Source organism: Nocardia salmonicida (assembly GCF_036142455.1).
GTDB classification, from domain to species: Bacteria; Actinomycetota; Actinomycetes; order Mycobacteriales; family Mycobacteriaceae; genus Nocardia; species Nocardia salmonicida.
On record NZ_CP108014.1, the window covers coordinates 4,764,747 to 4,880,089 of the forward strand.

The window sequence follows — 115,343 nt, forward strand, 5'->3', positions numbered from 1 at the left end:
GGGCCGGTCGCCCGAAGACCCGCTACCGCTGGCGCACGAGCACGTAACCCGCTCGCACGCAACCGGACTCAGGCCGGACGGGACGCACCCGCCAGGTCTTCGGGCGCCGAGGTTCGCGCCACCGGGCCGAGGTCGATCGGCATGTGTTCGAAACCGTGCAGCGTGAACAGGTTTCGGCGCACCGGCTCGCCGCGCAGCCGCAGGTTCGGGTAGCGGGTGTAGAGCGCGCGCAGGGCGTGCACCGCTTCCATCCTGGCCAGGCTCGCGCCGAGGCAGGCGTGGATACCGCTGCTGAAGGCCACGTGCTCCTTGAGATTGGGCCGGTCGATGTCGAAGCGGTGCGGGTCGGGGAAGACCGCCGGGTCGCGGTTGGCCCCGGCCAGCGACAGGATGACCGTCGTCTCGGCCCGCACCAGGTAGCCCTCGACCTCGACATCCTCGAGCGCCTGGCGCGCGGTGGTCTGTACCGGCGGATCGAACCGCAGCGTCTCCTCCACCACATCGGGCCAGCGATCGGGGTCGTCCTGCGCGAGCGCGAGCTGATCGGGATGGGCCGACAGCGCGGCCACCGCGTTGCCGATCAGGTTGACCGTCGTCTCGAAACCCGCCCCCATCAGCAGACTCGCGCCCGCCTGCAATTCCGTCAGACTCAGATCGCCCGAACGGACCAGGGTGGACAGGATGTCCTCACCCGGCGCGCGGCGCAGCGTGGCGATGTGGTCGGCGAGGTATTCGTCCATGTCCTCGATCGCGCTCATCGCGGCGCGGTAGGTCCGCCATGACGTGCCGATGTCGAGCAGCGGCGTGACCTTGTCGCCCCATTCGAGGAACCTGTCCCGGTCCTGGGGTGGGAAGCCGAGCATCTCGGCGATGATCGCGATCGGCACCTTGGCGGCGAAATCGGTGATCAGGTCGACCGAGCCGTTCGCGGGCATCGCGTCGAGCAGTTCGGCCGTGACCACCTCCACGCGATCGCGCAGCCTGGCGACGGCGCGCGGGGTGAACGCCGAAGCCACCGGCTTGCGCATTCGCGTGTGCTCGGGCGGATTGATGACCAGCATCGACGGTGGCTCGACCGGATTGGGCGGCACCGTGACCCGTTCGGCGAGCTTGCGCCACGGGGCGGGCAGGTCGTTGCCGAGGGCGGGCCGCACCCCGAATCTGGGGTCGCGCAGGATCGCTCGGACCTGCTTGTGGTCGAACGCGGCGAGGGACAACGGCGTCCTGATCACTCCGCCCGACCCGCGCACCTCATCGATCAGCGGATAGGGATCGTGCAGACCCCGCCGGCCGCTGAGCAAGATCGCGAACGGATCGCCGCGACGGGCCTGCCAGCGCAGAATCGCTCGCGGCGCGCCGTGCTCGGCCGACCATCGAACCCAGTATTTAGCAATCATCGCCACCCCTGCCACTCTGCCGAAGTCTTGCTTCCACAGTACGGACGGGATGTGACACGCGACACGTCCCCGAGGTGGACCCGAACCTATACCTGGGTAGGAGTCAACGCCGGACGGTCACCTTCTCGGTGACAACTCGATGTTCGACACCGGCCGGATCGGGATTGACGACCTGCACCAGCGAAGCCCCGGCGAACAACACCGACACGAACCCGTCGACCACTTCCTCCACCGTCTCCCACGGCGTACTCGACAGCACCCGGTCGCCGGTGGAAAACCCTTGCAGCGCGGCGGATTTGCGGGCCATGGTCAGCACTTCGTTCACCGAGAGGCCGTCGAGCGCGGCCCGGAATCCGCCGGGCAGGAACTGATCGCCGTGCACGCGCACCGCGGTCGCGAAATCGGTGACGCCGACCGGCAGCTCACGCACCGGCGTTCCCATCGCGTCCAGCGACAGCACCGCCACCTCGCCGACACCGTCGGCGTCGTCGAGCCGGTCGGGGGTGACCAGCGCGAGGTCGGCATCGGGGTCGGGGGTGAGCACCACTTCGGTTCCGGCCCACCAGCATCCGAGCAGCACCGCGGCGGTCTGCCAGTGCGCGGGCAACAGCACCGCCACCCTGGCGCCGGGGGTGAGCGCGAATTCGTCGCGGATCAGGTTCGCGGTCTTGGCGGCCCAGTTGGCCAACGTCAGCCCGGAGAGTTCGATCCGCGCGCCGGTGGCGTCGTCGTACCAGGTGACGCGGGGTCCGGCGGGGTCGCGTTCGAGGATCGGGTCGAGGAGGGCGTCGGTCAGGGTGGAGTTCGGCTCACGCATGGGTCAATTCACACATTTCGGTCCGTTCTGGCCTGCGTCGATCGGCGGGGCGGGCGGTATCGGTGTCGCGGTCGCCGAGGATGTCGCGTCGAGATCGAACATGCCTGCCGCGGCCGAGCCGGGACCAGAGTAGTCGCTCGCCAATATCACGCTCACCGTATCCGCCGACACTGTCGCATCGGCGACCACCGTCAGGCCACCGAGCGCCTCGGCGACCGCCGCCGCCTTCGGGTCGTCGACATCGGCGACCAGCACGCGACTCGAGCTCACGGTGCCGCCGGTGTAGTTGCCGACCGTGCCTTCTTTGAATCCTTTGCCCGTCAACGCCGCCGACACCTTGCCCGCGAGTCCGGTGGCGCCACCCGCGTTGAGCACGCTCACCGTCACCGTCGAGGTGTCGATCTTCGGCGCGTCCTCTTGCTCCTTCTCCTCCCCCACGAGCCCGGCGACGAAACTCTGCACGGTCTTCGGGTCGACCTTGACCACCGACTCCCCCGCCGAGGTCATGCTGTTGAGGTCGGAGACGGGAATGGTCTCGAATTCCACCTTGCCGCCGGACAGATCCTTGAGCTGCTGCAGAAAGGCCAGCACGTCCCAGTCCTCGTCGAGCACGACGGTGCGCCCGACCGCCTCGCTGATCTCGCTGAGCTTGCCCGGATTGGCGAGGGTCTTGGCATTGAGCAGCTGGCCGACCAGCTGCGCCATGAACACCTGCTGACGCACGATCCGGTCGATGTCGCCGCGCTCGAGATCATGGCGCTGACGCACGAAACTCAAGGCCTCCTGACCGTCGAGGCGCTGGCGCCCGGCCGGGAAGTCCGCGCCCGACATCGGTTCGTCCACCGCCTGATTCAGGCACACCTCGACACCGCCGACCGAGTCGGTGAGCAGCACGAAGCCGAGCAGACTCACCTCGGCGTAGTGGTCGACGGTGATGCCGGTCAGGGTGGCCACCGATTTGATGAGGGCCTGTCGGCCCGCCTTCGTCGACGCGCGTTCGGCCTCGGCCTCGGACTTGCCGTCGGCGAGCAGTTCGGCGCGTTCGGTCTCCTTGGTCGAGCCGTACGCGGAGTTGATCTTGGCCTTGCCCTGGCCGCCGATATCGACGTAGGAGTCGCGCGGAATGGAGATCGCGGTGGCCGAGCGGCCGTCGTTGGGAACGCGGATCAGCACGATGGTGTCGGTATTGGTGCCCACCTCGTCGCCCGCGTGCAGCATGGCGCGTTCGGCGTTGGTGAGCGGGTTGCCGTGCGCGTCGGTGCGGCTGTCGACACCGACGAGCAGGATGTCGACCGCGCCGTCGCGCTCACCGCCGAGGCCGAGGCCGCCGATCCGGTCGATATTGGCGATCAGGTTGTCGACACTGCGCCAAGCGAATCCGGTGAGTGCCAGCACCAGCACGGCCGAGATCGCCACCATCAGTTTGGCCGGACCGAAGGCGCCCGCGGGCGCGCTGACCGGTCTTGTCGACTCTCGCACTCGTGCATCCTCTCGACGAACTCCGCGCCCGGACAGCTGCACCCCCGGCAAACACCGCCTAGTCATCAGCCCGGGCTCGTCCACGGACACCGGCTTGCACAGGCTAACCAACAGTTACCACACTCGGGCCCAACCACAGGTGTCCCGGCGTGCCAGACTGGCCGCGTGAATGCCGATTTCCGCGCCCCCGCTCCGCTGATCGTAACCGGCGCGCGTGGCCTGCTGGGGCGAGAGATCCTGCGCCTGGCGCCCGCTGCGCGTGGCCTCGGGCGGGCCGATCTCGACATCACCGACCGCACCGCCGTCGACGCCGCCCTCACGCCCGGCGCCGTGGTGATCAACTGCGCGGCCTACACCGCGGTGGATGCCGCGGAAACCGATGTCGAGGCCGCCTTCGCCGCCAACGCGACCGGGCCCGCGGTACTCGCCGCCGCCTGCGCCGCGGCGGGCGCGCGGCTGATCCACGTGTCCACCGACTACGTCTTCCCCGGGACCGCGACGACACCGTATGAACCCGGCGACCCGACCGGACCGACCTCGGTCTACGGACAGTCCAAGCTCGCCGGCGAGCGAGCCGTGCTCGAACTGGGCGCCCACGTCGTGCGCACCGCCTGGGTGTACGCCGGTGTCGAGGGGGATTTCGTCGCGACCATGCGCAGGCTGGAGGCCGAACGCGACACCGTCACCGTGGTGAACGACCAGCTCGGCTCCCCCACCAGCGCCGCCGACCTCGCCGCCGCGCTGCTGGAACTGAGCACCCGACCCGACGCACCCACTGTGCTGCACGCCACCAATTCCGGCACCGCCACCTGGTTCGACCTCGCCGCAGCGGTTTTCACCGACCTCGGCGCCGACCCGAACCGGGTACTGCCGTGCGCGTCCAGCGAATTCCCCAGACCCGCACCGCGCCCGGCGTATTCGGTGCTCTCTCCCGCGGCCTGGGACGGAGCCGGCCTCACCCCGCTTCGCTCCTGGCGTATCGCACTCACCGACACACTGAGCCGGTTGTCCGACTAGGCTCCGCAGTCGTGAACGCAGCAGACTCAGCCGATTCTCCAGCCCCCGCCGGCATTGCCGTGGTCACGGTGACCTATTCACCGGGTGAGCACCTCGAGCACTTCATCACCACCCTGGCCGACGCGACCACCGAGAAGCCGCAGGTGATCCTGGCCGACAACGGCTCGACCGACGGCGTCCCCGAACTCGTCGCCGAGGCCAACTCGCACGTGACCCTGCTGCACACCGGCGGCAATATCGGCTACGGCGGCGCCATCAACCGCGCCGTCGCCGAGATCGATCCGTCGATCGAGTTCGTGATCCTGGCCAACCCGGACATCCGCTGGGGCGTCGACTCCATCGACAAGATGCTCGAGGCGGCGAAGCGCTGGCCGCGCGCGGGCGCTTTCGGGCCGATGGTCCGTGAGCCCGACGGCAGTATCTACCCGTCCGCGCGCCGCGTCCCCGGCCTGGCCGACGGCGCGGGCCACGCGATCCTCGGCTCGGTCTGGCCGAAGAACCCCTGGTCGATGCGCTACCGCCAGGAGAACGAGCAGATCTCCGAGCGGGTGGTCGGCTGGCTGTCCGGCTCCTGCCTGCTGGTGCGCCGCGCCGCGTTCGACACCATCGACGGTTTCGACTCGCGCTACTTCATGTATATGGAGGACGTGGACTTCGGCGACCGCATGGGCAAGGCGGGCTGGCACAATGTATTCGTCCCGGACGCCGAGGTGACCCACGCCAAGGGGCACGCCGCGGGCAAGCATCCCGAACTGATGCTGCCCGCCCACCACGCCAGCGCGTACCGCTTCCAGGCGGACCGGCATCCGCACTGGTGGCAGGCGCCGTTGCGGGTCGCGCTGCGGGCCGGACTTGCGGTTCGCTCCCGGATTGCGGTTCGATCGGCGCTGCGCGAGAAAGCGCGAACCGGCGCCTGAGTAGGCGCCGGTCCACTGTGAACAGGGGAAACTCGATGGCAGGCAATGCAGGCACCGACGCGGTCATCCTCGTCGGCGGCCAGGGCACGCGGCTGCGTCCGCTCACCCTCTCGGCGCCCAAGCCCATGCTGCCGACGGCCGGGCTGCCGTTCCTGACCCACCTGCTGGCCAGGATCGCCGAGGCCGGGATCACCCACGTGGTGCTCGGCACCTCCTTCAAGGCCGAGGTCTTCGAAGAGCACTTCGGTGACGGCTCCGAGCTGGGGCTGGACCTGGAGTACGTGACCGAGACCGAACCGCTGGGCACCGGCGGCGGTATCCGCAATGTCCTGCCCAAGCTGCGCGCGGACAACGTGATGGTGTTCAACGGCGACGTCCTCGGCGGCACCGACCTGGGCGCGATCCTCGACACCCACGAGTCGACCAACGCCGACGTCACCCTGCACCTGGTCCGCGTCAGCGACCCGCGCGCCTTCGGCTGCGTGCCGACCGACGACAGCGGCCGGGTCACCGCGTTCCTGGAGAAGACCCAGGATCCGCCGACCGACCAGATCAACGCCGGTTGCTATGTGTTCCGCCGCGAATACATCGAGAAGATCCCCAGCGGTCGTCCGGTCTCGGTGGAGCGCGAGGTCTTCCCCGCGCTGCTGGCCGAGGGCGCCCGCGTGCAGGGCCACGTCGACGCCTCCTACTGGCGCGACATGGGCACCCCGGAGGACTTCGTGCGCGGCTCCGCGGACCTGGTCCGCGGAATCGCTCCCTCCCCCGCGCTCCCCGGCCAGCGTGGTGAGTCCCTCGTCCATCCCGGCGCGGGTGTGGCGCCGGGCGCGCTGCTCATCGGCGGGACCGTGGTCGGTCGCGGCGCGGAAATCGGTGCGGGTGCGCGACTGGACGGCGCGGTGATCTTCGACGGCGCGGTGGTCGAGGCAGGCGCGACGGTCGAACGCTCCATCATCGGCTTCGGGGCACGCATCGGTCCCCGCGCACTGGTGCGCGACGGGGTGATCGGTGACGGCGCCAACGTCGGCGCCCGCTGCGAACTCCTGCGTGGCGCCCGCGTGTGGCCCGGCGTGGTCATCCCCGACGGCGGCATCCGCTTCTCCACCGACGTCTGATCCGTACGACGCCGGGTCCCCGCCGACTTCCCTCGGCCGGTGGCCCGGCGTCGTGCTGTTCACCCGAGCCCGTACGCCTCACGGAAGACAGTGCGCTCCCTGGCTCGACGACCCGGATGAATGCGTCGCTCGGCCGGATGACCGACCGCCATCAGCAGCGCGACCGCGAGATCGTCACGATCGCCGATCCCGATCGTCTTCTTCACCTTCGCTTCGTCCCAGCCGTTCATCGGTGCGGTGGCAAGGCCCAACTCGGTGGCCGCCAGCATCACATAGGTCGCCGCGATCATCGCGTCCTTGACCGCGTATTCACGCAGCAGCCCCCGCCGGGCGAGATCGTCCTGGAACTCGTGTGATGCCGTGGCGAACATCGCGACGAACTCCTCGGACCACGCGCCGTTGCCGCGGGCCTGGTCGTACACGTCGCTGTGGTCCTCGCGCCAGGACTCCGGTTCGGCGACGAAGACCAGCATCAGCGGCGCCTCCAGCGCTTGGGGTTGGCCACCGGTCGCCCAGGCCAGACCGGCCCTACCCGCCTCGCTCGTGACCGCGACAATGGCCCGGTCCTGCAGGTTCCAGCTGGTCGGCGCCTCGATGGCGAGATCGAGCAGCGCCTCGAGATCGGTCGCCGAGACCGGATCCGGACGGTAGTGGCGGACAGTGCGTCGGGTGCGGATCGCTTCGGCGACCGACAAGGTCTTGGATGTCATGCACCAACTATCGGAGAGTCACTCTCTATTGGGAAGTAGGCACTAAATAGTGCGTTACTATCCCTCCATGACGACCTTCGTGGAGTCCTCCGGCCTGCCCGCCGACGCCTACTCGGCGAAGTGCCCGACCCGCCAGGTGCTCGATCACATCGCGGGCAAATGGACGATTCTGGTGGTGGACGCACTCCTCGACGGCACGCAGCGCTACACCGACCTCAGCCGACGGATCGAGGGCGTTTCCCAGAAAATGCTCACCCAGACGCTGCGCGGTCTCGAAGCCGACGGATTCGTCACGCGCACCGTCTATCCCACCATTCCGCCCAGGGTCGAATACGAACTCACCGCGCTGGGTCGCAGCCTCGCCGAACCGATCACCGCGCTGCGGCAGTGGACCGAAACCCACATCAACGAGATCGAACGCGCCCGCGCCGCCGCTAGCTGAAGCCGACGGCTTGGTCGCCCCAGGCGGTGTGCAGGTCGGCGTCCGGGTTGTCCACGATGCGGTCGATGGTGTCGATGAGCAGGGTGGTGCGGGCGGCGGGGCGGTAGTGGGGCCAGTGTTTGGAGCCGTCGAGCGCGGCGGGCACGCTGTGTTCGGCGAAGGCCAACCAGCGGCGCTGCATGCGGCCCGAGACCGCGAGCGAGGCTTTGCGCCCGCCCAGCCAGAAGGTGGGGTCGTGGTTCAGGGTGCCGAAATTGCCGAAGACATAAGGTAATTCGGTGGCGTGACCCGCTCCGACCCTGGCCGCCTTCAACATCGGGGTGGCGTAGTCGAAGCGATACATCCAGGTCGGTGAATGTTGGGCATGTCCCTCGGCTACCCAGGCCGCGGGCATCCGGAACGCCGCGTCAGTAGACATCGCCAGTGCCCCACGGGTTTTGGTGAGGTCGGGGTAGGCCGAGGTGATCTCGGCGATCCGCTCGGGCGCCATCTCCGGATGGGAGGCGGCGACATCGCGCAGCATCGCGTTCACCGCGTCGGGCGTCACCGGCATGATCGGCGAGCGCAGCACCCGGAACAGCGACGCCTCATCGCGATTGGTGCCGATCAGCAACGGCACTCGGTGCGAACGTCCCTGCTGGAATCGGTCGATCGGGTAGCCCGGCAACAGATTTCCGTCGACCACCGGCGCCGCGGCGAGCCTGCCCGGTTCCTTGATCGGCACCTCGTCCAGCAGCACCGCCCCGACCTCGACCAGCCGTTCGATCGGCAACTCCAGCAGCCGATTCGTCTCGCCCGGCCCGAGTTCGAGCAGCTCCAGATAGCGCTGCCCGACGACCGCGGCTCGCTCCTGTCCGAAAACCGTAGTGGCGGGCGGACTCTGGGCAATCGCCTTGTGGAACAGTCCCGCCGCGGCGGGTGAGGTGAGCAGCGCGGTCACGCATCCCGCGCCCGAGGACTCCCCGAAGAGGGTCACATTGCCCGGGTCGCCGCCGAACGCGGCGATATTGTCGCGCACCCACGCCAGCGCGGCGAGCTGATCGTGCAGGCCGAGGTTCGCGGTGAACTGCTCACCGAACGAGGACAGGTCGAGGAAGCCGAGCACTCCGTGTCGATAGTTCACCGACACGACCACCACGTCGCCCGCCTCGGCGAGCTTGCGTCCGTCGTAGATGGTCTGGGCGGCGGTGCCGAGACAGTAGGCGCCGCCGTGCAACCAGACCATCACCGGGCGCGGTTCCTCGTCGCTCGGCTCTGGCCGCGGCGACCAGACATTGACCCACAGGCAGTCCTCGCCCATCTGCAGGTCGGAATCCACCGGCACCATCGCACCCATGGCCTGCGGTGCGATATCGCCGAAGACCACGCACTCGCGCACCCCGTCCCATGGCTTCGGGGGCTCGGGCACGGCGAATCGGGCGGGCCCGGCGGGCGCGGCAGCGTAGGGAATGCTGCGCCATACCGCGACCGGCCCATCCCAGGTTCCACTGACCAGTCCGTAGTCGGTCTGCGCCAGTGGGTCGGCATCGCTGGCCCGCGTGTCCGGATCGAAATCGGGCTGAATGCTCATCGCACACCTCCTAGCCGGCACGACCGCACGGGTACCTGTGTATTTGCTCCCGCTGGTCGCAGCACCTGGTGACTTCCTACGAGAGTACGTGCGAACCGCCCGAACGCGCGCTCTACGCGCCATTTCCGCAGGTAACAGTTACTCCGCGGTACAGCAGAACGCCCCGTTTCGCGGCATCACACGGCGGTCAGGGTGAATTCGGCGACGAATGAGGACCCGTCCGGTCTCCAGGAAAGCCGGGGTCGGCTGCCATCCGGATCTCGCCACACCGGATGACAGCCGACCTCGCGTCGGTTAGCTGGAAATCCGCTGCGCTTCGTCGCCGACGTAGGCGGCCCACAGCCGCCGATACGGGCCGTCGACGCCGACCAGCTCGGCATGGGCGCCGACCTGCACCAGCTTGCCCGCGCCGACCACCGCGATCAGATCGGCGTCGGCGGCGGTGGCGAGCCGATGCGCGACGACGATCGTGGTGCGGCCCGCGGTCAGCACGTCCACCGCGGCGCGCACGCGTGCCTCGGTGGCCAGATCCAGTGAGGCGGTGGCCTCGTCCAGGATGAGGATGTCGGGATCGATCAGCTGTGCCCTGGCCAGCGCGAGCAGCTGACGCTGGCCCGCCGACAGACTGCGCCCGTGCGCCCCGATCGGCTGGTAGTAGCCGTGTTCGAGCGCCGCGATCATCTCGTGCGCCCCGACCGCACGGGCGGCCCACTCGATCTCGGCGGGCTCGGCCTCGGGATTGCCGTAGGCGATGGCCTCGCGCACGGTGTCGCCGAACAGGAACGGCTCCTGCGGGACGACGCCGAGGCGTTTGCGGAAATCGCGCAGCCGGAACCGGCGGATGTCGACCCCGTCGACGAGCACCGCGCCCTCGGTCGGGTCGTAATACCTGGCGAGCAGCTTGACCAGGGTCGACTTGCCCGCGCCGGTCTCACCCACCAGCGCGACCTTCTGGCCCGGCTCGATCCGCAGGTCGAGCCCGTCGAGCACGGTGCGCGCGCGCGACGAGTACCCGAAGCTCACCGCGCGCAGTTCGATCGCCCCCTCGAGGCTGGTCACCGGGAGCGGATCGGCGGCTTCCGGCGTGTCGACCGGAGTGCGCAGCAGCTCACCGATGCGGTCGACACCGACCACCGCCTGCTGATAGCTGTCGAATACCTGCGAGAGCTGCTGGATCGGGGCGAAGAGCAATTCGATGTAGAGCAGGAACGCGATCAGCGTGCCCGCGGTGAGCACGTCGTCGCGGACTTGGTGCACACCCACGGCGAGCACCGCGGCCGTGGCGATCACCGACATCAGTTCGATGCACGGGAAGAACACCGCCATCAGCACCTGCGAGCGCAGCCGCGCGTTGCGGTAGGCCCACGACCGGCTCTCGAACTCGCTCTGGTTCACCGACTCCCGGCGGAACGCCTGGGTGACGGTGATGTTGTCGACGTTCTCCTGCAGGTAGGCGTTGACCGCGCTCACGCGCTCTCTGGCCAGGTTGTACGCGGGCACCGACGCACGCCGGAAGGCCACGGTCGCCACGCCGAGCACCGGCAGCAGCACGAGGACGACCACGGCGAGCCCGGCATCGATCACCAGCAGCGCGGCGACCACGCCCGCGATGGTGACCGTGCTGGTGAGCGCGGTGGCCAGGCCGGTCTGCAGGAACGCCGACAGCCCGTCCACGTCGGTGGTCATCCTGGTCATGATCCGGCCGCCGAGCTCGCGCTCGTAGTACTGCAGACCGAGGCGTTGCAGGTGGGCGAAGGTCTTCACGCGCAACCCGTAGAGCAGTCGCTCGCCGACCCGCCCCGTGACCCGCACCTGGGCGACGCTGATCGCCCAGTCCACCACCACGACCACGATCGCCAGCGCGGCCGCGCCGATCACCACGTCGCGCGCACCGGCCAGCACACCGTGGTCGATGCCGTAGCGCACCAGGAACGGGATCAGCACCTGGGCGATGGCATCGAGTCCGACCAGCCCGAGCCCGGCGAGCAGCGGCCAGGTGAACGGGCGCAGCAGTCGCGGCAGGGAGAAGGCGGTGTCGGGAGTATGGGAGAACGACGGGTCGACCTCGGGTTCCCCGGAGACCGGCGGCAGCCGATCGAGCAGGGCCACGATATCGCCGCTCGGTGGCGCGCTCGCCATCATGCCCCCGCCCACGCCACCGGCCGGACCCGCGGGCGCACCCGCCGATCTGCGCGCGAACGCCTTGGCCAGATGCTCCATGGTGCGGTCGTCGTCGGAGTCGACTTCCGGCGCCACCCAGAGTTCCTCGGTGGCGACGCGGGTGGTGTCGCGGTGTGGATCGGTGCCGATGCCGACGACCTCCGGCGGGGTGAACAGGGCACGGAACAGCTCACCGGACTGCTGTAGTTCACGCAGCGTGCCGAGTTCGGCGACGCGTCCGCCGTCGAGGACAGCGACCCGATCGGCGAGCGAGAGCGTCGAGATCCGGTGCGCGACAACAATGGTTGTGCGCTTGCGCAGCTCGGCGCCGATCCGCTGGTAGATCTGCTCCTCCACCTGGGCATCGATGGCCGAGGTCGCGTCGTCGAGCACCAGCACCGGCGCCTCGGTGAGCAGGGCGCGGGCCAGGGCGATGCGCTGACGCTGCCCGCCCGAGAGTCGTTGTCCCCGTTCACCGATGGTGGTGTCGATGCCCTGCGGCAGCGCGGTGACGAACTCGTCGGCGGCGGCGAGATACAGCGCGTGCCAGACCTGTTCGTCGCTCGCGTCGGGCCTGCCGTAGGCGACATTGGCGCGGATCGAGTCGGCCATCAGGTGCGTGTCCTCGAAGACCATCGCCACCTGAGCGCGCGGGTCGGGCAGCTCGCGCAGATCGACGCCGTCGAAAAGCACCGCGCCGGAATCGGGTTCGAGCAGCGCGGGCAACAGCGACACCAGGATCGTCTTGCCGCTGCCCGCCCCGCCCGCGATGGCGACGGTCTCGCCGGAACCGATCCGCAGATCGAGGCCGTTCAGGATCGGGGTGTCGTCGAAACCGAAACCGACCCCGTCGAATTCGATCGACGGCGGCTCGGCGGCTTCGGCCCCGTCTTGCGCGCCGGCGCCTCGCGTCCCCGCCGCACCAGGCACCGCGCCCGCATCGTCGGGCGCTTCGATCACCTCGCGCACCCGGTCCAGTGACGCCTTGCCCTGCTGACTCACGGTGAGCAACATCGAGAACTGCCGCACCGGACCGACGAACGCGCTCAGATAGGTCATGAACGCGAGAAACGTGCCGAGCGTGATGGATTGACGCAGCGCGAGCAACCCGCCGACGACCAGGATCAACGCCTGCCCCGCCGCGGGCACCGCCTGCACCACCGGGGTGAACCGGCTGGTGATCCGGGCGACCCGCAACCGCGACCGATAGAGCACGCGCGCACGCGCACTCAGCTGCTCCAGTTCGTACTGCTCCTGCCCGAAGCCCTTCACCACCCGCACACCGGCCACCGCGGCCTCGACCTGCATCGCCACCTCGGCGGCCCGCGCCTGCGCGTCCCAGTTCGCGGGGAACAGCTGCCGCTGACTGCGCCGGGTGACGATCCACAGCCCCGGCAGCACGACCAGCGCGATCAGGGACAGCGTCGGTGACATCACCGTCATCAGCACCAGCACCGCGAACAGCAGCGCCACATTGCCCGCGATCATCGGAATGAGCTGCAGGAACATCTGGATCAACGTGACATCGGTGATCGCCCTGCTCACCACCTGCCCGGTGCGCAACTGCGCCTGCTCGCGCCCGTTGAGCCGCAGCAGCGCGGCGAACAGGTCACGGCGCAGGTCGTGTTGCACCCCCAACGACAGTTCCGAGGAGGCCACCCGGCGCGCGTACGACGACCCGAACCTGGCCGCGCCGATCACCAGCAACAGCACCACCCACGGCGTCACCGAGGCCGCGGTGGCGCTGAGCGTGTCGACCACATGCCGCACCACCAGCGGCAGCGCCGCGGTGAGCAGCGCCGCCGCCAACGCACCGGTGTAGCTGATGATCACCAGCCGCCGGTGCTCGAGACAGCGGCGGGTCAGGTAGCGGATCCAATCCGATCTCATCGGGCGGCCACGAGCGCGTCCGCGTCATCGAACTGGTTGGCCGGGCGCGCGAGACCGTAGTGGCCGCGCAGCGTGGTCTCGGTGTACTCGGTGCGGAACAGGCCGCGCTCCTGCAGGATCGGGACAACCTCGTCGACGAAGCGCTCCAGACCCGACGGCAGCACCGCGGGCATGATGTTGAAGCCGTCGGCCGCGCCCTGACGGAACCAGTCCTCGATGGCGTCGGCCACCTGGACCGCGGTGCCCGCGAAGGTGCGGTGCCCACGGCCGCCGCCGAGTCGGGCGATCAGCTCACGCAGGGTGAGTCGTTCGCGCCGAGCCAGATTCACGATCAGCGTGAAGCGGCTCTTCGCGCCCTCGATGTCGTCCTCGGTGGGCAGGTCCTCGGGCAGTTCGCTGTCCAGATCGAGCTCATCGATGGGCAGCTTGAAACGCTCGGCGAGCTGCTTGCGCGCGTACTCCGGCGAGATCAGCCGGGCCAGTTCCTCGTCCAGCTCCCTGGCCTGTTCCTCGGTGTCGCCGATGATCGGGACGATGCCGGGCAGGATCTTGATGGACTCCGGGTCGCGGCCCGCGGCGACGGTGCGGGCCTTGAGATCGGTGTAGAAGGCCTTGGCGTCGTCGAGGGTCTGCTGCGCGGTGAACACGGCCTCGGCGTAGCGGGCGGCGAATTCCTTGCCGTCCTCCGACGATCCGGCCTGCACCAGCAGCGGATAGCCCTGCGGGGAACGCGGCAGGTTCAATGGACCGTCCACCCGGAAGTGCTCGCCGTGGTGCAGGATCTTGCGCACCTTCGAGGCATCGGTGTGGATGCCGAGTTCCTTGTCGGCCAGCACGGCGTCGTCGTCCCAGCTGTCCCACAGTTTCGTTGCCACGTCGACGAATTCGGCCGCCTTCTCATACCGCAGCCGGTGATCCGGGGTGTCGTCGAGACCGAAGTTGCGGGCCGCGTCGGCGCCCGCGGTGGTGACGATGTTCCAGCCTGCCCGGCCGTTGCTCGCCCAGTCCACGGAGGCGAAGCGGCGGGCGAGGTTGAACGGGTCGTTGTAGCTGGTGGACGCCGTGGCGATGAGACCGATCCGGCTGGTCTGCACGGCGACCGCTGTCAGGATGACGGTCGGTTCGAGCTTGCCGCTCGGCCTGCGGCCGGGGTCACCCATCAGCACCGGGCTGTCGGCGAAGAAGATCGAGTCGAGCTTGCCGCGCTCGGCGGTCTGGGCGAGGCGGACGTAGTAGTTGATGTCGGTGTGGGCGTGCGGATCGCTCTCGGGCAGCCGCCAGGCCGCTTCGTGGTGGCCGACCGACATCAGGAAAGCGTTGAGGTGCAGGTGTTTCGACATGTGAAGCGCCTTTCAGGCCGCACGTTCGGCGACGCCGAGCGCGGTGAGCAGAGTGTGACGAATACGCCCGAACGCGGGCAGGCTCGGATCGCGCTCGCCGTTCAACTCGACCGGAATGTCGAGCGAGAGGCGTCCGTCGTCGAGCACGATCACCCGGTCGGCCAAGGCGACAGCCTCGTCGACATCGTGGGTGACCAACAAGACGGTCGGGCGATGCCTGCTGATCAGGTCCCGCAACAGGGCGTGCATCTTGATCCGGGTGAGCGCGTCGAGCGCGCCGAAGGGTTCGTCGGCCAAGAGCAGATCGGGTTCGCCGACCAACGAGCGGGCCAGCGAGACCCGTTGCTGCTCACCACCGGAGAGTTCCCTCGGCCAGGCGCGTTCGCGGCCCGCGAGGCCGACTTCGGCGAGTACCCGCTCGGCTGCGGCGCGGCGCGTTCTCGGCTGTCCGTAGAGCACATTGGGCAGCACCCGCTGCCAGGGCAGCAGCCGCGAATCCTGGAACACCACCGAGGTTTTCGCCGGTATCCGCAGCGTGCCACCACCCTCGACGTCGTAATCGAGTCCGGCCAGTGCCCGCAGCAGCGTGCTCTTGCCCGAGCCGCTGCGTCCGAGCAGGGCGACGAACTGGCCGGGCGCGATGGTCAGGTCGATCGAGTCGAGCACCGTGCGGTCACCGAATTTGCGAGTCAGCGAACGAACCTCGACCCCGGTGACCTCGGTCTCGCTCACCCCGCGATAGTGCGTCGCCATGACAGCACCCTCCGTTCCACCAGACGGATCGCCGAATCCGAAGCCAAGCCGAAGATGGCGTAGACGACCAAGCCGACCAGGATCACATCGGCCTGTCCGTAGTTCTGCGCGTTCGACATCATCTTGCCGAGACCGTCGATGGCGTTGACCGTCTCGACCACGATCAGCACCAGCCAAGCACTGGTGACCGACATCCGCAGCCCGAGGAAGAAGCCGGGCAACGACCCGGGCAGCACCACGCTGCGAATGAACTCCGCGCGCGAAACCCCCTGCACCTCGGAGAGTTCCACCAACTTCTGATCGATCGTGGTGAGCGAGGCGTGGGTCTGGATGTACATGTGCACGACCACGCCCAAGGTGATGAGCACGAGCTTGAATTCCTCGCCGATACCGAGCCACAGGATCATCAGCGGAATCAGACCGAGGGTGGGAATGGCCCGTTTGATCTGGACCGGGCCGTCGATGAGCGATTCACCCCACCGGGAAAGGCCCGCGATCACGGCGAGAGTGGTACCGATGAGCACACCGAGGACCATGCCGATCAACACCCGTTGCAGCGACACCCCCAGGTTGGCCAGCAGCGGTCCATCGACCAGCAACTCCCAACCCGTGTGCAGGACGGTCCACGGCGCCGACAGTTTGCGCGGGTCGATCAGTTCGAGCAGTGAGCCCGCGGCCCAGGCCGCGACCACCAGGATCACGCCGAACAGGCGGGCGGCGGGCACGGCCTTGCGCAGGCCGAGTCGGCGCAAGGCGCGCCGCTCGACGAATCCGTCACCGGACGGTACGGAAACCGGAATCGCGGTGCGAGACAGTGTGATCGTCATTGCTGCCCCTTGGTGCGATACGTCGCCGACACCGCGTCGAACGCGATCTTCTCGAATCGGCGGTCGAACAGTTCTTCAGCGGGGAAGGAATTACCGAAGAAGCCGGCTTCGGTCACCAGATCGATCGTCTCCTGTTCCCAGGTGATCGCCTCGTTCCAATTCTCCGGGAAATACGGCCTTTCCGTCGTGGCGATAATGCGTTTGCCGTCCTCGACCGACACCGTCTGATCCTTGACGTAATACGCGTCGATCCATTCCGTGGGATGCTCCCAGGCCCAGACTTCTCCGCGTGCCCAGAATTTCACGAATTCGGCGACGGCAGCGGCTTTGCTGTCGTCACGCAACACCGAGGTCGGCGCCCACAGGACGGTCAGCGCGTCGACGGCGGGGGTGTCGATCGCGGTGGCGCCGTCGACGCGATACTTGTCGAGATACTTGGTCAGGGTCGGTTCACCGAACGGGGCGACGTCGATTTCCTTGGCCTGCAGGGCGGTGAGGAACTTCGTGCTCGGCAGCTCCACGAGTTGCACCTCGTCGGTGCGGATGCCGGCCGCCTTCAGCGTGCGCAACACCACCAACCCCTGCGCCTGACCCGGCGAGAAGCCGATCTTCTTCCCGCGCAACCCATCGAGGCTGGTGACGTTCGATCCGGGGGCGGTGGCCAGCTTGTACAGCGGGGTCGAGCGCACTTTGATTCCGACGATCTTCGCGTCGAGACCGCTGGCGTGCGCGTGGATCGGCGGAATGCCGGCATTGGTGGCCAGGTCGACCGAACCGCCGCGGAAGGCCTGGATGACATCGGGACCGGCCTGCACGGCGGGCCACGACGACACCGTGAACGGCAGTTTGCCCAGTTCTCCCGACGCGGTCAGCGCCACTTTGGCGGTATTGGCCGCGACCGCGAGCGAGACCCCGGCGGGGACCTCGGTGGGCAGCGGCCTCGTCAGCGCGGCGCCGTCCTGGTCGCCGGTGGCGCAGGAGACCGCGAGCAGCGAAACCGCTGCGGCGAGAAGTGCTATTCGTCGAATATTTTTACGCAAGGTGATTTCCCGGATTTGATCGAATAATTATCGGCGACGGAATTCGAACCGCGACAACACAGCACATCCGACGTAACCCGGGCGACGCCGGACTGCATTTTGTTCATAGTGTCAACTGTCGCGTGCGACGCCGCTTCCGGTCAATATTCGACTGCCTTAAAATAACCACGAATCAAACTGCCTGCGCGACAACCGTGCTCAGTGGATCACTGAACACTTCCTGCAAGACCACCCCGGCGGCCGCCATCACCAGCACCTGACCGGGGAACGTCGACGCGAAGATCACCTCGGTCGGGTCGGCGCCGATCATCGAGTGGGCGCGCACCGCCTCGTCGTAGGCTTCCCGGACGCCGGGCACCGTGCTCAGGCCACGGTCGATCAGCACCAGGGCTTCCGGGTCGATCAGATCGATCAGCGCCGCGGCGACCTCACCCATCACCGTGGCACGCTCGATGAAGTACTCGCGTTCCGGGCCGCCCGCCGCTGCCGCCGCCACCAACTCGGGGAAGCTGTCGAACCGGCGGACAGTCTCGGCCCGCGCCAGCAACGCGTGGTCGCCGAGTGCGTCGAGGGCGAATCTGTTGGTCGTGCCGAGTAATCGAGCGATCGAGCCCGCCCCGAAATGCGGCCCGCAGTGGACGCGACCGTGCACGGCGATGGCGGCGTCGATGACATTGCCGACGAACAGCACGATCGAGCTCGCCGAGCCGCGCAAACGGCCGTAGAGCTGTTCGGCGTGCACCGTCGCGCGGGTATGACTGTCCACGCTGACGGGTAAACCTGTTCGGGCGCTGAGGTATTCGCGCACCGGTACATCACGCCAGCGCAGATAGGAGTGTTCGACGACCGAACCGGTGGCGGTGTCGACGCGACCGCCGATCGCCACCCCGAGCCCGCGGATCCGCACGTGGTCTGCCAGGTTCGCCCCGACCGCGCGCACTCGCTCGAGCACGGTGTCGAGGATGTCGTAGGGGGCATGGGTGCGATGGGGCACCTGCTCGCTGTGCAGCACCGAACCGGCGATGTCGACCACCGCGACGGTGATCTGCACCGCCGCGATATGCACCGCGATCACCACATTGCCCGTGGCGTCCAACGCGATCGGACTGTGCGGCCTGCCCACGCCGCCCGGCCCGGGTGACTCCGGCAGCTCGACGAGCAGTCCCGCCTCGACCAGCGCCCGGCTCTGCCAGGTGACCGTGGCCGGTGAAACCCCGGCGTGCCTGGCCACCACGCTGCGCGGTGCCGACCCGAGGTCGAGCACCGCCCGCAATACCGCCCCCGCGCTACTGTTCGCCATGCGCCACCTCGCCATCACCGCCGTTCGCTCACGGTACGGAGTGCGGGGGCCGGGGCGAAGTCTTCGGCGCACCGTGATCACAAGCCTCGGCCCTTACACTTGGCCGATGCCGAACTACAGCTTCCGGTGTCGTTCCTGCGGCGACACGTTCGACGTCAACCGGCCGATGGCCCAGTCCTCGGACCCCGCCGCGTGCCCCGCGGGCCACGACGACACCGTCAAACTGCTCACCACCTTCGCTGCGGTGGGCCGTGGGTCGGCGCCGACCCCGGCGCCCGCGCCCCGTCCGGCAGGCGGCGGTTGCTGCGGTGGTGGCGGCTGCTGCTGACCTCGTCGACCGGAATGCGCGTCCGCCGCTCGGACGTCAGTCGCGGCGGTCGGAGTGGCCGAGGTCGCGCTCGGGGGCGATCCGGTCGCGGACCCGCTGTTTGAGGACGGCGATGTCAGGAAAGCCGCCGTCGGCCTTGCGTTCCCAGAGCTGTTCGCCGTCGAGGGTGATGCGGAAGATGCCGCCCTGGCCGGGAACCAGCGCCACCTCGCCGAGCTCGGTGGCGAACGTGGTGAGCAGTTCCTGCGCCATCCAGCTCGCTCGCAGCAGCCAGCGGCATTGGGTGCAGTACTCGATCGCGATGCGGGGCACGACAGCAGTATCCCTGGTTCAGGCCTGAAACGTGCCGTCGAGATAGACCCACGCGCCGTCGACCCGGACGAAGGTGCTCAGCTCGTGCATCGCGTCGCGCGTGCCGTCGAGCTTGTAGTGGGCGATGAATTCGACGGTGCCGTTGTCGTCGAACGGGCCGCCGCGCTGAGTGCCGACGATCTCGAGGAACAGCCAGCGCTGGTCCGCGTCGAGTTCGAGGTCGGCCGGGCGGGTGCTGGGATGCCAGGAGCGCAGCAGATAGTCCACATCGCCCACGACGTAGGCGGTGTAGCGCGAGCGCATCAGCGTTTCCGCGGTCGGCGCGGGCTTGCCGGCCAGGATCGGTCCGCAGCAGGCATCGAACGGCTCGCCACGGCGGCACGGACACGGTTTCACTTCACCCATGCCGCACATCCTGCCGGACCCGGCGGCCACCCCGCGCACCCCAGGTCCACCATGACTACCCTTCGCCGATCACCCGAACGGCTGGTGGGCAAGGGGCGCGAGCTCCAACGCTCGCGCCAGCTCAGCGGTCTGATCCCGCCAACGCCGGAGATCGGTGACGCTCGGCGCCATCTCGTAGTCGAGATGATGCGCCGCCCGCGACAGCGCCGCCCACAGCGCACCGACCTGACCAGCGGTCTCGGGCCCCGCGTACACCCGCAGCGCGAGCAACTGAGCCCGCATCGGGCACCGCATCAACTCCGGCGCCACCTGCGCCCACAGCTGATCCACCGCCTGCTCGAGCGCCAACCGCAGAATCCACGCCACCGCCCGCGACCACACCCCGCCGGCATCCGAGACCGACCCGTCCAGCAGATTCTCGGCCGCTTCCAGCCGCTGCGCCACCGACGGCCTCGGGGTGAACTTCGCGCGAGCCGGCCTGCCACGGCGATTCACGACGACCGCACCGCACCGGCGAGGCCACGCGGCGGTCCGGCCGAGCCGCTCACGTTCGCACCGTGTTCGGCTCGTGGGCTCGCAGCCAGGTGATGAATCGTTCGGTGTCGGTGATCAATTCACGCATCGGCCGCTCGATCGGCACATGCGCTCCCGCGGTGGCATCGCGGAGGACGCCGACGAGCCAGCGTCCGCCGACCGCGCTCAGGTGCTTGTTCAGGTCGTCCACGCGAGCGCCGACACCCATGATGGCGAGGGTGATCATGGCGCGGGTGGTGTGCGCGTTGCGCACGCGCCGCTCCACCTCGCCGTGTTCGAGACCGCTCGCCAGCAGTTCCTGGCGGGCCTTCGCCAGCCCGGCCGCCTCGATCGCCGAACGGCAACAGGTCGCGACGAGTTCGTCGGCGATGGCGGCGGGCAGCTGCGGCGTGCGAAGCAGGGATCGGGCGTCGTCGAGGTAGCGGCGGACCGGGTCGCCGGTCACCCTGACCTCGACGATCGAACGCTCGCGACGCTGGACTTCGAGCACGGTCGCGTCGAGCTGCATGCGGCGCACCGCCTCGGCGAGCCGCTCGTCATGGGTGAACACCACCACCTGCCGCGTCCCCGCCACCTCGGCGAGCACCCTGGCCAGCCCGTCGACCTTCGCCGGATCCATCGCCTGCACCGGGTCGTCGATCATCACGAACCGGAAAGGGCTGTGCTCCACCGTGGCTCGCGGCAGGAACAGCGACAGTCCGAGCGCGTGCAGTTCCCCCTGGCTCATCACCCCGAGCGCCGCGCCGTCCACTTCGTCGACGGTGACATCGAGCAGCACCCGCCGCGCCGTCCCCGCGCTGCCCTGCAACCGAATCGCGCCCAGCTCCACATTGCTCTGCTGGCGCAGGGTGCTCCACACCCAGCGCGCCGTGGTCTCCAGCGGCCGCATCCGCTCCTCACGGATCGTCGCCGTCGCCGACTTGAGCCAGTCGGCCGCCTTCTTCACGACCCGCAGTTCACTCGCGTGGTCGGCGACGGCGCGGGCGGGGTCGAGCCAGGCGAGAATGCGTGGGACCAGCGGCGACCACACAGTGTCCAGACGATCCAGCTCGGTCTGCGTATCGCGTTGCAGTGCACGGAGTTCCACGGTGAGCTCGGCGTGGATGGCGCGCAGCCGATCCGGGAGCTGATCCTCGTCGGCGGTGGCGAGCTCGGCCCATTCCGACCAGAGCTGCCCTACGATTTCGCGCCGATTACGCAACGAGTCCGAGGCAACGTACGAATGAGATGGCCCCGCAGGGTGATTCGCTCGGCCTGGTGTTGGTTCGAAGGTCCGCACCGGATTCGAGCGGCCTGCGGTTGCCGAGCCGAGCTCGACCGGCCGCTCTGCCAGCAGGTTGCGGGCCGCCACGAGAGCGGCGTCGAACTCCGCCGTGGCCGCCTGCAGAGCGGCGAGTTCCTCGGTCCGGTAAGCGATTTCGGAATCCGCGGCGGTGATCCAGTCGGCGTCGAGTTCGTCGCGTCCGCAGACCGGGCAGGGGCACGAACCCGACGCGGTGACGTGTTCGCGTGCCCGCGTGAGCAAGGCGAGAACTCGCAGATCGGCATCGGAGTCGACGGTCGCGTGGCGCGCCACGTTCCGGGCCGCTTCGGCGAGCCGATCCGCCGTGGCGGCGACCTGCACGGTATCGGGCAATGTCAGCCGCAGGATCGCGCGCAAACCCTCCGGCCCGTCGATGCCGAGGACCGAGTCGGCCACCGCGCCCGCCACCGCGTCGAGATCGGGGTCCGGGGTGCGCAGCAGGTCGGCCACACCGTGAGCGCGTTCGTCATCGGCCTCGGCGAGCTCGACCAGTAGGTCGGCGTGGGACTGGCGCGAATCCTTCACGGCGCGTTCGAGTTCGAGCTTGCGCAATCTGATCTGTTCGGCCGCAGCGGCCAACTCGTCGAGGCCGAGCAGGCGATGCAGCGCGTCGAACAGGTCGCTCGGCTTCCCGTCGACGAGCGCGCCGAGCTCGCTGTAGGACAGGAACGGCCGGTACAGATCGAGCCGTTGCCGCTGTACGAGCGGGTCCACCGCTGTCGCCGGTTCGGATCCGCGCCGCTCGGTCCACTGCGCGTCGGCCAGTTCCGCACTCTCGTCCCATAGGGTGGCGACGGAGACCTGCGGCTCCTCGCCCGCGGTGAGCAGCTCGACATCGATCCGGGCCGTATCGGGTTCGTGCAGGTTGCGCCAACCCTCCCGCCATGCGGTCGATCGTCCGTCCCAGCGCCGATTTCCACCGGTCAACGCGAATTCGGCGGCCTCGGCGAAACTCGACTTCCCGCTGCCGTTGCGACCGACCACCAGCGTCAGACCCGGTCCCGGATTCAATCGCAGCGTCGCCGCGGGCCCGATCCCACGGAAGCCCTGCACGGTGATCGACCGCAGAAAGACCCCGGTATCACCGGAATCCTGTGCGGCCGAATCACCGTCGACAGTTGTGAGCGCGGCAAGCACGCATTCGGCGACCCGTTCCTCCACTGCCGGGTCGGCGGCGAGCTCGCGCGCGACCACCTCGGCGATCCGATCCGAGCACACTGGCGACATCCCCCTTCGCGTCGGCGCACGACGCCGCGATTCTGACAGAAACGCTACCCGATCGCCGGAAGTTCGCCCAGGGGATGCGCAGGCCCTCAGCGAATCTGCCCGCGGGAGTGGAATGGCCATCGCGGCGCCACGGCGGGACCTCGATGTCCACCCCTCGCCCACCCCGGCGGGCAGCTCGATGAGGTGTTCACACCCGCGTTACGCTGCGTCGAGCAGCGCGGGCGGTCCGGTCGGTGCCGAACAGATCAGAATACGAGACATCTCAGTTCATAGCAAGAGCTGGAGCGCGAAATTGCCACAGCGCCAGCATTTTCCACCGGCTTCGCCACCGGCACCGCTTGTTGTCGGTGGGTTGCGGTAGATATTCGGCGAACAGAGAACGGGGGAATCCGATGACCGAGCAACGCACGCCGTGGACCGAGGACCAGGTCCGTGCGCTGGCGCCCGACGCGAGCTCGCTGGCTGCCGCACGCAAGCTGGCCGGTCGCTGGCGTGAGACCGGCACCGCCGGGAACGCGGTGTGGGGGCTGTGTCAGGGCAGTGGAGCCAAGCCGTATCAGGCGATCGTCGACCTGGACGGGCCCGCGTACAAGTGTTCGTGCCCGAGCCGCAAGTTCCCCTGTAAGCACACGCTGTCGTTGTTGCTCACGTGGTCGAGCGGCCAGGCGCCCGTGCGGGATGCCCCCGCCGATTTCGCGGCCGAGTGGCTGGCGGGGCGGGCCGCGAAGGCGGCCGCGCCACCCAAGGCCAAGGCCGCGAGCACGCCGTCGCAGGCGTCCGTCGAACAGCGACGGACCCGCGTCACCGCCGGGCTCACCGAACTGGAGGTCTGGCTGACCGACCAGATCCGGACCGGACTGGCGCAGACCGACCGTTCGTTCGCCGCGTACGAGTCGATCGCGGCCCGGATGGTCGATGCCCAGGCGCCTCGGATCGCCGAGACCCTGCGCAGGTTGCCCACCGCGGTCGTCACCACCGAGCACTGGCCCGAACTGCTGCTGCGCGAGTACGCCCGCCTGCACCTGCTGGTTCTGGCCCATCGCAGGATCGATGCCCTACCCGAGCCGCTGCAAGCCGGCATTCGCACCCACGTCGGCTACCCGACGTCGGCCGAGGCGGTCCTGACCGAGCCGGCCGTCCGGGATCGCTGGCTGGTACTCGGCATGCGGACCAGCGAGGAAGAACGTCTCCACACCCGTCGTACCTGGCTGCGCGGTCGCGGTAGCGGACGATGGGCCCTGCTCATCGAACACTCCTTCGCCACACCGAATTTCACCGGCGAGGTGCCCGCGCCCGGCAGCGAGGTGGACGCCGAACTGCACTATTACCCCGGCCCGGCATCCTTGCGCGTGCAGTGGGGCACCCGCCACGGCGTACCCGAGCCCTTCACGACCGTGCCCGCTGTCGGAGGCACCACGATCGACGACGCGTTGGACGCCTACGCCGGCGCGTTGAGCGACGATCCGTGGCTGCGCTCGTGGCCCGCCCTGCTCACCGACGTCGTGCCGGTACTCGACGAGAACGGTTGGCAGCTCGTCGCTACCGACGGCACCGCGCTGCCACTGCAGGCCGGCGTCCACCCGTGGCGGCTGATCGCCGTCGCGGGTGGACACCCGGTGACGGTGTGCGGCGAGTGGCGAGCCGACGGCTTCGACCCGATCTCGGTTCTCAGCGCGGGCGAGGTGCACGACCTGGAAACCGAATTCCCCACGGAGACGACCCCCACCCCCGCGCTGGCCGAACTCGTTTCAGTAGCTCTGCTCGGCACCGCCCGCCGCAGTGCCGACGGCGTCCACCTCGACTCCGCGGTCGCCACCGCGGTACCGCAGCACGCGGGTGAACCGGCCACCCGGCTGCTCCACACCGCCGCCTTGCAAGACCTGTACCTGCGCGGTGGACAGCTCCCCCGCACCGCAGCGAAACCCGAACCCGCCGTGGATGATCCACGCCCGCTGCTTCCCCGACCCGCCGCCGACCGTCTCAGCCGCCTACTCGCGGACAAGTCCCCGTTCCTTACCGAATGGTTCGCCTCGGCAGCACCTTTCGACTTCCGGCTCCCCGATGTGCTGTGCGTCCAGGCGCTCTCCGCTGCCTCCGACACCACGGTGCGGGCACCGCTGCTGCGGCTGGCAGGCCGCCGTGGACGCTGGCTCGCCGCCCGCAACCCGGCCTGGGCGAAGCTGGTCGACGAATTCCCTGTCGACGCGTCCACATCTCTTTCGGGCGCCACCCACACCGACCCGAGCACCACTGCCGAGCCGGAAGCGCCTGCTGCTCACGATGTCTGGTTGTTCGGCACCTCCGGCGAACGAAAGGACTGGTTCGCGCGTACGCGCCGGGCGGATCGCGCCGCCGCGCTGACCGTGCTGACCGCAGCGTGGTCGAAGGAGTCGGGGCCGGTCAAGGCGGAACTGCTGGCGTTGCTCGAGGACGGGCTGAGTTCGGCCGACGAAGCACTGCTCGAGCGGGCCCTCGACGATCGTCGCGGCGACGTCCGGCGCGCCGCGACGACGCTGCTGAACAAGCTGCCGGACGCCGCTTTCGGGCGACGGATGGCAGCCCTGGTGGCGTCGTGGATTCGGGTGGACAACGACGGCACCGTCGAAGTGACGGTGCCCGCGGAGCTCGACGCGCAGGCACGGCGCGACGGGATCACCGACGCGACCGATCAGGCGAAACTGCGCTGGGACACTCCAGATTCGACGATCACGACCCTGCACCAGGCGATCGCCGCCACTCCACTCACCGCGTGGGCTCCGATCGTGCGCTCCACCGGCGAGAACACCGCCGCTGCCGCGCTGACCCTGGCACTGCCGCCTCGCTATGCCAAGGCGATCGTGGACGGCTGGGTCGATGCCACGCTCGCCCAGCGCGATACGGCGTGGGCGCGTGCGCTGTTCGCCCACGCGACGCCGACCGAGCAGGCGGTGCTGCGGCGTCGCGAACTGTTCACCCTGCTCGAGGCCGCCGACCGGATAGAGCACGTGCTCGATCTCGACGCGCACCAACTCAACGAACTGCACGCGATCCTGCCCGGCCTCGATCACCCGTGGCCGCAACCCGTGGCCGACCATGTGCTGCGTCTGTTCGGCGAGCGCGCCCGCACCACCGCGCGTCAGCCGCATGCCAGCGCGGGCGTGTACACCGACAGGGCGCTGCTCACCGCGGCGAGCGTCCACCTACCTGTCGAGCTCGCCTCGCGTGTCACCGCGCTCGCCGACACCACCGAAGACCCCGCCTGGCAACAGGCATTCCACCGACTCGCGCACGATCTCACCGATCGCGCCACCATGCTCGAGGAGCTGCGATGACCACCACCGAACCGTCGACCACCCTGCTGCGTCCCCACGCCGAACAGGCCTTCGCCGACGAGTTGGCCGCCCTGAGCCGCGTCGACGACCGCGTGCGTCCGCCGTCCTGGAAACTGTCGCCGTGGGCGGTGGTCACCTACGTCCTCGGTGGCACCCTGGACGACGGCACCGTGATCACGCCCAAGTACGTCGGCCCGCGCAGGCTGATGGAGGTGGCGGTCGCCACCCTCGCCACCGACCGCGCGCTGCTGTTGCTCGGCGTACCCGGCACCGCCAAAACCTGGGTGTCGGAACACCTCGCCGCCGCGATCAGCGGGGAGTCGACGCTGCTCGTGCAGGGCACCTCCGGCACCGCGGAAGAGGCGATCCGCTACGGCTGGAACTACGCCCGCCTGCTCGCCGAGGGACCCAGCGATGCCGCTCTGGTCGCGTCGCCGGTGATGACCGCCATGCGCACCGGCGCCATCGCCCGCATCGAAGAGCTCACCCGCATTCCCTCGGATGTGCAGGACGCGCTGATCACCATCCTGTCCGAGAAGACCCTGCCCGTTCCCGAGCTCGGCGGAGAAGTCCAGGCGGCCAAGGGTTTCAACGTCATCGCCACCGCCAACGACCGCGACCGCGGCGTGAACGATCTTTCCTCCGCGCTGCGCCGCCGCTTCAACACCGTGGTGTTGCCGCTGCCGGCCGACGAGGATTCCGAGGTCGCCATCGTCAGCCGGCGCGTCGAACAGCTGGGCGCCGCACTGGAATTGCCGACCGTGCCCGCCGCCGCCGAGGAAGTCCGCCGCGTGGTGCGGGTCTTCCGTGAACTGCGCTCCGGCATCACCGCCGACGGCCGCACCAAACTCAAATCCCCCTCGGGCACCCTGTCCACCGCCGAGGCGATCTCGGTGATCACCAACGGCCTCGCCCTGTCCGCCCACTTCGGCGACGGCGTCCTGCGCGCCTCCGACATCGCGGGCGCCGTGCTCGGATCGGTGATCAAAGACCCGGTGGCCGACACCGTGATCTGGACCGAATACCTCGAGGCCGTCGTCCGGGAGCGCCCCGACTGGGCCGACTTCTATCGCGCGTGCCGCGAAATCGCCGGCTGAGAACAGACCGAAGGGGAGGACGGAACACACACCACACATGGGGTTTTCGATGAGTCAACGCAACAAGGCGCCCGACCCGGCCACCGGTGACGCCACACCGGGCGATCCGGCGAACCATGCCGGTCTTCGCGAGACCTCCGAGACACGTGACACCACCGAGGCGGAGGCCGGTATCGGTTCAATGGCCGACACGAATTCGAGCGCTGCGGCGACAACGCGGGTATTCGGCATCCGTCACCACGGGCCCGGATCGGCACGCTCGCTGCGCCACGCGCTCGAGGAGTTCCGGCCCGACGCCATTCTCATCGAAGGTCCCGCCGACGCGGATCCACTCGTCGGTTTCGTCGCCGCCGACACGATGAGCCCACCGGTCGCGTTGCTCGCCTACGTCCCGGATTCACCTGCCCGCGCCGCGTTCTGGCCGTTCGCCGTGTTCTCTCCCGAGTGGCAGGCCATGCGCTACGGCGTCGACCACGCCGTACCGGTCCGCTTCTGCGACCTCCCCGCCACGCACGTCCTCGCCGCAGACGATGACGCCCGTGGCGGCTCCGACCCGTTGGCAGCCCTGGCCTCGGCCGCGGGCTACGACGACGCCGAACGCTGGTGGGACGCCGTCGTCGAATCCGTTCCCGACAGCGCGGCTTTCGACGCCATCACCGAAGCGATGACCGCTCTTCGTGAGGACGCCTCGCACTCCGCGACAGGGATCACGCCGCCCGTAGCGGACGCTCCGCCGCAGCTCGGCGCGTCTACGCCAACCGGCACCGACCCGGTGTCGATACCCGGCGCTCCGGAGCTGTCGGAGAACCCCTCGGCGGCAACCGGATTCGTGTCCCCCGCAGCAACGGATCGGCAGGACGCCGCGCTCGCGCCACTGATCGTCGACCATCACACGCTGGTCCGCGAGGCGCATATGCGGCAGGTGATGCGGCAGGTACTCAAGGGCGGCGCGAAACGATTAGCGGTGGTGTGTGGCGCTTGGCACGCGCCCGCGCTGGTCGAACCGCTCGGGCCCGCCGCACCGGATACGCGACTGCTCAAGGGTTTGCCGAAGACGAAGGCCGCGTTGACCTGGGTGCCATGGACGCATTCGCGGCTGGCGGCAGGATCGGGTTACGGCGCAGGCGTCACCTCGCCGGGCTGGTACCACCACCTCTTCACCGAGACCGCGCGGCCGGTGGCACGCTGGCTGACCAAGGTCGCCGGGGTGCTGCGCTCGCACGATCTGCCGGTGTCGAGCGCGCACATCATCGAGGCGGTGCGGCTGGCGGACACACTCGCCGCGTTGCGCGGCAGGCCGCTGCCGGGTTTGTCGGAGGTCACCGAGGCTGTGCGGTCGGTGATGTGCGGTGGCGACGAGACCATGCTGCGTCTTGTCATCGAAGAACTCGTCGTCGGCGAGACGCTCGGCGGTGTCCCCGAGGACACCCCGACAGTCCCCTTGGCCGCCGATCTGCGGGCGCGCTGTAAAACGCTGCGGCTCAAGCAGGAAGCGCTCGCCCGAAATATCGATCTCGACCTGCGGAAGGAACGCGACGTCGAGCGTTCGCATCTGCTGCACCGCCTGCGCCTGCTCGGTATCGGTTGGGGCACTCCGACCACCGGTGAGGTTCGCAGCACGGGCACCTTCCGTGAGACGTGGACGCTGCGCTGGGAACCGGAGTTCGAAGTCCGCATCGTCGAAGCGGCCGTGTGGGGAACGACCCTGCGCACCGCCGCCGAGACCAAAATCCTCGACACCGCGAGCCGCGACGACGTCACCGTCACCGCCCTCGCCCACGCACTGGAAACGGCCCTGCTCGCCGACCTTGGTGGCGCCACCGAAGGGCTGATCACCAGGCTCGAAGCGGCAGCCGCCCTCGACCACGACGTCACCCACCTGCTCGGCGCCCTGCCCGGCCTGACCCGCACGCTGCGCTACGGCGATGTCCGCGGCACCGACACCAAGGCCCTCGCCCACGTCGCCGACGGCCTGCTGGTGCGGATCTGCGCGGGGCTGCCCGGCGCCGTCACCGGCCTCGATACCGATGCCGCCGAGGCCCTGCGCGCCCAGATCGACGCCGCGCACACCGCCATCAGCACCCGCGACGACGAGCACTCCACCACCGAATGGCTGGCCACCCTGCAACGCATCGCCGACCGCGACGACGTGCACGGTGCGATCGGCGGTCGCGCGGTACGCCTGCTGTGCGACGCCGAACGCATCGATGACGCCGACTCCGCCCGTCGACTCGCCGCCGCGTTGTCCATCGGCAACACCCCTGCCGCCAAAGCCGCCTGGGTCGACGGCTTCCTGGGCGGGCGCGGCCTGCTCCTGGTCCACGACCGAGAGCTGTTGCGCCGCATCGACGAATGGCTGCGCGACCTCAACGAAGACCAGTTCGTCGCCACCCTGCCGCTGCTGCGCCGCACCTTCGGCTCCTTCGAATCCGGTGAACGCCGAGCCATCAGTCAGGCCCTGCGAGACACCGGATCAGCGCCGACAACCGCCCGGGGCACCACCGAGGTCGACCCGGTCCGCGGTCAACTCGCACTGCGCGCCGCCACCGCGATCCTCGGCGCCGCCGGATGACCGCCCCTGGCAGTTGGGCGGCCGCCTCGTGCCCGGCGGGTCCGCACGCGCGGCACGCGACACAGCAACCCGATCACTCGCTCGATCACGAGGAGCACTGATGACCGATCCCAACGAAACCCAGTCGCGCCGTTGGCGTCTCGTGCTGGGCACCGCTGCCGAAGAACAGCTCGGCGGCTTGAGCTCCGGTGCCGATCAGGCGATGGACCAGGCACTGTCGGCCCTCTACAACACCGGGGAAGCCGGCGGGTCGACGAAAAGGTCTGGTGGACTCGGCGGTTCGGCGCCCCGAGTTGCGCGCTGGCTCGGCGATATCCGCACATACTTCCCCGCGACCGTGGTGGAGGTGATGCAGCGCGATGCCGTGGACCGACTCAACCTCACCCAGCTGCTGCTGGAGCCCGAGCTGCTGGAATCGGTCGAACCCGATGTTCACCTGGTCGGCACCCTGCTCGGCCTCAACCGGGTGATGCCCGAAACCACCAAGGCCACCGCGCGAATGGTCGTGGAGAAGGTGGTGCGCGAGATCGAGCAGCGCATCGCCGCCAAGACCGTGGCCGCTGTTTCGGGCGCGATCAACCGGGCCGCCCGCACCCATCGCCCGAAACTGCGCGATATCGATTTCAATCGGACGATCCGCAAGAATCTCGCCAACTACCTGCCCGAACACCGCACCATCGTGCCCGAACGGCTCGTCGGTTACGGCCGCAAGTCGCAATCGATCCAGCGCGATGTGGTTCTGGCCATCGATCAATCCGGTTCGATGGCGGCCAGTGTCGTCTACGCCTCGGTCTTCGGTGCGGTCCTCGCCTCCATGCGGTCGCTGAAGACCTCGCTGGTGGTTTTCGACACCGAGATCGTCGACCTCACCGATCAGCTGAGCGACCCGGTCGACGTTCTGTTCGGCACCCAGCTCGGCGGCGGCACCGATATCAATCGCGCCATCGCCTACTCGCAAACGCTGATCACCCGCCCCACCGACAGCCTGTTCGTGCTCATCTCCGACCTCTACGAAGGCGGCGTGCGCAACGAGATGCTGCGCCGCTGCAACGCGATGAAGGAAGCGGGCGTCCAGGTGGTGGTGCTGCTCGCCCTCTCCGACGAAGGCGCACCCGCCTACGACCACGACAACGCGGCAGCACTGGCAGCCCTCGGCATCCCCGCTTTCGCCTGCACCCCCGACAAATTCCCCGACCTGCTCGCCACCGCCCTCGACCGCGGCGACATCACCCGCTGGGCCGACACCAACGCCCCGGCGGTGTAACGCGTGAACCCAGAAGCGCATCGCGTCCGAGCCAACTAGGCTGCGAACGATCGGGTTCGGTGAACGGGGTGAGGCGATGTTGCGGCGCGGGGCGGTGTTCGCCGGTTTCGTCATCGAGCGTGAGCTGGGACGCGGCGGGATGGGCGCGGTGTACGCGGCAAGGGACCGCAGGCTGCCACGGCTGACCGCGTTGAAACTGATGCACCGTGACCTGTTCGCCGACTTCGAGATCCGAGCCAGGTTCGAACGCGAAGCCGACCTCGTGGCCCAGCTCGATCACCCGAACATCATCACCGTCTACGACCGTGGCATCGACGAGGAACGTCTCTGGATATCGATGCAGTTCGTGGACGGTGTCGACGCGTCGGCGGTTCCGGTGCAGCAGTTCGGCAGCGAGCGCATCGCCCAGATCGTCACCCAGACCGCGAGCGCCCTCGACTACGCCCACCGCCAGGGCGTTCTGCACCGGGACGTGAAGCCCGCCAACATCCTGTTGTCCCGAACCGCGGGTGTCGGCGCGGGCTTCGACGAACGAGTCGTGTTGACCGACTTCGGCATCGCGAAACTCCTCGACGACACCGGCGGGCTCACCCGCACCGGCCAGTTCACCGCCACCATCGCCTACGCCTCCCCCGAACAACTCAGCAGCGCCCCGCTCGACGGCCGCGGCGACCAATACTCCCTGGCCTGCACGGTATTCCGCCTCCTCACCGGCACCGGCCCCTTCGACGCACCCAACCCCGCCACCGTCATGCTCGGCCACCTCAACGCCCCGCCACCCGCCGCCAGCACCCGCCGCGCCACCCTCCCCACTGCGGTGGACGCGGTCCTGTCCAAGGCCATGGCCAAGGACCCCGCCCACCGCTTCCCCACCTGCACGGCCTTCGCCACCGCCCTCGCGCAGGCACTCCGTCGCCCCGCACCCGCGCGAACCACTGCCCATCCCACGGTCACCGCATCGGCGATCGAGTCGACGCTGTCCGCTGCACGCTCGCAGACCTCCACCGCCGAGGCCGCACCACGCGAAGGGGCGAGTCAGCTGGGCGCTGCCCGGCGGCACGACCCGACAATTGTTCGCCACAGCTCAGCCGAGCCCGAAAGCCGCTCGCCCCGTGCGACTGGTCACTCGGGCGCAGCGCGCCCCCAGACAGGCACAGTATCGCGAGATCAACGGCGCTCCGCGGTGGGAAACGGCGAGGCAGGGAACACCGGGCGCACAGCAATGGGCGCGTCGACGTGGGTGCAGCGCCTCAACGGTTGTCTTCTCGGAGGCGCGATCGGCGATGCCCTCGGCGCCCCCGTGGAAACCCGTTCGCTGCAACAGATCCGTGCCGAGTACGGTCCCGCCGGTGTGACCGACATCGACCCGCTGCGCATCTCCGAAGAGACCCAGTTGACAGCGTTCACCGTCGAAGCCTTGATCCGAGGCTCGGTACGGGCGAGGGCAAAGGGCATCGGCGGGGCGACGATGGGTCTGCTCCAGCAGGGCCTGCTCGTGTGGTTACGCGGGCAGGTCGCCGAAATGCCCGACCAACCGTCGGCGATGCACAGCTCGCTCAGCGACCACCCCGAGCTGATCGAGCAACGCGGCGTGGCCAATTCGGTCTACACCGCGCTACGCCACGCGGCGCAACGGCGCGAGCCGACCAACCCACTCGGCACCCGCGACCAGCCGATCAATCACTCCAAGGGCAGTGGCGCGGTGATGCGCGCCGCCCCCTGCGGATTCGGTTACGCCGCAGACCGTTCCGGTGCGGCGACCGACGCCGTCTTCGAACTGGGTTGTGACGCTGCCGCACTCACCCACGGCCATCCCAGCGGCTGGCTGCCCGCGGGCACCCTGTCCGCGCTGATCTATCAACTCACGCGCGGCGCCGACCTCGCCACCGCACTCTCCCGCGCGCGAGTCGAGCTCGCGAGCTACCCCGAGCACGAGGAAACCTCGGCCGCGCTCAATGCCGCACACCGGCTGGCCGCGCGCATCGAACGCGAGAGGCGCTATCCCACACCGGAAGACGTCGAAACCCTCGGCCAGGGCTGGATCGGCCCCGAAGCCCTCTCGATCGCTGTCTTCGCCGCCCTCGCCGCCGAAGGTCTCGGCGGCACACCCCACGACATCGTCGGCACCGGACTTCTGCTGTCGGTCAACCATTCCGGCGACAGCGACGCCACCGGTTCGATCGCGGGCAGTCTGCTCGGCGCGCGCTACGGTCGCCCCGCCCTTCCCCATCGCTGGTCGCACACCGTCGATGCTCGCCCTGTGCTCGACCGGCTCGCCACCGACTACTGCACCGAATTCGGCCTCACCCCACCACAAGACGACCACGGGCATCCGACACAGGCCTGGATCGACCGCTACCCCATCGTCTGAACGCGGCCGTGGCCTGGCGCTTGCCTATGGCCGACCGCCATCTACGCACACGATCTCGGCTCGAGGGGAGATCATCGCCTCGGAACGCACTCGGCCCCCGATGGAATATCCACCGGGGGCCGAGAGTGGTTGCGACTCTTACAGATCCGCGATCGCCGCCAACGGCGGCGTCCGCGCGGCCCGCACACCCGGCCACACCGCGGCCAGCACGCCGACCACAGCGGACGCGACCAGCACGATCACCAACTGCGACCAGGGAATGGTGATCTGGTCGATGCCCATATCGCGCAGCGTGCGCAGGAATCCGACGCCGAGCGCGATGCCGAGCACCAGCCCGACGATCGCGCCGAAGATGGCGATCAGCATGGACTCCAGATAGATGGTGCGCCGCACCTGCGCACGCTGGGTGCCCACCGCGCGCAGCATGCCGATCTCCCGGCGACGCTCCACCACCGACAGCGCCAGGGTGTTGATGATGCCGAGCACCGCGATCACCACGGCCAGCGCGAGCAGCCCGTAGAGGATGGCGAGCAGGGTGTTGATCTGCTGGCCCTGCGCCCCCTTGAACTGTTCGTGGTCCTGCACCTGCACCACCACGAACGGTTCGGTGGCCTTCTCCAGATTCGTCCGCATCGCGGTCAGATCGGCGCCCGGCGCGGCCTTGACCAGTACGAAGACATTGGTGCGCAGACTCTGCGGCATCAACTGCTCGTAGATGCCCGGATCGACCACCATGGGGCCGAGCAGCGGTGAGTCGGCGTAGACGCCCGCGATCGTGAGCTCTATCTGCTTCTTGTCGAGGCTGGTGATGGCGACCTTGTCGCCGACCTTCCACCCGCGTTCGCCCGCCTCGGTCTCATCGATGAGCGCGCCACCGGCGGGGATCGTGCTCGTGCCGCTGGTCACGTCGATGTCCATCACCGGGTCGATCGGACCGTCCGGTGAGGTGGCGCCGATCTGATCGCCGTCGATCTCGAACGCGACGATCCGGATCCCGGTGACCTCGCTGACCCCGGGCACCTGGGTGCGCACGGCGTCGACCGCACCGATCGGTACACCGATCATCTGCGGACCGGCGAGCACGTATTCGGCCCGCACGCCCTTGTCGATGAGCACGCCGACACTGGTCTTCGCCGAAGCGCCGAGAATGCCGATTGCCGAGACCAGCATCAGGCCGAGCGTGAGCGCGAACGCGGTGGCCGCCGTGCGACGCGGGTTGCGCGTGGCGTTGTTGCGCGCCATCTGCCCGATCGCGCCGAACGGCCTGGTGAGCACGCCGAGCACGAGCACCATCGGCCGCGACAACGCCGGCGCCGCCAACAGCACCGCCAGAATCAACCCGAGCGCGCCGACACCGACGGTCACCGCCGAGCCCTTGCCGGTGCCCTGCGCACCGACATAGACGAGCACGCCACCGACAACGGCCATGACCGCGCCGATAATCGTCCGCAGCCGCAAAGAGTCACCGGCACTGGCGAATTCGGAACGCATCGCCTCCACCGGCGGTACCTTCGCGGCCCGTCGAGCGGGGGCGTAGGCGCTGGCCACGGTGACGAGCAGGCCGACGAGCAGCGCGACGATCGCGGTACGCGGCAGCACCGTCAGCGAACCGGTGGGCAATCCGAGATCGAAGGCGTTGAGCAATGCCGACAACCCATACGCCAACCCGATACCGGCGGCCAGCCCGAGCAGGCTACCGATCAACCCGATCACGATGGCCTCACCGACCACCGACCGGCCGACCTGCTGACGGCTCGCCCCGATCGCGCGCAGCAACGCGAGTTCGCGCAGACGCTGGGCCACGATCATCGAGAAGGTGTTGTAGATGATGAACGTGCCGACGATCAGCGCGATCGCGCCGAAGGCGAGCAGGAAGTAGTTGATGAAGGTGAGCGCCTCGGAGATCTCCTTCTTCATGTCCTCGCGGACCTCGTCGGAGTTCTGCACCTTGTAGTCGGGCAGACCGGCGGCGAGCTGGTCGCGCAGGTCGTCGGCCGAAACGCCGGGAGCCGCGGCGATATCGACATAGGCGACGTGTGAGCCGTCGGTGAACAGTTTGCGGCCCTGCGGTTCGGTGAACATCACCGCGACCACACCGCCGCCCTCGGCACCGGGCATCTCGTAGATGCCGGTCAGGGTCACCTCGAAGGGGTCGCCCCTGGACGGAATCAGCACCTTGGCTTTGTCGCCGACCTTCAGCCCGGCCTTCTCGGCGCCACCGGCATTGAGCGCGATCTCGTTCGTCTGGGTGGGCGGGGCGCCCGCCACGAACTTGTCGGGCTCCTCGACCGCCTTGTCCGGCGGCAGGTAGGACAGACCGAAACTCGGTGCGCCGCCGGTCTGCACGGCCTTCTTACCGTCGGGCTCTAGCAGCACGACCGGGCCGTTCACGGCGGGAGCGACCCGGGCGACGCCCTCGGTCTTGGCCAACGCGTCGACGATATTCGTCGGCAGACCCAGTGATTGGCGGTCGGCGGGGCCGACGCGCACGTCCACACCCTGGGCTTGGCCCTCGAAGATGCCGTCGAAGGTGCGCTGCAACGTGTCGGTGAAAACGAACGATCCGGAGATGAAGGCGGTGCCGAGCACCACCGACAGCAGGGTCAACGCCAACCGCACCTTGTGCGCGGCGAGGTTACGCAAGGCGACCTTGCGCATCGGTGAGCTCATCGGGTTTCCAGCGCCTTCATCCGGTCGAGGATCGAATCCTGGGTCGGGTCGCGCAGCTCGTCGACGATCCGACCGTCGGCGAGGAACACGACGCGGTCGGAGTAGGCGGCCGCACGGGGGTCGTGAGTGACGATCACGACGGTCTGGCCGAACTCGTCGACCGAGGCCCGCAGGATCGAGAGCACCTCGCCCGAGGAGTGCGAGTCCAGGTTGCCGGTCGGCTCGTCGCCGAAGATGATCTCCGGCTTGCCCACCAGCGCCCGCGCGCACGCCACGCGCTGCTGCTGGCCACCGGACAGCTCGGACGGCCGATGCTCGAGGCGGTCGCCGAGGCCTAGGCGCTTGACCACGGTGTCGAGCCACTCCTGGTCGGGCTTGCGACCCGCGATATCGAGCGGCAGGGTGATGTTCTCCAGCGCGGTGAGCGTCGGAACCAGGTTGAACGCCTGGAAGACGAACCCGATCCGGTCGCGCCGCAGCGCCGTCATCTGCTTGTCGGACAGGCCGGTGAGCGCGGTGTCGCCGATGCGTACCTCGCCCGTGCTGGCGCTGTCGAGTCCGGCCAGGCAGTGCATCAGCGTGGACTTGCCCGAGCCCGATGGACCCATGATCGCGGTGAATTCGCCCTTCGCGAAGTCAGCCGACACCCCGTCCAGGGCCTTGACCTGTGTATCTCCCGATCCGTACAGCTTGACCAGATCGAGCGCGGCGGCCGCGATATCGGTGGGGGCCGCCGCATCGACGGCCTCGGTGCCCATGGCGTGCGAAGTCATGCTGTCCAGTCTGGCCGTCGACTGTGAACCGCGCCATCCGGGATCCCCCCGATACCGCAGGTCTTACCGACCTCTCAGTGAACGACCCACTCGAACGCCTCAGCCCTGGAACGCGCGCCTTCCAGGGCCCGAGAGCGGTTGGGTTCGCCGAGATTTGCCAGCAGCTCCTCGGTGAGCCCGACCAGGCTCGCCAGCGAGGCGGGGGTGAACCAGTCCGGGCGGGTGGCGAAGAGGATGTCTTCGGTCGCGGTGTTGCCGCTGGCGCCGGGAGCGAAGGGGCAGCCGCCGAGGCCGCCCAACGCGCCGTCGACCATGGTGGCGCCCGCGGCGACGGCGGCGAGGGTATTGGCCACGCCCATGCCCCAGGTGTCGTGACCGTGGAAGACGATGCGGCGTGGCGGGGTGGTGTCGCGGACGGCGGTGACCAGTGCGCTCACCTCGCCGGGGTGGGCTTGGCCGAGGGTGTCGGCGAGGACGATGTCGGCGGCGCCGTCGGTGCGCGGGTCGTTCGCGATGGCGAGGACGCGTGCCGGGTCGACGGGTCCGTCGAACGGGCAGGTGAAGGTCGTGGCCAGGCACAGCTGGATCTCGCCGCCCGCCTCGTGGGCGAGGCGGATCGCGTCAGGCATCGCGGCCACCGAGGTCTCGGTATCGCGGCCGATATTGGCCCTGTTGTGCGCGTCGGACACCGAGAAGCAGTACTGGAAATTGCGCGCACCGGCCGCGGCCGCCTTCTCCACGTGGCGCGGCGTGGCCACCCACACCCAGCACTTCCCCAGCTCATCGGGGGTCAGCGCCGCGATCAACTCGAGCGAGTTGGCCATCGGCGCGACGAGATCGGGCCGCGCCATCGAACCGATCTCGAGTGCGGGCACGCCAGCGGCGAGCAGCCTGCGCACCACGTCGACCTTCTGCTCGACGGGCAGCACCTTGCCGGTGAGCTGCAAGCCGTCGCGCAGCGTCACGTCCCGCAACAGCGGTGCTGTCATCGCCGCTGCTCGGGTTCCTGCGCCGGCACACACATCACGCCACCGCACGGTTTGTCGCCCACGCTGGCCGGGGTGGGGTGCACCGTCGGACGCACATGACCCGGACCGCGCGGCTCCCACTTGTTGCGCACCGGCGGGCGACGCCTGCCGTGTACTCGCCTCGTCACAGTGCCTCCAGCGCGTCGATCTGATCTTCACTCATCCCGAGCAGCCCGCCGAGCACTTCTCTGGTGTGCTCGCCGAGGTCGGGGCCGACATTGCGGATCGGCAGCGATGCGCCCCCGATCACCGGGACGATGCCGCCGAAACCCACCTGTTTGGGTTCGGCCTCGCCCACGTCGACGGGGAACATCTGGATCATATTGCGTGCGCGGTACTGCTCGTCGGCCACGATGTCGGCGGCGGTGTAGATCGGGCCGCACGGGATGGCGGCCTCGTCGAGCATTTTCAGCGCTTCGGCGCGGGTGTGCCGGATCGACCATTCCGCGATCGAGGCGTCGAGGCGTTCGCGGTGCCGCCAGCGGCCGTTGTTGTCGGCCAGTTCCGGGTCGACGGCCAGGTCGGGGCGACCGATGACCTGCATGTACCGCTGGAAGATGGCATCGCCGTTGCCACCGATGATGATGGAGAAACCGTCACTGGTCGGGTAGGCGTTCGAGGGTGCGATGCCCTCCATCCGGCCGCCGACGCGCTCACGATTGATGCCGTAGGCGAGGTGGTCGGGGATCAGCGATTCCATCACCGACAGGATCGACTCGTTGAGCGCGACGTCGATGATCCGCTCCACCTGCGGCACCGGACCGGCGACCCGTTCGCGCTGGAACAGCGCCATCACCGTCCCGAACGCGGCGTAGATGCCCGCGATCGAATCACCGATCGACACCCCGGTACGCACCGGCGGCCGATCGGGATCGCCGACCAGCTCACGCAGGCCACCGACGGCCTCCGCGACCGCGGCGAATCCCGGCCGCGCGGCCATCGGACCGGTCTGGCCGTATGCCGAGATCCGCGTGATCACCAGCTTCGGATTCGTTTCCTCGAGCACGTCGGGCCCGAGCCCCCACTTCTCGAGCATCCCCGGCCGGAAGTTCTCCAGCAGCACATCGCACTGTTTCACCAGGTCGAGTACGGTCGCGCGCCCCGCCTCGGTGCGCAGATCGAGCATGATCGACTTCTTGTTGCGATTGACGGTGCGATACAACATCGAGGTATCGCCACCGTACAACCGCCAGTTGCGCAATTCGTCGCCCGTACCGGGGCGCTCCACCTTGATCACCTCGGCGCCGAAATCGCCCAGAATACGTCCGGCAGTAGGCGCGGCAACATAGTTACCGAGTTCCAGGACGCGAACACCGTCCAACGGCCGAATACTCATGTACCCAGTATGGTGTTCCGCTCCCCCCGCGACTTCAACGGGCCCATTCATGCGCAACCCACTGATCACGCACGAACATGGGTAACTTCCCAACCGCCTCGCAGCCGTGGACACGTAGGACGCGAGGCCGACTGCCAACAGTTGGGCTCCCGAACGACCCGCAAAGTCTCGGGGAGGCGGACAAGCTCAGCTGGCGAGGAGTTCCACTTCCTCGATGATGGAGTAGTCCTCGGCGTTGCCCTTCAACACCGTGCTGGTCTGCCCGTCGACACCGACCGGGATATCACCGGCGAGGGTGATGCGGGTGAGCCGGCGCGGCTGGTCGTTGTAGTCGTCGATCGCGTAGTGCTGGGTGGCGCGGTTGTCCCAGATCGCGACGTCGCCCTCGGACCAGTTCCAGCGGGTGGTGTTCTCCAAGCGGATGACCCGATCCTGGAGCAACCGGAACAGCTGGTCCGACTCCCGGGCCGGAATCCCGACGAACTGCTTCACGAAGTGGCCGAGCAGCAGCGAACGCTCGCCGGTTTCGGGGTGCACCCGCACCACGGGGTGTTCGGTCTCGTACACATCGGACTGGAACTCTGCCGAGTACTTGACCTGCGAAGGCCGTACCTTGTCGACCGCCCCGGCGTAGTCGTAGAGGTTGGTGTGCACCGCGCGCAGGTTCTCGGCCAGCACCTTCAGCGGTGCGGGCAGCGAGTTGTACGCCGCGACCGTGGACGCCCAGGTGGTCGAGCCGCCGTAGGTGGGCAGGTACTCGGCGCGCAGGATCGACGCCTTCGGCACCCGGTCGACGAACGTCACGTCGGTGTGCCAGGAGTTGGCGCGGCTCCGCTCGGAGTCGATGGCCAGGCTCTTCACACCGGCGGACTTCACCGTCGGGTGCGGAGTGGTCGGGCTGCCGAGCAGCTCCGCGAATTCGTACTGGCCGTCCTCGGTGAGATGCTGCTGACCGCGGAAGAAGATCACCTTGTGCTCGTTGAGCGCACGACGGATCGTCGCTACGGTCGCCGCGTGCAGGTCACCGCCGAGACGGACACCATCGATCTGCGCGCCGATGTGGGCGCCGAGCTTGGTCACCGTCAGGGTGGTTTCGGTGGCAGTGTCGACCGTCATGGGGGTCACCTTCAATTCGTTCTCGATCGGTTTGCTGTGTACTCAGCACACCGCGAAAACGCCGCCGCAGACAGGTTTTATCTCGGAGTGATCGGAACGGGCTCAGCCCAGGTTCTCGCGCAGATAGGCCAGGTCCTCGGCGACCCCGTCGGCCGGGGTTTCCAAGATGACCGGTGCACCGGCCGTGCGGCAGACCTCGGCCAGCAGTTGCGGGTCGATGGTGCCGTCGGCGAAATTGGCGTGCCGGTCGGCGCCGGAATCGAACTCGTCGCGCGAGGAGTTCAGGTGCACCAGGTCGATCCGTCCGGTAATGGCTTTGATCCGTTCGACGACGCCGACCAATTCCTCACCACCAGCCCATGCGTGACAGGTGTCGAGACAGAAGCCCGCGCCGTAGTCGCCCACCGCGTCCCACAATCGCGCGATCGAATCGAAATGCCGTGCCATCGCGTGATTGCCACCGGCGGTGTTCTCGATCAGGATCGGCACGGCGAACCCGCCCTTGTCCTGCTGACGTTCGAACAGCTTGCGCCAGTTGTCGATTCCGGTGTCGAGCTCGGCATCGGAGCGCACATGCCCGCCGTGCACGACCAGCCCGAACGCCCCGAGCTCGGCCGCGGCCTTCGCCTGCTGGGCCACCGCGTTGCGTGAGGGCATCCGCAGCCGGTTGTTCAGGCTCGCCACATTGATCTGATAGGACGAGTGCACCACGACATCGATCGGACTGGCCAGGATCTCGGCGGCCTTCGGATGCGGCTGCGGCTTGTCCCAGCTCTGCGGATCGACCACGAACATCTGGACGACCTCGGCGCCGAGCTTCTCCCCGAAGCCGATCGGATCGCTCTCGTCGCGAACGTGTGCTCCAATGCGCATAGATCCCACCCTAATATCAGGCACCGACAACTTCGGCCGATGTTGCACCTCGGTGGCTTCCGGAGATACATCGGTAGGATTTCGGGCGGGTGCTCTGCCCTGGAGGGGGTGACTTCGCGTGTTACGCAAAGGCGACGTATTCGCCGGGTACACGATCCGGCGCGTGCTCGGCCAGGGCGGCATGGGCGTGGTCTACCTGGCCCGGCACCCGCGGCTGCCTCGGCTGACCGCGCTGAAACTGCTCAGCACCGAGCTGTCCGCCGACGAGGAGATCCGCCACCGCTTCGAACGCGAAGCCGATCTGGTCGCCCAGCTCGAGCACCCCAATATCGTCAATGTCTACGACCGCGGCACCGATGACGATCAGCTCTGGATCTCGATGCAGTTCGTGGCGGGCACCGATGTGGCGACCGCCGACGTGAACGTGCTGACGCCGGGCCGAGCGGTCCAGATCGTCGCCGAGACCGCCACCGCACTGGACTTCGCGCACGCGAGCGGCGTGCTGCACCGCGACGTCAAACCGGCCAACATCCTGCTCGCCAAGCCGCCGATCGGACGCCCGGAGCGCGTGGTGCTCACCGACTTCGGCATCGCGGCGGTGCGCGACAGCGAGACCACCCTGGCCTCGGCGGGCACGATCACCGCCACCCTGGCCTATGCCGCACCCGAGCACCTGGCCGGGGCGCCGCTGGATCATCGCGCCGATCAGTATTCGCTGGCCTGCACGCTGTTCTGGATGCTGACCGGCTCGGTGCCGTTCCCCGGGCCGAGTCCGGGCGCGGTGATCCAGGCGCACCTGAGCAAACCCCTTCCGCCGCTGCGCAGTCTGCGCCCCGACCTACCCGCGACTCTGGACTCGGTGCTGGCCAGGGCCACCGCCAAGCGGGTCGAATCCCGTTTCGCCAGCTGCGCCGAGTTCGCCCAGGCGGCCAAGGCCGCGCTGTTCGCGGTGCCGGGGCCGTGGCATCACCAGCAGCAGTACACCGCGGCGGGCGTGGTGCTGCGCGCCCGCGACCCGTACCCGCAGGCACCGGGATATCCCCGGCCCCGCACTCCGGCGCAGCCCTACCGGAACGCGCCGCCGCCGACCACCCCCGCGCAGCCGTACCCGCACGCGCACACCCCGCCGACCACGCCCGCGCAGCCGCACCCGCATGCGCCGCGGCCGTCCACGGGCGGCTCGGCGCTGCCGCCGCGACGCGGAACCGCGCGCCCCGGCACCATCGACTTCCCTGGTGGCCGTAACCATCCCGGCTATATCGTGCCACCTCAGCAACGGCGTCCGCCGTGATCGTGGCGGCCTTCGGCGCCCTCGCCGACTGATAAGGTTTCGTTGATTTTCCCGTGGCGGGCAACCCCGGCCGCGGCTTTTATGCTGTACGCGCGTGCGCTGGTGGGTCCCGGCGCGCGGCGGGAAGTGGAGCAGACATGCTGGCCAACGGAGATGTTTTCGCCGGCTACGTCATCGAACGGCAGCTCGGTCGCGGTGGCATGGGTTCGGTCTACCTAGCCAAGCACCCTCGCCTGCCACGGATGACGGCGCTGAAGCTGCTCAACCGCGAGATGTTCTTCGACGCCGAGGTGCGGGCGCGATTCGAGCGGGAAGCCGATCTCGTGTCGCGCCTAGATCATCCGAACATCGTCACCGTCTACGACCGCGGGCACGACGACGAACAGCTGTGGATCTCCATGCAGTTCATCGACGGCGTCGACGCGGCCTCGGTGGATCCGCAGACGCTGCCGCCCGCCCGCGCGCTACAGATCGTGAAGGAAACCGCCGACGCGCTGGACTACGCGCACGGCATGGGCGTGCTGCACCGCGACGTGAAACCGGCCAACATCCTGCTCGCCCGCTCGGGCGCGGGCCGTGGCGAACGGGTCTACCTCACCGACTTCGGCATCGCCCGATTGCGCGACGACACCGGCAATCTCACCCAGACGGGCACCTTCACCGCGACGCTCGCCTACGCCTCGCCCGAGCAGCTCACCGGCGCCGCGCTCGATCACCGTTCCGACCAGTATTCCCTTGCCTGCGCGCTGTTCTGGCTGTTCACCGGCTCGGGGCCGTTCGCGGCGACCAACCCGGCCGCGGTGATCCAGGGTCACCTCCAGCAACCGCCGCCGACGTTGAGCAATGTGCGGCCCGGGCTCTCCTATGCGCTGGACGGCGTGCTCGCCAAGGCGATGGCCAAGCGGCCCGATGACCGTTTCGACTCCTGTTCGGACTTCGCCGAGGCCGCGATCGAGGCGCTGAACAGTCCGAGCGCGCCCGCGATACCGATCGTCGGTGGACGTCCGGGTACCGGTGGGGCACACCCGATCGCCGGGCGACCCACGACGGGGGGCGCGATTCCCCAGACCGGTCTGCCGTATCCCGTTGCCACGCAGGGTCCGATAACCGGCGGGCAAATGGGCACCGCACACGGCCCCATGACCGGCGGACAGATCGGCACAGCCCAAGGCCCGATGACCGGCGGACAGATGGGCACCGCACAAGGCCCGATGACCAGCGCTCCGATGGGCACCCAGCGGCCGATGAACCAGTCGCCGACCGGTGCTCCGCAGAATCCCTACAGCCAGCGATCGCGTCCGCAGTACCAGTCCGCGCCGCGGCCGCAGGCCGGTAATTTCACCCAGTATCCGCAGGGCTCGCGACCGCCGCAGAAGTCGAACACCGGGCTGATCATCGGCATCATCGTCGCGGTGATCCTGGTGATCGTGCTGCTGATCGGCATCGGCATCGCGGCCAGCGGCGACGACGCGGGCAGCGACCGCACGACGACGACATCGGCGGCCAACCACATCACCCCGAGCGCCGAGGCCATCAGCGCCGAATTCGGCCGGATCGTACCCGCCACGGTCGACGATTCCACCGGGTACAACGGCGCCACCTGCTGGGAGACCGACAACAGCAATCCGCCCTCACCCGCGGAAGGCGAACCCGATTTCGGCGCCTGGGTCCATCTGTGGAGTTGCTTCGGCGGCGGCGACAGTGACGACCCGTTCTACCGGATCTACGCGTTCGACTCGGCCGCCGACGTCAAGTCGGTGCTCGACGGTCTACCGGCCAACACCAAGTCCACCGACAGCAACGGCGGCAAGCAGTACGCCAACTACAAGTACACCGACAACGGGAACAAGATCATCACGCAGTTCACCGGCGAGCCCGATCGCGCCCAGTTCCTGATGTACACCGACGGCTACGGCACGGCCGACGAGGTGCTGCGTTGGTGGCGTTCGGCCCCGCTGAACTGATGTCGACGCACGACGAGGGCGGCGTTTTCGCCGGCTATACGATCGAACGACTGCTGGGCCGCGGCGGGATGGGCTCGGTGTATCTGGCGCGCCACCCGCGGCTGCCACGGCGCACCGCGATGAAGCTGCTCAACCGGGAGCTGTTCTTCGACAACGAGATCAGGGCCAGATTCGAACGCGAGGCCGATCTCGTGGCGCAGCTCGAGCACCCGAATATCGTCACCGTGTACGACCGTGGCGTCGAGAACGATCAGCTGTGGATCTCGATGCGCTACATCGACGGGTCCGACGCGTCGTCGCTGCCCTCGCCCGTCGACCCGGCCCGCGCGGTCCGCATCGTCGCCGAAACCGCGGCGGCACTGGACTTCGCGCACAGCCGAGGTGTGCTGCACCGCGACGTGAAACCCGCCAACATCCTGATCGAACCGGTCGACAGCACCGAACGCGTCTACCTCACCGATTTCGGCATCGCCCGCCTGCACGACGACAGCGCCGCCAAACTCACCCAAACCGGCACCTTCACGGCCACACTGGCTTTCGCCTCCCCCGAACAACTCTCCGGCATCACCCTCGACGGCCGAGCCGACCAGTACTCCCTGGCCTGCACGCTCTTCCGGCTCCTCACCGGAACCACCCCCTTCGATGCCACCAATCCGGTCGCGGTGATCCAAGGCCATCTCCAGCAACCCCCGCCCCGAGCTAGCGCCCTCCGATCGGGCATCACCCCCGCACTGGACGCGGTCATCGCCCGAGGCATGGCCAAGCGCCCCGAGGAACGCTTCGCCACCTGCGCCGAATTCGCCGCTGCCGCACAGCGGGCATTGGCCGGTCACGCTGCTCCGCAGCAGGTTCACGGCTCGCCCGCGACGAGGACCTATCCGCCGAATTCGCCCTTCACCCCGGGCGCCGGTTACCCGATCGCCGGGCACAGCGATCCGAATTCGCCTGGTGGACAGGCGTGGCCGAGCACCACCGGCCCCGATCAGCCGTGGGCCACGAGCGACCGTCCCGCGGGTTACCCACAGTGGGGAGCGAACTCCGCGCCGGGCACGGGTCAGCCGTGGCTCGCACAGCCCCCGTCGTGGCCCGGCGGGTCGTCTCCGTACCCTGCGGGCGCGCCGAATGCCCTCGCTCAGCGTCCCCGCGACGCCGGGAGTTCCAGGCGGGCGGGCGAGCGCTCATCGGTCGCCGAGGACTACCTCGGCAAGAAACGGAAGTCACGCTGGGAGGGCTCGCCGATCGGCTGGCTGGCGATCATCGCCGGCATCGTCTTCCTCGGCTGGATCCTCATGAAGGCATTGGGCGATGACGGTGAGGCCGCCGCATCAGGCCCACCCGGTCTCGAAACCTCGGCGGTCGCACCGTCTTCCGCATACCCGACCACCTCCGCGCCCCAGCGCCTGACGTCGACTCCACCGCCGACCAGCGACCGCCAGGTCATCGGCGCCAACGCGGCGAAGCTCAGCGACGAGTTCCCCCGCATGCTGCCCTCCACTTCGGCGAGCAACCTCGTGCATGCCGGTTCGGGTCTGGGCAACGCGGGCTGCTTCGCCTACGACCGTGCGACCGCCAGCCGCGATGCCGACGACGCGGATATGGGCGACTGGTCGGTCATGTGGCATTGCTTCGGCGGCGGCAACAAGGCCAGCTACGAATTCTTCCTTTACCCCTCCGCGAGCGAAGCCGCGCAAGCGATCGCGGGCCTGCCCGCCAACGATGCGCGTCCCACGACGCACACCGGCCACACCTACACGAACTTCGTGCTGGACGACAGCCAGCCGAAGTCACCGCGCATGGTCACCCGCTTCGACGGCGACTCCGGCCGCGACACCATGCTCATGTACAGCCGCGGCTTCATCGCCGACGAGGCGCAGGTGCTCGCCTGGTGGCACTCCGCCCCGCTGGTCTAGGCGGTCAACGCGTAGTGCACGAAGTCGCGCACCGGCTCGAAGCCGATGCGCTGGTAGATCTTGTTCGAAGTGGGATTGGCCAGATCGGTGAACAGGCAGGCATCGGCGCCCTCCGCGCGAATCCGGCTCGCGACGGTGGCGGTCAACGCGCTCGCGAACCCGTTGCCCCGGTATCGAGGCGGGGTGTAGACCGGGCCGATCCTGGCCCAGCCGAGGACCGCCGCCTGCCGGGCGACCAGCGTGACCGGTGTGCCGTCGTGCTCCCACAACCACGTTGTTCCGGCCTCGATGCGCCTGCGCACCGCCGTCTCGTCGAGTCGGTGTGGCGCATCGGCTTCCACCCGGAAACCCTCGATCAGCGCGAGGCACACGGCCAGATCGTCGACGGTGGCCAGGCGAGGTGCGCCGGGAGCCTCTGGCGCGTACGGGGTACCGAGGCGGAACAGGCGGGTCGTGTACGTCTCGCGGTAGGTACCGCTGGTGGTCGTCGACCAGTGTTCCGCGAAGGCAGCGGCGCCGACCCGCTCGCCCTCGACGCTGCGCACCGCGATGTCGCGCCCCGCGAACGCGTCGACGACGGCCGACATGCTGTGCGGGGGCATCTCACCGAGGTAGACGGCGCCGTTCGTGCTCTGCGCGAGACCGACGACCGCGCCCCCGTGGTCGCGGACACTCAGAAATTCAGTCACCATCGAACCTGATCTGCCCGAGATCAGGTTGGCGAGGGTACTCGCGATCACCGTGTGTCGCAGCGGGTCACACCGCAGGAACGGCTCCACCTCGGCCATGAACCGGGCAGCGTCAGCGGTGATGTCGATGCGCACCCTACCGACGGTAAGCCGTCACACACGAGAACGCATTCGAATTATGAGGTGTCTCAGGTTGTTTCGCGCGCGTCCCGATCGGTGCGCAGCTTCAATAGGATGAGTCCAGCCGTGCAGGCCAGGATCAGCCCGGCGACGGTGATCTCCACCTGCAGGCCCGCGATACCGAGGCCGGCACCGACGAGACCGCCGACGAAGAACAACCAGCCCATGATCCGCGCGCCCACCGCCAAGGTGCGGTTGCCGGGCGGTGTCGCCGACAGAGGTCCGACGGTGGCCGAATCAGTGTTCGCCGCCGCGGTTTCCAGCCGGGGTGTCGAGAGTGCTCCCATGAGATTCTCCTCGATGACGCCGATCAGATACTTGCGTCGCGCAAACTTCGCGCGTCAGGGGTTTCGGTCCGGGCGTCTCATGCGTAACTTTGCTCACACACGCTACGACCCGGCGACGTCGAATGTGCGCGACACGTCCCCGCGACACGCCGAATTCATCAATCCGATATCTGGACCACTAGCGTTTAAAATGCGCTCTTCGGCCCGACCTGCACTACTGTGAGGCGATCTCGAAGCCGACGAGGAGTAACAGGCGATGGATAACAGCAGGGCCAAGTTGGTAGGTCCGGCAGTCGCTGTTGGCGCGGTGTCGCTCGGACTGATCATCATCGGTGCGTGCGGTGTCGGACAACAGGATGTCTACGTGCCCGCGCCGCCGTTGAGCGCGGATCTGGCCGCCGCTCCCGCACGGGTGGCCGACGAGCCGACCTCGACGACGGTGCACATCTCGATCCCACCCTCGCCCAGCTGGCGGATCGCGCCGTACATGTCGCCGCGTAAACCGTTCAGCCTCAGCTCCACCGAGACCTCACCGTCGGAGACTCCGACCGAGGGCGGACCCGCTCCCGAGCCCCGCCCGGGCGAGGCGACTACCGAATCCCGACCGGCCGAGGCCTCGACCCGTCCGCCGGAGACCACCGAGGACGAGCCGACGACGACCCGGCCGCAGATCCCCACCCGGCCGAATCCGACCCGCACCGTCACCCCGCCCCGCGTCGGCGATGACGAAGCGGCCGAGGACTATCCGCCGACCCACGCCTTCGACCACGCGACTCCGACCCCGCTCGTCCCGGCCGACACCGGCGCCACTCCGACCCCGGCAACCACCACCGAGGCGTCGACGACCACCGACACCCCGGCCCCCACCACCGCCGAGAGCTGACATGACGATGGTGCGCACCCGATTCGGGCACGCACCATCGTCGAAAGAACTACAGCTCGACCAGGTCGTAGTCGCCGATCCGATCGGCCAGCTCCCGCCGATGTTCCAGTGCCCCACCGAGCGTCTGCCCGATCGCGGTCAACCGGGCGACGTAGTGGCTCACCGGATACTCGGCGGTGACGCCGATGCCGCCGTGCATCTGGATCGCCTCCTGGCCGATGTGCTCGGCCGACTTGCCCACCTGCAACCGCGCCCGTGACGCGACCGCCGGATCGTTGCCGCCGTCGGCCAGCGCGGCCGTCGCGTACAAGCTCATGCTGCGAGCCAGTTCCAGCGAGACGTAGCAGTCCGCGGCCCGCTGGGTGAGCACCTGGAACTTCGACAGCGTGACCCCGAACTGCTTGCGGGTCTTGAGGTATTCGGTGGTCAGCGTGAGCGCGACCTCCATCGCCCCGACCGATTCCGCGCACAGCGCCGCCTGCGCGTAACCCTGGGTCAGCGCGATCTGTTCGGCCGCGTCGACGTTGCCGCCGAGCAGCTCGCCCTTCGCGTCGGCGAGGTCGAACTGCGCGGCGCGGCGGCCGTCGAAGGTGCGGTACGAGCGTCGTTGCACGCCATCCTGGTTCGGGTCGACCAGGAACAGTCCGGTCCCGCCGTCCGGCAGGATCGCGCTGACGATCAACTCGTCGGCGACATCACCGCGCAGCACCGGGTTCTTCACGCCGGTCAGCGCGTACCCGTCGCCCGCGGCTACCGCGGCGGTGGTGAGTTCGGTCGACGGCCACCGGATGCCGGGCTCGGTGTGGGCGAAGGCGAGCAGGGTGGTTCCCTCGGCCAGCGCGGGCAGCAGGCGTTGACGCTGCTCGGCGCTGCCTGCCAGCCGCAGCAGTTCGGCCGGGATCACCACCGCGTCGAGCACCGGCTCCGGAGCCAGCGCGCGACCGAGTTCCTCCTGCACCAGCATCGCCTCGACCGGGCCTGCGCCGACGCCGCCGTCTTCCTCGGGAATGGTCAGTCCGAGCACGCCGAGGTCGGCGAGCTGCTTCCAGACCGTGCGGTTCCAGCCGGGGTCGGTGTCGCCGGCCTTGGCCAGCGCCTCGCCGTCGTAGAACCGGTGCAGCAGCTCGCGCACGGTGTCGCGCAGCATCGTCTGTTCGTCGGTCAGTGCGAGTTCCATGTCAGTGCCTCACAATCCGAGGATCGTGGAGGAAATGATCGAGCGCTGGACCTCGCTCGAGCCTCCGTAGATGGTCACCTTGCGGTAGTTCAGGTAGCCGGGGCCGGTGTGCTGGGCCCACGCGGGCGAGGCGATGTTGTCGGCGTCGACCGCCAGCGCGTCGGCGCCTGCGATGTCGAGGAGCAGTTCGGTGGCGGCCTGCTGCAACTCCGTGCCCTTGAGCTTCAGCACCGAGGACGCCGGATTCGGCTTGCCCTCGACCGAGTTGGAGACCACCCGCAGCTGGGTCAGTTCCAGGGCGAGCAGTTCGTTTTCCAGCTCGGCCACCCGCGCCGCGAACACCGGGTCGTCGAGCAGCGTGCCGCGCCCGGTCCTGGTCGCACGGGCATAGTCCTTCGCGAGGCCGAGCTTCACCTTGGTCTTGCCGACGCCGGTGATGGAGGTGCGTTCGTTGCCGAGCAGGTACTTGGCGTAGGTCCAGCCCTGGTTCTCCTCGCCGACGAGCTGATCGGCGGGCACCCGGACGTTCTCGAAGAACACCTCGTTGACCTCGTAGCTGCCATCGATCAGCTTGATCGGGCGCATGGTGACACCGGGCGACTTCACATCGAAGAGCAGGAAGGAGATTCCCGCCTGCTTCTTCGGCGCGTTCGGGTCGGTGCGCACGAGACAGAAGATCCAGTCGGCGAACTGGCCGAGCGTGGTCCAGATCTTCTGGCCGTTCACGATGTAGGAGTCGCCGTCGCGCACCGCGGTGGTGCGCAGCGAGGCGAGGTCCGAGCCCGCGTCGGGCTCGGAAAAGCCCTGGCACCACCAGATGTCGAGCGCGGCGGTGGGCGGCAGGAAGCGCTGCTTGAGTTCCTCGGAGCCGAACTGCGCGATCACCGGGCCGACCATCGAGGCGTTGAACGTGAGCGGTTCCGGCACCGAGGCCAGCTGCATCTCGTCGAGCCAGATGTGGCGCTGCATCGGCGTCCAGTCCTTGCCGCCCCAGGCCACCGGCCAGTTCGGCACGCACAAACCGTTGTCGTTGAGGATCTTGTTCGCGGTGACGATGTCTTCGCGGGACAGATCCTCGCCGTGTTTCACCCGGTCACGGATGTCGGCCGGGATCTCGGTCGTGTAGAAACGCCGGAGCTCGTCGCGGAAGGCGACCTCTTCAGGGGACAGGGCTAACTTCATACGGGTCTCCCAGTCACTCGTAGCCGTCGAAGAGAAACCTACCCTTCGGTAATCCTCGGTGTCGACTACATCACACGCGATGACGGTCCCAGCGGCGCTCACCGGACTCCTCGGCGGCTCGGCGACCCCAGTGACGACCTGGTACGTTGCCAGACGAGCCGGACTATCCGGCGACGAGCATCCACCGAGGAGTCACGGGTGAACGGCAGATCCATCGCAGGGAGAGCAGCGGCGGTCACTGCGGCGAGCATCGGCGCACTGGCACTGCTGGCCCCGAGCGCGGCCGCGACGCCCACCGAGGACGCGATCAGCAACCTCACTCACCTCGCGGGCGAGGACGCCACGACGAAGGCCGGGGTCGGCGCCATCGCCAGCTTCACCGGCATCGTCGGCGAGGACGCCCTGCGGGAGATCTCGACGCAGTTCACCCCCTTCACCTACGCGGCCCCCACCTTCGGCTGCGGCAGCAACGGTCCGATCACCACGATCATCGCCGCGGCGTCGTTCGAAGGACCCGGTCCGCGCACCGAGACGAGCCTGGCACCGGGCGATATCCGCTTCAGCGCGAGCCCGCGCCACTCCGGTGTTCCGCTGGCATCGGGCCTGAGCGTCGCCTGGGTCAATGTCAACACCGGTCAGAGCGGCATCGTCGGCCTCGACGACCAGACCGAGTTCAAGCTGCCGTCGCTGTCGAAGACGGTGCACAGCGGCGCGGGTACGGTGGTGGCCTCCATGTGGGGAACCATCGACTACGCGGGCGCTCGCTGCGTGATGACCCCGACCGTCGGCACCTTCGTCGTGCCCGATCTGCCGGTAGCGGTCCCCGAGGCCCCCGCGACGGCTCCCGCCCCCGAACCCCAGGCCGTCAGCCCTCGCTCGGGCGAATCCTCTTCGGGCACCCCGACATCGAAGGCCCCTGCCGCCCAGACACCCGCTCCGGCTCCGGCTCCGGCCGAAACGCCCCAGCCTGCCCCGGCGCCCGCTCCCCCTGCCCCGCCCGCGGCGACCAACGTCGGCGGCTGAGCCGACCGGGTCGAATCAGCCGATCGGACGGATCCGCAGGACGGTGCCTTCTTCGGAACCGGCGAGCAGCGCGGACGGGTCGGCGGGGTCGGCGACAACCGCGGTGAGCGGTTGGGTGGAGACAACAGTGCAGGCGGTGCCGGTGCTCGGGTTCACCCGGACGAGATGACCGGCCAGCGTCGTGACATACAGGACACCGTCGCGCACGACCAGGTCGTCGACGAAATCGGGCAACGTGCCGAACGAGGTCAGATCGGCGACGGTGCTCGGCTCGCCCGGGTTGCTCCGTGAGAGTCGCAGTACCCGACCGACCGGGCCCGCGCTACCGACGAAGTTCGCGGTGACGTAGACCGAGTCACCCGAGACCGCAACACCATTGGGACCATCGATGCTGACAGCCGACCACCAGTCCATGTCCTCGCTGCCGTCAGGGCGCAAGCGGTGCAGGCCGTTGCCGGTTGTCACGTAGAGGTTGCCGTCGGCGTCGAACGCGGCGCCGTTCGGCTGGGGGAACCCGATCGCGAACGCGACGGGGTTCGGACGCGCGGCCGCCGGGTCGAAGCGGACGATGCCGCCCGAACCGGCCAGCGGCGAATTGCCGGTGACCACGTACAGCAGTCCGTCGGGACCGAGCCGGACCGCGCCGGGCGACGGCACGGCGACGGTGGCGGTCAGTCGCCCGTCGCGGTCGTAGCGCTGCACCTCGCCGCGCATGACCCGCGAAACCCACAGGTCACCCTGGGCGTCGATGCCGAAGTTCTCCGACCAGTCGAGCAGCGGCACACTGGACCTGATCGCGACGTCCTGGCGAGCCTGTCCGCACGACGACTGCGGCGCGGCGCCCGCGATGGCGCCGGTGCCGAGCGAGGCGCTGGTCACGACAGCCGCGCCGACCACCACACGGACGACGCAACGGCGGAACGACAACATCTGCAACCCTCGACTCTGTTGACCCAGTTCGACGCGCGAAGTCTAACGGCTGCGGGGCCACCTTGGGCAGCCCCCGTCACAGGCCGTTCCGATCACCGAGTTTCGCCTCCGGTCCTGTCCCCCAGAACAATTGAGTGGGCACAGCGGCGATAATCGACGGGTGCCCTATTTCGACAGCGAGCGTGGACGGCTTCACTGCCGGTGTTGGTCCATCGACCACCCCGCGGCGAGGCTGGCGCTGTTGCCGGGCACCGGTCAGCACAGCGGGCACTACCACCGCTTCGCCGCGGCCTTGCGTCCCGCCGGGATCGAGCTGTGGACACTGGACACCTCGGGACAGGGACTGAGCGAAGGCGATCCCGACGCGCCGGGCACCGTCGACGAGCTGACCGCCGACGCGCGGGAGTTTCTCGCGCTCGCTCGCGCCGATCATCGGGACGCACCGGTGTTGATGGGCCACTCCCTCGGCGCGATGACCGCGCTGAACCTCGCGCGCGAAAGCCCTTCTGAGCTGGCCGGACTCGTCCTGTGCGGCACCCCGCGCCGGGTCGCCGACGCCGTCCCGGATCCCGGCCTCGCGATTCTGGCGGTACACGGGGTGGACGATCGGCGCGCGCCCATCGATGTAATCCGGCTATGGACAGCACGGCACCGATCGGTAGATTTGCGCGAGTACGCCGACGCCGGACATGACCTGTTGCACGAACCGGTGCAGCACCGCGTGGCGGCCGATATCGCGGAGTGGGTACTCACCGCGGTGCGATGAACGACGAAGGGGGAACCGGTGCAACCGAACCGAACGGGGCTGCCGAATACGGCGGCTCTCGGCCAAGCCGTCGACGAGGGTGGGCTGTGGATCGACGGGGTACTCGTCGCCGACGGCGCGCCCGAACGGTGCGCTCTGCGCTATGAACGACTGGCCGAAGAAGTCGAAGCCCAGGTGCTGGTTCTCAGCCGAGCCGCGGTCATTCCGGGTTTCGGCGGACTCGCCTCGGGCGGCGCCTTGCGCACGGGCTTCGAGACCAAGACAACCGAGGCGCTCGACGAACTGCGCGCCTACGCGAGCGCCGCACGCGAGCTGGCCGGCGTGTTCCGCGCCGCCGGGGCAAGCTTCCACGAGGCCGATCAGGCGCTGGCGGGCGCGGTGACCGCGATCGAGGTTCCCGGTGGTGGCGATGCGTAGCATCTCGGGCCGCACCGACGTGGACTACGTGTCGGTCGTCGAAGTCTTCGACAACCTTTCTCATGGTGAAATCCACAGTGCCGTAAGACAACTCGACCCGGCAGCGCTGGCGGGCGCCGCCCAGACCTTCCTCACCGCCGCCACCGGCCTCGGTGACGGCGTGGAGATCGCGCACGGTGAGATCCGGGCCGCCATCGCCGATGGCTGGCGCGGCGCCGCGGCCCAGCAGGCCTCGGACGCCGTGCGCGACTTCGAGCAGACGGGTCGGCGCATCGCCGATGTGCTGACGGCGGTCGGTGTCCGGCTCAGCCAGGCCGGTGACGCGGCCGAGTCGATTCGCACCGCCATCGCGGAACCCGCCGGGGCGCAGCCCGATCCGGCTGCCGCGCTCCTCGACTCCGAACAGGCCGCCACCAACGCCACGCTCACCCGCGAGGCCGAGAACGCCCGGCTCGACGCGGTGCAGGCGATGGAGACGATCTACGCCGGCGCGTTCCTGCCGACCGGCTCGGGGGTGCCCGCGTTCACCGGAATCACCACGGACACAGGAACTACCGCTGCCGGTGTCGCACCGTCGGGTACCGTGCCGTCTGCCGGAATGCCGCAGGCCGCCATGCCCGGTGTCGTCGCGTCGACGACCGCCCCGGCAACAATCGCCGCCACGGCGCCCGCCGGATCCGCGCCGGTTGTCAGCAGCGCGGGCACGACATCGACGAGCAACGGCGTGGTCTCGACCAGCGGCAATGCCACAGCACCGGCAGGTTCGACACCCGGGACGACACCGGCGACCACCACCGCCACGACAACACCGGCCGCTGTCGCCGGCCCGGGTCGGCCGGTGACCGATTCCGCTAAGAAGGCGAGCACTGCCCCGGCGTCAATCACTCCGGCAACGTCGTCAGCTTTCCCAGGCAAAGTGTCAGCAAGCAGCCGACCCCGTCCAGCGGCGGACACCGCTACCGCCTCGGCCACCGGTCAGGTGGCCGACGCCTCGGCCGGGAACGATGGGCGCCAGGAACCCACGGTGACCGGTGGTGAGGCCGCGGCAGGCATGGGCGCGGGCGCCGTCGGCGGCATGATGGGTGGGGCGATCGCCGCCGCGGATCAGGCGCGGCCGTCCGGTGGGCCCCGGCCTGCCCAGCCGGTGGACGAGCCGGAGGACGAGGACGACGAGTTCCTGCGGTTCCTCGAGGAGGAGCCGACCTATCTCGAGCCCGCCGACGAGGTGAACGCCCTGATCGGGAAGCTGGATCCGACCAGTCCCGCGGTGCTCGGCGAGTGGACCGAGCGGGAGTGAACTGGCACTTCACCCCGGACCAGTTCGCGCTGACCTGGGCACGCACGGACGGCGACCGGATTCCCTATCCGCTAGCCGTGCGTGCGTCGGCGCGCGACACCGTCGAGCGCGCCGCCCAGCAACCCGCGCTCGATGCCTGGTGCGCCCGCACCCTCGACGCCGACCTCGCGGCCGCCTTGCGCGTGCTGGCGAAACCGGAGATCCGCGTCGAGGTCTGCGGCCACGCGCCCGCGCCGGTGCGGATGCTCGGCGCGGTCACCGCGGATGTCGCGGTGCTGGCGGTGCAGGACCCCGGCACCGCGCCCGACCGAGGCGGCTCGGTGCACGTCCAGGTAGGGAGCACGAAACGTCTTGCCGCCCAGGTATTCTCCCGCCTCCCGGCCCAGCCCCCCGGCCTCATCCCCCGCATCACAGCCCCGGCGACTCGCGTCGAAGAAGACAGCCGCGACCTGGTTACCGCACCCGTAGCAGGCCCCTCCGACGCCGCCCGCATCCGCCGACTCCTCCAGCGCCCCCGCAGCGGCATCGGCCAGATCCTCGTCGCGGCGGGCAGCGACCCCGAGCCCACAGGCGTGCTGTCCTGGATCGACCTCACCGGCGACGGCCGCTACCTCGTCCACGCCAGCCGCCACATCGACATCACCCCCGCCACACCCGATACCGCCGTCGAATGGCTACGCCGCCTACTCCGAAGCGTCTGAACCTCTCGGAACGCGCTGCCGTCGGCGACAGCGTCCAGCCGGCTACCCGAGCCGAAGAAACCCCGCCAGATCCGCGAGCTCTTCAGCAGTGTCGGGCAAATACTCGGTAAGCAGCGGCGACCGAATGACAACAGCCATCCACATAGCCCGACACAACGTCGCATGAATAACAGTGCGCGACAGCAACGGCCGCATCCCGAAGGGCGCGTCGGCGGGAGTCGACGTGGTCATCGACAGCAGAACCACAGCGGCCTCCCGCCCCCGGAACCGATCCGGCGTCCCCACGAGCACATCTTCGATCTTGGCACGAGCCAACAGAGTACGAATCCGCGCAACCTGCGCCGCATAGGGCGCCACCACGAAGATGTCGTGCGGGTGGAGCTTGCGAGTCCCCCCGTCGGAGGTCCACGTCTCACCGAGCAGAATCCGAACCCGCCGCACCACTTCACGCGCCTCGGCATCGGATTCGGTAGCGCTGCCACGATGCTCGACGAGCACCGTGCTCACGCCGGGCGCGATCCCCACCAGATCCCTCGTCATCGTGACGGCCTCATCCGCGCGCAGTCGCCCGTCGTAGCAACTCGCCGACACGGGCTCGCAGACCGCCGGGTGCATGCGCCAGGTGCGATCGAGAAAGTAGCCACGCTCGACAGGCAGCGTCGCCGCGCCTTCGCACAGCCACTCCAAGGCCGAGACCTGCACGGGCTCCGGATGCTTCGCTTGCGACCTGGCCGGGACCGGATCGCCGATCAACAGCAGATTGCGCGCGCTCACCGCCACCGCGACCGTGTCGGCCAGCGAGCATTCCCCGGCGTCGGCGATCACCAGCAGGTCGAGCGCACCGGGCGCGATCAGCCGGTCGTCGACGAAATCCGCCGTGGTACCGCCGATTACGCAACCGTTGACGGCATTGTCGAGGAACCGCGGATACCGCGTGGCATCGATCGCCGACCATTCCAGGCCGACCGAGGCGACGTCCTTCTTCGCCACGAGCTCGGGTAACAGACCCGCCTCGACGACCGCGTCGAAGATCCGCTCGATCACCGCGTGCGACTGCGCCACCACCCCGATCCGCCACTTGTGGCGGGTGACGAGCCGCTCGAGCGCCCGCCCGGTGATCCCGGTCTTGCCGGTGCCGGGCGGGCCGTGCACGGCCAGGTACGAGGCGTCCAGCGCACCGACCGCGTGGGCCAGGACGGCGCCGAGGTCGTCGTGGGGCTGCGGTAACGCCATCCCGTCGCGCAGCCGGGGCGCGCGGCGCAGCAGCAGATCGTAGACCGCGTTCTCCGGTACACACGGCAGGCTCATCAGCAGGTTCTGGGCGGTGGACTCCAGCGCGGCCTCGATCTCGGCCTCCCCGTCGGGCGGGCCGGGGGCGATGGCGGCGGGGAGGTCGTCGTAGGGCGGGCAGCCTGCCGGGAGCAGTTCTTCCAGCCGGACGGTGTCGTCGAAATTCGGGTCGACGGCACACCCGAGCACGGTGGCGGTGGCGGTGGCGCGGCGGCCGAGCGTTTGGGTCATGCCCGCCGCGGCGGCGCCGTCGTAGATGGTGACCATCTGCGTGCCAGGGGTGAGGGTGGCGCCCGTGCCGAGCCTGCCGGTGAGCGTGAGGTAGCGGCGCATCGTCGGAAGCTGTGGCGTGCGATGCCATTTGGTGTCGACGGTGCCCCATTCGACGACGAGCACGCCCGGCGCGTCGGCCCAATCGCCGACCGGATGGCCGAGCCGATCGATGTGGGCCCACCAGCGAGGCTGCCGTTCCCGCCGGTGATAGCCGAGTACCGCCGCCGTCAACGAGGCGGCGCGCGCCGAATCTCCTTGCGCGTCGGCGGCGAACTCACTGAGCGCGGCCTCCAGCGAGCTCGGGTGCAGCGAGGGCGGCACATCGGATTCCGTGACGGCGAATCGAGTGCCGGGCACCGCGATTCCCGCTTCGACCGCGCGATCGAGCAGCCAGTCGCGGATACCGAGCACCGTCGCCGCGCGCCCGGGCGTATTCGGCAGCAATGCCGCCAGTCCCGCTGCGTCGTAGGATTGTTCACCGATCAACAGCGCGGTGCGCACGATCGGCGCCAGGTCGACCAGCGCTCGATCGGCCAACAGCTCGTCCAGGAGATCGGCGCCGGTTCCGAGCTGACCCGCCCAATCGAGCAGCGCCGTCCGGATATCCGAACCGTAGTGGTACACACGCACATCCGGATCCGCCGCTCGATGCTCCGCGATGATCTCCAGCAACTCCTCCAGCACACCTCCGTCCTGCGTCGACGGGCCGTTCGCATGGCCGAGACCGAGGGGGCCGCGCGGTGGCGTATCGACGCCGGTCGGACGTGGATCGGCGACGGGCGCGTCTACCCGGTCGTCGCCGAGGACTATGCGCCCGAACGAGACGGTGTCCGCCTCCGACGGATCGGCGCTGGGATAGCCTGCCGCGTTCGCGGGTTCGACCCCGGCCGGGCCGAAGACCACCGCGTTCGTGTCCGTCGGACCGACAGGCGGGCCGGGGCGGTAGCTGACGCTGTTCGGCTGTTCCACCCCGGCGACGACCGGCCGGAAGACGATGGTGGCGGCATCGGCGAGTTCGAGACCGGTGATCGTGCCGTGCCGGTCCAGGTCGATGACAAGGGCGAGATCGCCGGGGCGTGGGGCCGGGAGGGCGCCGAGCGCGGTGGCGTCGCGCAGAGTGAAGGCGGGGTGGCCGGTGCGTTCGCGGACGAGTTGGATGTCGGCTTGTTTGCGCAGGGCCGCCAGCGTGCGGGGGGCGAGGCCGGGGACGGGGGTGTCGGTGGTGGCGAGGCGGTCGATCGTGAGCACCCCCGCCTCGCGCAGCCTCGCCCGCTGGGTGGGTCGGATTCCCGCGACCAGCAACAGGTCTCGCGCGTTCGCCGCGGCGGCGCGGCAACTGGGACACTGCCCGCAGGCCAGATAACGCGGGTCGCCCCACTGGACCGGCAGCAATTCCGCCAGCTTGTCCTCGATGATCTGTTCCACCCGAGCGCGGCGCGCCGAATACACCGGCGCCAGTTGATCGATCACCTCGCGCCGCACACCATCGGCCGTCCAGAGATAAGCCGCCGGATCGACACCCACCCCGACGTCGGCGAGCGCCTGCGCGCAGGCGGCTGCTTCGAGGCGGGCACCCAGCAATTCGCGAGCCGGATCGACCTTGACCGCCTGCACCGATGCCGCGATCCGCTCGAAAGGTGTCCGACCCGCGGCCAATTCGCGGCGCAGCACCCGACTGTCAGCGGGCGCAGCCGCTGACCCGACGAACCTGCTGAATTCCTCGTCCGCGGAATCCTCGGGCAACCCTGCCACCGGTGGCGTTCCGGTCTCACTACGGCGCAGCACCCCCGGCACTCCGACCGAATCCTGGCCGAGAGCACTGTGCACGGTGTACCTCGCGTCAGCGGAGTCACGGACCAGAAGGTCTGCACCGCAGGCGAATCGACCGTCGAAGAACACCGCGCCGTAGATCGCCTCGGCGCCGGAACTCAGCGCTCGCGCGGTGCGCTCCGCCGCGGCTGTCAGCGCCGCGATCCGGGCAGCCGCGTCCCCGCCGACCACCTCGGGCGACGGGATCCGGACGAGCCTGTCACCGAAGTGCGCGAGCAGCTCGGCGGACGGTTCGACCGTGCGCACCAGCGGGGCGGTCGTGTCGGGAACCCCGGGCAGATTGCCGAGAGCGGCGTCGATTCCGCGCAACACCGCGAACTCACAGTTCGCCGCGCGTGCGAGATCGCCGACGGCACCGACCACCCGATCACCGGACACGAACAAGCGCGGCCCTCCTGTGTTCACGAACACCCGACGCCCAACACCTTAACCAGCGTTGCGAGAGACCAGGGTACGACCCGTGGGCAGGGCGAATGCGCCTGACCTCGGCCCTGGTGCACGCGAGCGGGACTCAGGTGCGCGGCTTGCGCCGTTCGGTCCGCGGACGCGCCTCGCGGTCGCGGCGCGGGCCACGAGCATTGAGCCGTTGCGCCGGTGCGCCCTGGTCGGGCGTCAGCTGGATCAGCACGCCGCTGATCCTGGTGCGCCGCAAGGCTTCCAGCGTTTCGTTGGGCAGATTGGCAGGCAGCTCGACCAGGCTGTAATCGGGCCGGATGCTGATGTGACCGAAGTCGCTGCGACGCAGCCCACCCTCGTTGGCGATGGCGCCGACGATCGCGCCGGGCACCACGCGATGGCGCTTGCCGACGCTGATCCGGTAGGTGGCGAGTTCTTCGCCGTTCTCCCGGTTGAACGACGGCGGGCGCGGGGCGCGGTCCTCGTCGTCGTAGCGGCGCGGCGCACGCTCACGGTCGCGATCGAAATCACGCTCGCGACGCGGTGCGGGCTCCGGCTCGGGCGACATGAAGAAGTTGTCGCCGTCGTAGCCGCCCACGGCCAGTGCCGCGGCGATATCGGCGAGCGGGGTGTTGTGCTCGGCCTCGTAGTCCTCGATCAGCTTGCGGAACAGCGCGATGTTGTCCGAAGCCAGGTTCTCGGTGATCGAGTCACCGAACTTGGAGGCGCGCGTCGCGTTCACGTCGTCGACGCTCGGCAACTGCATCTCGGTGAGCGCGCTCCTGGTGGCCCGCTCGATCGACTTGAGCAGATGACGCTCACGCGGGGCCACGAACAGCAGCGCCTCGCCCGAACGGCCTGCGCGGCCGGTGCGACCGATGCGGTGCACGTAGGACTCGGTGTCGTGCGGGATGTCGTAGTTGACGACGTGGGAGATGCGGTCGACGTCCAGACCACGCGCGGCGACATCGGTGGCGACCAGGATGTCGATCCCGCCCGACTTCAGCTGCCCGATGGTGCGTTCACGCTGATTCTGCGCGATGTCGCCGTTGATCGCGGCGGCGGAGAAACCACGCGAGCGCAGCTTCTCGGCCAGCTCTTCGGTGGCCTGCTTGGTGCGCACGAAGATGATCATCGCCTCGAAGGTCTCGACCTCGAGCACGCGAGTCAGGGCATCGAGCTTGCGCTGATGCGACACCTGCACATAGCGCTGAGTGATGTTGGAGCTGGTCTGCGTCGTGGACTTGACCGTGATCTCGACCGGATCGTTGAGGTACTGCTTGGAGATCTTGCGGATCACGCCCGGCATGGTGGCCGAGAACAGCGCGACCTGCTTGTCCTTGGGGGTGTCACGCAGGATGCGCTCGACGTCTTCCTGGAAGCCCATCTTGAGCATCTCGTCGGCCTCGTCGAGCACCAGGTAGCGCAGCTGCGAAAGGTCGAGCGTGCCCTTCTCCAGGTGATCGATCACACGGCCGGGCGTACCGACGACGACGTGCGCGCCGCGCCGCAGACCCGACAGCTGCACGCCGTAGCTCTGCCCGCCGTAGATCGGCAGCACGTGCAGACCCGGAATGTGCGAGGAGTACTTACCGAAGGCCTCGGCGACCTGGATCGCGAGCTCACGAGTCGGCGCGAGCACCAGGGCGCTCGGCTTCTTCTGCGCGGTGTCCAGATTCATCAGGATCGGGATCGCGAATGCCGCGGTTTTGCCGGTGCCCGTCTGGGCGAGGCCGACGACATCCGCGCCGGAGAGGAGCGGGGGAATCGTCGCCGCCTGAATCGGGGACGGCGACTCGTAGCCCACATCGGCGATGGCCGCGAGTACGCGGTCATCGATGCCGAGATCGGCGAAGGTCGGGCCGGTGTCGTGCCTGTCGTTGTCGGCAGGAACGCTGTCGACCTCATTTGTGTTCATTGACCACGAGTTTACTGCCTGGAGGTAGCTGCCCCAACCACCAGGTGAATACGGTGAGACCTATGCAACTGCAGAACGGGTCAACACATCAGGAACCCGAGCCGGTGACGGTGCCGATTGCCGTGGTCCAATTCGCGCCCGAAACCGACCCCGACACCAATTTGACGACCCTGCGCGAACACGTGCGGACGGCGGCCGACGCGGGCGCCCGCGTGGTGGTCGCGCCCGAATACTCGATGTTTGCCGTGACTCGCTTGGACGAGCGTGTCGTCGCGATCGCGCAACCGCTCGACGGTCCTTTCACCACCGGACTCGCTGCGCTCGCAGCCGAATTCGGAGTGTTCCTGGTGGCCGGTGTGGTGGAGTTGCCCGCGCCGGAAGCGACCCGCATCAGCAATACGCTCGTCGCGCACGGTCCGGACGGCGCGCGGGTGGCGGTGTATCGAAAGGTGCATTTGTACGACGCGTTCGGACATCTGGAATCGGATGTGGTGGCCGCCGGACCGCTCGTCGCACCTGCCACATTCGCTGTCGACGGTGTGATATTCGGCATGCAGACCTGTTTCGATCTGCGTTTTCCGGAGGGATGTCGGCGTGTCGCGGCGGCGGGCGCACACGTGCTGCTGCTACCCGCGCAGTGGATACCCGGCCCCGCCAAGGTCGACCAGTGGACGACGCTGCTGCGGGCGCGCGCCATCGAGAACACGGTGTACGTGGCGGCGGCCGATCAGTGCGCGCCACGCGGCGCGGGCGCGTCGATGATCGTGGATCCGGCGGGGACGGTGCTCGCCGAACTCGGCGACGAGCCCGGCGTCCTCATCGCGACGGTGGAGCCTGCGCATCTGGCCAGGGTGCGCGCCGCCAACCCCAGCCTGTCGCTGCGTCGTTTCACCATTTCCGAGGGTTCGCCACCGGAGTAGCGTTCGAAGCGATGGTCTACCCGGATCGCACGGCGGCGGGCCGCGCCCTCGGCACGGCTCTCGAACACCTGCGGGCCAGCCGCCCGCTGGTGCTCGGGTTGCCACGCGGGGGCGTGCCGGTGGCGGCGGCGGTGAGCACGGCGATCGGCGGGGAACTCGACGTGCTGCTGGTGCGCAAGCTGGGCCTGCCGTGGCAGCCGGAGCTGGCGATGGGGGCGCTCGGGGAGAGCGGGCTCCTGGTTCTCAATCGTGACGTGGTCGATCGCAGCGGGGTGAGCGCCGAGGCGTTCGACGAGGTGGAGCAGGCCGAACGGGCCGAACTCCGCCGCCGGAAGGCGATCCTGCGCGTCGGCCCCCGTGTTCCCTTGGCACGGCGCACGGTGGTGATCGTCGACGACGGGATGGCGACCGGGGCGACGGTGGTGGCCGCGTGCCGGGTGGCGCGCGCGCAGCGGCCCGATCGACTGGTGGTGGCCATGCCGGTGTCCTCACCCGAGGCGGCGCGACGGGTCGAGCGCGAGTGCGACGAACTCGTCTGCCTGTGGATGCCGATCGACCTGGGCGGTGTCGGCCTGGCCTACGACGACTTCCATCAACTCGAGGACGACGAGGTCACCGCTCTGCTGCGCTGAGCGGAAACGTCGGTCTCAGCCGAAGCACTGACCTTCGCCGCGGTAGGTGGGAACTGTTGTGCGTGCGCCGGATTCGTCGACCATGTGAATCTCGGTGAAGCGTTCACACAGCTCGCCCGCCTTGGCGTGGCGGAACCAGACCCGGTCACCGATCTCGAGTTCGGCACCGCCGGCCAGGGGTGTCTGGACCTCGCCCGCGCCTTCGGAGCCGAGCAGTTTCAGCCCTGCGGGCCAGATCGGAGCGGGCACCCGGCTGGGACCAGCGGGGCCGGACGCGATGTAGCCGCCCGCGAAGACGGTGGCGATGCTCGGCGTGGGTTTGCGCAGGACCGGGGTGGCGAAGAACAGCGCGGGACGCGGGGTGAACGAGCGGTAGTGATCGAACAGGGTCGGCACGTAGAGACCGGAACCGGCGGTCACCTCGGTGACATCGGGATCGGTGATCGAGACTTCGATCGAACCGGTGCCGCCGCTGTTGACGATCTCCAGCGGGCCGGTCACCGCGCGTACCGCGTCGAGCACTCGGGTGCGCCTTCGCCCGATTTCGATGGCGGACAAGCGTTTCACCACGCGCACCGCCGGATTGCTGTCGGGCAGACCGGCGATCTGCGACTCGTAGGTCATCACGCCGACCACATCGAACCCGCGCCGCAGCGCTTCGGCGGCCAACTCGCCTGCCTGCTCGGGACTGCGCACCGGTGAGCGCCGGGCGCCCAGGTGCAGCGGGCCGATCCGCAGGGCGGCGTCGACATCGAGACAGACGCGGGGGTGGACCAGGTCGGTGCCCAGCGCGGCGCGGGTGAGTTCGAGTTGGGCGACATCGTCGATCATCAGCGTGATCGCCGCGAGCAGATTCGGGGCAGCGGCGAGTTCGGCCAGGCCGGCACGGTCGAGAACCGGGTAGCCGAGCAGGACGTCGCGGGCGCCGAGCCGGGCCAGCCAGATGGCCTCGCGCAGCGAGTACGCCATGATCCCGGCGAAGCCGCCGCGGGCGGTGAGTTCGCCGCCGAGCACGCGCTCGAGCACGGCGCGGCAGCGGACCGACTTACTGGCCACCCGGATCGCGGTGCCGTTGGCCCGCCGGACCAGGTCGGCGGCATTGCGTTCGAGCGCGGTCAGGTCGAGGGCGGCCAGCGGCGGGTCGAGCTCCGCGGTCGCCGCGTGCAGATGGTGCAGCGATGTCGTCTGGGTCACTCGACTACTGAACCACCTATTTGGTCAGTCGTCCAGCATTGCCGCTCAGCTTTCGACGGCCTTCAGGGTCAGGCAGCCGACGAGGTCGTCGATCACCACGAGGATGGTCTCGTCGTTGCCGTCGGCGAGCCAGCGCAGGACCGCGCCATGGAACACCGAGACGAGATAGCCCGCGACCGAATCGACCGGCTCGAGCCACTGCGTGCCGGACAGGCGCGCACACAACCCGAGGAAGTCGGCGGCCTCGTCGTCCATCTCACGGAACATCGCGACGGCGGTCGGATCGCCGATGGTGTCGCCCGTGGGCGCCCACCGCAAGCGCAGGGTCTGCAACGCGGCTTCGTAGGCGGCTATTCGCCGGGCCGGCGCGGCCTTCACCAGCGGCCAGTAGGTACTGAGCCCGGCATGTAGGAACACCCGCAGCGCCCGAACACCGGTGGCATCCGAACTGGCGGCGGCTTGTTCGACGGCATCGCATACGGCTGGCCGAAGCGAAATTTCAGTTAGTTCACGACTGGCGCTCAACGACGACTCCTCGGCAACAAATATCGCTGCCCGCGGCGATGCGAGCTTGGTGGTCACCGAGCTCGATCTTAGAAGATTTTCAGGATTCATGAACTGGTTCAGCCATCCTTTTCAGACTGAAAGATTGTTTTGTTATCCGAATGCGACCTTATGTAAAACCGACCATACGGCCTTAATTTGTCGCATTCCCGGTTATCCGACACCCCTGCACCGGAATCCGCGCATCTGGTCGATTGTACAAAGTAGGCCCTGGTCAGCCACGGAGGTGTGGGCGACGGCACAGTGGCACCCGTCGTAACAGACACAACACAGCAGATGACCGATCCGCGAACTCGGGCGCGGCGGCACCGGAGTCGCCGATAACCTGGTCGGGTGACTCTCTCGCCTCCCGCCGACCAGTTCGCTCTCAGCGGCACCTTCAATTTCCGCGATGTGGGCGGCCTTCGCACCGCCGACGGCACCACGGTTCGCCCCGGCGTACTGCTGCGATCCGCCCAGCTGAGCGGTCTGGACGACAGGGGCCACGACACCCTGCGTGAATTGTCGGTCACCGATGTGCACGATCTGCGCGGCATCGTCGAGATCGACCACATCGGCCACGACACCCTGCCCGATGACGTGCGCCTGCACGTGACGCCCTTCGATTCGCGGATGGAGGAGGCGCCGCCGCACGAGGCCAAGACCATCTCGGCGTTCACGCACATGATCGAGGTCTACCGAGCCTTCCCGACACTGCCGGAGGCCCACACCGCGATCGCCGAACTGGCCGGCTCCATCGTGCGCGGCGACGGCGCGGTGCTGGTGCACTGCGCGGCGGGCAAGGACCGCACCGGCTGGGCGGTGGCCACCGTGTTGCGCGCGGTCGGCGTCACCGAAGAGGACGTGTACGCCGACTTCCTCGCCAGCAACGCCGCCGTCGAGCCGCTGCGCAGGCTGCTGGAACCGAAGATCGGCAACGGCGACGCGCTGTCGGCGGACCTACTCGGCGTGCGCGAGGAATACCTGCGCACCGCCGACGAGAGCGTGCGCGCGAACCACGGCCACCTCGAGAACTACCTCACGATGGTCGGCCTCACCGGCGACCTGCGTGCGGCCCTGCGGGCACGCCTGGTGTAACCGGAGCCGCTGCGGCGACCCGGCCTCGATCACAGCCCGCTGACTCGGCGGGCCGTGTCGAGCCGGACCAGTCCGTCGGCGTCGATGCTGACGAAATCGCCCGTGTGGAACCAGCTTCCGCTGAAGCGGGCAGCCGAGGCATCGGGGTCGTTCCAGTAGCGGTGGCTGACATTGGGCCCGCGACACAGCAATTCACCGTGCCCCGAACTGGCCCGTGGCCCGGCGAGCGCCAATTCTGTTCCACCGAAGGCGAACCCGAGGGTCGCATCGGAGTCGGCGAGCTCGGTGTCGTCGACCACCAGCCCGATTCCGCTGGTCTCGGTGGCGCCCCACACCGACCACTGCTTGGCCGAGGGGAACAGCCCCCGCAGCGCGGTAGCGAGCGTGGCGGGGGCTGCGGCGGCGGCACGTTCGGAACGGTGACAGGCCTTACTGATCCTGCGCACACCCTCACCGGTGCGGCGGGCGACGAGTTCTGGGACCAGCCCGGCGAAGATCCGCGGCGTGGCCGAGACGGTGTCGATCCGCTCGCTCACCAACACATCGGCGAGTCGGCGGGCTCCCGGCGCGAGGACCACCGTGCCGCCGACGGCGAAGGTGGGCAGCAGCTGGTCGACGCAACCGCTGGCGTGGGCCAGCGGCAACAACACGAGATTGCGCAACCCGTCGGCGGGCAACCCGAGCGCCCCGACCACCGACGACACCGCCGAGAGCAGATTCTCGTTGGTCAGCTCGACGCCCGCGGGCATGGACCGGCGCGCGGCGGTACCGGTGTAGCAGAGCAGGGCCGGATCAGCCAGTGCCGCACCGTCATCGATGTAGGCGGTGCTGTCGGGCAGCGGTCCGTCTGGACCGAGCACGAAATCGGCTCTGCTGTCGGCGATCACCCGGTCGGCGATCGCGGCGGGCAAGGCGTCGGGCACCAGCACCGGCACCGCGCCCGAGAGCAGTGCGCCGAGAAACGCCTGCACCCAGCGCGCGCCGGTGGGCATGTGCACCGCCACCCGGTCGCCGTAGCCGATGCCATGGTCCTGCAAGCCGCCCGCGATCCGCGAGGCGCTGTGCCAGAGTTCGCGGTAGGTCAGGCGCGGGCCGCCGACCTCGACGACCGCCTCCCGATTCGTGAACGAGTGCACCCGCAGATCGAGCAGTTCGGTGAGGGCCGGGCTGAGGTCGCCGTAGCGCAGCACGCCGTCGGAGCCCCGCCGCAGCTGCGTTGCCGCACTGGTGGCGGGGAACTCGAAGACGGCCGCGCCCGGTTCGTGCTCGCCATGACCCATCCGGACCTCCGTACGTCGATACAGCCGCACCTGTGACTATATGACGTGGATCACAGCGCTGTCAGGCACTCGGCGAGCTCATTCGCCGCGATAGCTCGCTTTACCTGGTCCGACCTCGAGGAAGCTGCGGACCGCGCCACGCAGGTCCGCGGTGTCGAACAGCGCGCCCGACACCTCCGGAGTCACCGAATCAGCGTGTGCCACACCGCCGGAACGCCAGGCCTCGATGATCTGCTTGGTGGCGGCGTGCGCGCGGGTCGGGCCCTCGGCCAGACGGGCGACCAGCGCCGCGGCCGCGGTATCCAGGTCGTCGTGGATCGCGTTGACCACGCCCCACTCGGCCATCGTCGCCGCGCTGTAGAGGTCGCCGGTCATCACGAACTCGCGGGCCCGGCCCGAGCCTGCGCGCTCGGCCAGCCGCTGCGGCCCGCCCATCGACGGCGTGAGTCCGACCACGGTCTCCACCAGCCCGAACTTCGCCTTCGGTGCGGCCAGGATGATGTCGCACGCAAGCGACATCTCGAAGGCGGCGGTGAGAGTGAGCCCGTGCGCGGCGAACACCACCGGGCACGGCAGCGCCTCGAGCGGGTGGATGATCTGCGCGAACAGCTCACGCCACAGCTGCGCGCCTTCCTCGACGGTGCGGCCGTCGAAGATGTTCACGTCGACACCACCCGAGACGACCTTGCCCTCGGCCCTGATCAGCAGCGCGCGCGGCGGCAGTGCGCCCACCGCGGCGATATCGGCGGTCAGCGCGGCCATGAGTCCGCGATCGAACAGGTTCAGCGGCGGGTGGTCGATGGTGATCGTCGCGAACTCGGCACCGGTTTCGGTGAACTCGCGTGACAGTCGGGTTGGCTGGGTTCCACTCATCAGGTCAGCGTAGAACCCGGCCCCCACATCGACGCCGCTAGTCGGACCGGCAGTAGGAACCGGTCGCGCACGTCACGGAACCGCGGGCTGTCGGTGCTCGTTGACATGATGAGCTCTGGGGTACGGAAGTGCCCTACAGTTCGACTCGTTGGGGCGAAGAGGAGGACGACGCCGTGTTCAAGAACGCGATCGAAAAAGCCGTGGTCGATGTGCTCGACACCGGGTCCAAGCTGCAGGCGCCTGCTGTGCGCCGCTATGTCGAGTTCCTGCGTGAGCGTCATCCCGGGGAGAATCCGGCTCAGATCGTGGCACGGTTGGAGAAGCAATACCTGCTCGCCGTCACCGGCAGCGGCGCGGCGGTCGGCGCCACCGCGGCCGTGCCCGGGATCGGCACGATCGCCGCGCTCGGGGCCGTCAGCGCGGAGACCGTGTTCTTCATGGAAGCCTCGGCCCTGTTCACCCTGGCCCAGGCCGCGGTGCACGGCATCGAGCCCGCGGACAAGGAAGCCCGGCGCGCGCTGGTGCTCGCGGTCGTGCTCGGTGACGCCGGAATGGCGATCGTGCAGAAGGGGCTCAGCACCCAGTCGAAGAATTGGGCAGGCAAGCTGGCGGGCAGCGTCCCCGGCCTCGGCGGCATCAACAGCAAACTGCTGCAACAGTTCATGAAGCGGTTCATCACCAAGCGGGCCGCGCTGATGGCGGGCAAAATACTGCCCGCCGGAATCGGCGCCGCCATCGGTGGCGCGGGCAACCGGGCGCTGGGCAAGGTCACGATCGACAACGCGCACAAGGCTTTCGGGCCCGCGCCCGCGAGGTGGCCCACCCCGCTGCACAACGTGATCGACGCCGATCCGCTGCCCGCGATCGGCACCGGCAAGGTGAACAAGAAGTGAGCAATCCCCGCGACGGTGATGCCGTGCTGGTGCGTGGCGTCGGCAAGCAGTTCGGTCCGGTGAGCGCGGTCCACGAGATCGACTTCGCCGTGCCGACGGGTTCGGTCACCGCGCTCGTCGGGCCGACGGGCGCGGGCAAGTCGACGGTGCTGCGGATGGTGCTGGGGCTCGGGCAGCCGACCACGGGCACTATCGAGGGCCCCGGCCGTGGTCCCGCCGCGGTCGGGGCGGTGCTGAGTCCGCGCGGACTGCACCCCGCGCGCACTGTGCGCGATCAGCTGTGGAGCTACGCGCCGGTCGCGGGAGCGTCGCGGCGTCGGGTGGCCGCGGTGCTCGATGAGACCGGCCTCACCGCCGTCACCGAAACCGTTGTGGCCCAGCTTCATCCAGGCCAGCAGACGCGCCTGGCGCTGGCGATGGCGTTGTTGGCCGATCCCCCGCTGCTGGTGCTCGACGATCTGTTCGCGGGTGCGAACGGCATCGAACGCGGCTGGCTGCACGATCTGCTGCGCCGCCACGCGAACCGCGGCGGCGCCGTGCTGGCGAGTTCCGACGCGCTGGGCGATGTGGTGTCGAGCGCCGACCAACTCGTGGTGCTCAGTGAGGGCACCGTCGTCTGGCAGGGCACACCGGCCAAGCTGCGCCGCGGCCATCCCGACCGGCTCGTTGTCGCCGCGTCCCCGTCGATCGCGCTGGCGACCGCGCTGGCGGGCCACGGGTTCACCGACGCGGTCATGCGACCCGACGGACGCCTGGCCGTCGCCGAGGCGAGCGAGGCGACCATCCGCTCGATCGCCGAGGTCGCGCAGGTCCGGCTCGGCAGCATCGTCGCCGACCCCATCCACCCCGATCGGGTACTCGCCTCGCTGACCAAACCGCGTCGCCACCGCCACACCGTGCCCACGCCGAATCCCGCCGCGTACGCCCCGGCGCCGACCTCGTATGGGGTGCCCCGATGACCTCCGTGATCCCCGCCGATCTCGTTCCCGGTATCGACACCGAGGCGCGCAAGGTCGTCGCGCTGCGCCAGACCCGGCTGCTGCTGGCGGCGCCGGTGGCGCTGGCGCTGGTCGGCACGCTGATCACCGCGATCATGTCCGGACCCGCCGATCCGAAGGGTCAGCCCGCGACCGGCGCCGCCACGATCGGCCTCTACCTCGGGATGATCGCGGTCTTCGTGGTCGCCGCGCTGGTCGGCATCGCTTCGACCGGAGGTGAATACCGGCACAAGACCATGGCGCTGACCGTGCTGTTCGCGCCCGATCGCGACCGGCTGGTCACCGCTAAGTATGTCACCACCGCCGCGTTCGCCTTCGCACTCGCGTTGGCCGCCGAGCTGGTGAGCTTGCTGGTGCTGCTGGTCGCGGCGCGCGGGAAATTCGAACTCGGCGTGCGGCTGTTCGAGGTGCTCGCCGCCGGGCTGCTCGTTGCCATGTGCTGGGCGGTGCTCGGCGCCGGAGTCGGGCTGCTGCTGCGTACGTTCAGCGGCGCCGTGTGGCTGGTGCTCGGCTGGGCCTTCGTGCTCGAACCGCTGATCTGGTTGGTGGCCAAGGGTTTCGGCGCGGGCGGATTCGCCGCGATGCTGCCCGTCTCGGCCACCGTGGCGGGGGTGAGCGCGGGCTCGTTCGCCGAGGCCGAGGTCTTCGCGCCGACACCGGCGGCACTGGTGGTGCTGGTGCTGTGGGCAGCGGCAGTCGGGGCCCTCGGGTGGTGGGACCTGCGCAACCGAGACCTGTAGTGCCCGCGACCACGGGTTCCGACGGGTGGATCCGCAGGCTGTGGCGCCTGTGCCTGGAACACCCTCGGCTGCTGGCGGGCATCGCGGTGTCGGTGCTCGGCGGCGCCGCCGTCTCGATCGCCGCGCCGCTGGCCACCAAACGCGCGGTCGACGCCGCCCAGGTGGGCGACACCTCGGTGATCGGCGGCGCCGCGGCCCTGCTCGCCGGGCTGGCGGTGACCAGGTTCGTCGTCACCTTCGCGCGCAGGCTCTGGGCGGGCAAGCTGTCGCTGGAAGTGCAACACAGCCTTAGGATTTCGCTGCTCGCCGCCCTCCAGCGGCTCGATGGCGCCGGGCAGGACGCGATCCGCACCGGGCAGGTGGTGTCGCGGTCGATCACCGACCTACAGCTCGTACAGGGGCTGCTGGCGATGGTGCCGTGGTCGGGGCTGGCGGTATTGCAGTTCGTGCTGTCGGCGGTGGTGATGGTGTGGTTGAGTCCGCCGCTGGCCCTGGCCGCCCTGCTGGTCGCGCCCGCGATGGCGCTGATCGTCTTGCGGATGCGGCCCCGGCTCTACGCGGCGACCTGGTCGGCGCAGCAGCGCGCGGCCGACCTGGCCGAACACGTCGAGCAGACGGTGACCGGCGTCAGGGTGGTGAAGGGGTTCGGGCAGGAATCCCGGATGGTCGACATCCTCGAAGACCACGGTCGTCTGCTGTTCGCCGAGCGGATGCGCGCCGCGCGGATCAATGCCAGATTCGCACCGGTGGTGTCGGCGCTGCCGCAGGCCGGGCTGGTCGCGGTGATCATCGTCGGCGGGGTGCTGGCCTCGCACGGCGCGGTCGGCATCGGCACCTTCCTCGCGTTCACCGCCTATCTCGCCACGATGACGTCCTCGGCGCGCACGATCACCTCGGTCGTGATCATGGCTCAACTCACCAGAGCCGCCGTCGACCGAGTCTTCGGGGTGATCGACGCGGCGCCGGTACTCGTCGATCCCGACGACCCCGCCGAACTGCCGCCGGGACCGCTCGGGATCGAATTCGACGCTGTCAGTTTCGGTTTCGAGGCCGACCAACCGGTCCTGCAGGAACTCGATCTCACCGTGCGACCCGGCGAGACGGTCGCGGTGATCGGTCCGGCGGGCTCGGGCAAGTCGACGCTCTCGCTGCTGCTGCCCCGCTTCTACGCACCCGACGCGGGCCGGATCAACCTCGTCGGCACCGACGGCGACCGGGTCGACCTGGCCGATCTGCGCGCCGACGAGCTGCGCGGCGCGGTCGGTGTCGTCTTCGACGATCCGTTCCTGTTCTCCGACACCATCGCCGCCAACATCGCGCTCGGCAGGCCCGACGCCACCGATGCCGAGATCACCGCCGCCGCGACGGCCGCCGCCGCGGACGAGTTCATCGTCGCGCTGCCCGAGGGCTACGACACCGTGATCGGCGAACGCGGGCTGACGCTGTCGGGTGGACAACGTCAGCGCATCGCCCTGGCCAGAGTGCTGCTCACCCGGCCCCGCGTGCTGGTGCTCGACGACGCCACCTCCGCGGTCGACGCCGTCACCGAGGCCGAGATCTTCCGCCGACTGCCCGACCGGGGCGGCCGGACCACACTGATCCTGGCGCACCGCGAATCGACCCTGGCCCAGGCCGACCGCGTCATCCGGCTGCCCGCGCCCACCGGATCGGTGGTGCCGACCGATGCCACGATGACGAAATCCCTCAGCGACGCGGGCCGACCACGGTCGATGTCGTCAGCGTCGAACGACCTCAGCGAGACGCCGGAACTGCGCGCCGCGGTCGACACCCTGCCACCGGCCACCGAAGACCCCGCGCTGCCCGGCGACCTGCGCGCGCCCCAACCCGATTTCGGGCTCCGCGCGCTGCTGCGCCCGGTCCGCGGTCTGGTGTGTGTGGTCGTGGGACTGCTCGCCGTCGACGCCCTGCTCGCCATCGCCTTCCCGCCGCTGGTCCGCTATGCCATCGACACCGGCGTCACCGCGGGCGACGACACCGCGCTCGTCGTCTCGGCGGTGGTCGGGATCGGTCTCGTGCTGGCCGGCCTGGTGGTCGGCGCCGCGGTCACCGTGCTCACCGCGCGCACGGGCGAGCGCGTGCTGTTCGGGCTGCGGGTGCGCAGCTACGCCCAGTTGCAGCGGCTCGGACTGGATTTCTACGAACGTGAACTGTCCGGCCGCATCATGACCAGGATGACCACCGACGTCGACGCGCTGTCGACGTTCCTGCAGACCGGCGTCGCCACCGGGCTGGTCGCGCTGATCACCCTGATCGGCGTCGCCATCGGGCTGTTCTTCATCGATGCCGGTCTGGCCGCGGTCGTCCTGGTAGCCGTGGCGCCGATGGTGCTGGCCACCCTGGCCTTCCGGCGAGTGTCCTCGGTGGCCTACACCGTCTCGCGCGAGCGGGTCTCGGTGGTCAACGCCGGGTTCCAGGAGAACATCGCGGGCCTGCGCGCCGTGCAGGCCGCCCGCAACGAGCCGACCGCCGCGCGGCGCTTCGCCGAATACTCCCACCGCTATCGCGATGCCAGGATCCGCGCCCAACGCGCGATCGCGGCCTACTTCTCCTTCGGCCTCGCCTGGGCCGACCTGGCCTTGGCCGTCGTGGTCTACCTGGGCGCCAACGCCGTCGCCGACGGGCGCACGACCACCGGAACGCTCGTGGCCTTCGTGCTCTACCTCGGGCTGCTGTTCAGTCCCATCCAGGATCTGTCCCAGGTCTTCGACGGTTATCAGCAGGCCAGAGTCGGGCTGCGGCGCATCGGCGAACTGCTGCGCACCACGTCGTCGATCGCCGCCGACCCGCCCGACGCGATTTCCGTCGACCGGCTGCGCGGCGAGATCGTCTTCGACGACGTGCGCTTCCACTATCCGGGCGCGAGCGCGCCCGCCCTCGACGGCGTGAGCTTCGCCGTCCCTCCCGGCGCGACTCTGGCGCTCGTCGGCCCGACCGGCGCGGGCAAATCGACGATCGTGAAGCTGCTGGCCCGCCTCTACGACCTTCCGCCCGATTCGGCGGCGGGCACGATCCGGGTCGACGGTGTCGATCTGCGTAAATATGTGCTCACCGACTACCGCAAGCGGCTGGGAATTGTGCCGCAAGAAGTTCACTTGTTCACCGGCGATGTGGCGAGCAACATTGCATTCGGGCAAATTTTTGCCACATCAGTGGACATCGCGATTGCCGCCGACACTGTCGGTGCGGCGGAGATGATCGACGGTTTACCCAGGAAAATGCACCATCCGGTCGGTGAACGCGGACGCGGACTCTCCGCGGGGCAACGCCAGTTGATCGCGCTGGCCAGGGCCGAACTGGTCGATCCGGACCTGCTCGTGCTCGACGAGGCCACCTCCACCCTTGACCCGGAAACCGAGGCATCGGTGCTGGTAGCGAGCCGATCGCTGGCGCGGGGCCGGACCACCGTCGTGGTCGCGCATCGGCTCGCGACCGCGGCGCGCGCCGACCTGGTTGCGGTAGTCGAGCAGGGCCGTATCGTGGAATTCGGCGCGCCGTCTGACCTACTCACCAGTAGCGGTCATTACTCCCGACTCTGGGCGGCGGGCACTGAGGCAGAGGGCATAGTGTCGACCCAAGACCGGTAGCGACGCCTGTCAACCGCTGGGCATATGCTCGGTGCGGGCGCATCGGCAGCCATCCGCTGATACCCCTGCCGGGCACGTCACAAACGTCGCAGCGCGAAGAACGAAATGAGGCGAACACCAGCTGTGAGCAGCTCAACTTCCCAGTTCGGACAGAACCAGTGGCTAGTCGACGAGATGTATCAGAAGTTCAAACAGGACCCGTCCTCGGTCGACGCGAGTTGGCACGAGTTCCTCGCGGATTACACGCCGGAAGCCACCGAATCCGGTAACAGTGAGGCACCGGTCGCCTCCGCCGCTCCCGCGACAGCCGCAGCACCCAAGGCGGCAACCGCTAAGGCCCCGGCTCCCAAGGCCGTGGTAGCGACGGCACCGCCGAAGCCCGCCGCGGCTCCGGCCCCAGCGCCGGCTCCGGCTCCGGCCGCCAAGACAGTGCGCGCACCGCAGACCACACCTGCACCGGTGTCCAACGCACCGGCCACCACCTCCGCGCCGAAGGCCGCTGCCACCGGCCCGGAGAACAAGGTGCTGCGCGGCCCCGCCGCCGCCATCGCCAAGAACATGTCCGCCTCGCTGACGATCCCCACCGCTACGTCGGTGCGCGCGATCCCGGCCAAGCTGATGATCGACAACCGCCTGGTGATCAACAACCACCTCGCGCGCACCCGCGGCGGCAAGATCTCGTTCACCCACCTGCTGGGTTACGCGATCGTGCAGGCGATCAAGTCGTTCCCGAACCTGAACCGCCACTTCGCCGAGATCGACGGTAAGCCGAACTCGGTCACCCCGGCCCACACCAACCTGGGCCTGGCGATCGATCTGCAGGGCAAGGACGGCAACCGATCGCTGGCCGTGGCCGCCATCAAGGAAACCGAAGACATGAGCTTCGGTCAGTTCCACGCGGCCTACGAGGACGTCGTGCGCCGGGCACGCGAGGGCAAGCTCGGTAACGACGACTTCTCCGGCGTCACCATCTCGCTGACCAACCCCGGCACCATCGGAACCGTCCACTCGGTGCCGCGCCTCATGCCGGGCCAGGGCGCGATCATCGGCGCCGGTGCGATGGAGTACCCCGCCGAGTTCCAGGGCATGAGCGACGAGCGGATCGCCGATATCGGCGTCGGCAAGCTGATGACGCTGACCTCGACCTACGACCACCGCATCATCCAGGGTGCCGAGTCGGGCGATTTCCTGCGCACGATCCACAACCTGCTGATCTCCGACGAGTTCTACGACGAGATCTTCCACGGCCTCGGCGTGCCGTACGAGCCGATCCGCTGGCGCAAGGACATCAGCGCGCGCGGTGTCGACAAGAGCGCTCGCGTGCTCGAGATGATCGCGGCCTACCGCAACCGCGGTCACCTGATGGCCGACACCGATCCGCTGCGTCTGGTCAAGGACAAGTTCCGCAGCCACCCCGACCTCGACGTCACCCAGCACGGCCTCACCCTGTGGGACCTGGACCGCACCTTCGACGTGGGCGGTTTCCACGGCCAGGACCGGATGAAGCTGCGCGATGTGCTCTCGATCCTGCGTGACGCGTACTGCCGCCACGTCGGTGTGGAGTACACCCACATCCTCGAGACCGATCAGCTCAAGTGGATGCAGGAGCGGGTCGAGCAGAAGCACGTCAAACCGACTGTCGCGCAGCAGAAGTACATCCTGAACCGGCTCAATGCGGCCGAGGCGTTCGAGACCTTCCTGCAGACCAAGTACGTCGGCCAGAAGCGCTTCTCGCTCGAGGGCGCCGAAGCCGTCATCCCGATGATGGACGCCACCATCGACCAGTGCGCCGAGTACGCGATGGACGAGGTCATCATCGGCATGCCGCACCGCGGTCGCCTCAACGTGCTCGCCAACATCGTCGGCAAGCCGTACTCGAAGATCTTCACCGAGTTCGAGGGCAACATGAACCCGGCGGCCACCCACGGCTCCGGCGACGTGAAGTACCACCTCGGTGCGCACGGCCAGTACCTGCAGATGTTCGGCGACAACGAGATCGAGGTCTCGCTCACCGCCAACCCCTCGCACCTCGAGGCGGTCGACCCCGTGCTGGAGGGTCTGGTCCGCGCCAAGCAGGACCTGCTCGACAAGGGCGACGGCCCCGACGGCTTCTCGGTGATGCCGCTGATGCTGCACGGTGACGCCGCGTTCGCCGGTCAGGGCGTGGTCGCCGAGACGCTGAACCTGTCGGGTCTGCGTGGTTACCGCGTCGGCGGCACCATCCACATCGTGGTGAACAACCAGATCGGCTTCACCACGGCGCCGGAGAACAGCCGCTCCACCGAGTACTCCACCGACATCGCGAAGTTCATCGGCGCGCCGATCTTCCACGTCAACGGTGACGACCCGGAGGCTTGCGACTGGGTCGCGCGTCTCGCGGTCGACTTCCGCCAGAAGTTCCGCAAGGACGTCGTCATCGACCTCGTCTGCTACCGCCGCCGCGGGCACAACGAGGGCGACGACCCCTCGATGACCCAGCCGGAGATGTACGACGTCATCGACACCAAGCGTTCGGTCCGTAAGGCCTACACCGAATCGCTGATCGGCCGTGGCGACATCTCCATGAAGGAGGCCGAGGACGCGCTGCGCGACTACCAGGGTCAGCTGGAGCGCGTGTTCAACGAGGTCCGCGAGCTGGAGAAGTACATTCCCGAGCCGTCGGAGTCGGTCGAGGACGATCAGAAGGTGCCCGCCACCGTCATCACCGCGGTGGACAAGTCGGTGCTGCAGCGCATCGGCGACGCGTTCCTGAACACTCCCGACGGTTTCAACGTGCACCCGCGCGTGAAGCCGGTGCTGGAGAAGCGTCGCGAGATGGCCTACGAGGGCAAGGTCGACTGGGCCTTCGCCGAGCTGCTCGCCTTCGGTTCGCTGATCGACCAGGGCCACGATGTGCGCCTGACCGGTCAGGATTCGCGTCGCGGCACCTTCACCCAGCGTCACTCGGTCATCATCGACCGGGTCAACGCGGTCGAGTACACCCCGCTGCACAACATCGGCTCGGAGAACCCGGGCTGGTTCGCGGTGCACGACTCGGCGCTGAGCGAGTACGCCGCGGTCGGCTTCGAGTACGGCTACTCCCTGGGCAACCCCAACGCACTGGTGTTGTGGGAGGCGCAGTTCGGTGACTTCGTCAACGGCGCGCAGTCGATCATCGACGAGTTCATCTCCTCCGGTGAGGCCAAGTGGGGCCAGCTCTCCGACGTGGTGCTGCTGTTGCCGCACGGCCACGAGGGTCAGGGTCCCGACCACACCTCCGGTCGCATCGAGCGTTTCCTGCAGCTGTGCGCTGAGGGCTCGATGACCGTGGCGGTGCCGTCCACGCCGGCGAACTACTTCCACCTGCTGCGTCGCCACGCGCTCGACGGGATCCGTCGTCCGCTGATCGTCTTCACCCCGAAGTCGATGCTGCGCAACAAGGCTGTGGTGTCCGACGTCAAGGACTTCACCGAGTCGAAGTTCCGTTCGGTGTTCGACGAGCCCACCTACGAACAGGGCATCGGCGACACCGCCAAGGTCAAGCGCATCCTGCTGACCTCGGGCAAGCTCTACTACGAGCTCGCCGCGGAGAAGGCCAAGCACAAGCGCGAAGACGTGGCCATCGTCCGGATCGAGCAGCTCTACCCGATCCCGACGTACCGCCTCAACGAAGCGCTGGCCAAGTACCCGAACGCGACCGACATCGCCTGGGTCCAGGAAGAGCCGGCCAACCAGGGCGCCTGGCCCTTCTTCGGCCTCAACCTCCCCGAGGTGCTGCCCGAGCGTCTCGGCCGCCTGCGTCGCATCTCGCGTCGCGCCATGTCGGCCCCGTCCTCGGGTTCGTCGAAGGTGCACGCCGTGGAACAGGCCGAGATCATCGGCGAGGCTTTCGAGCCGACCACGTAGTTCTCGCATAAAGACCGACGCCGGGTGGATCATCGCGATCCACCCGGCGTTCGCCGTTTCCGGTCGAGACGTGGGTCACAGAGTTCTCTTATCCGGCCGGCACCTGCGCCTCAGTGAACCCCGGTAGTGTCCGACGAAATCCCCCGAGGGGCCCGCCCTGATCTGGACTGAGTGGAGGGTGCGACGAAGGAGTGCCCGGAGGGAGGGAAGATCAGGGGCCCGAAGGGCCCCGCTCGAGCGCGCCAGCGCTCCGAAAACACAGCAGGAGCTTTGGGATGGCGAACGGACGTAACGGATACCTGCTATTGGGCGGGATCGCGTCGGTGGGGGCGGGCGCCGTGCACTTCATGGCGGCGGGAATGCACACCGAGCACGCCACGCTGGCCCGGCTGATGGTGGTGCTCGCCGCGGTCCAGTGCGCGACCGGGTTGGCGGTGTTGCTGAGCGAGCGCAAGCTCGTCGTGAGTTCGATGCTCGCGGTGAACGCGTTCGCGGCCGCGGTGTGGGCGTTCACCCGGTTCGCCGATGTGGGGTGGATCGCCGGGCTGACCGCGGAGTCACCGCAGCTGGCCGACACCGTGTGCGCGGCGCTGGGCGCGCTGGCCGCCCTCGCCGCGGGCATCGGTCTGGTCCGGCCCACCGCGACGCTGCCGCCCATGCGGTCGGGGATCGCCGCGGCGGCGGTGGGTGTGCTCGCACTGGCGGCGATGCTCAACGGCGTCGGGCACGTCCACAGTCACGGCGACGCGGGCGATCACGCGCATGCCGCGGGCGGCGACCACGCACACGGCGCGGGCGACGACCACGGCACCGAGGCGAACTGGCCTCGCCCGTGGGATCCGACGAAGCCGATCGACCTGTCGGGCGTCTCCGGTGTGACGTCGGACCAGCAGTCGCGCGCGACCAACCTGGTGCGCAGCACTCTCGACGGCCTGCCCGCCTTCGCGGATGTGAATGCCGTCGGCGCCCTGGGATTCCGGTCGATCGGTGACTCGGCCACCGGGTACGAGCACTACATCAACATGAGCTACATCCGCGACAACAACTTCCTCGACTCCACCCACCCGGAGTCGCTGGTCTACCGGGTCGACGGAACCAACCGCACCCTCGTCTCGGCGATGTACATCGCCAACGGCAAGAAGATCGACGACCCGAGCCTGGTGGACTTCGGCGGTTCCCTGATGCAGTGGCACGTCCACGACAATCTGTGCTGGAAGGCGGGCGACAACGGCCCCGTGGTGGCCGGTGTCCTCGACGCCCAGGGCAATTGCCCGCCCAACTCCATCCATCCCGGCTCGGGTAATCCGATGGTCCACGTCTGGATCGCCCCGCATCAGTGCGGCCCGTTCGCGGCGCTCGAAGGCCACGGCGCAGGCCAAGCCAGCGCCGACGGCCGCCGCACCGACACCTGCAGCCACGACCACGGCGGCCACAAGTAGGCTCTCGACGATCAGCCGGGCTGGACCCAGCGCCGCAGGGCGTCGATCGTGGTCTCCGGAGACGTGTTGAAACAGAAGCGGATTCCGGGCGCGAGATCGGCGGCGACATTGATCAGCCGCTCGAACAGCAGGGTGTGTTCGGGTGCCATCCGCACGCCCGCGCCGATCATCGCGACCCGGAATTCCCCGCCCGCCGCGCACTCGCGTACTACCGCTTCGGCCGCGTCGGGATCGGCCGGGACCTGACAGGTGACGATGTCGAAACCCGCTTCGCGCAAGGCGGTTTCACCCGTGGCGATGCGGGCGGTCAGGGTGGCTTCGTCGAGCTGCGGGTAGTGGGAGTAGTCGACGGCGCTGGGGTGCAGGCCGAGCGACAGCACCGTGTTGGTCTTCTGTTGTGCCACTGGGTTCTCCGTTCTCATCACGCTCTCACCACGACGCGGCGCCCGTTCGGTCGAAAAATCCGCCGGTCGGACCGTCCCGGTCGGCCGTCGCCACGGCGACGACGGCATCGGTGCCCTCGGTGACGGTCTGGAAACCACTGTGCCCGTTGAGGTCGGTGGCGGTGTAGCCGGGATCGATCGCGTTGACCTTCATCTCGGCGAGTTCGCTCGCGTACATGACGGTGATCATGTTCAGCGCGGCCTTGGTGCTCGGGTAACCGAGAGCCGGTGGCAACAGACCGGCCCATTTCGGATCGGTGATCATGGCGATCGTGCCGACGCTGCTGGAGACCATCACAATGCGGGGATGCGTCGAATGCCGCAGCAGCGGCACGAACGCGTTGGTGACCCGGACCGGTCCGAAGACGTTGGCCTCGAACACTTCTCGCAGATCATCGGGCCCTGTCACGGAGGGCGCGCTGCGCGGACCACCGATGGCCGCGTTGTTGATGAGCACGTCGAGGCGGCCCGCCGTGGCCAGCACGGTCGCCGCGGCCGCGGCGACGGAGTCGTCGGAGGTCACATCGAGCGGGACGAATCGAACATCGAGCCCAGCCGCGGTGAACTCCGCCGCCGCTCGCTCGCCGCGCGCGGTGTCGCGTGCTCCGAGAAACACCTGCCACCCCTGGCTCGCCAGCCTGCGCACCGTTTCCCGTCCCAGCCCCTTGTTGGCCCCGGTCACCAAGGCAATCGTTGTCGTCATGGGTCCAGATTCGCGCCGGAGCGGCCCGGTCTCCAGTGCCGGCTCGGCATAGGACTCGCGGTACCACCCCCGCACTCTCGTCCTGCGGCACCATGGGAGAGGTGGACAGAGCGGAATTGGCGACGGTACTTCGCACCGCGCGTTCTCGGCTGACCCCCGCCGACGCGGGACTGCCGAACGGATCACGCAGGCAGGTGCCCGGACTGCGGCGTGAAGAGGTGGCCAACCTGGCCGGCGTCAGCGTCGACTACATCGTGCGCTTGGAACAGGGTCGCGGACCCAAACCGTCCGAGCAGGTGCTCGGCGCGCTGACCAGGGCCCTGCGCCTCACCGATGTCGACCGCGATCTCGTCTATCGGCTCGCCGGGTCCGAACCACCGCAGGCAGGCCGGATTCCGATGGCGATCCGGCCCAGCGTGCTACGACTGCTGGATCGGTTGGCCGATCTGCCCGTCCTCGTGCTCTCCGCCAAGTCCGATGTCCTCGCCTGGAATCCCCTGTCGGCGGCCCTGTTCGGTGATTTCTCCGCCATCCCCGTGGCCGAGCGCAACATCATGTGGCAACGCTTTCTCGGCTCCGGCGTCGGCCGCCTCGTCATGACGCCAGAAGAGGCCGAGAGCAATGCCGCCGCCTGTGTCGGCTGCCTGCGCGCGGTCAAAGCGGCCTACCCCGACGACCCCGATCTGTCCCGACTGCTCACCGAATTACGCACCGGCAGCAGTGAATTCGAGTCGCTCTGGCAGGAAGGCCGCTCCAGCGCCATGCACAGCCTCACCAAAACCATCGCCCATCCCGAACTCGGCGCCCTCACCCTCGACTGCGATGCCATGCACGTCCCCGACACCGACCACACCGTCATCATCTACTCCGCACCTCCCCACACCCCCTCCGCCACCGCCCTCGACCTACTCCGGGTAACCGGCCTCGAATCCTTCCGCTGAACCGAGCCGAAACCCGCTGGCCACCCGTTATCCGGCCCGACTACGGTGCCTGCATGCACACCACGACCCTGTGGCGCCCGACCGGTCCCGAAGAGCTGGCCCTGGTAGCCGAATCCGGTTGGCGCACCTGGCCACCGCGCCTGCCCGACCAGCCGATCTTCTACCCGGTCCTCAACGAGGCCTACGCGATCCTCATCGCCAGAGACTGGAACGTCCCGGCCTCCGGCGCGGGCTACGTCACCCGTTTCGAGGTCGACACCGCCTATCTCGACCGCTACGAAGTCCAGCAAGCCGGTGGCCGCGACATCCTCGAATACTGGATCCCCGCAGAGGATCTCGACGAATTCAACCGCAATATCGTCGGCGCGATCGAGGTCGTCCGCCGTTTCCCTGACGATGCGCCCCTACCCGATCAGGGGTGAACCTTCAGACTCGGCCTACCATCGCCGCACGGATCTGCGCGACCGCGGCACGTGGATCGTCGGCCCAGAACGCGACAGCGCTCACCGTGAAGTCGCCGTGCGGAGTGCGAAGGGTCTCGGGTTCGGTCAGGACGCGCGAAGCACTCGGCTGAAGGGCGCAGCCCCGGTTTTCAGGGCTACCGGTCGGTCGGTTCAGCGGGCAGCATCCAAGTCGCCGACTGTGGCAACACTTTTCGAACTTGGGAGTTAGCGTGTCGATCGGGAAATTCGTGATGTCGGGTGTGGCGACGACGATGGTGGCGCTCGGCGCTGTAGTGCCCGCTACCGCGGCGGCCGCGCCGACGGTGGCGGTCGCCGAGGCTGGCACCGGTAGTGCCGACGCGACCAGCGGGAGTGGGACGTTGGTACTGCTCATCCAGGAACTGTTCAAGCCGTGCCCGTTCAGCAGCACGGTCTGCCCGGCCGACAACTGAGCCCTGGACGATGGCCCCGGCGTGACGCACGTCGGGGCCATCGTCATGTCGAGCCGATCCGGTTCACACAGGCGCTGATTCGACCTGGCCGGCACGGGCTCGGCGTTCGGCTACCGCGGCCGCGGTTTCGGCCATCACCAATTCGGCGTTGATCTGCGCACCGGCCATGGCACCGGCTGCCGCGGCCGCGCCGACCTGGGCGGACGGGTCGGTGGCGTTGCCCGCGATCCAGACGCCGGGCACCGAGGTGCGGCCGACGGGATCGGCGGGAATGTGGTCGCCCATGCCGGAAGGGTGCGGTTCGGGGACCAAGCCGAGATCAGTGAGGAAGGTGGCGCGAGTGTTCATGCGGGGACCGACGACCAGGGCGTCGCGTTCGACGACGGTGCCGTCGGCGAGCTGGACACCTGTCAGACGGTCGGCGCCGAGCACCTCGACGACCTTGCCGTCGACGATCCGAATGCCCCGAGCCACCAGCTTTTCCGCGTCTTCGTCACTCAACGGGGCAGCCGTGTGGGACAGGAAGACGATGTCGTCGCTGAGCTGACTGAACAGCAGCGCCTGGTGCACCGACATCGGGCCGCTCGCCAGCACGGCGATGCGCTGGTCGCGCACCTCCCAGCCGTGGCAGTACGGGCAGTGCAGCACGTCGTGACCCCAGTGTTCGCGCAGACCGGTGACCTCGGGGAGCTCGTCGGCGAGTCCGGTGGCGACGAGAATCCGCCGCGCTCGCACGGTGCGACCGTCGGCGAGGGTCACCACGAATTCCGCGATGTCGGTCGAACCCGGCGCATCAGCGGCACGGTCGACCCCGACCACCCGACCCGACACCACATGTCCGCCGTACCCACGCACCTCCGCGCGTCCGAGCTCGAGCAGCTCCAGCGGCGACATCCCCTCGCGGCCGAGCAGCCCGTGCACTCCCTGAGCAGGCGCGTTACGCGGCGCCCCCGCGTCGATCACGGCCACCGAACGCCGCGAACGCGCCAGCATCAGCGCCGCGTTCAGCCCGGCGGCTCCACCACCGAGCACCACTACGTCGTATGAATCGTTCAGCTGTGTCATCTCGACCTCCTTCGAGGACCCACAGTGCATCCCAGCGACAAATGCTGGCAACCTTCTTTGCCGACATGGCAAAATGGACAGCATGGACGACCTCGATCAGACCCTCGACTCGGTCGGCCCCCGGCTGCGCACCCTGCGCAAACAGCGCCAGACCACCCTCGCCGACCTCTCCCAGGAAACCGGGATCTCGGTCAGCACGCTGTCGCGCCTGGAATCCGGCGACCGCAAACCCACCCTCGAACTCCTGCTCCCCCTGGCCAAGGCGCACGGCGTCACCCTCGACGAACTCGTCGACGCCCCACCCACCGGCGACCCGCGCATCCACCTGCGCCCGGTCACCCGCCACGGCATGACCATGCTCCCGCTCACCAAGCGCGCGGGCGGCATCCAAGCCTTCAAGATGATCATCGCCCCCGGCGCACGCAATCGCCCGGACACTCCCCAGGTCCACGAGGGCTACGAATGGCTGTACGTGCTCAACGGCCGCCTTCGCCTGATCCTCGGCGACAACGACCTCATCCTGAACCCCGGCGAGGCCGCCGAGTTCGACACCCACATCCCGCACTGGTTCGGCGCCGCCGACGAACAATCCGTCGAATTCATCAGCCTGTTCGGCAAGCAGGGTGAGCGCGCACATCTGCGCGCCCGCCCGAAGTCCGGCTAGGGCAGGCGCGACAGGGGGCGAGTGCGCTCACCTGCGCACTCGCCCCTACGCCGAAACTACGAAATCAGCCGAGCGTGAAGATCGCGTGTCCCGAGATCTGCTCCAATTCCTGATGCTGGGGCAGGGTTTCATCGGTGGTCACGATCCAGGCCTCCACCCGGCCCTTGCCGGGCGCGGTGCCGAACCCGACGATCACATTGTCCGGCGCGTGCAGAATCTGACCGTTCTCCACGGGGTGCGACTGGCCGTTGCTGACGCCGGTATCCAGATTGCGGAAGCGCACGGCCACCATGTAGCGCTGGCAGAAGTCCCCCGTCTGGGTGATCGCCACCCGAACTCCGAAGGTGCCCGATTGCGGTTGCGGCACGGTCTGGGCGTTGATGATCGCCGCGCAGTTGGCGCCGGGAGTCCGGCTGAGCGTCGGTGTGAACACCGTGACCGGATCCGACGGCAACGCACCGGCGGGCGCACCGAGCCCGACGAGGACGGCACCGGCGGAAATAGCTACGGCAGAGAGTTTGCGAAACGTGCTGTTCGTGAGAGTCATACCCACTTCGTCGTCCCGAACCGACCTTCCGTTAGCCGCCGTTACGGTCACGATTCGGCATCCGAAGATCAACTGCCACAACAGATTCGGCGCATGAACAACCCCATCCCATGCAGCAGCGGACGCCCCGGAAACAGGGCATCTCATGACAAGTTCGCGACGCGCCGCTCGATCCGTTAACAGGAATTTCAATCCCGCAGCGCGGCGATCAACGCCGGACTCAGGGCCAGCGCGGGCAACGACTCCACCAGCAGGTCGACCAGCGACTCACGACTGATCGGCTTGTCGATCAGCCAGGTGAGGATGGTCTCCTCGACGAAGGCGATCCAGCCGCGAATGGCCAAGGTGAGCCGGGCCAGATCGGGATCCTCGGGCGGCAGCGGCAGTTCGCTGACGATGAGATCGGTGATGGCGCCGCGGGTTTCGTTGACATAGCCGACCATGTCGGGGGTGACACTGGCGGGCCCGCGCAGCACGGAACGGTAGGACGCGGAGTGCTCGGTGGCGTAGTCGACGAACCGTTCGATCGAGTCGCGCAGCATGTCGAACAGCGACAGTTCGCGGTTGGGCATGATCGCGACGAAGATCTCGGTGTTCACATGCCGGGCGATCGCCTGGTGGAATTCCTGCTTGGAAGCGAAGTAGTGGAACAGCAGGCCGCGCGAGATCCCCGCCTGCTTGGCGATGTCGTCGACCGAGACTTCCTCGAGCGTTCGGTCGGCCAGCATCTCGGCGCCGAGGGTGATCAGCTGTAGCCGACGCTCCTCGGGGCTGAGCCGCACACGCTTCGTCTCTCCCGCACTCCTGGTACTCACACCGGCCATCTTAGCCACTACTGAATCTTGCTCAATAGCTGTTGACTCATACTCAATAAGACCGTATTCTGCTGTACATGAGTCGCAAGGTCACAGACAACGTTGTCGAACCCCTGATCGCCGAAACCCGCCACGTGAAGACGATCATCGTCGGCAGCGGGTTCGCCGGGCTCGGCCTGGCCATCCGCCTGAGCCAGGAGGGTCGCGACGACTTCCTCGTGCTCGAGCGCGGCAGCGAAGTCGGCGGCACCTGGCGCGACAACACCTACCCCGGTGCTGCCTGCGACGTGCCTTCGCACCTGTACTCGTACTCGTTCGCCCCGAACCCGGACTGGACCCGCTCGTTCTCCAAGCAGGGCGAGATCCAGGCCTACATCAAGAGCGTCGCCGAGCGTCACGACGTGCTCGACCGGCACATCTTCGATTGCGACGTGCAGAGCATCCGCTGGAACGACGCGGACGCGCGGTGGGAGATCGGCTCCACCCAGGGCAACTTCACCGCCGACACCGTGGTCTCCGCGGTCGGCGCGCTGTGCGAGCCGTCGCTACCCGACATCAAGGGCATCAACGACTTCGAGGGCGAGATCTTCCACTCCGCCCGCTGGAACCACGACGCCGACCTCACCGGCAAGCGCGTCGCGGTGATCGGCACCGGCGCCTCCTCGATCCAGATCGTGCCCGCGATCGCGAGCAAGGTCGCCACCCTCGACGTCTACCAGCGCACCGCGCCGTGGCTGCTGCCGCGCATGGACCGCCCGTATCTGCTGCCCGAGCGGCTGGCGTTCAAGCACATCCCCGCCGTGCAGCGCCTCTCCCGCGCGGCCATCTACGCCGCACGAGAGACCCAGGTCGTCGGCCTGACCCGCTTCCCCGTGCTGATGAAGGCCTTCGAGGCCCTCTCGCGCGCCAAGCTGCAGATCGAGATCCGCGATCCCGAACTGCGCAAGAAGGTCACCCCGAACTACCGGATCGGCTGCAAGCGCATGCTGATCTCCAACGAGTACTACCCCGCGCTGGATCGCGACAATGTCGACGTGATCACCGACGGCATCGCCGAGGTGAAGCCGGGCTCGATCGTCACCAAGGACGGCACCGAGCGCGAGATCGACGCGCTGATCGTGGCCACCGGCTTCCACGTCACCGACTCCCCGACCTACAACTCGATGATCGGGCGCGACGGGCGCACGCTGGCCGAGGTGTTCGACGAGATCGGCCAGCAGGCCTACAAGGGCTCGGCCATCGCGAACTTCCCCAACATGTTCTTCCTGGTCGGCCCGAACGTCGGGCTCGGCCACACCTCGATGGTGTACATGATCGAATCGCAGATCAACTACGTCAGCGACGCGCTGGCGGCGATCGACAAGCGCGGTCTGCGGACCGTCGAGGTGCGCGAAGAAGCGCAGCGGGCCTACAACGCCGACCTGCAGGAAAAGTTGGGCAAGACCGTCTGGAACACTGGCGGCTGCGCCAGCTGGTATCTGGACAAGCACGGCAACAACACCACGTTGTGGCCGGACTTCACCTTCGAATTCCGTAGGCTCACACGGCATTTCGATGCCGCCGCCTACACTACGACAACCGCAGACGCCGATAGGGAAGTGGTGGCAGCACAGTGAGCAAAGATGCTTACTTCACGAACAAGGTATGCGTGATCACCGGAGCAGGCTCCGGCATCGGCCGCGCACTGGCCGAGAACCTGGCCGCGCGCGGCGCCAAGCTGGCGCTGTCCGATATCGACGCCGAGGGCCTGGCCCAGACCGTCGCCTCCTGCGAGAAGCTGGGCGCGCAGGTCAAGTCCGACCGGCTCAATGTGGCCGAGCGTGAGTCGTTCCTGCTCTACGCCGATCAGGTGAAGGCGCACTTCGGCGTCGTGCACCAGATCTACAACAACGCGGGTATCGCCTACCACGGTGACGTGATCAAGACCGAGTTCAAAGACATCGAACGCATCATGGATGTGGACTTCTGGGGCGTCGTCAACGGCACCAAGGCGTTCCTGCCGATGCTGATCGAGTCCGGCGACGGCCACGTCATCAATGTGTCCAGCCTCTTCGGGCTGGTCGCCGTACCCGGCCAGGCGGCCTACAACTCGGCCAAGTTCGCGGTGCGCGGCTTCACCGAGGCGCTGTTCCAGGAGATGAAGGTCGCCAAGGCGCCCGTCAAGGTCACCTGCGTGCACCCCGGTGGCATCAAGACCGCGGTCGCCCGCAACGCCACCTACGCCGAGGGCATGGACGGCGCCAACGCCGCCACCCTGTTCGACAAGTACCTGGCGATTCACACCCCGGAGATGGCCGCGCAGACCATCACCGAGGGTGTGCGCAAGGGCCAGGCCCGCGTGCTGATCGGCTGGGAGGCCAAGGTGCTCGACGTGAGCGTGCGCTTCCTCGCCTCCGGCTACAGCCGGATCTCGGCCGTGGTCAACGGCCGCTTCATGCCACACTGACGATCCTCCAGACCTGAGGAAACTCCATGCGCGAGTTCAAGATTCCGCTGCCGATCGCCCGCACGGTGCTCGACCCGGTGTTCCGGGTGACACTAAACGCGCGGCTACCTGTGGTGGTGCAGCGCGTTCTGCTCGACGCGGTCTCCCGGCTGCAGTTGGTGCCCGACGGTTCCGTCGTGCAGCACCTGCAGCTGGGCGGGCGCCCCGCCGAACGCGTGATCGCCGAGACCGCCATTCCGGGTTCGCGTACCCGGGCGGTCCCGCCCGAACGTGCCGCGGGCGCGATCTTGTACCTGCACGGCGGCGGCTATGTGGTCGGTTCCATCGCCACGCACCGTTCGCTGGTGGCCGGGCTCGCGCGCGAGACAGCGTGCGCGGTGTACTCGCTGGACTACCGGCTGGCCCCGGAGCACCCGTTCCCGGCCGGTCTCGACGACGCCGAAGCCGCGTTCCTCGACCTGGTCGGCAACGTCGGCTACCGGCCCGATCAGATCTGTCTGGCCGGCGACTCGGCGGGCGGCGGCCTGGCGATGGCGCTGGCGCAGCGGCTGATCGAGCGGCATCAGATGACGCCGGCCGCACTCGGCCTCATCGCGCCGTGGGTGGACCCCACCGAGGTACCGAGCAAGGACCGCGACCTGGTGATCAACCGGGCGTGGTCGCAGGCGTGCGCCGCCTACTACCTGGGCGACGCCGCCGCCACCGAAGCGGGTTACGCCCCGCTGTCGGGCAATCTGATCGGCCTGCCGCCCACCTACGTGCAGGTCGATGTGAGCGAACTCCTGCACGACCAGTGTCGCAAGCTCGTCTCAGCCCTGCGTGGAGCGGGGGTGCACGTCCGCTTCACCGAAACCCGCGGACTCTGGCACGTCGCGCAATTGCAAGCCGCGCTGGTCACCGAGGCAGCGCTGGCACTCAGCGAACTCGCGGAATTCCTGCGAGAGGCAATTCAGCCGGTATCGATCAACGATTTACGATAAGTCCTGGTGACGGGCAATTCGGGCGGCGATATCGCGACCCGCGCGAACGTGTCGTAGATTACTGGCGAGTAGAACCCACTGGAAGGGCACAGATGCGAGAGTTCGAAGTTCCGGCTTCCTACACCATCCCGGACGATGCGAACAATTCCGATAACGTCTTCCGCTTCGGCGAAGAGACGCCGAATACGGTCTTGTTCAACGTCCCGAACGGCAGCGGCGGCTGGAACGACGTCACGGCAGCGCAGTTCGCGAAGGCCGTCACCGGCGTTGCCAAGGGCTTGATCGCCTCCGGCATCGAACTGGGCGACCGCGTCGCGCTCATGGCCGCCACGCGCTACGAGTGGACGCTGCTGGACTTCGCGATCTGGGCCGCCGGTGGCGTGACCGTCGCGATCTACGACAGCTCGGCCGCCGAGCAGGCCAAGTGGATCCTGCAGGATTCCGAGACCAAGCTGCTGGTCGTCGAGAACGACAAGCACCGTGCCACGATCGACGAGATCGAAGCCGGTTCGCTGCCCGCGCTGGCCGAGACCATCCAGATCGACAAGGGCGCCATCGACACGCTCACCGAGCGCGGCGCCGATCTGGACGACTCCGTCGTGCACGAGCGTCGCAAGCAGGTCGGCGCGGCCTCCCCCGCGACCCTGATCTACACCTCGGGCACCACCGGCCGCCCCAAGGGCGTCCAGCTGACCCACGCGAACCTGTGGGCCGAGTCGCGTTCGGGCGGCATCGAGCTCAGCGCGTTCGTCTCCGAGGGTCAGAAGACCCTGCTGTTCCTGCCGCTGGCGCACGTGTTCGCCCGCGCCGTCGCGCTGATCGCCTTCGATTCCAAGGTGACCATCCGCCACAGCTCGGACTGGACCACCCTGGTCGAGCAGTTCGGCGACTTCAAGCCCGACTTCATCCTCTCGGTGCCGCGCGTGTTCGAGAAGGTCTTCAACTCCGCCAAGCAGAAGGCGCACGACGGCGGCAAGGGCAAGATCTTCGACGCCGCCGCGGAGACCGCCATCGCCTACAGCACGGCGCTCGAGACCAAGGGCGGCCCTGACCTGCTGCTCAAGCTCAAGCACTTCGTCTTCGACAAGCTGGTCTACAGCAAGCTGCGCGCGGCCCTCGGTGGCCAGTGCCTGGCCGCTGTCTCCGGTGGCGGCCCGCTGGGCGCGCGCCTCGGCCACTTCTTCCGCGGTGCCGGCGTGACGATCTACGAGGGCTACGGCCTGACCGAGACCACCGCCGCGTTCACCGTGAACACGCCCGCGTTCATCCGGGTCGGCTCGGTCGGTCGCCCGATCCAGGGCCACGCGGCCAAGATCGCCGAAGACGGCGAGCTGCTGCTCAAGGGCTCGGTCGTGTTCGACGGTTACTGGGGCAATGCCGAGGCCACCGACGAGGCGTTCGAGGACGGCTGGTTCAAGACCGGCGACCTGGGTGCCATCGACGCCGACGGTTTCGTCACCATCACCGGTCGCAAGAAGGAAATCCTGGTCACCGCGGGCGGCAAGAACGTCTCCCCCGCGGTCCTCGAGGACGCCCTGCGCGCGCACCCGCTGATCAGCCAGGTGATGGTCGTCGGCGACGGCCAGCCTTTCATCGGCGCGCTGATCACCCTCGACCCGGAGGCCCTGCCTGGTTGGAAGGATCGCAACGGCGTCGCCGCCGACACCGCGATCGAGACCCTGATCGAGAACCCGGCGCTGGTCGCCGAGGTGCAGGCCGCGATCGACGAGACCAACAAGAAGGTCTCCAAGGCCGAGGCGATCAAGAAGATCCGCATCCTCCCGGTCGACTGGACCCAGGAGGGTGGCGAGCTCACCCCGAAGATGTCGCTCAAGCGCGCCGTCGTCATGAAGCAGTACGCGGGCGAAGTAGACAAGATCTACTCCTGATCCCGCGCATACGAAAGGCCGGTTGCGTTCGCGCAACCGGCCTTTCGGCTGTTCAGAACCGTTGCGCCGCGAATTGCGCCGCGGTGATGGTCATTCCGTTGATGCCGTAGAGGCTGTGCGCGGCATTGGGTTGGGCGAGTGGGGATCCGTCGCAGATGTTGTCCGAGGGGACACACAGCTCGATGGTCTTGTTCTTGTAGAGCGCGCCGACCGAGACCGGCGGTGCGTCCGCGTCGGCCATGAACCGATCCGACGGTTTGCCGAACAGCGCGACCGCCGCGACGTGCTCGGCCACCTCGGGCGCCATCGGCTCCGGCAGATACATCGCGTACTCCGGCAGCACACCCTCCGGCACACCGACACCGGTCGCGAAACCGGCCAGCGCCGCGCCTTGGGAATATCCGCCGAGGACGATCCGGGAGTTCGGGCAGTTCGCCGCGAGGTATTCGACCCGCCGCTGGGCATCACCGATCCCCTCCACGACGGTGCGCGCGAAGGCCAGCCGGTCGGCGAAGTCGCTGCTGGCCGGGTAGTCGACGCCATACGAGCCGACCGAGCGTCCGCCCGCGTTCGCGCGCAGCGCTTCGACGAAGGAGACACCGGTCAGACCGAGTTCGCCGCCCGGCTCGGCGGTCCCGCGAGCGAACACCACCTCGATATCGGAACAGGGTGCGGCGGTAGCGGAATGGGTGGGCGATACCAGGGGAATCGCGGCTGCCAACAAGACTGCAGACACGAATCGCAGGAGAGAACGTGCTGTCATGCCGCGCAGACTACCGACCGCGAGCGTTCGCCGATCCCCCGCTCGCCACGACGCGCCGCCGTGGTGGCGTGCGCCCGTCGTTCATGCCACGCTCACCTGCCTCGCTCGCAGAACGCTCAGGCCGGCGACAGCGATCGCGAGGTCGGCGGCGATCTCGAACAGTGCCGCGAACCAGGAGAATCCGGTGACGCCGGAGCTCGGCGGGGCGTTGACGAAGCTGTCGCTGAGTGGGCCGAACCAGTCCGGGAGCACGTGCACGATCGTGAAGCCGAACGCGCTCGCGAAGCCGATGAACACCGCGGCGCGTGGGGCGGCCGGGTGACCTCGGAACACCAGGAACACCGTGAACACGGCGAAGAGGAGTTGCAGGGTGCCGAGGGCGTTCACCAGTGCTGAGGTGGCGTCCATGCCGCGGCGGAGGTGGTCGGCGCCGTGGACCAGGAGGGCGACGGCGAAGACCGCCGTCGTGGCGCGCAGTGTCGTGTCCGGAGCTGTCTCGGTCATCAGGCCTCCTGCCGAGCGGGATCATTTCTACTACACAGTGTAGTTTTCGAGAGCGGATCGCGGGAGGCATTCGGCTGTCACAAATCGGTCACCGGGGCGATTCGGCCGCGACGTAGGCTCGGACCATGGCATTGATGCGGGCGATGGCCGGGATCGTGGCCGCGGCACTGGTACTCGGTGTGGCGGAGTTGGTCGCGGTGTTCACCGGGGCCGGTAGTGCGCCCGCGTACGCACTCGGCGCGACCGTTGTCGACCACACGCCCGACGGGGTCAGAGAGTGGGCGATCTCGACCTTCGGGACGAACGACAAAGCCGTGTTGTTCGTGTGTATGGGCATCGTCGCGCTCGTTGTCGCGGGGGTCGCCGGGGTCGCGGAGCGGACGGCAAGGCCGATCGGGTCGGTGGGGTTCGCTGTTTTCGGGGTGGTCGCCGCCGTCATCGGGGCAGGCCGAGTCGGCGGGTTCGCCGGTGCGCTGCCCGCGCTGATCGGCACCGCCGCTGGGATTCTCGCGTTGCGAGGGCTGACCAGGCGGATCGACGACGCCGCCGAATCGCGGCGACCGGCAACGGAACCCACTGCGTCACAACAGGATGCCGAAGCCGCATCGACGGTCGGCGACCCGTCGACCACGGGAGCAGGGCGGCGGCGCGTGCTCGGCGGTATCGCGGCGACCGGGGTGCTCACCATCGGAGCCGGGCTCGCGGGGCGGCTACTCGGCGGCGCCCGCCACGACGTGACAGCCGAGCGCGAGTCCGTCGAACTCCCCGGAGCGGCCGCGCCATTGCCGGATCTTCCGCCGGACGCCGACCTGCGCGTGCCAGGGCTCACCTCGTACCTCACCCCCAACAGCGACTTCTACCGCATCGACACCGCGCTGATCGTTCCCCAGGTATCCACAGACTCCTGGTCGCTGCGCATCCACGGCATGGTCGAACAGGAAATCACCCTCACCTGGGACGATCTTCTGCGCCGCACCCCGGTCGAGCGCCTGGTGACCCTGGCCTGCGTGTCCAATCCGATCAACGGCGACCTCATCGGCAATGCCCGGTGGCTCGGTTACCGCCTCGACGAACTCCTCGCGCAAGCCCGTCCGCTCCCGGACGCCGACATGGTCCTGTCCCACAGCAAAGACGGCTGGACCGCAGGCAGCCCGCTCTCCGTACTCACCGATGGCCGCGACGCCCTCCTCGCCATCGGCATGAACGGCGAACCCCTCCCCGTCCAGCACGGCTACCCCGCCCGTCTCGTGGTCCCCGGCCTCTACGGCTACGTCTCCGCCACCAAGTGGGTCACCGAACTCGAGGTCACCCGCTTCGACCGAGCCACCGCCTATTGGACCCGCCGCGGCTGGTCGGCGCAGGGCCCGATCAAAACCGGCACCCGCATCGACACTCCGCGCGGTCGTGGCCGAATCCCGCAGGGCCGCACCGTGATCGCCGGTGTCGCCTGGGCCCAACATCGCGGCGTCACCGGCGTCGAAGTGCAGATCGACAACGGCGACTGGCGGCCCGCTCGCCTGTCCACCGAGGTCACCGTCGACACCTGGCGCCAATGGACCTACGACTGGGACGCCACCCCCGGCCAACACACCCTGCGTGCCCGCGCCATCGACACCACCGGCCTGCCCCAAACCGCCGTGGAACAAGACGTCGTGCCCGACGGCGCCACCGGCTACCCCACCCTCACCATTCAGGTGAACTGAACACGCCTGCCCGCCACGTTCGCACGTGACGGGCAAGCGATTCGGCGGCGCGATCAGGCCGAAGCGTCGGCCTTCTCTCGCGTAGGGACCTTTCCGGCCGATCTACCGTGACCGACGAACAGGGCCGAGGCGATGACGCCGATCACCAGGATCGAGGCGGGCAGGATCATCGACTGGGCCAGCGCGGTGCTGAATTCGTCGATGATCTGGGGCGGGAGCGGGCCGGTGGCCGCGCCTTCGCCGACCGGGCCGCCGTCGCCGAGTCCGTTGGCGGTCAGGCGAGCGGCGATCAGGGCGCTGATCGCCGCGCTACCGAGGACCGAGCCGACCTGGCGGGTGGTGTTGTAGATACCGGCGCCCGCACCGGCCTGGGCGACCGGCAGGTTGTGGGTGGCGGTCGTGGCGAGCGGGGCCCAGATACAGGCGTTGGCCAGACCCGCGACAGCGGCCGCGAGCAGGAACCAGCCGATCGACGAATCCGGGCTCATGAGCGCACCGAAGGACGCCACCGAACCGGCGAACAGCACGAAGCCGATCGTCGGCAGCAGTCGAGGCGGCAGCTTGTCCGACACCTTGCCGATGAACGGCGCGGTGAAACCGGTGATGATCGCCATCGGCGCGAAGACCAGCGCCGACATGGTCGGCGTCATCTCCCGCACCGCCTGCAGGTAGAAGTACGACGGCACCATCATCGAGGTGATCGCGGCGCCCATCGCGGCGATCGCCAGGTTCGACAGCGCGAAATTGCGGTCGCGGAACAGGGCCAGCGGCACCAGCGGTTCGCCCTTGTTGCGCGCCTGGTTGATCACGAACACGACCAGCATCAGCACACCGAAGCCGATCAGCAGCCAGATCCGCAGCGACCAGTCCTGCGAATTGCCTTCCTGGATACCGAAAACCAGTGCGAGCATGCCGATGCCGCTGAGGACGACACCGACGATGTCGAACTTGTGGTCGTTGGTCGGCAGCGCGGGCACGAGCCACACGGCCAGCCCGAACGCGATGATGCCGACCGGCACGTTCACGAAGAAGATCCATTCCCAGCCGAGGTTGTCGACCAGCACACCACCGAGGATGGGACCGACCAGCGTCGCCAGCCCGGCGACGCCACCCCACAGGCCCATCGCGGCGCCGCGCTTGTCCGGCGCGAAGGTCCGGGTGATCACGGCCATCGTCTGCGGCGTCATCAACGCGGCGCCGACGCCCTGGGCGGCGCGGGCGGCGATCAGCATGCCGATGCTGCCGGACAGGCCGCACCACAGCGACGCGCCGGTGAAGATCGCGAGGCCGATCAGGTAGATGTTCTTCGGCCCGAATTTGTCACCGAGACGGCCGGTGACCAGCAGCGGCACCGCGTAGGTGAGCAGGTAGGCGCTGGTGACCCAGATGACGTTGGAGATGTCGGTGCTGAGGTCGGTCATGATGGCCGGATTGGCGACCGCGACGATCGTCATATCCAGCAGGATCATGAAGAACCCGACCACCAGCGCGAAGAGCGCTAGCCACGGATTACGTTGGGTGGTCATCGAATTCGTTCCAATCGAGGAGAAGGATTCAGCTTCGGGCGGCCCAGCGGGGCCGGGGCGCGGCTTCGGGGGAATCCCCACTCGGCCATTCGTGGATGTGATCGTCGGTGATCCGTTCGCCGGTGTCGGGGTCGTACTGCTCCCACGGCACGGCACCGCTGCCGAGTTCGGCGGCGAAATCTTCGATCCACGCGAGTTCGGCGTGGATGGTGGCGCGAATATATTCCAGGACAAAGAAATAGCGGCGCGGGATGGCACGGCCGCGCGTCCAGTCGAGCAGCACGTCCATGTCGGCCCGCGACTGGGTCAGGTACTCCACGCGCTCGTCGAGCAATGCGACGACCTGTTCTTGCGGAAGGGTGTGCGCTTCGGCCAACGCCACCCGGAAGATCGGATATTCCTGCACCGGTGTCCGCAGCAGCTCGGCGATCCGCCCCCGCAGCGCGGTCCGCCCGGAATCGGTGATCCGATAGGTGGTCCGCTCGGGCCGATTCCCGGCCCGGCCGATCCCCTCCGCCGCCACCATCTCGTCCTCGGCCAGCCGGGCCACCACGTGATACAGCGACCCGGGCCGCACCTTGACCAGCAGGTCCTCCCGCCGAGCGATCAGCAGTTGATACATCTCGTACGGATGCATCGGCCGCTCGTCGAGCAACGCGAGTACCGCGATAGCCAACGGCGTCATCACATTCCGCCCGGGCTGCCCCAACCCCGCCACCTCCAACCAGCTATATGTTCCCTACCAAATATTCCAGTAGGAATATACGGAGCGGGACATAGCTTGGCAAGCGAAAACCCAGCCACCTGTCCTGTCTCGAGCAACCTGGTGGAGTACGAGTCGTGGCTCACGCGCGATGAAGCGGTCGCGCTGGATTTCGTGACGGTCTTTGCCGTGACCCCAAGACTTTTGGGGCAACCTCGCGTCCATGCGCTGCGGTATCTTCCATGCGATCGCCGCTCCCTGGTCGGCGCGCAGAGGAAGCACTAGCCATATGTTCGAAAAGTCCTTTGCGGCCGCCGCGCTCACGGTGAGCGCCGCTGCCGTCCTCGCGGCACCGCCGGCCGCCGCCGACCCGGTCAACTGGGGCGCCGTTTCCCTCAGCGTGTGGGGCAATGTCTACGCGTTTTCGGTCAACCACCCAACGGAAGCCGACGCCATTCGAGCCGCCGACCAAGCGTGCAAAGGTCACGGCATCATCGACTGCCGGATGGTGGTGACGTTCGCGAACGGCTGCGGCGCAGTCGTGACGAGCCCGCTCGCGATCGTCGCAGGGTTCCCGATCGTGGGCTTCGGTAAAGGGGCGACCCCAGGGGAGGCATACGCAGACGCCACCCACAACCTCCCCACCGGCACCGGAAGCGCCGGCTCGTTCAATCGCGACCACGCCTGCACCCAACCTTGATCGGCCAGATCTACTGAGACAGGACACCACCGAAACCGTGCACGATGGCGGGGTGGGTCGGGGAGGCGCCGAAGATCGGCGGGAGGGGTGACGCTAGAGGCTGTGGGCGTCGAGCCAGGATCGGGCTGCGTCGGCGGGCCGGGAACCGGTGTCGACCTGATGGATCAGGTCGACCAGTTCCTCGGTGGTCAGTTCGCCTGCTACGTAGTTGAGCTTCTTCAGCTGTTGGCGATCGAAGATGCCGCTGCGGTAGAGAGCGACGACGCTCTGGGCGCGGGCGACTCGGGGACGCGGGTCCGTTCCATCCGCCGCATCGGAGACCGAGATTCCTTGTGGAAGAGCCGAGTTGACCGCGGCGACCACTTCGTCCGGTGTGCGTGCCGGGGAGGCTGGGTTCCAGCGGTCGACGAGGGCGCCGTTGCGGGCGGGCAGGACGGCGATGCGGCCCGCGTCGAGATCGGCGAGGGGGCTGGGCAATCCGGTGACGACGGCGGAGTCGGTGCCCGCGCGTTCCAGTGCTTGGGAATAGATCTCGGCGAGCAGAACTGATTCCGTAGTCGAATCCCCGCCGACCACGACCACCGGACGGGCCTCGTCGGAGGCGCAGGAAACAGTGGTGAAAGCGCAGGCTGCGGCCAGGATCGCGGCGGCGGTTCCACGCACGGCGACCGAGTGCATCCGACGACACCAACTTTCCGTATTTGCCGTCAACCCGCGCAATTCGGCCCGACGGCGGGCAGTATGAACTACCAGAATGTACCTGTGGCCCCCGGGTCGCACGCACAGCGCACTGCCCGCCTTTGCCGGAAGGACACCAGTGAAACCCGACTTCGCCTCCTCATCACCAGGACAACGTCGACCGGCACGCCGCCTCGCGATGCGGGCGGGCCGGGTACTGGTTGCCGCGGTGGCGCTCGCCGCCGCCATGATCGCCTCCGCCTGCGGCAACAGCGATCCGCTCGCAGCCAAGGGCGATTGCACGAGCGACGCGTTGATCATCGGGTCGGCCAACTTCCCCGAGTCCGAGACCGTCGCCAACATCTACACCGAAGTGCTGCGGATCAACGGTTTCAAGGTCGACACCAAGTTCGACATCGGCTCGCGCGAGGCCTACATCCCCGCACTGCGCCAGTGCGCGATCTCGCTGATCCCGGAATACACCGGCAACCTGCTGCAATACCTCGACAAAGACGCCACGGCCACCGCCGCCCCCGAGGTGAACGCCGCACTCGCCAAGGCGCTCGGCGACGATCTCGCCATCGCGACACCCGCCCCCGGCGAGGATTCCGACGCGGTGGTGGTCACCCGCGCGACGGCCGACAAGTGGAACTTGAAGTCCATCGCCGATCTCGCGCCGCACTCGGCCGAGGTGAAGTTCGGTGGGATGGCCGAATTCGCGCAGCGTCCGGGTGGATTGCCGGGTCTGGAGAAGAACTACGGCCTCGATATCACCGACGCCAATTTCGTGCCGATCGCCGACGGCGGCGGCCCCGCGACGGTGCGCGCGCTGGTCGACGGCCAGGTGAGTGCGGCCGACATCTTCACCACCTCACCGGCGATCGCGCAGAACAACCTGGTGGTACTCGCCGATCCGAAGCACAATTTCGCCGCCCAGAACGTGGTGCCGCTGTTCAATTCCGCGAAGAAGACCGATAAGGCCGTCGCCGTGCTCGACGCGGTATCGGCCAAACTGACCACCACCGAGCTGATCTCGCTGAACACGGCCGTCTCGGGCGAGAGCAAGATCGAACCGAAGGCCGCCGCGCTCGCCTGGATCACCGCGCAGGGGCTGAACTCCCCTATCGGCTAGGCGGACCGGCGCCTCGAGGAGATATTCATTGTCCGACATCGAATTCCGCGGTATCGACAAGACCTATCCGAACGGCACACACGCGGTGCGCGACCTGAACCTGCACATCGACTCGGGATCGTTCACCGTGTTCGTCGGGCCGTCCGGCTGCGGCAAGACCACTTCGATGCGCATGATCAATCGGATGGTCGACCCCACCGCGGGCGCCATCACCATCGACGGCCGCGATATCGCGACGGTCGATCCGGTGAAACTGCGCCTCGGTATCGGCTACGTGATCCAGAGCGGCGGGCTGCTGCCCAACCGCAAGGTGGTCGACAATGTGGCGACCGTGCCGATCCTGCTCGGGCAGTCACGCAAGACAGCCCGCGCCGCCGCGCTCGAGGTGATGGACCGGGTAGGGCTGGATCGCGATCTGGCCGAACGGTATCCGGCGCAACTCTCGGGTGGTCAGCAGCAGCGGGTCGGGGTGGCGCGCGCGCTGGCCGCGGACCCACCGGTGCTGTTGATGGACGAGCCGTTCAGCGCGGTCGACCCGGTGGTGCGGGCGGAATTGCAATCGGAGATGCAACGGTTGCAGTCCGCGTTGCACAAGACGATCGTGTTCGTCACCCACGATATCGACGAGGCGATCACCCTCGGCGACAAGATCGCGGTGTTCGGGCGGGGCGGCGTGCTCCAGCAGTTCGACACTCCCGAGCGCGTCTTGGCGCAGCCCGCAACGGATTTCGTAGCGGGATTCGTCGGGAGGGATCGCGGCTATCGGGGGCTGTCGTTCCGTAGCGCCGAAGCTGTTGCGCTGGCGCCGATTCGGACGATCCAACCGGACGACATCGCCGGATTGCGGCTCGCCCGAGGCGAATGGGCACTGGTCGTGGATGCCCTCGGCAAACCGGGCGGCTGGATCGACGTCACCGGCATGGAGCGGGTGCGTGCCGGAAAACCCTTGGACTCGAGCGTTTCCGCCGGTGGCTCGTTGTTCACCCCGGACGGCGACCTTCGTCAGGCTTTGGACGCGGCCATCTCCTCGCCCTCCGGCATCGGCGTCGCCGTAGACGAGGCGGGTGCGGTGCGCGGCGGACTGCTCGCCGCCGATGTGCTGACCCAACTCGCCGAACAGCGGAAAGCCGAAGACTCCGAACGCAATCAGGAGTTCTTCACCCAGGGCACGTCGTGAGATATCTGATCGACAACTTCGCCGAAGTCATGGCGATCACCCGCACCCACCTGGTGCTGGCACTGATCCCACTGCTGCTCGGCCTGGTGATCGCGGTGCCGGTCGGCGCGCTGGTGCGCGCGAACCGCTGGGCCCGCCGGATCAGCACCACGATGTCGAGCCTGGCCTACACCATTCCCTCGCTCGCGTTGTTCGTGATCATTCCGCCGCTGATCGGCATCTCGATGATCGACCCGCTCAATGTGATCATCGCGCTCACCGTGTACTCGACCGCGCTGCTGCTGATCGCGGTGCCGATGGCGCTGGACACGGTGCCCGACAGCGTGGTCGATGCCGCCGACGCGATCGGCTTCGGCCGGTTGCGACGCACCCTCACCGTCGATATGCCGTTGGCGCTCCCGGTTTTCACCGCCTCGTTGCGCGTGGTGGTGGTCACCAACATCGCCATGGTGTCGGTCGGTGCGCTGATCGGCGTAGGCGGGCTCGGGAAGCTGTTCACCCAGGGCTATCAGCGTGACTACCCCGACCAGATCATCGCGGGCATCATCGTCACCCTGGTGCTGGCACTGATCTTCGACCGGCTGGTATTCCTGCTCGGCACCCTCGCTACCCCGTGGACTCGCGCCGACGCGCGCGTGCCCCGGAAAGGTGCGCGCGCGTGAACCTGTTCGTCGAGGCCTGGAACTATGTGAGCGACGGCACCAACTGGGGTGGGCCCACCGGCATCGAACATCGCCTGCTGCAACATCTGTGGTACAGCTTCCTGACGGTGGCATTGTCGGCGGTGATCGCGGTGCCGCTCGGGCTGGTGATCGGGCATACGCGCCGCGGCAGTGCGGTGATGGTCGGCTTCGCCAATGCCATGCGGGCGCTGCCGACGCTGGGTCTGCTCACCTTTCTGGTGCTCGGCCTCGGGCTCGGGCTGATCCCGCCGCTGCTGGCGCTGATCACCGTCGGCATCCCGCCGCTGCTGGCGGGGGCGTACGCGGGGATCGCGAATGTGCCCGCCGATGTGGTCGACGCCTCGCGAGCGATGGGGATGACCGAGAGCCAGATCCTGTTTCGGGTCGAGGTGCCCAATGCGATGCCGGTGATGCTCGGCGGTTTGCGCAACGCCACCTTGCAAGTCGTCGCCACGGCGACCATCGCGGCCTACGTCAACCTCGGCGGGCTCGGCCGCTACATCTTCGACGGGATCGGGCTCTATCGCTACGACCTGGTGCTGGTCGGTGCGCTGTTGGTCGCCGTGCTCGCGCTCGTGCTCGACGGGCTGCTGGCGGTGGCGGTGTGGGCGAGCGTGCCGGGCACCGGTCGGCTCACGCGCACCTCGGCGGACCTCACCCGTATCTCAGTCGTCACCGAGTAGCGCCCGCAGGTGCGGGTCGTCGGCCAGCACCGCCTGTATCCTGGCGCGTTCCCTGGCCCGCTGGGCGTTGGCGTGAATCCACTCCTGCGCCGCCTGCACCATCGCCACATTCACCGAAATGCCCGCAGCCGTCGCGGCGGCGGCGAGCTGCTCGGCGACGTCATCGGGAAGCTGCACGGTGATGGTGGTCATCGTTGGATGATCCCAGATAACGCGACAGCGCCCCCGTTCCGGTGGGAACGGGGGCGCTGCGTCAGCAAAAAACTAGGCGACGCCCTCGGCGCGCGCGGCTTCCGCGACGGCCTCGGCCACCGCCGGAGCCACGCGCGGATCGAGCGGGCTCGGGATGATCTTGTCGACGGCGAGCTCGTCGGCCACGACACCGAAGATGGCGTTCGCGGCGGCGACCTTCATGCCCTCGGTGATGCGGCGGGCGCCGGCATCGAGCGCACCCTTGAACACGCCGGGGAAGGCGAGCACATTGTTGATCTGGTTCGGGAAGTCGCTGCGGCCCGTCGCGACGATCGCCACGTACTTGGCGGCCACGTCGGGGTGGATCTCCGGGTCCGGGTTGGACATGGCGAACACGATCGCCTCCGGCGCCATCGAGGCGATGAGCTCCTCGGGGATCGTGCCCGCGGACAGGCCGAGGAACACATCGGCACCGGCCAGCGCGTCGGCGGCGCCACCGGTCAGGCCGCGCGGATTGGAGCGGGCGGCCAGGTCTGCCTTCACACCGTTGAGACCGTCGCGACCGGCGCTGACGATGCCCTTCGAGTCGAGCACGACCACATCGGGGACACCCGCCGCGATCAGGATGTTCGCGCAGGCCACACCGGCCGCGCCCGCACCGGAGACGACGACCTTCAGGCCCGACATGTCACGGCCCTGCACCGCGGCCGCGCCCTTGAGGGCGGCCAGCACCACGATGGCGGTGCCGTGCTGGTCGTCGTGCATGACCGGGCAGTCCAGCGCCTCGATGACGCGGCGCTCGATCTCGAAGCAGCGCGGGGCGGAGATGTCTTCCAGGTTCACCGCGCCGAAGCTCGGACGAAGGTGGATCAGCGTCTGGACGATCTCGTCGGGGTCGGTGGTGTCGAGCACGAGCGGAATCGAGTTCAGACCGGCGAACTTCTTGAACAGCGCGGCCTTGCCCTCCATCACGGGCAGCGAGGCGCGCGGGCCGATGTCGCCGAGGCCGAGCACGGCGGTGCCGTCGCTGACCACGACCACGAGACGGTCGGTCCAGGTGTAGCGCTTGGTGAGGGCGGGATCCTCGGCGATGGCACGGCTGACCTGGGCGACACCGGGGGTGTAGGCGATGGACAGATCGCGCTGGGTCTCGAGGGGCGCGGCCAGCTCGACCGACAGCTTGCCGCCGAGGTGGCCCGCGAAGATCTCGTCGTTGGTGATGGCAGCGAGGCTCGCTGCGTCATCGGCCTTGGGCGCCGCGGTGGCATTCGGTGCGTCAGTCACAGGTGACACGATTTCACTCCTGCTCGAGTCGGGCTCAACCGGGGGACGGTTACCGCCGGGTATATCGGAAACGGATTACTGGGGCGCTGGATCGCTACAACGCTCATCGAGTGCGCGACCGCACGCGTTTCGCGGTGGCAACCGGACGCATGGCGCGGCACTGATCCGCCGAGCGGAACCGAACGGGTGCGTCCGGGCGAGCAAAACGGGTCGACCAACGCTGCGACGGTGCGTCGCACGGCGGAAGGTCACCGATGTCCCCGAACCCGGCGGTGGCAAGGGTAGGGAATCCGCAACATTCTGCCAGCATGGTGCCTCGATTGCCAAACCGCGTCATGTGTCGAGCGTAGCCGTGTCGAATTGCCGTGGCGTAAGCGAAAACTCGCAGCGCAGCGGGAACATCCGGTGAACTCTCACACCGCGGCGGGGGTGGCCGCGGTGAGCTCGCCGCCGAGTGGCTCCGGCCATTCCTCGCGGCGCACCCACACCTCGTCGAGCCCACCACAACGCAGCCGGACCAGCCAATCCGAGCGGGCGTCGGGGTGGTCGATGCGCTGGTGGATGCCGCGGCTCTCGGTGCGTACGAGCGCGCTGTAGCCGGCCCACCGGGCCACGGCGAGCAGGGCGGCCGCCTGGCGGGCCCGCAGCTGCCCGATGCCGAGACCGCCGAGATCGAACTGGGCGCCGGGCCACATGGCGTCCAGTTCGGCGATGCTGTCGGCGAGGCTGCCCGCGCTGCGTCGGTAGCTGCGGCGCAGCGGCAGCGTGTGTTCCTGCACCAGGCCGACCACCGAACGCGGATCGATGTGGGCGTGGGGGCCCAGGCCTGCGCCGGGCACGGGGCGCGCGCTGCTCGCCCGCTCGTTGGCGAACGCGAACGCGGCGGCACCCTGACCCGCCCAGCTGCCAGAGGCCAGCGCCCACGCACCATTGAGGCCGCCGGTGGCGCCCGCCGCTCCGGTGACCACCTGTCGGCCCGTCACATCGCCCGCACCGAACAGGCCGCGGATCGTCGTCGAGCAATCGGTGTCGGCGAGGGCCAGTCCCGCCGCGCCGCGAATGGTGCCCTCCAGCACCGCTCGCACGGGAACCCGACCCGTGGCATCGATCGCGCCGTGCCTGCTCAGCCAGTGCCGAACGGTGTCGGGCACCTCGCTCAGGGCGGCGAAGACCCGCCTGCCCTCCGCGATGGCGGTGAGTGCCGCCGGATACCGGTCGGGCAGTTCGGCGCCCGACTCGTCGTAGAGGGCCGCGAAATGCACCGAAAGACCGGGCGCGACCGCCGGATGCGGATGTACTCGCGACAGCACCGGCGCCAGCCCGTAGGCACTGGAGAATTCCATCCCGCACAGTTCGGCGCCTGCCTCGGCCGCCATCAGCAAGCCCTCGCCGGTGCTCACGTCGGTGCCCGCGCCGCCGGACAGGAAGGCGCAGCCGCCGGTGGCGACCACGACCGCGCCTGCCCTGATGGTCCACGGCCGAAACTTGTTGTGACGCTGGACCCCCGCGGCGCCGACCACGGTGCCCGCCGGATCGACCAGCAGTTGCAGCGCCGGATGATGGTCGAGGATGCGCACGCCCGCCTCCAGCGCGCCGCGTCGAAGGCGGCGCAGGTAGCTCGCGCCGTCGAAGTGCACGTGCGCCGGGTCGCCGTTCGGGTCGGGGACGCGGTGGCGGGTGCCCGACCAGGACTGCAATCGCCGGTGGGTCTCCTCGACGACGCGGTGCAGCCAGGCCCGATCGCCGAGCCCGCCGCCCGCCACGAACGCCTTGTCGACCGCGTCGGCGCGGCCGGGACCGGGCGGGATCGCCCAGAGCACGGTGGTGCCGTACACGGTGGGCCCGCTGGAACCGCAGCGGCTCTTGTCGACCAGCACCACCCGCGCGCCCGTCGCCGCGGCCGAGACGGCGGCCCAGAGCCCGGCGGGGCCGCCGCCGAGTACCAAGACATCCGTTTCGATACTGGTCACAAAGAGAAATATTCGGGCACAGTTCACCCGTCCGCAACCATTACGCGGCCGTCAACCCCACCATTGTGTCCAAAGCAATACACCAGCCGTGACCAAGACCGTCACGGCTCCGAACAGTGCCGACATCCCGCGCCGCCGATCGGCGAAGACCTGCGCCACGACCACCACCGCCGCGGCCACGAAGTGCCAAGCCAGTGATTCGGCGCCAGGTCCGGGAAAGTCGCGGCGCGAGCCGATCACCGCCGCGCCCACCACCACACACAACAGGACGAGCACTCCACCGGCGACGACGCCGCTGAAGCCGCGCACCAGCGTCACGGGGCGATCACCGGCGTCCCGCTCGCCTTGTCGATGAGCGCTTCGTACTGGTCGGGATCGGTGGCACACGCGCCGATCCGGATGGTCTTGTTGCTGCCGTGATAGTCCGACGAGCCGGTGCGAACCAAGCCGAGTTCCCGCGAAAGTTCGGTCAGCACAACACGATCGGCGTCGTTGTGATCCGGGTGGTCGATCTCGAGCCCGCCGAGGCCGAGCCCGGCCAGCTCCCTGATCTCGTCGAGCGCCAGCAGTCTGCCCCGCGTGCGCGCCCTGGCATGGGCGATCACGCTGACCCCACCCGCGGCCGCGATCAACTGCACCGCCCTGGTCAGCGGGGTGTCGGCCTTCTCGGCGTAGTACGGCCCGTGCGGGGCGAGGAGATCGATGAACGCGGCGTTCACGCTCTCGACTACCCCGGCCGCGACCAGCGCCTGCGCCAGATGCGGCCTGCCGACGGCAGGACCGGCGCTCGCCATCACCGCGTCGGGATCGATCGGCAGCCCGTCGGCCGCCATCTTGTCGGCCATCGCCCGCACCCTGGCCACCCGTTCGCCGCGCAACCGCTCGCGTTCGGCGGCGAAACCGCGGTCGGTGGGGTCGAACAGATACGCCAGCAGATGCACCGGCACCGGGTAGCCGTCCTCGCCCATGCCCGTGCACGACATCTCCATGCCACGCACCAGGGTGAGTCCCGGTGGGCGGGCGGCCTCGGCCTCGGCCCAGCCGCCGGTGGTGTCGTGGTCGGTGATCGCGACAACGTCGAGACCGGCCGCCGCGGCATGACGCACCAGTTCGGCTGGGGTGTCGGTGCCGTCGGAGGCGGTGGAATGGGTATGCAGATCGATGCGCACACCCTCAGTCTTACAGTGCGGTCTCGGGTACCGCGCGTTCGAAGGTCCGCACGGTCGGTGACCGTAGGATCGGCTCGGTGCCCTCCTTTCCGCCGATGCCGTCGTTCCACGGGCCGAATCGCGCGACGAAGACGCCGCGACCACAGGTCCCCGTCCCGACGGCGCGAGCGATCGTCGACTGCGGGGTCTACGTCGACGGCGAGCGGCAGCCGGGACATTTCACCCCACAGCAGGCGCTGACGGCGGCGGAGAAGACCGAATCGGGATTCGTCTGGATCGGCCTGCACGACCCGGACGACCGGCAGATGAACGACATCGCCTCGATCTTCGACCTGCATCCGCTGGCGGTGGAGGACGCGGTGCAGGGCCGTCAACGCCCCAAGCTCGAGCGCTACGGTGACACGCTGTTCCTGGTGATGACCACGGTCAGCTACGTCGACCACGAGATCGACTCGACCAGCGAGATCGTGGAGACCGGCGACATCATGGTCTTCACCGGACCACGCTTCGCCATCACGGTGCGTCACGGCGAACACACCCACCTGTCCAACGTGCGTCACGAGCTGGAAAAGCAGCCCGAACAGCTGAAATACGGACCGACCGCGGTATTGCACGCCGTCGCCGACCACATTGTGGACACCTACGTCGATGTCACCGAATCCGTCGGCATCGATATCGACGAGATGGAAGAGGCGGTGTTCACGCCCGCCTCGAAGATCGGAATCGGGTCGATCTACCAGCTCAAACGCGAAGTGGTGGAGCTGCGAAGGGCGGTGGCGCCGCTGGCGGTTCCACTGGAGCGGCTGGTGAACAACACCGAACTACCGGTGCCAACGGAGATCCGTCGCTATCTGCGCGACGTCGCCGACCACCAGGTCACCGTCTCCGATCACATCAGCTATTTCGACGAAGCGCTCAGCGGCTTGGTCAATGCCGCGCTGGCCAAGATCAGCGTTCAGCAGAACACCGACATGCGCAAGATCTCGGCCTATGCCGCGATGGCGGCCGTGCCGACCCTGATCGCGGGCGTGTACGGCATGAACTTCGACCACATGTGGCTCCTGCACCAATGGTGGGGGTATCCCTCGACCTTGGTGCTCATGGCCGTGATCTGCGCGTGGCTGTTCCGCAGCTTCCGCCGCAACGGGTGGCTCTAGAGATTCACCGCGCCACGCTCGGGATCACGCACGTCGATGCCCGCCTCCGCCCAGGCGTCACGCAGTGCCTGGGCGCCGCGGACCCGCACCCAGGCGGCCTCGGTCGCGGTCACCGGGGTGACGCTGAGATAGCGCACCGGGTCGGCGGGGTCGGGCAGCCCGACCGCGGGAATGTCGCTCTCGCCGAGCACGACCGCGGTGAACTTCGCGTTGCGCCACAGCGGTTCCCCGAGATCTAGGAGCGCGTCGGCTTGCAGCACAACGCCTTCCACCGACGGCGAGGCGACCAGGACACCGAGGGATTTGACCACCCCGACCTGCGGGTCCGCGCTCATCAACAGCGTCAGGATCAGTTCGGCGCGCGGTCCGCGCACCGGGTCGGCCAGCAGATCGGTCGGATCACCCATCGGATGACGCGAACCGCCCACTGTCGCGTAGTGGACCGCGCCGTCGCCCGGAATACGCAGGATCTCGACAGGTTCGAGCCCGAGGAAGGTGACCGACGCCGAATCGACCTGCGCGCGTTCGACCTCGAAGTGATCCAGCACCGCGGCGCGGACCGTGTTCTCTACATCCATTGCGCTACAGGGCCAATCGGGCCAGCATGTCGCGGGCTTGTTCGGCGGACTTCGGATCACACAGCACGTCGTACCGCCCCGCGACCAACTGCATGGTCGAGGCGAAATCGCGCTGCCCCTTGGTGGCCGCGTACGGGATCGAGGTGGTGATGACGCCGAAGACGATGCCGCCGAGCAGACCGACCACGAGCGGTCCGAGCGCTCCGCCGGTGGTGGTGAACAGGCTCAGCAGCAGACCGAGGAACAGGCCGAGCCACGCGCCCGACACCACGCCGCCGCCGATGACCTTGCCCCACGTGAGCCGATAGAGCACGCGCTCCACCTGCATCAGATCGACACCGACGATGGTCACGTCCTGCACCGGGAACTGCCCGTCGGCCAGGTAGTCGACCGCACGCTGCGCCTCGGCGTAGGTGGGATAGGAGCCGACCGGCCAGCCCGACGGCGGCGTCGGCAACGCCTGCCGCCCGCGATTCGAGTTGCCCAAGGGATTCGTCATAGTCCTATTCTGCTATTCCTGGACCGGCTGCGCCGCAGTGAAACGCGTCATTCCCGCAGCGCGGCCCTTGTCGGCGATGACCTGTGGGATCAGACGTCAGTCCTTGTCATTCCCGCAGCGCGGCCCTTGTCGGCGATAACCTGTGCCATTTTGGCGCTGGCCTCGTCGATCATCTCATCTCCCAACATGACAGCGCCACGCGCGCCGCCCGCCTCGGAGGTGTGGAAGGCGTAGGTCTCCAAGATCAACTCGGCGCGGTCGTAGTCGGCCTGACGTGGGCTGAAGATCTCGTTGGCCGCGTCCACCTGGCCGGGATGCAGCACCCACTTGCCGTCGAAACCCAGTGCGGCCGTACGGCCCGCGGCCAGGCGGAAACCGTCGACATCGCGAACCTGCAGGTAGGGGCCATCGATCGCCTGTAGGCCGTGGGCTCGGGCGGCGAGCAGGATCGTCATCAGAATGTGGTGATAGGCGTCGCCGATGTCGTAGCCCTCCGGCTGCTCGCCGACCACCAGCGTGCGCATATTGATGCTGGCCATGAAATCGGCGGGCCCGAACACCAGTGTCTGCACGCGCGGGCTCGCGGTGGCGATCGCATCGATATTGCGCAGGCCGAGCGCGTTCTCGATCTGCGGTTCGATGCCGATCCGCCCGACCTCGAGGCCGCTGGCCTTCTCCAGCTGGGTCAGCAGCAGGTCGAGGGCTTGCACCTGACCCGCGTCGGTGACCTTGGGGAGCAGGATCGCGTCGATCCAACTGCCCGCGCCCTCGACCACGCTGATCACATCGGCGAAGGTCCATTCGGTCGACCAGTCGTTGACCCGTACCACCCGCAGCTGCGAACCCCAGCCGGGTTCGTTGAGCGCGGCGACGATGTTGGCCCGCGCGGCGGCCTTGGCGCCGGGGGCGACCGCGTCCTCCAGATCGAGGAAAACCTCGTCCACCGGCAGAGTCTTCGCCTTGGCGATCATCTTCGGGTTGCTTCCCGGCACCGCGAGTACCGACCGACGTGGCTTCATGAGGAGCGCCTCCTGGTTCGAGCGGCCGTACTCGACCGATAGCCTGATGGTCATGGCAACCACCAGGGTGTACGTCGCCCGGCTCGCCGGCCTGACGGTGCTGGGTCCGGACGGGGAGTCTATCGGCCGGGTCCGCGACGTGGTCGTCGCCGTCCGGAACGGGCGCCAGCCGCCACATGTCCACGGGCTCGTCGTCGAATTGCTCACCCGGCGAAGAATTTTCGTGCCGATACTGCGGGTGACCGCGATCGAACCCGGCATGGTCACGCTCAATACCGGAACCGTGAGCCTGCGCCGTTTCGCACCGCGAGCAGGCGAACTCCTCGCCATGGCGCAGATCGTCGATTCGCAGGTACGGGTGAACGACCCGGATCTGCCGGATCTGGCCGATGTCGACGTGCTGGTCGCCGATCTGGGCATCGAACAGACCAGGACCAGGGATTGGATCGTCAGCCGGGTCGCGGTGCGCGGCCACCGGCGGATCGGGCGCAGGCGCGCGGTGCACGTCGTGGAGTGGTCACAGGTCGACGGGCTCACCCCCGCCGAGGTGGACCGGCCCGGCCAGGACGTGACCACCCTGCTCACCCAGTTCGAGGGACTGCGCGCGGCAGATGTCGCGCACCGGCTGCGTGAACTGCCGGAGAAACGTCGCATCGAGGTGGCGATCGCCCTCGACGACGAACGCCTCGCCGATGTGGTCCAGGAACTGCCCGACGACGACCAGGTCGACTTGCTCAGCCATCTCGAGGTGCGCCGTGCCGCCGACGTGCTCGAGGCGATGGACCCCGACGACGCCGCCGACCTACTCGGCGAGCTGCCCGAGAGCGAAGCCGAATCACTGCTGGCCCTGATGGACCCCGAGGAATCCGAGCCGGTGCGCCGATTGCTCGCGCACTCCCCCGACACCGCGGGCGGTCTGATGACGCCGAAGCCGATCGTGCTCGGGCCCGCGACGACCGTCGCCGAAGCGCTGGCCCGCGTCCGCGACCCCGACCTCACACCGGCGCTGGCCTCGATGGCCTTCGTCGTGCGACCGCCGACCGCTACGCCGACCGGTCGCTACCTGGGCTGCGTGCACATTCAGCGGTTGCTGCGGGAACCGCCCGCGCATCTGGTGGGCGGCATCCTCGACAGTGATCTGGCGCCGCTGACGCCCGATCTGCCGCTCTCGGCGGTGACCCGCTATTTCGCCACCTACAACCTGGTGTGCGGGCCGGTGGTCGACGCGGAGAACCATCTGCTCGGCGCGGTGACCGTCGACGATGTCCTCGATCATCTGCTGCCAGAGGATTGGCGGGAAGAGGAACCACCGGCGCTCGCCCAGGTCGAGACGAGTCCGGCGAACAGGAGCACGGCGTGAGTGAGAAGAATCCGGCCAGGCAACGACTGGAGACCCCGGTCGGGTCGCGGTTCAGTTTCGACTGGGATTCCGACGCGTTCGCCCGCTCCAGCGAGCGGGTGGCGCGGTTCCTCGGCACCGGGCGCTATCTGGCGATCCAGACGGTGATCGTCATCGTGTGGATCCTGCTCAATGTGTTCGCGGTGGCGCTGCGCTGGGATCCGTACCCGTTCATCCTGCTCAATCTGGCCTTCTCCACCCAGGCCGCCTACGCGGCGCCGCTGATCCTGCTGGCGCAGAACCGCCAGGACAACAGGGACAAGGTCTCCCTCGACGAGGACCGGACCAGGGCCGCGCAGACCAAGGCCGATACCGAGTTCCTCGCCCGTGAGCTCGCCTCGCTGCGCCTCGCGGTCGGCGAGGTCGCCACCCGCGACTATCTGCGTCGCGAACTCGAGGAGATCAAAGGCGTCCTCGACCGCATCGATGCGGTCACCACGCCCGACGGCGCGCCGAAGACGGACAAAAAGCGGAAAGCGGTCCGCAAGAAAACCTCCGGTCAAACGCCCTCTTCCGCCCCGATTTCGCCAGGCGCTCCAGACGTATGACCGGAAATGCTCAACAACTTCCTGACCGGTAGGTAACCTGGATCACGTTGTTCCGGGCGGGCCGGAGGGGGACTCTGCGGCGCCGCTGCTTTTCGACGAAAAGGGTGTGGCCGTGCGAATCTCTGCTCCGATAACGATGTCGGCCCTTGTAGTCGCAGGTCTCGTCGCCTCTGGATCGGGCGTGCACACCAGCGACCCGAGTACCGCGCCTACCGCGCCGGAGGCCCTGTTGGCCGCCAGCGCGAGCACCGCCGATGACACGCCCGAAACCGATCCGTCCGAGATCGTCGGCCTGTTGCCGATCGCGCAGGAGGCGCCGCGCAGGCTGCGGGCCCTCTCGCCGAGCGCCAACAGCGCCGCACCCTTCGCGGGAACCGTCCCGCTGCAAAGCATCTCGCTACCCACCGGCAGCGGCGCACTCGGCATCCCGGAGATCGTGCTGGCCGCCTACCGCAATGCCGAGTTGGCCATGGAAACCGCGCAGCCGGGGTGCGGACTCACCTGGAACCTGCTCGCCGGCATCGGCCGGATCGAATCCGGGCACGCCAGCAGCGGCCGCACCGACCCCGCCGGTACGACGACGACGCCGATCTTCGGGCCCGCGCTCGACGGCACGTTGCCGGGCAACGAGGTCATCAAGGAAGCCGACGGCGGTTTCGTGCGCGCCCTCGGTCCCATGCAGTTCCTGCCGAGCACCTGGGCGCACTACGCCGCCGACGGCAACGGCGACGGCGCCGCGGACCCGCACAATGTCTTCGACGCCGCGCTGGCCGCGGGCAAATACCTCTGCTCGGGCGGCCTGAACCTGCGCGAGGCCGCCCAGGAACTGCGAGCGGTGCTGCGCTACAACAACTCCATGTCCTACGCGGCCAACGTGCTGAGCTGGTCGGCGGCGTATCGGACGGGTGGCGCACCGAGCCAGGTGGCTATCTCGCCGGAGATCATCCCGCCGGGCAGTGCCCCGCTGGTGGCCCCCAATGTGCTGGCCGCCTCGACCAACACACCCACCCCCACCACCACGCCGAAGCCGACCACGCCGAAGGTCACCACACCGACCCAGGTGATGATCACGCTGCCCGGCCTGCCGCCGATCCCGTGTGGCATCTTCTGCCCGGCACCGGTAGCGCCGCCCGAAACCTGTGTGAGCGAGCCGCTGCCCGCGCAGATGCCGAACCCGCTCGAACCCGAGCAGAAGCCCGCCGACAAGCCCGCCGAGCAGACCTACGGCGCTGCGGCGCCGAAGGACCCGGCCGAGCCGGAGCAGCCGGTCGTCGAGCCCGCCGCGTGCACCCCGGCCGCCGCCGAGCCCACCGAGAAGCCGGCCCCCGCCACGCCGGAGAAGACACCGGAACCAGGTGTCGCGCCCGCCGAGGAACCGGCGCCCGCCGAGCCCGCGCCGGTGGCGCCGACCCAGCAACCAGGCATCACGCTGCCGTTCGGCATCGTCATCCCGCTGCCGCCCGCCCCCGCACCGGCCCCGTAGAAATCAAACCGAAACTCAGATCACAAGGGAGTAACAAAAAGGTCTCGGGTGCGGTAACCTCTTCTCATCCAACACGGTTGAGGAGGGCACCACACAGTGGGTCGTCATCGGAAACAGCCTGCTACGACAGTTCGGCGTAGCTCGCTCATCGCACTGACCGGATTGGTCCCCGCTGGACTGGTAGCCGTTACCGCGGCCACCTCCGAGGCGACCACGGCAACCACCGCAGCTGTCGAGCACGACCTGCTTCCCGGCGCCGAGCCGGAGACGAGGGCCGATCTGGTCGCGTCATCGGAGGCCGACGTCGCCGAGCTCACGCATGCGGAGGCTCGCCAGTCGGCCTCTGCCGCGCCGGTCGTGAAAACCGTTGCGCTGGCGGACGATCGCGCCGCCTCGGATATGCCCGCGGGCCCGCTCGGCATTCCGGGCATCGCCGTCGCCGCCTATCAGACCGCCGAACAGCAACTGGCCGTGGAGGATCCGCACTGCGGGATGTCCTGGTCGCTGCTGGCGGGCATCGGCCGCGTCGAATCCACCCATGCCTACGGCAAGGCCGACGCACAGGGCAATCCGATCAAGGCGGTCTACGGACCCGTCCTCGACGGCAGTCTCTCCGGCAACAACGTCATCCACGACACCGACGGCGGCGACCTCGACGGCCTCGCCGGTTACGACCGCGCCATCGGCCCGATGCAGTTCCTGCCCGAAACCTGGCACCGCTACGCCGCCGACGGCAACGCCGACGGCATCGCCGATCCCCAGAACCTCTTCGACGCCGCCCTCACCGCGGGCCGCTACCTCTGCGACGGCGGCCTGAACATGCGCGACCTCTCCCAGCAGTCCAAGGCGATCCTGCGCTACAACAACTCGATGGCCTACGTCGCCAACGTGATGGCCTGGTCGGGTTCGTACTCCAGCGGCCTGGCCCCCAAGCCCCAGGACCTCCCCAGAATCCACTAGGGAGCGACGACCCACGCCTCCTCGCCCGATATGGCGTGGTTGCGCCGAGCAGCTCGCCTATGTGAAAGTGCCCCGACACAAGCGACTTCCGAGTCGCCGTCAGGAGGGGTCGGGATGTCGGAAACTTTCAAGGTCGAGCCGGACGCGGTGGACACGTTCGCGGCAAGTTTGCGAACACTCGCCGAAGCCAATGCGAATGTCGCCACCTATCTGGAGAAGTGGCTGGTTCTCGACAACACCGTCTGGGGCGATGGCGGGTTGATCCGTATCGGGCTCAGTGCCGTCAGCGAGGCACACGCCCAACTCGCGCCGAACTACGCCACGCTCGGCACGCTCTGCGAGAATGCGGCAGCCGAACTGACCAACGTCGCGCAGGTGTACCGCACCACCGACAAGGCACATGCCGATGCGTTGGACCGCACCTATCCCGCAGGCGGTCAGTGATGTCGAAGGCTCCGTCCGAGTACCTGGCCGAACCGTCGCTGGAGGATCCGCTCAGCGACCAGTTCGAGTTCCTCATCACCTCCAATGCGATCTCGCCGTCCTACTGGGTGTGCAAGTGGTGTGAGAACGTCATCGGCACCGACCCGCTGAAATGGGTAACCTCCAAGATCTCCGGCGATTGGGAGGCCCTGCAGAAAGCCGGCAAGGCCGTGGAGAACCTCGCTGCCTATAGTTCGACGTTCTCCGACTCGGTCAAGTCCGCTGCGACAACGGTCGACGCGACCTGGGACGGCAACGCCGCGACGAGCGCTCAGGCCTACTTCACCAAGCTTTCGGCAGCCGTCTCCGCCCAGGTGGGGCCTTTGCAGGAGATGGCTGACGAGATCAACCGCTTCGCCTCTTCCGCGTACCACCTCTCCACAGCGATGAGCAATTCTTTGCAGGCCCTGCTGGACTGGGGAGCCATCGCATTGATCCAGTTGGCAGCAGCCGAAGTCGCCGGGCTCACCGGCGTCGGACTCGTCGCTACGGCGGCACTCGTCGCTGCAGCCACCCTGACCACGCTCAAGGTCATCAAGGCGTGGAACGACTTGGTCCAAACCTTCAACACCGGCTACGCGGCTCTCGAGGGGATCGCTGGTGTCGGATTCGGCGTCGTCGCGGTGGTCGAGTCGGCTGATATGCCTGCTCTGCCCAATGCCAGTTACGACCATCCGGGAGCCTGAGTGAGTACGCCTGAGCCAATTCACGATTTGGCCCGCGGAGACATCGGCGTCTCACGGCAACTTTCCCGAGCGCTGCGGGTCCTGATGGATACCGCCACGGATCCGCAGTTGAAGAATCAACTCCGCGGGATCCTCGCAGGGACGGGCAGCGCACGCGATCTGATGCACAGTGAAGGGTTCAACCAGGTTCTCGATCGGACCATGCCCGACGCGATGCGGCACTTCGCCGAGATGACGGACGAGGAACGGCAGCGGCTGGCCGAGCAGGGCGAAGCCGATTTGGCGCGCCTGCGGGTCGAACCTCTCGACGACGAGCCGCACCGACCGCCCGCCCCATCGACGTCCACGCCATCGGCGCCCGCCGACAACGTGGTGCCCGGGACCCGCAAGCCCAACCGCGAGCGGATCGTCACACCGGATGAGGACGACGAGGACGACGCGTATTTCCGCGAACGGCAACAGCGGGGTTGGCTGCGAT

Annotated in this window: 102 protein-coding genes (3 of these 102 running past the window's edge); 52 read left to right on the top strand and 50 right to left on the bottom strand. The window is 68.4% G+C overall.

Annotation, left to right across the window (positions count from 1 at the left end):
- Positions 1–47 carry the final stretch of a response regulator gene (locus tag OHS03_RS22415; protein WP_056813112.1) on the top strand. The gene continues 652 nt to the left of window position 1, outside the view, so the window shows 47 of its 699 coding nt (coding positions 653–699); its start codon lies off the left edge, out of view; its stop codon occupies positions 45–47.
- Between the two features lie 21 nt (positions 48–68).
- Here the strand turns inward: OHS03_RS22415 and OHS03_RS22420 are convergent, their stop codons facing one another.
- The 3 genes from OHS03_RS22420 to OHS03_RS22430 all read right to left on the bottom strand — a co-directional run bounded on the left by OHS03_RS22420 (position 69) and on the right by OHS03_RS22430 (position 3,633).
- Complete coding sequence (locus OHS03_RS22420) at positions 69–1,397, bottom strand: cytochrome P450 (RefSeq protein ID WP_328664358.1); 1,329 nt, start codon at positions 1,395–1,397, stop codon at positions 69–71.
- Positions 1,398–1,500: 103 nt separating this feature from the next.
- Positions 1,501–2,214 (bottom strand): TIGR03089 family protein, encoded by a 714-nt coding sequence (locus OHS03_RS22425; protein ID WP_056813115.1) that lies wholly within the window; start codon positions 2,212–2,214, stop codon positions 1,501–1,503.
- A gap of 3 nt (positions 2,215–2,217) precedes the next feature.
- Complete coding sequence (locus tag OHS03_RS22430; protein ID WP_407942520.1) at positions 2,218–3,633, bottom strand: LCP family protein; 1,416 nt, start codon at positions 3,631–3,633, stop codon at positions 2,218–2,220.
- A gap of 225 nt (positions 3,634–3,858) precedes the next feature.
- Here OHS03_RS22430 and rfbD point away from each other — a divergent pair, with 225 nt between their 5' ends.
- The 3 genes from rfbD to manB are packed head-to-tail and all read left to right on the top strand — an operon-like array spanning position 3,859 to position 6,742.
- A complete protein-coding gene (gene rfbD, locus OHS03_RS22435) occupies positions 3,859–4,710 on the top strand; it encodes a dTDP-4-dehydrorhamnose reductase (RefSeq protein ID WP_328656796.1) in 852 nt (283 codons plus the stop codon).
- A 53-nt stretch (positions 4,711–4,763) separates the two neighbouring features.
- Positions 4,764–5,627 (top strand): glycosyltransferase family 2 protein, encoded by an 864-nt coding sequence (locus tag OHS03_RS22440; RefSeq protein WP_194827139.1) that lies wholly within the window; start codon positions 4,764–4,766, stop codon positions 5,625–5,627.
- 35 nt (positions 5,628–5,662) lie between these two features.
- Positions 5,663–6,742, top strand: a complete 1,080-nt coding sequence (gene manB, locus OHS03_RS22445) for a mannose-1-phosphate guanylyltransferase (RefSeq protein ID WP_056813121.1) — start codon at positions 5,663–5,665, stop codon at positions 6,740–6,742.
- Positions 6,743–6,801: 59 nt separating this feature from the next.
- Here the strand turns inward: manB and OHS03_RS22450 are convergent, their stop codons facing one another.
- A complete protein-coding gene (locus OHS03_RS22450; RefSeq protein ID WP_328656799.1) occupies positions 6,802–7,452 on the bottom strand; it encodes a nitroreductase family protein in 651 nt (216 codons plus the stop codon).
- Positions 7,453–7,519: 67 nt separating this feature from the next.
- On the opposite strand from OHS03_RS22450, the gene OHS03_RS22455 reads away from it, so the two are divergent.
- Complete coding sequence (locus tag OHS03_RS22455; RefSeq protein ID WP_328656800.1) at positions 7,520–7,894, top strand: winged helix-turn-helix transcriptional regulator; 375 nt, start codon at positions 7,520–7,522, stop codon at positions 7,892–7,894.
- On the opposite strand, the gene OHS03_RS22460 is transcribed toward OHS03_RS22455, so the two are convergent.
- The 7 genes from OHS03_RS22460 to OHS03_RS22490 form a co-directional block, all read right to left on the bottom strand.
- Positions 7,887–9,464: a carboxylesterase/lipase family protein gene (locus OHS03_RS22460; protein WP_328656802.1), complete on the bottom strand. Its 1,578-nt coding sequence runs from the start codon at positions 9,462–9,464 to the stop codon at positions 7,887–7,889. The two genes, OHS03_RS22455 and OHS03_RS22460, sit on opposite strands and share 8 nt — an antisense overlap.
- Before the next feature lie 294 nt (positions 9,465–9,758).
- Positions 9,759–13,514, bottom strand: a complete 3,756-nt coding sequence (locus tag OHS03_RS22465; RefSeq protein ID WP_328656804.1) for an ABC transporter ATP-binding protein — start codon at positions 13,512–13,514, stop codon at positions 9,759–9,761.
- The gene (locus OHS03_RS22470; protein ID WP_056813132.1) at positions 13,511–14,854 is read right to left on the bottom strand and encodes an LLM class flavin-dependent oxidoreductase; all 1,344 of its coding nucleotides are present in this window, start codon (positions 14,852–14,854) and stop codon (positions 13,511–13,513) included. Before OHS03_RS22470 ends, OHS03_RS22465 begins: the two co-directional genes overlap by 4 nt.
- Before the next feature lie 12 nt (positions 14,855–14,866).
- Complete coding sequence (locus tag OHS03_RS22475) at positions 14,867–15,607, bottom strand: ABC transporter ATP-binding protein (protein ID WP_364652834.1); 741 nt, start codon at positions 15,605–15,607, stop codon at positions 14,867–14,869.
- Complete coding sequence (locus OHS03_RS22480; protein WP_063056337.1) at positions 15,583–16,434, bottom strand: ABC transporter permease; 852 nt, start codon at positions 16,432–16,434, stop codon at positions 15,583–15,585. Before OHS03_RS22480 ends, OHS03_RS22475 begins: the two co-directional genes overlap by 25 nt.
- Positions 16,431–17,474: an ABC transporter substrate-binding protein gene (locus OHS03_RS22485; protein WP_328656809.1), complete on the bottom strand. Its 1,044-nt coding sequence runs from the start codon at positions 17,472–17,474 to the stop codon at positions 16,431–16,433. The genes OHS03_RS22480 and OHS03_RS22485 overlap by 4 nt, the downstream gene beginning before the upstream one ends.
- A 172-nt stretch (positions 17,475–17,646) precedes the next feature.
- Entirely contained in the window at positions 17,647–18,774 is a 1,128-nt protein-coding gene (locus OHS03_RS22490) for an ROK family protein (protein ID WP_328656810.1), read from the bottom strand.
- A 106-nt stretch (positions 18,775–18,880) separates the two neighbouring features.
- On the opposite strand from OHS03_RS22490, the gene OHS03_RS22495 reads away from it, so the two are divergent.
- Complete coding sequence (locus OHS03_RS22495) at positions 18,881–19,102, top strand: FmdB family zinc ribbon protein (protein ID WP_194826450.1); 222 nt, start codon at positions 18,881–18,883, stop codon at positions 19,100–19,102.
- Between the two features lie 36 nt (positions 19,103–19,138).
- Here OHS03_RS22495 and OHS03_RS22500 read toward each other — a convergent pair whose 3' ends face one another.
- The 4 genes from OHS03_RS22500 to OHS03_RS22515 are packed head-to-tail and all read right to left on the bottom strand — an operon-like array spanning position 19,139 to position 22,883.
- Positions 19,139–19,414, bottom strand: a complete 276-nt coding sequence (locus tag OHS03_RS22500) for an Rdx family protein (protein WP_056813149.1) — start codon at positions 19,412–19,414, stop codon at positions 19,139–19,141.
- A gap of 18 nt (positions 19,415–19,432) precedes the next feature.
- Entirely contained in the window at positions 19,433–19,828 is a 396-nt protein-coding gene (locus OHS03_RS22505) for a YchJ family protein (protein WP_082844108.1), read from the bottom strand.
- A 60-nt stretch (positions 19,829–19,888) separates the two neighbouring features.
- On the bottom strand, positions 19,889–20,314 hold the full coding sequence (locus OHS03_RS22510) for a hypothetical protein (RefSeq protein WP_056813152.1): 426 nt from the start codon (positions 20,312–20,314) through the stop codon (positions 19,889–19,891).
- 49 nt (positions 20,315–20,363) lie between these two features.
- Positions 20,364–22,883, bottom strand: a complete 2,520-nt coding sequence (locus tag OHS03_RS22515; protein WP_407942403.1) for an AAA family ATPase — start codon at positions 22,881–22,883, stop codon at positions 20,364–20,366.
- 392 nt (positions 22,884–23,275) lie between these two features.
- Here OHS03_RS22515 and OHS03_RS22520 point away from each other — a divergent pair, with 392 nt between their 5' ends.
- From OHS03_RS22520 to OHS03_RS22540, 5 genes are all read left to right on the top strand, one after another.
- On the top strand, positions 23,276–26,194 hold the full coding sequence (locus tag OHS03_RS22520) for an SWIM zinc finger family protein (RefSeq protein ID WP_328656814.1): 2,919 nt from the start codon (positions 23,276–23,278) through the stop codon (positions 26,192–26,194).
- Entirely contained in the window at positions 26,191–27,291 is a 1,101-nt protein-coding gene (locus OHS03_RS22525; RefSeq protein WP_056813159.1) for an ATP-binding protein, read from the top strand. Before OHS03_RS22520 ends, OHS03_RS22525 begins: the two co-directional genes overlap by 4 nt.
- A 181-nt stretch (positions 27,292–27,472) precedes the next feature.
- On the top strand, positions 27,473–29,863 hold the full coding sequence (locus OHS03_RS22530) for a DUF5682 family protein (protein ID WP_328664360.1): 2,391 nt from the start codon (positions 27,473–27,475) through the stop codon (positions 29,861–29,863).
- Between the two features lie 100 nt (positions 29,864–29,963).
- On the top strand, positions 29,964–31,127 hold the full coding sequence (locus OHS03_RS22535) for a VWA domain-containing protein (RefSeq protein WP_328656817.1): 1,164 nt from the start codon (positions 29,964–29,966) through the stop codon (positions 31,125–31,127).
- A 76-nt stretch (positions 31,128–31,203) separates the two neighbouring features.
- Entirely contained in the window at positions 31,204–33,498 is a 2,295-nt protein-coding gene (locus OHS03_RS22540) for an ADP-ribosylglycohydrolase family protein (protein ID WP_328656819.1), read from the top strand.
- 138 nt (positions 33,499–33,636) lie between these two features.
- Here the strand turns inward: OHS03_RS22540 and OHS03_RS22545 are convergent, their stop codons facing one another.
- The 6 genes from OHS03_RS22545 to OHS03_RS22570 all read right to left on the bottom strand — a co-directional run bounded on the left by OHS03_RS22545 (position 33,637) and on the right by OHS03_RS22570 (position 41,294).
- The gene (locus OHS03_RS22545; protein WP_407942521.1) at positions 33,637–36,156 is read right to left on the bottom strand and encodes an ABC transporter permease; all 2,520 of its coding nucleotides are present in this window, start codon (positions 36,154–36,156) and stop codon (positions 33,637–33,639) included.
- An 8-nt stretch (positions 36,157–36,164) separates the two neighbouring features.
- On the bottom strand, positions 36,165–36,941 hold the full coding sequence (locus OHS03_RS22550) for an ABC transporter ATP-binding protein (protein WP_056813168.1): 777 nt from the start codon (positions 36,939–36,941) through the stop codon (positions 36,165–36,167).
- Positions 36,942–37,015: 74 nt separating this feature from the next.
- Positions 37,016–37,930: a hydroxymethylglutaryl-CoA lyase-like TIM-barrel protein gene (locus OHS03_RS22555; RefSeq protein WP_328656823.1), complete on the bottom strand. Its 915-nt coding sequence runs from the start codon at positions 37,928–37,930 to the stop codon at positions 37,016–37,018.
- A gap of 163 nt (positions 37,931–38,093) precedes the next feature.
- A complete protein-coding gene (locus OHS03_RS22560) occupies positions 38,094–39,305 on the bottom strand; it encodes a CaiB/BaiF CoA transferase family protein (protein WP_328656825.1) in 1,212 nt (403 codons plus the stop codon).
- A 186-nt stretch (positions 39,306–39,491) separates the two neighbouring features.
- Positions 39,492–40,421: a TauD/TfdA dioxygenase family protein gene (locus OHS03_RS22565; RefSeq protein WP_328656826.1), complete on the bottom strand. Its 930-nt coding sequence runs from the start codon at positions 40,419–40,421 to the stop codon at positions 39,492–39,494.
- A gap of 102 nt (positions 40,422–40,523) precedes the next feature.
- Positions 40,524–41,294 carry a deoxyribonuclease IV gene (locus OHS03_RS22570; RefSeq protein ID WP_328656828.1) on the bottom strand — a complete coding sequence of 257 codons (771 nt, stop codon included), beginning with the start codon at positions 41,292–41,294 and terminating at the stop codon, positions 40,524–40,526.
- 118 nt (positions 41,295–41,412) lie between these two features.
- Between OHS03_RS22570 and OHS03_RS22575 the strand changes: the two genes are divergently transcribed.
- The 3 genes from OHS03_RS22575 to OHS03_RS22585 all read left to right on the top strand — a co-directional run bounded on the left by OHS03_RS22575 (position 41,413) and on the right by OHS03_RS22585 (position 46,459).
- Entirely contained in the window at positions 41,413–42,585 is a 1,173-nt protein-coding gene (locus OHS03_RS22575; RefSeq protein WP_328656830.1) for a serine/threonine-protein kinase, read from the top strand.
- 137 nt (positions 42,586–42,722) lie between these two features.
- Positions 42,723–44,549, top strand: coding sequence for a serine/threonine-protein kinase (locus tag OHS03_RS22580; RefSeq protein WP_328656832.1), 1,827 nt, complete (start codon positions 42,723–42,725; stop codon positions 44,547–44,549).
- Positions 44,525–46,459, top strand: a complete 1,935-nt coding sequence (locus tag OHS03_RS22585; protein ID WP_407942404.1) for a protein kinase domain-containing protein — start codon at positions 44,525–44,527, stop codon at positions 46,457–46,459. The genes OHS03_RS22580 and OHS03_RS22585 overlap by 25 nt, the downstream gene beginning before the upstream one ends.
- Here OHS03_RS22585 and OHS03_RS22590 read toward each other — a convergent pair.
- Both OHS03_RS22590 and OHS03_RS22595 read right to left on the bottom strand, forming a co-directional pair.
- On the bottom strand, positions 46,456–47,283 hold the full coding sequence (locus OHS03_RS22590) for a GNAT family N-acetyltransferase (protein ID WP_328656834.1): 828 nt from the start codon (positions 47,281–47,283) through the stop codon (positions 46,456–46,458). The genes OHS03_RS22585 and OHS03_RS22590 overlap by 4 nt on opposite strands.
- Before the next feature lie 53 nt (positions 47,284–47,336).
- Positions 47,337–47,615, bottom strand: a complete 279-nt coding sequence (locus OHS03_RS22595) for a hypothetical protein (RefSeq protein ID WP_082844106.1) — start codon at positions 47,613–47,615, stop codon at positions 47,337–47,339.
- A gap of 256 nt (positions 47,616–47,871) precedes the next feature.
- Here OHS03_RS22595 and OHS03_RS22600 point away from each other — a divergent pair, with 256 nt between their 5' ends.
- Positions 47,872–48,498: a hypothetical protein gene (locus OHS03_RS22600; protein WP_328656836.1), complete on the top strand. Its 627-nt coding sequence runs from the start codon at positions 47,872–47,874 to the stop codon at positions 48,496–48,498.
- A gap of 49 nt (positions 48,499–48,547) precedes the next feature.
- On the opposite strand, the gene OHS03_RS22605 is transcribed toward OHS03_RS22600, so the two are convergent.
- Positions 48,548–49,675, bottom strand: a complete 1,128-nt coding sequence (locus tag OHS03_RS22605) for an acyl-CoA dehydrogenase family protein (protein WP_328656838.1) — start codon at positions 49,673–49,675, stop codon at positions 48,548–48,550.
- A gap of 9 nt (positions 49,676–49,684) precedes the next feature.
- Complete coding sequence (locus OHS03_RS22610; RefSeq protein ID WP_063005442.1) at positions 49,685–50,857, bottom strand: acyl-CoA dehydrogenase family protein; 1,173 nt, start codon at positions 50,855–50,857, stop codon at positions 49,685–49,687.
- 198 nt (positions 50,858–51,055) lie between these two features.
- On the opposite strand from OHS03_RS22610, the gene OHS03_RS22615 reads away from it, so the two are divergent.
- Entirely contained in the window at positions 51,056–51,880 is an 825-nt protein-coding gene (locus OHS03_RS22615) for a hypothetical protein (RefSeq protein WP_328656840.1), read from the top strand.
- A 15-nt stretch (positions 51,881–51,895) separates the two neighbouring features.
- Here the strand turns inward: OHS03_RS22615 and OHS03_RS22620 are convergent, their stop codons facing one another.
- On the bottom strand, positions 51,896–52,810 hold the full coding sequence (locus tag OHS03_RS22620) for an SMP-30/gluconolactonase/LRE family protein (protein ID WP_328656842.1): 915 nt from the start codon (positions 52,808–52,810) through the stop codon (positions 51,896–51,898).
- Positions 52,811–52,970: 160 nt separating this feature from the next.
- Between OHS03_RS22620 and OHS03_RS22625 the strand changes: the two genes are divergently transcribed.
- Genes OHS03_RS22625 through OHS03_RS22640 form a run of 4 tightly spaced genes read left to right on the top strand, consistent with a single transcriptional unit; the run spans position 52,971 to position 55,991 of the window.
- Positions 52,971–53,576 (top strand): alpha/beta hydrolase, encoded by a 606-nt coding sequence (locus OHS03_RS22625; protein ID WP_328656844.1) that lies wholly within the window; start codon positions 52,971–52,973, stop codon positions 53,574–53,576.
- Between the two features lie 18 nt (positions 53,577–53,594).
- Positions 53,595–53,993 (top strand): hypothetical protein, encoded by a 399-nt coding sequence (locus OHS03_RS22630; protein ID WP_252366997.1) that lies wholly within the window; start codon positions 53,595–53,597, stop codon positions 53,991–53,993.
- Positions 53,986–55,290, top strand: coding sequence for a WXG100 family type VII secretion target (locus OHS03_RS22635; protein ID WP_328656845.1), 1,305 nt, complete (start codon positions 53,986–53,988; stop codon positions 55,288–55,290). The genes OHS03_RS22630 and OHS03_RS22635 overlap by 8 nt, the downstream gene beginning before the upstream one ends.
- Positions 55,272–55,991 (top strand): ESX secretion-associated protein EspG, encoded by a 720-nt coding sequence (locus OHS03_RS22640; RefSeq protein WP_328656847.1) that lies wholly within the window; start codon positions 55,272–55,274, stop codon positions 55,989–55,991. The genes OHS03_RS22635 and OHS03_RS22640 overlap by 19 nt, the downstream gene beginning before the upstream one ends.
- A 42-nt stretch (positions 55,992–56,033) precedes the next feature.
- On the opposite strand, the gene OHS03_RS22645 is transcribed toward OHS03_RS22640, so the two are convergent.
- Complete coding sequence (locus OHS03_RS22645; protein WP_328656849.1) at positions 56,034–59,762, bottom strand: bifunctional RecB family nuclease/DEAD/DEAH box helicase; 3,729 nt, start codon at positions 59,760–59,762, stop codon at positions 56,034–56,036.
- Positions 59,763–59,895: 133 nt separating this feature from the next.
- Positions 59,896–61,698, bottom strand: a complete 1,803-nt coding sequence (locus OHS03_RS22650) for a DEAD/DEAH box helicase (protein WP_056813218.1) — start codon at positions 61,696–61,698, stop codon at positions 59,896–59,898.
- 62 nt (positions 61,699–61,760) lie between these two features.
- Between OHS03_RS22650 and OHS03_RS22655 the strand changes: the two genes are divergently transcribed.
- Positions 61,761–62,618 carry a carbon-nitrogen hydrolase family protein gene (locus OHS03_RS22655; RefSeq protein ID WP_328656851.1) on the top strand — a complete coding sequence of 286 codons (858 nt, stop codon included), beginning with the start codon at positions 61,761–61,763 and terminating at the stop codon, positions 62,616–62,618.
- An 11-nt stretch (positions 62,619–62,629) separates the two neighbouring features.
- A complete protein-coding gene (locus OHS03_RS22660) occupies positions 62,630–63,250 on the top strand; it encodes a phosphoribosyltransferase (RefSeq protein ID WP_328656854.1) in 621 nt (206 codons plus the stop codon).
- Between the two features lie 15 nt (positions 63,251–63,265).
- Here OHS03_RS22660 and OHS03_RS22665 read toward each other — a convergent pair whose 3' ends face one another.
- Together OHS03_RS22665 and OHS03_RS22670 are read right to left on the bottom strand one after the other, a co-directional pair.
- Positions 63,266–64,444, bottom strand: coding sequence for an amino acid deaminase/aldolase (locus OHS03_RS22665; protein WP_328656856.1), 1,179 nt, complete (start codon positions 64,442–64,444; stop codon positions 63,266–63,268).
- A 45-nt stretch (positions 64,445–64,489) separates the two neighbouring features.
- Complete coding sequence (locus OHS03_RS22670; RefSeq protein WP_235569362.1) at positions 64,490–65,026, bottom strand: TetR family transcriptional regulator; 537 nt, start codon at positions 65,024–65,026, stop codon at positions 64,490–64,492.
- Between the two features lie 315 nt (positions 65,027–65,341).
- On the opposite strand from OHS03_RS22670, the gene OHS03_RS22675 reads away from it, so the two are divergent.
- A complete protein-coding gene (locus OHS03_RS22675; RefSeq protein WP_328656858.1) occupies positions 65,342–66,085 on the top strand; it encodes a tyrosine-protein phosphatase in 744 nt (247 codons plus the stop codon).
- Positions 66,086–66,114: 29 nt separating this feature from the next.
- Here OHS03_RS22675 and OHS03_RS22680 read toward each other — a convergent pair whose 3' ends face one another.
- Both OHS03_RS22680 and OHS03_RS22685 read right to left on the bottom strand, forming a co-directional pair.
- Positions 66,115–67,365: a class I adenylate-forming enzyme family protein gene (locus OHS03_RS22680; RefSeq protein WP_056813233.1), complete on the bottom strand. Its 1,251-nt coding sequence runs from the start codon at positions 67,363–67,365 to the stop codon at positions 66,115–66,117.
- 78 nt (positions 67,366–67,443) lie between these two features.
- Positions 67,444–68,238: an enoyl-CoA hydratase/isomerase family protein gene (locus OHS03_RS22685; RefSeq protein WP_328656860.1), complete on the bottom strand. Its 795-nt coding sequence runs from the start codon at positions 68,236–68,238 to the stop codon at positions 67,444–67,446.
- A gap of 173 nt (positions 68,239–68,411) precedes the next feature.
- Here OHS03_RS22685 and OHS03_RS22690 point away from each other — a divergent pair, with 173 nt between their 5' ends.
- The 6 genes from OHS03_RS22690 (at position 68,412) to OHS03_RS22715 (ending at position 79,798) form a co-directional block, all read left to right on the top strand.
- Positions 68,412–69,131, top strand: coding sequence for a hypothetical protein (locus tag OHS03_RS22690; protein ID WP_328656862.1), 720 nt, complete (start codon positions 68,412–68,414; stop codon positions 69,129–69,131).
- Positions 69,128–70,090: an ATP-binding cassette domain-containing protein gene (locus OHS03_RS22695; RefSeq protein WP_328656864.1), complete on the top strand. Its 963-nt coding sequence runs from the start codon at positions 69,128–69,130 to the stop codon at positions 70,088–70,090. Before OHS03_RS22690 ends, OHS03_RS22695 begins: the two co-directional genes overlap by 4 nt.
- A complete protein-coding gene (locus OHS03_RS22700) occupies positions 70,087–70,869 on the top strand; it encodes an ABC transporter permease (RefSeq protein ID WP_328656866.1) in 783 nt (260 codons plus the stop codon). Before OHS03_RS22695 ends, OHS03_RS22700 begins: the two co-directional genes overlap by 4 nt.
- Entirely contained in the window at positions 70,869–74,474 is a 3,606-nt protein-coding gene (locus OHS03_RS22705; protein ID WP_328656868.1) for an ABC transporter ATP-binding protein, read from the top strand. Before OHS03_RS22700 ends, OHS03_RS22705 begins: the two co-directional genes overlap by 1 nt.
- Before the next feature lie 105 nt (positions 74,475–74,579).
- Positions 74,580–78,359 carry a multifunctional oxoglutarate decarboxylase/oxoglutarate dehydrogenase thiamine pyrophosphate-binding subunit/dihydrolipoyllysine-residue succinyltransferase subunit gene (locus OHS03_RS22710; RefSeq protein WP_328656870.1) on the top strand — a complete coding sequence of 1,260 codons (3,780 nt, stop codon included), beginning with the start codon at positions 74,580–74,582 and terminating at the stop codon, positions 78,357–78,359.
- A 275-nt stretch (positions 78,360–78,634) separates the two neighbouring features.
- Positions 78,635–79,798 carry a hypothetical protein gene (locus tag OHS03_RS22715; protein WP_328656871.1) on the top strand — a complete coding sequence of 388 codons (1,164 nt, stop codon included), beginning with the start codon at positions 78,635–78,637 and terminating at the stop codon, positions 79,796–79,798.
- 11 nt (positions 79,799–79,809) lie between these two features.
- Here the strand turns inward: OHS03_RS22715 and OHS03_RS22720 are convergent, their stop codons facing one another.
- Together OHS03_RS22720 and OHS03_RS22725 are read right to left on the bottom strand one after the other, a co-directional pair.
- Complete coding sequence (locus OHS03_RS22720; RefSeq protein WP_328656873.1) at positions 79,810–80,202, bottom strand: hypothetical protein; 393 nt, start codon at positions 80,200–80,202, stop codon at positions 79,810–79,812.
- 25 nt (positions 80,203–80,227) lie between these two features.
- A complete protein-coding gene (locus OHS03_RS22725; RefSeq protein WP_328656875.1) occupies positions 80,228–80,944 on the bottom strand; it encodes an SDR family NAD(P)-dependent oxidoreductase in 717 nt (238 codons plus the stop codon).
- A gap of 101 nt (positions 80,945–81,045) precedes the next feature.
- On the opposite strand from OHS03_RS22725, the gene OHS03_RS22730 reads away from it, so the two are divergent.
- The 3 genes from OHS03_RS22730 to OHS03_RS22740 all read left to right on the top strand — a co-directional run bounded on the left by OHS03_RS22730 (position 81,046) and on the right by OHS03_RS22740 (position 82,780).
- Entirely contained in the window at positions 81,046–81,885 is an 840-nt protein-coding gene (locus OHS03_RS22730; protein WP_405148244.1) for a helix-turn-helix transcriptional regulator, read from the top strand.
- 53 nt (positions 81,886–81,938) lie between these two features.
- Positions 81,939–82,307, top strand: coding sequence for an ADP-ribosylation/crystallin J1 (locus tag OHS03_RS22735; protein WP_328656879.1), 369 nt, complete (start codon positions 81,939–81,941; stop codon positions 82,305–82,307).
- 251 nt (positions 82,308–82,558) lie between these two features.
- Positions 82,559–82,780 carry a hypothetical protein gene (locus OHS03_RS22740; RefSeq protein ID WP_328656881.1) on the top strand — a complete coding sequence of 74 codons (222 nt, stop codon included), beginning with the start codon at positions 82,559–82,561 and terminating at the stop codon, positions 82,778–82,780.
- 63 nt (positions 82,781–82,843) lie between these two features.
- Here OHS03_RS22740 and OHS03_RS22745 read toward each other — a convergent pair whose 3' ends face one another.
- A complete protein-coding gene (locus tag OHS03_RS22745) occupies positions 82,844–83,845 on the bottom strand; it encodes an NAD(P)/FAD-dependent oxidoreductase (protein ID WP_328656883.1) in 1,002 nt (333 codons plus the stop codon).
- An 82-nt stretch (positions 83,846–83,927) separates the two neighbouring features.
- Between OHS03_RS22745 and OHS03_RS22750 the strand changes: the two genes are divergently transcribed.
- Entirely contained in the window at positions 83,928–84,509 is a 582-nt protein-coding gene (locus OHS03_RS22750) for a helix-turn-helix domain-containing protein (RefSeq protein ID WP_062991330.1), read from the top strand.
- A 64-nt stretch (positions 84,510–84,573) separates the two neighbouring features.
- On the opposite strand, the gene OHS03_RS22755 is transcribed toward OHS03_RS22750, so the two are convergent.
- A complete protein-coding gene (locus OHS03_RS22755; protein ID WP_063005459.1) occupies positions 84,574–85,056 on the bottom strand; it encodes a hypothetical protein in 483 nt (160 codons plus the stop codon).
- Positions 85,057–85,244: 188 nt separating this feature from the next.
- The gene (locus OHS03_RS22760) at positions 85,245–85,880 is read right to left on the bottom strand and encodes a TetR/AcrR family transcriptional regulator (RefSeq protein WP_056813274.1); all 636 of its coding nucleotides are present in this window, start codon (positions 85,878–85,880) and stop codon (positions 85,245–85,247) included.
- A gap of 68 nt (positions 85,881–85,948) precedes the next feature.
- Here OHS03_RS22760 and OHS03_RS22765 point away from each other — a divergent pair, with 68 nt between their 5' ends.
- The 4 genes from OHS03_RS22765 to OHS03_RS22780 all read left to right on the top strand — a co-directional run bounded on the left by OHS03_RS22765 (position 85,949) and on the right by OHS03_RS22780 (position 91,186).
- Positions 85,949–87,487 carry a flavin-containing monooxygenase gene (locus OHS03_RS22765; RefSeq protein WP_328656885.1) on the top strand — a complete coding sequence of 513 codons (1,539 nt, stop codon included), beginning with the start codon at positions 85,949–85,951 and terminating at the stop codon, positions 87,485–87,487.
- Positions 87,484–88,317 (top strand): SDR family NAD(P)-dependent oxidoreductase, encoded by an 834-nt coding sequence (locus tag OHS03_RS22770; protein WP_056813280.1) that lies wholly within the window; start codon positions 87,484–87,486, stop codon positions 88,315–88,317. The genes OHS03_RS22765 and OHS03_RS22770 overlap by 4 nt, the downstream gene beginning before the upstream one ends.
- Positions 88,318–88,343: 26 nt before the next feature.
- On the top strand, positions 88,344–89,297 hold the full coding sequence (locus tag OHS03_RS22775) for an alpha/beta hydrolase (RefSeq protein WP_328656886.1): 954 nt from the start codon (positions 88,344–88,346) through the stop codon (positions 89,295–89,297).
- A 92-nt stretch (positions 89,298–89,389) separates the two neighbouring features.
- Positions 89,390–91,186 (top strand): AMP-dependent synthetase/ligase, encoded by a 1,797-nt coding sequence (locus OHS03_RS22780; protein WP_328656887.1) that lies wholly within the window; start codon positions 89,390–89,392, stop codon positions 91,184–91,186.
- 52 nt (positions 91,187–91,238) lie between these two features.
- Here the strand turns inward: OHS03_RS22780 and OHS03_RS22785 are convergent, their stop codons facing one another.
- Positions 91,239–91,949 carry a cutinase family protein gene (locus OHS03_RS22785; protein ID WP_328656889.1) on the bottom strand — a complete coding sequence of 237 codons (711 nt, stop codon included), beginning with the start codon at positions 91,947–91,949 and terminating at the stop codon, positions 91,239–91,241.
- Between the two features lie 81 nt (positions 91,950–92,030).
- Positions 92,031–92,453 (bottom strand): hypothetical protein, encoded by a 423-nt coding sequence (locus OHS03_RS22790; RefSeq protein WP_328656891.1) that lies wholly within the window; start codon positions 92,451–92,453, stop codon positions 92,031–92,033.
- Between the two features lie 125 nt (positions 92,454–92,578).
- On the opposite strand from OHS03_RS22790, the gene OHS03_RS22795 reads away from it, so the two are divergent.
- Positions 92,579–94,156, top strand: coding sequence for a molybdopterin-dependent oxidoreductase (locus OHS03_RS22795; RefSeq protein WP_328656894.1), 1,578 nt, complete (start codon positions 92,579–92,581; stop codon positions 94,154–94,156).
- A 53-nt stretch (positions 94,157–94,209) separates the two neighbouring features.
- Here OHS03_RS22795 and OHS03_RS22800 read toward each other — a convergent pair whose 3' ends face one another.
- A complete protein-coding gene (locus OHS03_RS22800; protein WP_328656896.1) occupies positions 94,210–95,682 on the bottom strand; it encodes a DHA2 family efflux MFS transporter permease subunit in 1,473 nt (490 codons plus the stop codon).
- Positions 95,683–95,710: 28 nt separating this feature from the next.
- Positions 95,711–96,367, bottom strand: coding sequence for a PadR family transcriptional regulator (locus OHS03_RS22805; protein WP_328656898.1), 657 nt, complete (start codon positions 96,365–96,367; stop codon positions 95,711–95,713).
- A 307-nt stretch (positions 96,368–96,674) separates the two neighbouring features.
- On the opposite strand from OHS03_RS22805, the gene OHS03_RS22810 reads away from it, so the two are divergent.
- Positions 96,675–97,085, top strand: a complete 411-nt coding sequence (locus tag OHS03_RS22810) for a DUF4189 domain-containing protein (protein WP_328656900.1) — start codon at positions 96,675–96,677, stop codon at positions 97,083–97,085.
- A 93-nt stretch (positions 97,086–97,178) separates the two neighbouring features.
- Here the strand turns inward: OHS03_RS22810 and OHS03_RS22815 are convergent, their stop codons facing one another.
- Positions 97,179–97,763: a type 2 periplasmic-binding domain-containing protein gene (locus tag OHS03_RS22815; RefSeq protein ID WP_328656903.1), complete on the bottom strand. Its 585-nt coding sequence runs from the start codon at positions 97,761–97,763 to the stop codon at positions 97,179–97,181.
- A 199-nt stretch (positions 97,764–97,962) separates the two neighbouring features.
- Between OHS03_RS22815 and OHS03_RS22820 the strand changes: the two genes are divergently transcribed.
- From OHS03_RS22820 to OHS03_RS22835, 4 genes are read left to right on the top strand one after another with little or no spacing between them, the layout of a single operon-like run.
- A complete protein-coding gene (locus tag OHS03_RS22820; RefSeq protein WP_328664362.1) occupies positions 97,963–98,895 on the top strand; it encodes an ABC transporter substrate-binding protein in 933 nt (310 codons plus the stop codon).
- A 28-nt stretch (positions 98,896–98,923) separates the two neighbouring features.
- Entirely contained in the window at positions 98,924–100,072 is a 1,149-nt protein-coding gene (locus tag OHS03_RS22825) for an ABC transporter ATP-binding protein (RefSeq protein WP_328656906.1), read from the top strand.
- Positions 100,069–100,734: an ABC transporter permease gene (locus OHS03_RS22830; protein ID WP_328656907.1), complete on the top strand. Its 666-nt coding sequence runs from the start codon at positions 100,069–100,071 to the stop codon at positions 100,732–100,734. Before OHS03_RS22825 ends, OHS03_RS22830 begins: the two co-directional genes overlap by 4 nt.
- A complete protein-coding gene (locus tag OHS03_RS22835) occupies positions 100,731–101,438 on the top strand; it encodes an ABC transporter permease (RefSeq protein ID WP_328656909.1) in 708 nt (235 codons plus the stop codon). The genes OHS03_RS22830 and OHS03_RS22835 overlap by 4 nt, the downstream gene beginning before the upstream one ends.
- On the opposite strand, the gene OHS03_RS22840 is transcribed toward OHS03_RS22835, so the two are convergent.
- The 5 genes from OHS03_RS22840 to OHS03_RS22860 all read right to left on the bottom strand — a co-directional run bounded on the left by OHS03_RS22840 (position 101,421) and on the right by OHS03_RS22860 (position 106,053).
- Positions 101,421–101,630 (bottom strand): hypothetical protein, encoded by a 210-nt coding sequence (locus OHS03_RS22840; protein WP_328656911.1) that lies wholly within the window; start codon positions 101,628–101,630, stop codon positions 101,421–101,423. The genes OHS03_RS22835 and OHS03_RS22840 overlap by 18 nt on opposite strands.
- Positions 101,631–101,702: 72 nt before the next feature.
- Positions 101,703–102,923, bottom strand: coding sequence for an NAD(P)-dependent malic enzyme (locus OHS03_RS22845; RefSeq protein ID WP_405148260.1), 1,221 nt, complete (start codon positions 102,921–102,923; stop codon positions 101,703–101,705).
- Between the two features lie 404 nt (positions 102,924–103,327).
- Complete coding sequence (locus tag OHS03_RS22850; protein WP_328656913.1) at positions 103,328–104,884, bottom strand: FAD-binding protein; 1,557 nt, start codon at positions 104,882–104,884, stop codon at positions 103,328–103,330.
- Between the two features lie 51 nt (positions 104,885–104,935).
- Positions 104,936–105,202, bottom strand: coding sequence for a hypothetical protein (locus OHS03_RS22855; protein ID WP_056813337.1), 267 nt, complete (start codon positions 105,200–105,202; stop codon positions 104,936–104,938).
- Positions 105,199–106,053: a PHP domain-containing protein gene (locus tag OHS03_RS22860; RefSeq protein WP_328656914.1), complete on the bottom strand. Its 855-nt coding sequence runs from the start codon at positions 106,051–106,053 to the stop codon at positions 105,199–105,201. The genes OHS03_RS22855 and OHS03_RS22860 overlap by 4 nt, the downstream gene beginning before the upstream one ends.
- A gap of 68 nt (positions 106,054–106,121) precedes the next feature.
- Here OHS03_RS22860 and OHS03_RS22865 point away from each other — a divergent pair, with 68 nt between their 5' ends.
- A complete protein-coding gene (locus OHS03_RS22865; RefSeq protein WP_405151802.1) occupies positions 106,122–107,210 on the top strand; it encodes a magnesium and cobalt transport protein CorA in 1,089 nt (362 codons plus the stop codon).
- Here the strand turns inward: OHS03_RS22865 and OHS03_RS22870 are convergent.
- From OHS03_RS22870 to OHS03_RS22880, 3 genes are all read right to left on the bottom strand, one after another.
- Entirely contained in the window at positions 107,207–107,788 is a 582-nt protein-coding gene (locus OHS03_RS22870) for a suppressor of fused domain protein (RefSeq protein WP_062990577.1), read from the bottom strand. The two genes, OHS03_RS22865 and OHS03_RS22870, sit on opposite strands and share 4 nt — an antisense overlap.
- A 4-nt stretch (positions 107,789–107,792) precedes the next feature.
- On the bottom strand, positions 107,793–108,287 hold the full coding sequence (locus OHS03_RS22875) for a YflT domain-containing protein (protein WP_056813349.1): 495 nt from the start codon (positions 108,285–108,287) through the stop codon (positions 107,793–107,795).
- An 89-nt stretch (positions 108,288–108,376) separates the two neighbouring features.
- Entirely contained in the window at positions 108,377–109,306 is a 930-nt protein-coding gene (locus OHS03_RS22880) for an HpcH/HpaI aldolase/citrate lyase family protein (protein WP_328664365.1), read from the bottom strand.
- 52 nt (positions 109,307–109,358) lie between these two features.
- On the opposite strand from OHS03_RS22880, the gene OHS03_RS22885 reads away from it, so the two are divergent.
- The gene (locus OHS03_RS22885; RefSeq protein WP_082844121.1) at positions 109,359–110,666 is read left to right on the top strand and encodes a magnesium transporter MgtE N-terminal domain-containing protein; all 1,308 of its coding nucleotides are present in this window, start codon (positions 109,359–109,361) and stop codon (positions 110,664–110,666) included.
- Positions 110,663–111,253, top strand: a complete 591-nt coding sequence (locus OHS03_RS22890) for a DUF1003 domain-containing protein (RefSeq protein ID WP_328656916.1) — start codon at positions 110,663–110,665, stop codon at positions 111,251–111,253. Before OHS03_RS22885 ends, OHS03_RS22890 begins: the two co-directional genes overlap by 4 nt.
- Positions 111,254–111,434: 181 nt before the next feature.
- On the top strand, positions 111,435–112,736 hold the full coding sequence (locus OHS03_RS22895) for a lytic transglycosylase domain-containing protein (protein WP_084504691.1): 1,302 nt from the start codon (positions 111,435–111,437) through the stop codon (positions 112,734–112,736).
- 96 nt (positions 112,737–112,832) lie between these two features.
- Positions 112,833–113,696: a lytic transglycosylase domain-containing protein gene (locus OHS03_RS22900; protein WP_328656917.1), complete on the top strand. Its 864-nt coding sequence runs from the start codon at positions 112,833–112,835 to the stop codon at positions 113,694–113,696.
- 114 nt (positions 113,697–113,810) lie between these two features.
- Entirely contained in the window at positions 113,811–114,140 is a 330-nt protein-coding gene (locus OHS03_RS22905) for a hypothetical protein (protein WP_328656919.1), read from the top strand.
- A complete protein-coding gene (locus tag OHS03_RS22910; RefSeq protein ID WP_328656921.1) occupies positions 114,140–114,865 on the top strand; it encodes a WXG100 family type VII secretion target in 726 nt (241 codons plus the stop codon). Before OHS03_RS22905 ends, OHS03_RS22910 begins: the two co-directional genes overlap by 1 nt.
- Before the next feature lie 108 nt (positions 114,866–114,973).
- Positions 114,974–115,343: the 5' portion of a hypothetical protein gene (locus OHS03_RS22915; RefSeq protein ID WP_328656923.1), read on the top strand. Its footprint extends 2 nt past the window's final position; the window shows 370 of its 372 coding nt (coding positions 1–370); it begins with the start codon at positions 114,974–114,976; the stop codon is cut by the window's right edge — 1 of its three bases falls inside, at position 115,343.
- Positions 115,342–115,343: a 2-nt sliver of a hypothetical protein gene (locus OHS03_RS22920; protein ID WP_328656925.1), read on the top strand. 574 nt of this gene lie beyond the right edge of the window; a 2-nt sliver of its 576-nt coding sequence is all that appears in the window; only part of the start codon is in view: it crosses the right edge, with 2 bases visible at positions 115,342–115,343; the stop codon falls past the right edge of the window. Before OHS03_RS22915 ends, OHS03_RS22920 begins: the two co-directional genes overlap by 4 nt.

What these genes read in the sequence shown, in the direction of transcription:
- OHS03_RS22565 (WP_328656826.1), bottom strand. Translation starts at nt 40,421, where the DNA reads ATGACGGTCGACACTGCCACCGAAACCACCCTGACGGTGACCAAGCTC.
- OHS03_RS22870 (WP_062990577.1), bottom strand. Translation starts at nt 107,788, where the DNA reads ATGGATGTAGAGAACACGGTCCGCGCCGCGGTGCTGGATCACTTCGAG.
- OHS03_RS22765 (WP_328656885.1), top strand. Translation starts at nt 85,949, where the DNA reads ATGAGTCGCAAGGTCACAGACAACGTTGTCGAACCCCTGATCGCCGAA.
- OHS03_RS22760 (WP_056813274.1), bottom strand. Translation starts at nt 85,880, where the DNA reads ATGGCCGGTGTGAGTACCAGGAGTGCGGGAGAGACGAAGCGTGTGCGG.
- OHS03_RS22455 (WP_328656800.1), top strand. Translation starts at nt 7,520, where the DNA reads ATGACGACCTTCGTGGAGTCCTCCGGCCTGCCCGCCGACGCCTACTCG.
- OHS03_RS22540 (WP_328656819.1), top strand. Translation starts at nt 31,204, where the DNA reads ATGTTGCGGCGCGGGGCGGTGTTCGCCGGTTTCGTCATCGAGCGTGAG.
- OHS03_RS22620 (WP_328656842.1), bottom strand. Translation starts at nt 52,810, where the DNA reads ATGTTGTCGTTCCGCCGTTGCGTCGTCCGTGTGGTGGTCGGCGCGGCT.
- OHS03_RS22810 (WP_328656900.1), top strand. Translation starts at nt 96,675, where the DNA reads ATGTTCGAAAAGTCCTTTGCGGCCGCCGCGCTCACGGTGAGCGCCGCT.
- OHS03_RS22780 (WP_328656887.1), top strand. Translation starts at nt 89,390, where the DNA reads ATGCGAGAGTTCGAAGTTCCGGCTTCCTACACCATCCCGGACGATGCG.
- OHS03_RS22610 (WP_063005442.1), bottom strand. Translation starts at nt 50,857, where the DNA reads ATGAAGTTAGCCCTGTCCCCTGAAGAGGTCGCCTTCCGCGACGAGCTC.
- OHS03_RS22660 (WP_328656854.1), top strand. Translation starts at nt 62,630, where the DNA reads ATGGTCTACCCGGATCGCACGGCGGCGGGCCGCGCCCTCGGCACGGCT.
- OHS03_RS22420 (WP_328664358.1), bottom strand. Translation starts at nt 1,397, where the DNA reads ATGATTGCTAAATACTGGGTTCGATGGTCGGCCGAGCACGGCGCGCCG.
- OHS03_RS22525 (WP_056813159.1), top strand. Translation starts at nt 26,191, where the DNA reads ATGACCACCACCGAACCGTCGACCACCCTGCTGCGTCCCCACGCCGAA.
- OHS03_RS22580 (WP_328656832.1), top strand. Translation starts at nt 42,723, where the DNA reads ATGCTGGCCAACGGAGATGTTTTCGCCGGCTACGTCATCGAACGGCAG.
- OHS03_RS22815 (WP_328656903.1), bottom strand. Translation starts at nt 97,763, where the DNA reads ATGCACTCGGTCGCCGTGCGTGGAACCGCCGCCGCGATCCTGGCCGCA.
- manB (WP_056813121.1), top strand. Translation starts at nt 5,663, where the DNA reads ATGGCAGGCAATGCAGGCACCGACGCGGTCATCCTCGTCGGCGGCCAG.
- OHS03_RS22785 (WP_328656889.1), bottom strand. Translation starts at nt 91,949, where the DNA reads ATGACAGCACGTTCTCTCCTGCGATTCGTGTCTGCAGTCTTGTTGGCA.
- OHS03_RS22650 (WP_056813218.1), bottom strand. Translation starts at nt 61,698, where the DNA reads ATGAACACAAATGAGGTCGACAGCGTTCCTGCCGACAACGACAGGCAC.
- OHS03_RS22430 (WP_407942520.1), bottom strand. Translation starts at nt 3,633, where the DNA reads ATGGTGGCGATCTCGGCCGTGCTGGTGCTGGCACTCACCGGATTCGCT.
- OHS03_RS22710 (WP_328656870.1), top strand. Translation starts at nt 74,580, where the DNA reads ATGAGGCGAACACCAGCTGTGAGCAGCTCAACTTCCCAGTTCGGACAG.
- OHS03_RS22490 (WP_328656810.1), bottom strand. Translation starts at nt 18,774, where the DNA reads ATGGCGAACAGTAGCGCGGGGGCGGTATTGCGGGCGGTGCTCGACCTC.
- OHS03_RS22715 (WP_328656871.1), top strand. Translation starts at nt 78,635, where the DNA reads ATGGCGAACGGACGTAACGGATACCTGCTATTGGGCGGGATCGCGTCG.
- OHS03_RS22750 (WP_062991330.1), top strand. Translation starts at nt 83,928, where the DNA reads ATGGACGACCTCGATCAGACCCTCGACTCGGTCGGCCCCCGGCTGCGC.
- OHS03_RS22475 (WP_364652834.1), bottom strand. Translation starts at nt 15,607, where the DNA reads ATGGCGACGCACTATCGCGGGGTGAGCGAGACCGAGGTCACCGGGGTC.
- OHS03_RS22735 (WP_328656879.1), top strand. Translation starts at nt 81,939, where the DNA reads ATGCACACCACGACCCTGTGGCGCCCGACCGGTCCCGAAGAGCTGGCC.
- OHS03_RS22820 (WP_328664362.1), top strand. Translation starts at nt 97,963, where the DNA reads ATGCGGGCGGGCCGGGTACTGGTTGCCGCGGTGGCGCTCGCCGCCGCC.
- OHS03_RS22425 (WP_056813115.1), bottom strand. Translation starts at nt 2,214, where the DNA reads ATGCGTGAGCCGAACTCCACCCTGACCGACGCCCTCCTCGACCCGATC.
- OHS03_RS22495 (WP_194826450.1), top strand. Translation starts at nt 18,881, where the DNA reads ATGCCGAACTACAGCTTCCGGTGTCGTTCCTGCGGCGACACGTTCGAC.
- OHS03_RS22530 (WP_328664360.1), top strand. Translation starts at nt 27,473, where the DNA reads ATGGCCGACACGAATTCGAGCGCTGCGGCGACAACGCGGGTATTCGGC.
- OHS03_RS22725 (WP_328656875.1), bottom strand. Translation starts at nt 80,944, where the DNA reads ATGACGACAACGATTGCCTTGGTGACCGGGGCCAACAAGGGGCTGGGA.
- OHS03_RS22840 (WP_328656911.1), bottom strand. Translation starts at nt 101,630, where the DNA reads ATGACCACCATCACCGTGCAGCTTCCCGATGACGTCGCCGAGCAGCTC.
- OHS03_RS22465 (WP_328656804.1), bottom strand. Translation starts at nt 13,514, where the DNA reads ATGAGATCGGATTGGATCCGCTACCTGACCCGCCGCTGTCTCGAGCAC.
- OHS03_RS22655 (WP_328656851.1), top strand. Translation starts at nt 61,761, where the DNA reads ATGCAACTGCAGAACGGGTCAACACATCAGGAACCCGAGCCGGTGACG.
- OHS03_RS22700 (WP_328656866.1), top strand. Translation starts at nt 70,087, where the DNA reads ATGACCTCCGTGATCCCCGCCGATCTCGTTCCCGGTATCGACACCGAG.
- OHS03_RS22460 (WP_328656802.1), bottom strand. Translation starts at nt 9,464, where the DNA reads ATGAGCATTCAGCCCGATTTCGATCCGGACACGCGGGCCAGCGATGCC.
- OHS03_RS22560 (WP_328656825.1), bottom strand. Translation starts at nt 39,305, where the DNA reads ATGAGTATTCGGCCGTTGGACGGTGTTCGCGTCCTGGAACTCGGTAAC.
- OHS03_RS22595 (WP_082844106.1), bottom strand. Translation starts at nt 47,615, where the DNA reads ATGGGAGCACTCTCGACACCCCGGCTGGAAACCGCGGCGGCGAACACT.
- OHS03_RS22685 (WP_328656860.1), bottom strand. Translation starts at nt 68,238, where the DNA reads ATGAGTGGAACCCAGCCAACCCGACTGTCACGCGAGTTCACCGAAACC.
- OHS03_RS22805 (WP_328656898.1), bottom strand. Translation starts at nt 96,367, where the DNA reads ATGACGCCGTTGGCTATCGCGGTACTCGCGTTGCTCGACGAGCGGCCG.
- OHS03_RS22800 (WP_328656896.1), bottom strand. Translation starts at nt 95,682, where the DNA reads ATGACCACCCAACGTAATCCGTGGCTAGCGCTCTTCGCGCTGGTGGTC.
- OHS03_RS22795 (WP_328656894.1), top strand. Translation starts at nt 92,579, where the DNA reads ATGGCATTGATGCGGGCGATGGCCGGGATCGTGGCCGCGGCACTGGTA.
- OHS03_RS22680 (WP_056813233.1), bottom strand. Translation starts at nt 67,365, where the DNA reads ATGGGTCATGGCGAGCACGAACCGGGCGCGGCCGTCTTCGAGTTCCCC.
- OHS03_RS22880 (WP_328664365.1), bottom strand. Translation starts at nt 109,306, where the DNA reads ATGAAGCCACGTCGGTCGGTACTCGCGGTGCCGGGAAGCAACCCGAAG.
- OHS03_RS22910 (WP_328656921.1), top strand. Translation starts at nt 114,140, where the DNA reads ATGTCGAAGGCTCCGTCCGAGTACCTGGCCGAACCGTCGCTGGAGGAT.
- OHS03_RS22550 (WP_056813168.1), bottom strand. Translation starts at nt 36,941, where the DNA reads ATGACTTCGCACGCCATGGGCACCGAGGCCGTCGATGCGGCGGCCCCC.
- OHS03_RS22775 (WP_328656886.1), top strand. Translation starts at nt 88,344, where the DNA reads ATGCGCGAGTTCAAGATTCCGCTGCCGATCGCCCGCACGGTGCTCGAC.
- OHS03_RS22875 (WP_056813349.1), bottom strand. Translation starts at nt 108,287, where the DNA reads ATGACGAATCCCTTGGGCAACTCGAATCGCGGGCGGCAGGCGTTGCCG.
- OHS03_RS22905 (WP_328656919.1), top strand. Translation starts at nt 113,811, where the DNA reads ATGTCGGAAACTTTCAAGGTCGAGCCGGACGCGGTGGACACGTTCGCG.
- OHS03_RS22480 (WP_063056337.1), bottom strand. Translation starts at nt 16,434, where the DNA reads ATGACGATCACACTGTCTCGCACCGCGATTCCGGTTTCCGTACCGTCC.
- OHS03_RS22505 (WP_082844108.1), bottom strand. Translation starts at nt 19,828, where the DNA reads ATGTGCGGCATGGGTGAAGTGAAACCGTGTCCGTGCCGCCGTGGCGAG.
- OHS03_RS22790 (WP_328656891.1), bottom strand. Translation starts at nt 92,453, where the DNA reads ATGACCGAGACAGCTCCGGACACGACACTGCGCGCCACGACGGCGGTC.
- OHS03_RS22745 (WP_328656883.1), bottom strand. Translation starts at nt 83,845, where the DNA reads ATGACACAGCTGAACGATTCATACGACGTAGTGGTGCTCGGTGGTGGA.
- OHS03_RS22755 (WP_063005459.1), bottom strand. Translation starts at nt 85,056, where the DNA reads ATGACTCTCACGAACAGCACGTTTCGCAAACTCTCTGCCGTAGCTATT.
- OHS03_RS22520 (WP_328656814.1), top strand. Translation starts at nt 23,276, where the DNA reads ATGACCGAGCAACGCACGCCGTGGACCGAGGACCAGGTCCGTGCGCTG.
- OHS03_RS22545 (WP_407942521.1), bottom strand. Translation starts at nt 36,156, where the DNA reads ATGCGCAAGGTCGCCTTGCGTAACCTCGCCGCGCACAAGGTGCGGTTG.
- OHS03_RS22605 (WP_328656838.1), bottom strand. Translation starts at nt 49,675, where the DNA reads ATGGAACTCGCACTGACCGACGAACAGACGATGCTGCGCGACACCGTG.
- OHS03_RS22515 (WP_407942403.1), bottom strand. Translation starts at nt 22,883, where the DNA reads ATGTCGCCAGTGTGCTCGGATCGGATCGCCGAGGTGGTCGCGCGCGAG.
- OHS03_RS22885 (WP_082844121.1), top strand. Translation starts at nt 109,359, where the DNA reads ATGGCAACCACCAGGGTGTACGTCGCCCGGCTCGCCGGCCTGACGGTG.
- OHS03_RS22600 (WP_328656836.1), top strand. Translation starts at nt 47,872, where the DNA reads ATGGATAACAGCAGGGCCAAGTTGGTAGGTCCGGCAGTCGCTGTTGGC.
- OHS03_RS22570 (WP_328656828.1), bottom strand. Translation starts at nt 41,294, where the DNA reads ATGCGCATTGGAGCACACGTTCGCGACGAGAGCGATCCGATCGGCTTC.
- OHS03_RS22635 (WP_328656845.1), top strand. Translation starts at nt 53,986, where the DNA reads ATGCGTAGCATCTCGGGCCGCACCGACGTGGACTACGTGTCGGTCGTC.
- OHS03_RS22450 (WP_328656799.1), bottom strand. Translation starts at nt 7,452, where the DNA reads ATGACATCCAAGACCTTGTCGGTCGCCGAAGCGATCCGCACCCGACGC.
- OHS03_RS22555 (WP_328656823.1), bottom strand. Translation starts at nt 37,930, where the DNA reads ATGACAGCACCGCTGTTGCGGGACGTGACGCTGCGCGACGGCTTGCAG.
- OHS03_RS22470 (WP_056813132.1), bottom strand. Translation starts at nt 14,854, where the DNA reads ATGTCGAAACACCTGCACCTCAACGCTTTCCTGATGTCGGTCGGCCAC.
- OHS03_RS22535 (WP_328656817.1), top strand. Translation starts at nt 29,964, where the DNA reads ATGACCGATCCCAACGAAACCCAGTCGCGCCGTTGGCGTCTCGTGCTG.